Annotated in this window: 98 protein-coding genes and 2 pseudogenes (1 of these 100 running past the window's edge); 55 read left to right on the top strand and 45 right to left on the bottom strand. The window is 63.8% G+C overall.

Translation table 11 applies throughout. The features are described from left to right. Positions 1-66 precede the first annotated feature (66 nt). The 5 genes from FDW81_RS04470 to FDW81_RS04490 all read right to left on the bottom strand — a co-directional run bounded on the left by FDW81_RS04470 (position 67) and on the right by FDW81_RS04490 (position 6,822). Positions 67-483: a VanZ family protein gene (locus FDW81_RS04470; RefSeq protein ID WP_370278734.1), complete on the bottom strand. Its 417-nt coding sequence runs from the start codon at positions 481-483 to the stop codon at positions 67-69. 622 nt (positions 484-1,105) lie between these two features. Continuing rightward, complete coding sequence (locus FDW81_RS04475) at positions 1,106-1,717, bottom strand: peptidase (protein ID WP_138132975.1); 612 nt, start codon at positions 1,715-1,717, stop codon at positions 1,106-1,108. 225 nt (positions 1,718-1,942) lie between these two features. Continuing rightward, a complete protein-coding gene (locus FDW81_RS18340) occupies positions 1,943-3,841 on the bottom strand; it encodes a DUF4012 domain-containing protein (protein WP_240719935.1) in 1,899 nt (632 codons plus the stop codon). A 36-nt stretch (positions 3,842-3,877) separates the two neighbouring features. Continuing rightward, positions 3,878-5,317, bottom strand: coding sequence for a sugar transferase (locus FDW81_RS04485; RefSeq protein WP_138132976.1), 1,440 nt, complete (start codon positions 5,315-5,317; stop codon positions 3,878-3,880). 47 nt (positions 5,318-5,364) lie between these two features. Then, positions 5,365-6,822, bottom strand: a complete 1,458-nt coding sequence (locus tag FDW81_RS04490) for a polysaccharide biosynthesis tyrosine autokinase (protein ID WP_171027103.1) — start codon at positions 6,820-6,822, stop codon at positions 5,365-5,367. A gap of 314 nt (positions 6,823-7,136) precedes the next feature. Here FDW81_RS04490 and FDW81_RS04495 point away from each other — a divergent pair, with 314 nt between their 5' ends. From FDW81_RS04495 to FDW81_RS04560, 14 genes are all read left to right on the top strand, one after another. Next, a complete protein-coding gene (locus tag FDW81_RS04495; RefSeq protein WP_138132978.1) occupies positions 7,137-8,075 on the top strand; it encodes a glycosyltransferase family 2 protein in 939 nt (312 codons plus the stop codon). Beyond that, a complete protein-coding gene (locus FDW81_RS04500) occupies positions 8,072-9,085 on the top strand; it encodes a glycosyltransferase (RefSeq protein ID WP_138132979.1) in 1,014 nt (337 codons plus the stop codon). Before FDW81_RS04495 ends, FDW81_RS04500 begins: the two co-directional genes overlap by 4 nt. Continuing rightward, positions 9,076-10,119, top strand: a complete 1,044-nt coding sequence (locus tag FDW81_RS04505) for an RNA-binding protein (RefSeq protein WP_138132980.1) — start codon at positions 9,076-9,078, stop codon at positions 10,117-10,119. The genes FDW81_RS04500 and FDW81_RS04505 overlap by 10 nt, the downstream gene beginning before the upstream one ends. Continuing rightward, positions 10,116-10,829 carry a cytidylyltransferase domain-containing protein gene (locus FDW81_RS04510; RefSeq protein WP_138132981.1) on the top strand — a complete coding sequence of 238 codons (714 nt, stop codon included), beginning with the start codon at positions 10,116-10,118 and terminating at the stop codon, positions 10,827-10,829. The genes FDW81_RS04505 and FDW81_RS04510 overlap by 4 nt, the downstream gene beginning before the upstream one ends. After that, a complete protein-coding gene (locus FDW81_RS04515; RefSeq protein WP_138132982.1) occupies positions 10,826-13,069 on the top strand; it encodes an N-acetylneuraminate synthase family protein in 2,244 nt (747 codons plus the stop codon). The genes FDW81_RS04510 and FDW81_RS04515 overlap by 4 nt, the downstream gene beginning before the upstream one ends. Then, complete coding sequence (locus tag FDW81_RS04520; protein ID WP_138132983.1) at positions 13,060-14,169, top strand: glycosyltransferase family 4 protein; 1,110 nt, start codon at positions 13,060-13,062, stop codon at positions 14,167-14,169. The genes FDW81_RS04515 and FDW81_RS04520 overlap by 10 nt, the downstream gene beginning before the upstream one ends. Then, positions 14,166-15,374, top strand: a complete 1,209-nt coding sequence (locus tag FDW81_RS04525) for an O-antigen ligase family protein (RefSeq protein ID WP_138132984.1) — start codon at positions 14,166-14,168, stop codon at positions 15,372-15,374. The genes FDW81_RS04520 and FDW81_RS04525 overlap by 4 nt, the downstream gene beginning before the upstream one ends. 14 nt (positions 15,375-15,388) lie before the next feature. Then, positions 15,389-16,429, top strand: coding sequence for a glycosyltransferase family 4 protein (locus FDW81_RS04530; protein ID WP_171027104.1), 1,041 nt, complete (start codon positions 15,389-15,391; stop codon positions 16,427-16,429). Beyond that, positions 16,426-17,376 (top strand): glycosyltransferase family 2 protein, encoded by a 951-nt coding sequence (locus FDW81_RS04535; protein ID WP_138132986.1) that lies wholly within the window; start codon positions 16,426-16,428, stop codon positions 17,374-17,376. Before FDW81_RS04530 ends, FDW81_RS04535 begins: the two co-directional genes overlap by 4 nt. Before the next feature lie 41 nt (positions 17,377-17,417). Beyond that, positions 17,418-18,623: a glycosyltransferase gene (locus tag FDW81_RS04540; RefSeq protein ID WP_240719937.1), complete on the top strand. Its 1,206-nt coding sequence runs from the start codon at positions 17,418-17,420 to the stop codon at positions 18,621-18,623. Positions 18,624-19,028: 405 nt separating this feature from the next. After that, on the top strand, positions 19,029-20,228 hold the full coding sequence (locus tag FDW81_RS04545; protein WP_171027105.1) for a glycosyltransferase family 4 protein: 1,200 nt from the start codon (positions 19,029-19,031) through the stop codon (positions 20,226-20,228). Then, a complete protein-coding gene (locus FDW81_RS04550) occupies positions 20,225-22,039 on the top strand; it encodes an ABC transporter ATP-binding protein (protein WP_138132988.1) in 1,815 nt (604 codons plus the stop codon). Before FDW81_RS04545 ends, FDW81_RS04550 begins: the two co-directional genes overlap by 4 nt. Before the next feature lie 269 nt (positions 22,040-22,308). Continuing rightward, positions 22,309-23,301 carry a glycosyltransferase gene (locus tag FDW81_RS04555; RefSeq protein ID WP_370278738.1) on the top strand — a complete coding sequence of 331 codons (993 nt, stop codon included), beginning with the start codon at positions 22,309-22,311 and terminating at the stop codon, positions 23,299-23,301. Continuing rightward, the gene (locus FDW81_RS04560) at positions 23,301-24,257 is read left to right on the top strand and encodes a glycosyltransferase family 2 protein (protein WP_138132990.1); all 957 of its coding nucleotides are present in this window, start codon (positions 23,301-23,303) and stop codon (positions 24,255-24,257) included. Before FDW81_RS04555 ends, FDW81_RS04560 begins: the two co-directional genes overlap by 1 nt. Positions 24,258-24,499: 242 nt before the next feature. Here FDW81_RS04560 and FDW81_RS04565 read toward each other — a convergent pair whose 3' ends face one another. Next, positions 24,500-25,600, bottom strand: coding sequence for a glycosyltransferase (locus FDW81_RS04565; RefSeq protein WP_138132991.1), 1,101 nt, complete (start codon positions 25,598-25,600; stop codon positions 24,500-24,502). Between the two features lie 25 nt (positions 25,601-25,625). Next, entirely contained in the window at positions 25,626-26,615 is a 990-nt protein-coding gene (locus FDW81_RS04570; RefSeq protein WP_138132992.1) for a GDP-mannose 4,6-dehydratase, read from the bottom strand. A gap of 143 nt (positions 26,616-26,758) precedes the next feature. Here FDW81_RS04570 and galE point away from each other — a divergent pair, with 143 nt between their 5' ends. Further along, a complete protein-coding gene (gene galE / locus FDW81_RS04575) occupies positions 26,759-27,778 on the top strand; it encodes a UDP-glucose 4-epimerase GalE (RefSeq protein WP_138132993.1) in 1,020 nt (339 codons plus the stop codon). 790 nt (positions 27,779-28,568) lie between these two features. On the opposite strand, the gene FDW81_RS04580 is transcribed toward galE, so the two are convergent. Continuing rightward, positions 28,569-28,787: a hypothetical protein gene (locus tag FDW81_RS04580; RefSeq protein ID WP_138132994.1), complete on the bottom strand. Its 219-nt coding sequence runs from the start codon at positions 28,785-28,787 to the stop codon at positions 28,569-28,571. A gap of 488 nt (positions 28,788-29,275) precedes the next feature. Continuing rightward, positions 29,276-29,686, bottom strand: coding sequence for a hypothetical protein (locus tag FDW81_RS04585; RefSeq protein WP_138132995.1), 411 nt, complete (start codon positions 29,684-29,686; stop codon positions 29,276-29,278). A gap of 1,071 nt (positions 29,687-30,757) precedes the next feature. Here FDW81_RS04585 and FDW81_RS04590 point away from each other — a divergent pair. From FDW81_RS04590 to FDW81_RS04610, 5 genes are all read left to right on the top strand, one after another. Then, entirely contained in the window at positions 30,758-31,990 is a 1,233-nt protein-coding gene (locus FDW81_RS04590; RefSeq protein WP_240719939.1) for a MinD/ParA family protein, read from the top strand. A gap of 207 nt (positions 31,991-32,197) precedes the next feature. Further along, complete coding sequence (locus FDW81_RS04595) at positions 32,198-32,824, top strand: TasA family protein (protein WP_138132997.1); 627 nt, start codon at positions 32,198-32,200, stop codon at positions 32,822-32,824. A gap of 39 nt (positions 32,825-32,863) precedes the next feature. After that, the gene (locus FDW81_RS04600; protein ID WP_240719941.1) at positions 32,864-33,475 is read left to right on the top strand and encodes a signal peptidase I; all 612 of its coding nucleotides are present in this window, start codon (positions 32,864-32,866) and stop codon (positions 33,473-33,475) included. Positions 33,476-33,596: 121 nt separating this feature from the next. Further along, a complete protein-coding gene (locus FDW81_RS04605) occupies positions 33,597-33,989 on the top strand; it encodes a hypothetical protein (RefSeq protein WP_171027107.1) in 393 nt (130 codons plus the stop codon). Positions 33,990-34,477: 488 nt separating this feature from the next. Then, the gene (locus tag FDW81_RS04610; RefSeq protein WP_370278741.1) at positions 34,478-35,308 is read left to right on the top strand and encodes a response regulator transcription factor; all 831 of its coding nucleotides are present in this window, start codon (positions 34,478-34,480) and stop codon (positions 35,306-35,308) included. On the opposite strand, the gene FDW81_RS04615 is transcribed toward FDW81_RS04610, so the two are convergent. The 3 genes from FDW81_RS04615 to FDW81_RS04625 form a co-directional block, all read right to left on the bottom strand. Beyond that, positions 35,305-35,685, bottom strand: a complete 381-nt coding sequence (locus FDW81_RS04615) for a response regulator transcription factor (RefSeq protein ID WP_138133001.1) — start codon at positions 35,683-35,685, stop codon at positions 35,305-35,307. The genes FDW81_RS04610 and FDW81_RS04615 overlap by 4 nt on opposite strands. A gap of 8 nt (positions 35,686-35,693) precedes the next feature. Beyond that, positions 35,694-36,401: a hypothetical protein gene (locus FDW81_RS04620; RefSeq protein WP_138133002.1), complete on the bottom strand. Its 708-nt coding sequence runs from the start codon at positions 36,399-36,401 to the stop codon at positions 35,694-35,696. A 90-nt stretch (positions 36,402-36,491) separates the two neighbouring features. Next, positions 36,492-37,916, bottom strand: a complete 1,425-nt coding sequence (locus tag FDW81_RS04625; protein ID WP_205754597.1) for a glycosyltransferase — start codon at positions 37,914-37,916, stop codon at positions 36,492-36,494. Between the two features lie 184 nt (positions 37,917-38,100). Between FDW81_RS04625 and FDW81_RS04630 the strand changes: the two genes are divergently transcribed. Then, positions 38,101-38,322 (top strand): hypothetical protein, encoded by a 222-nt coding sequence (locus FDW81_RS04630; RefSeq protein WP_138133004.1) that lies wholly within the window; start codon positions 38,101-38,103, stop codon positions 38,320-38,322. 4 nt (positions 38,323-38,326) lie between these two features. On the opposite strand, the gene FDW81_RS04635 is transcribed toward FDW81_RS04630, so the two are convergent. Then, positions 38,327-38,791: an Lrp/AsnC family transcriptional regulator gene (locus tag FDW81_RS04635; RefSeq protein ID WP_138133005.1), complete on the bottom strand. Its 465-nt coding sequence runs from the start codon at positions 38,789-38,791 to the stop codon at positions 38,327-38,329. 160 nt (positions 38,792-38,951) lie between these two features. On the opposite strand from FDW81_RS04635, the gene FDW81_RS04640 reads away from it, so the two are divergent. Genes FDW81_RS04640 through FDW81_RS04650 form a run of 3 tightly spaced genes read left to right on the top strand, consistent with a single transcriptional unit; the run spans position 38,952 to position 42,834 of the window. After that, on the top strand, positions 38,952-40,175 hold the full coding sequence (locus FDW81_RS04640; RefSeq protein WP_138133006.1) for a thiamine pyrophosphate-dependent dehydrogenase E1 component subunit alpha: 1,224 nt from the start codon (positions 38,952-38,954) through the stop codon (positions 40,173-40,175). Beyond that, the gene (locus tag FDW81_RS04645) at positions 40,172-41,299 is read left to right on the top strand and encodes an alpha-ketoacid dehydrogenase subunit beta (RefSeq protein WP_138133007.1); all 1,128 of its coding nucleotides are present in this window, start codon (positions 40,172-40,174) and stop codon (positions 41,297-41,299) included. Before FDW81_RS04640 ends, FDW81_RS04645 begins: the two co-directional genes overlap by 4 nt. 2 nt (positions 41,300-41,301) lie before the next feature. Further along, complete coding sequence (locus FDW81_RS04650; RefSeq protein ID WP_138133008.1) at positions 41,302-42,834, top strand: dihydrolipoamide acetyltransferase family protein; 1,533 nt, start codon at positions 41,302-41,304, stop codon at positions 42,832-42,834. 181 nt (positions 42,835-43,015) lie between these two features. Here FDW81_RS04650 and FDW81_RS04655 read toward each other — a convergent pair whose 3' ends face one another. Genes FDW81_RS04655 through FDW81_RS04665 form a run of 3 tightly spaced genes read right to left on the bottom strand, consistent with a single transcriptional unit; the run spans position 43,016 to position 46,019 of the window. Then, positions 43,016-43,837, bottom strand: coding sequence for an ABC transporter ATP-binding protein (locus FDW81_RS04655; RefSeq protein ID WP_138133009.1), 822 nt, complete (start codon positions 43,835-43,837; stop codon positions 43,016-43,018). Further along, positions 43,834-44,937, bottom strand: coding sequence for an iron chelate uptake ABC transporter family permease subunit (locus tag FDW81_RS04660; RefSeq protein WP_240719944.1), 1,104 nt, complete (start codon positions 44,935-44,937; stop codon positions 43,834-43,836). Before FDW81_RS04660 ends, FDW81_RS04655 begins: the two co-directional genes overlap by 4 nt. Further along, entirely contained in the window at positions 44,934-46,019 is a 1,086-nt protein-coding gene (locus FDW81_RS04665; RefSeq protein WP_240719946.1) for an iron ABC transporter permease, read from the bottom strand. Before FDW81_RS04665 ends, FDW81_RS04660 begins: the two co-directional genes overlap by 4 nt. A gap of 124 nt (positions 46,020-46,143) precedes the next feature. On the opposite strand from FDW81_RS04665, the gene FDW81_RS04670 reads away from it, so the two are divergent. Both FDW81_RS04670 and FDW81_RS04675 read left to right on the top strand, forming a co-directional pair. Next, on the top strand, positions 46,144-47,154 hold the full coding sequence (locus tag FDW81_RS04670) for an ABC transporter substrate-binding protein (RefSeq protein ID WP_171027108.1): 1,011 nt from the start codon (positions 46,144-46,146) through the stop codon (positions 47,152-47,154). An 8-nt stretch (positions 47,155-47,162) separates the two neighbouring features. Continuing rightward, on the top strand, positions 47,163-48,071 hold the full coding sequence (locus tag FDW81_RS04675) for a siderophore-interacting protein (protein ID WP_240719948.1): 909 nt from the start codon (positions 47,163-47,165) through the stop codon (positions 48,069-48,071). 378 nt (positions 48,072-48,449) lie between these two features. Here FDW81_RS04675 and FDW81_RS04685 read toward each other — a convergent pair whose 3' ends face one another. Then, positions 48,450-50,438: a hypothetical protein gene (locus FDW81_RS04685; protein ID WP_138133012.1), complete on the bottom strand. Its 1,989-nt coding sequence runs from the start codon at positions 50,436-50,438 to the stop codon at positions 48,450-48,452. 155 nt (positions 50,439-50,593) lie between these two features. Between FDW81_RS04685 and FDW81_RS04690 the strand changes: the two genes are divergently transcribed. The 3 genes from FDW81_RS04690 to FDW81_RS04700 all read left to right on the top strand — a co-directional run bounded on the left by FDW81_RS04690 (position 50,594) and on the right by FDW81_RS04700 (position 53,848). Continuing rightward, positions 50,594-52,177: a triacylglycerol lipase gene (locus FDW81_RS04690; protein WP_138133013.1), complete on the top strand. Its 1,584-nt coding sequence runs from the start codon at positions 50,594-50,596 to the stop codon at positions 52,175-52,177. 35 nt (positions 52,178-52,212) lie between these two features. Continuing rightward, positions 52,213-53,541: a S8 family serine peptidase gene (locus FDW81_RS04695; protein WP_138133014.1), complete on the top strand. Its 1,329-nt coding sequence runs from the start codon at positions 52,213-52,215 to the stop codon at positions 53,539-53,541. Between the two features lie 76 nt (positions 53,542-53,617). Further along, positions 53,618-53,848, top strand: a complete 231-nt coding sequence (locus FDW81_RS04700) for a hypothetical protein (protein ID WP_138133015.1) — start codon at positions 53,618-53,620, stop codon at positions 53,846-53,848. A 37-nt stretch (positions 53,849-53,885) separates the two neighbouring features. Here the strand turns inward: FDW81_RS04700 and FDW81_RS04705 are convergent, their stop codons facing one another. From FDW81_RS04705 to FDW81_RS04715, 3 genes are all read right to left on the bottom strand, one after another. Continuing rightward, complete coding sequence (locus FDW81_RS04705) at positions 53,886-55,745, bottom strand: DNA/RNA non-specific endonuclease (RefSeq protein WP_138133016.1); 1,860 nt, start codon at positions 55,743-55,745, stop codon at positions 53,886-53,888. A 131-nt stretch (positions 55,746-55,876) separates the two neighbouring features. Next, on the bottom strand, positions 55,877-57,913 hold the full coding sequence (locus tag FDW81_RS04710) for a matrixin family metalloprotease (protein ID WP_138133017.1): 2,037 nt from the start codon (positions 57,911-57,913) through the stop codon (positions 55,877-55,879). Then, a complete protein-coding gene (locus FDW81_RS04715; protein WP_138133018.1) occupies positions 57,906-58,292 on the bottom strand; it encodes a hypothetical protein in 387 nt (128 codons plus the stop codon). Before FDW81_RS04715 ends, FDW81_RS04710 begins: the two co-directional genes overlap by 8 nt. A 207-nt stretch (positions 58,293-58,499) precedes the next feature. Here FDW81_RS04715 and FDW81_RS04720 point away from each other — a divergent pair, with 207 nt between their 5' ends. Together FDW81_RS04720 and FDW81_RS04725 are read left to right on the top strand one after the other, a co-directional pair. Then, positions 58,500-59,315, top strand: a complete 816-nt coding sequence (locus FDW81_RS04720) for an MBL fold metallo-hydrolase (protein WP_138133019.1) — start codon at positions 58,500-58,502, stop codon at positions 59,313-59,315. A 124-nt stretch (positions 59,316-59,439) separates the two neighbouring features. After that, positions 59,440-60,366 carry a lipid kinase gene (locus tag FDW81_RS04725; protein WP_138133020.1) on the top strand — a complete coding sequence of 309 codons (927 nt, stop codon included), beginning with the start codon at positions 59,440-59,442 and terminating at the stop codon, positions 60,364-60,366. 35 nt (positions 60,367-60,401) lie between these two features. Here the strand turns inward: FDW81_RS04725 and FDW81_RS18345 are convergent, their stop codons facing one another. Further along, on the bottom strand, positions 60,402-60,569 hold the full coding sequence (locus tag FDW81_RS18345) for a hypothetical protein (RefSeq protein ID WP_240719988.1): 168 nt from the start codon (positions 60,567-60,569) through the stop codon (positions 60,402-60,404). Between the two features lie 310 nt (positions 60,570-60,879). Further along, positions 60,880-60,990 (bottom strand): annotated as a pseudogene (locus FDW81_RS18350) (beta-mannanase); the annotation flags it as partial. A gap of 22 nt (positions 60,991-61,012) precedes the next feature. Between FDW81_RS18350 and FDW81_RS18590 the strand changes: the two are divergent. Then, the gene (locus FDW81_RS18590) at positions 61,013-61,144 is read left to right on the top strand and encodes a hypothetical protein (RefSeq protein ID WP_255467082.1); all 132 of its coding nucleotides are present in this window, start codon (positions 61,013-61,015) and stop codon (positions 61,142-61,144) included. 505 nt (positions 61,145-61,649) lie between these two features. Here the strand turns inward: FDW81_RS18590 and FDW81_RS04735 are convergent. The 3 genes and pseudogenes from FDW81_RS04735 to FDW81_RS18355 all read right to left on the bottom strand — a co-directional run. Then, complete coding sequence (locus tag FDW81_RS04735; protein ID WP_138133021.1) at positions 61,650-61,919, bottom strand: hypothetical protein; 270 nt, start codon at positions 61,917-61,919, stop codon at positions 61,650-61,652. Between the two features lie 407 nt (positions 61,920-62,326). Next, on the bottom strand, positions 62,327-63,223 hold the full coding sequence (locus FDW81_RS04740) for a bifunctional diguanylate cyclase/phosphodiesterase (RefSeq protein WP_138133022.1): 897 nt from the start codon (positions 63,221-63,223) through the stop codon (positions 62,327-62,329). 97 nt (positions 63,224-63,320) lie between these two features. Then, positions 63,321-63,569: pseudogene (locus FDW81_RS18355) on the bottom strand (GGDEF domain-containing protein); the annotation flags it as partial. Between FDW81_RS18355 and FDW81_RS18360 the strand changes: the two are divergent. Next, positions 63,472-63,708 carry a hypothetical protein gene (locus FDW81_RS18360; protein WP_240719950.1) on the top strand — a complete coding sequence of 79 codons (237 nt, stop codon included), beginning with the start codon at positions 63,472-63,474 and terminating at the stop codon, positions 63,706-63,708. The pseudogene FDW81_RS18355 and the gene FDW81_RS18360 overlap by 98 nt on opposite strands. A gap of 462 nt (positions 63,709-64,170) precedes the next feature. On the opposite strand, the gene FDW81_RS04750 is transcribed toward FDW81_RS18360, so the two are convergent. Both FDW81_RS04750 and FDW81_RS04755 read right to left on the bottom strand, forming a co-directional pair. Further along, positions 64,171-65,043, bottom strand: a complete 873-nt coding sequence (locus FDW81_RS04750) for a F510_1955 family glycosylhydrolase (RefSeq protein ID WP_138133023.1) — start codon at positions 65,041-65,043, stop codon at positions 64,171-64,173. A gap of 72 nt (positions 65,044-65,115) precedes the next feature. Next, positions 65,116-65,301 (bottom strand): hypothetical protein, encoded by a 186-nt coding sequence (locus FDW81_RS04755; RefSeq protein WP_138133024.1) that lies wholly within the window; start codon positions 65,299-65,301, stop codon positions 65,116-65,118. A 332-nt stretch (positions 65,302-65,633) separates the two neighbouring features. On the opposite strand from FDW81_RS04755, the gene FDW81_RS04760 reads away from it, so the two are divergent. After that, complete coding sequence (locus tag FDW81_RS04760) at positions 65,634-68,435, top strand: S8 family peptidase (protein WP_240719952.1); 2,802 nt, start codon at positions 65,634-65,636, stop codon at positions 68,433-68,435. A gap of 139 nt (positions 68,436-68,574) precedes the next feature. Here the strand turns inward: FDW81_RS04760 and FDW81_RS04765 are convergent, their stop codons facing one another. Beyond that, positions 68,575-70,878 (bottom strand): hypothetical protein, encoded by a 2,304-nt coding sequence (locus tag FDW81_RS04765; protein WP_138133025.1) that lies wholly within the window; start codon positions 70,876-70,878, stop codon positions 68,575-68,577. A gap of 703 nt (positions 70,879-71,581) precedes the next feature. Between FDW81_RS04765 and FDW81_RS04770 the strand changes: the two genes are divergently transcribed. After that, positions 71,582-72,487, top strand: coding sequence for a metallophosphoesterase (locus FDW81_RS04770; RefSeq protein WP_240719954.1), 906 nt, complete (start codon positions 71,582-71,584; stop codon positions 72,485-72,487). Between the two features lie 23 nt (positions 72,488-72,510). On the opposite strand, the gene FDW81_RS04775 is transcribed toward FDW81_RS04770, so the two are convergent. After that, complete coding sequence (locus tag FDW81_RS04775) at positions 72,511-73,272, bottom strand: GAF domain-containing protein (protein ID WP_171027110.1); 762 nt, start codon at positions 73,270-73,272, stop codon at positions 72,511-72,513. Between the two features lie 311 nt (positions 73,273-73,583). Here FDW81_RS04775 and FDW81_RS04780 point away from each other — a divergent pair, with 311 nt between their 5' ends. Beyond that, positions 73,584-74,129: a hypothetical protein gene (locus tag FDW81_RS04780; protein ID WP_240719956.1), complete on the top strand. Its 546-nt coding sequence runs from the start codon at positions 73,584-73,586 to the stop codon at positions 74,127-74,129. Here FDW81_RS04780 and FDW81_RS04785 read toward each other — a convergent pair. The 7 genes from FDW81_RS04785 to FDW81_RS04810 all read right to left on the bottom strand — a co-directional run bounded on the left by FDW81_RS04785 (position 74,116) and on the right by FDW81_RS04810 (position 80,454). Next, positions 74,116-74,310 (bottom strand): three-helix bundle dimerization domain-containing protein, encoded by a 195-nt coding sequence (locus tag FDW81_RS04785; protein WP_138133028.1) that lies wholly within the window; start codon positions 74,308-74,310, stop codon positions 74,116-74,118. The genes FDW81_RS04780 and FDW81_RS04785 overlap by 14 nt on opposite strands. 80 nt (positions 74,311-74,390) lie before the next feature. Then, positions 74,391-74,537: a hypothetical protein gene (locus tag FDW81_RS18075; RefSeq protein WP_171027111.1), complete on the bottom strand. Its 147-nt coding sequence runs from the start codon at positions 74,535-74,537 to the stop codon at positions 74,391-74,393. A 104-nt stretch (positions 74,538-74,641) separates the two neighbouring features. After that, entirely contained in the window at positions 74,642-75,718 is a 1,077-nt protein-coding gene (locus FDW81_RS04790; protein WP_138133029.1) for a LacI family DNA-binding transcriptional regulator, read from the bottom strand. A 38-nt stretch (positions 75,719-75,756) separates the two neighbouring features. After that, entirely contained in the window at positions 75,757-76,656 is a 900-nt protein-coding gene (locus FDW81_RS04795) for a carbohydrate ABC transporter permease (RefSeq protein ID WP_138133030.1), read from the bottom strand. Further along, complete coding sequence (locus FDW81_RS04800; RefSeq protein WP_138133194.1) at positions 76,653-77,534, bottom strand: carbohydrate ABC transporter permease; 882 nt, start codon at positions 77,532-77,534, stop codon at positions 76,653-76,655. Before FDW81_RS04800 ends, FDW81_RS04795 begins: the two co-directional genes overlap by 4 nt. Positions 77,535-77,627: 93 nt before the next feature. Continuing rightward, complete coding sequence (locus tag FDW81_RS04805; protein WP_138133031.1) at positions 77,628-78,959, bottom strand: ABC transporter substrate-binding protein; 1,332 nt, start codon at positions 78,957-78,959, stop codon at positions 77,628-77,630. Positions 78,960-79,017: 58 nt separating this feature from the next. Beyond that, positions 79,018-80,454, bottom strand: coding sequence for a family 43 glycosylhydrolase (locus FDW81_RS04810; protein ID WP_138133032.1), 1,437 nt, complete (start codon positions 80,452-80,454; stop codon positions 79,018-79,020). A 199-nt stretch (positions 80,455-80,653) separates the two neighbouring features. Between FDW81_RS04810 and FDW81_RS04815 the strand changes: the two genes are divergently transcribed. Then, positions 80,654-82,213: a glycoside hydrolase family 32 protein gene (locus tag FDW81_RS04815; RefSeq protein ID WP_138133033.1), complete on the top strand. Its 1,560-nt coding sequence runs from the start codon at positions 80,654-80,656 to the stop codon at positions 82,211-82,213. Between the two features lie 26 nt (positions 82,214-82,239). Here the strand turns inward: FDW81_RS04815 and FDW81_RS04820 are convergent, their stop codons facing one another. Next, positions 82,240-82,998: an ANTAR domain-containing protein gene (locus tag FDW81_RS04820; protein WP_240719958.1), complete on the bottom strand. Its 759-nt coding sequence runs from the start codon at positions 82,996-82,998 to the stop codon at positions 82,240-82,242. 97 nt (positions 82,999-83,095) lie between these two features. Next, positions 83,096-83,860, bottom strand: a complete 765-nt coding sequence (locus FDW81_RS04825) for an SDR family oxidoreductase (protein WP_138133034.1) — start codon at positions 83,858-83,860, stop codon at positions 83,096-83,098. A gap of 703 nt (positions 83,861-84,563) precedes the next feature. Here FDW81_RS04825 and FDW81_RS04830 point away from each other — a divergent pair. Continuing rightward, positions 84,564-84,755: a hypothetical protein gene (locus FDW81_RS04830; RefSeq protein WP_138133035.1), complete on the top strand. Its 192-nt coding sequence runs from the start codon at positions 84,564-84,566 to the stop codon at positions 84,753-84,755. Positions 84,756-85,101: 346 nt separating this feature from the next. Here FDW81_RS04830 and FDW81_RS04835 read toward each other — a convergent pair whose 3' ends face one another. Next, entirely contained in the window at positions 85,102-85,437 is a 336-nt protein-coding gene (locus FDW81_RS04835; RefSeq protein WP_138133036.1) for a hypothetical protein, read from the bottom strand. A gap of 213 nt (positions 85,438-85,650) precedes the next feature. On the opposite strand from FDW81_RS04835, the gene FDW81_RS04840 reads away from it, so the two are divergent. Next, positions 85,651-87,552, top strand: a complete 1,902-nt coding sequence (locus tag FDW81_RS04840; RefSeq protein WP_138133037.1) for a hypothetical protein — start codon at positions 85,651-85,653, stop codon at positions 87,550-87,552. Here FDW81_RS04840 and FDW81_RS04845 read toward each other — a convergent pair. Continuing rightward, positions 87,474-87,818 carry a hypothetical protein gene (locus FDW81_RS04845; protein WP_138133038.1) on the bottom strand — a complete coding sequence of 115 codons (345 nt, stop codon included), beginning with the start codon at positions 87,816-87,818 and terminating at the stop codon, positions 87,474-87,476. The two genes, FDW81_RS04840 and FDW81_RS04845, sit on opposite strands and share 79 nt — an antisense overlap. A gap of 199 nt (positions 87,819-88,017) precedes the next feature. Here FDW81_RS04845 and FDW81_RS04850 point away from each other — a divergent pair, with 199 nt between their 5' ends. From FDW81_RS04850 to FDW81_RS04910, 13 genes are all read left to right on the top strand, one after another. Beyond that, positions 88,018-88,638: a PAS and ANTAR domain-containing protein gene (locus FDW81_RS04850; protein ID WP_240719960.1), complete on the top strand. Its 621-nt coding sequence runs from the start codon at positions 88,018-88,020 to the stop codon at positions 88,636-88,638. A 41-nt stretch (positions 88,639-88,679) separates the two neighbouring features. Continuing rightward, the gene (locus tag FDW81_RS04855; RefSeq protein ID WP_138133039.1) at positions 88,680-89,897 is read left to right on the top strand and encodes an MFS transporter; all 1,218 of its coding nucleotides are present in this window, start codon (positions 88,680-88,682) and stop codon (positions 89,895-89,897) included. A 25-nt stretch (positions 89,898-89,922) separates the two neighbouring features. After that, a complete protein-coding gene (locus FDW81_RS04860) occupies positions 89,923-90,627 on the top strand; it encodes a triacylglycerol lipase (RefSeq protein WP_138133040.1) in 705 nt (234 codons plus the stop codon). Then, positions 90,624-91,544 (top strand): LssY C-terminal domain-containing protein, encoded by a 921-nt coding sequence (locus tag FDW81_RS04865; protein ID WP_138133041.1) that lies wholly within the window; start codon positions 90,624-90,626, stop codon positions 91,542-91,544. Before FDW81_RS04860 ends, FDW81_RS04865 begins: the two co-directional genes overlap by 4 nt. Positions 91,545-92,533: 989 nt before the next feature. Beyond that, the gene (locus FDW81_RS04870) at positions 92,534-94,777 is read left to right on the top strand and encodes a galactose oxidase early set domain-containing protein (RefSeq protein ID WP_240719962.1); all 2,244 of its coding nucleotides are present in this window, start codon (positions 92,534-92,536) and stop codon (positions 94,775-94,777) included. Between the two features lie 806 nt (positions 94,778-95,583). Continuing rightward, positions 95,584-96,867: a glycosyltransferase gene (locus tag FDW81_RS04875; protein WP_138133043.1), complete on the top strand. Its 1,284-nt coding sequence runs from the start codon at positions 95,584-95,586 to the stop codon at positions 96,865-96,867. Next, the gene (locus tag FDW81_RS04880; RefSeq protein WP_138133044.1) at positions 96,864-98,543 is read left to right on the top strand and encodes a glycosyltransferase family 39 protein; all 1,680 of its coding nucleotides are present in this window, start codon (positions 96,864-96,866) and stop codon (positions 98,541-98,543) included. The genes FDW81_RS04875 and FDW81_RS04880 overlap by 4 nt, the downstream gene beginning before the upstream one ends. Beyond that, a complete protein-coding gene (locus FDW81_RS04885) occupies positions 98,543-99,016 on the top strand; it encodes a GtrA family protein (RefSeq protein WP_138133045.1) in 474 nt (157 codons plus the stop codon). The genes FDW81_RS04880 and FDW81_RS04885 overlap by 1 nt, the downstream gene beginning before the upstream one ends. A gap of 451 nt (positions 99,017-99,467) precedes the next feature. Further along, positions 99,468-99,896, top strand: coding sequence for a class I SAM-dependent methyltransferase (locus FDW81_RS18365; protein WP_255467081.1), 429 nt, complete (start codon positions 99,468-99,470; stop codon positions 99,894-99,896). A 437-nt stretch (positions 99,897-100,333) separates the two neighbouring features. After that, positions 100,334-101,230, top strand: a complete 897-nt coding sequence (locus tag FDW81_RS04895; RefSeq protein WP_138133046.1) for a gamma-glutamyl-gamma-aminobutyrate hydrolase family protein — start codon at positions 100,334-100,336, stop codon at positions 101,228-101,230. Positions 101,231-101,453: 223 nt separating this feature from the next. Continuing rightward, positions 101,454-102,590 (top strand): glutamate--cysteine ligase, encoded by a 1,137-nt coding sequence (locus FDW81_RS04900; protein ID WP_138133047.1) that lies wholly within the window; start codon positions 101,454-101,456, stop codon positions 102,588-102,590. A gap of 249 nt (positions 102,591-102,839) precedes the next feature. After that, on the top strand, positions 102,840-104,618 hold the full coding sequence (locus FDW81_RS04905) for an N-acetylglutaminylglutamine amidotransferase (protein WP_138133048.1): 1,779 nt from the start codon (positions 102,840-102,842) through the stop codon (positions 104,616-104,618). Between the two features lie 84 nt (positions 104,619-104,702). Continuing rightward, the gene (locus tag FDW81_RS04910; protein ID WP_138133049.1) at positions 104,703-105,830 is read left to right on the top strand and encodes a glutamate--cysteine ligase; all 1,128 of its coding nucleotides are present in this window, start codon (positions 104,703-104,705) and stop codon (positions 105,828-105,830) included. A 72-nt stretch (positions 105,831-105,902) separates the two neighbouring features. On the opposite strand, the gene FDW81_RS04915 is transcribed toward FDW81_RS04910, so the two are convergent. Further along, positions 105,903-106,796, bottom strand: coding sequence for a phosphatase PAP2 family protein (locus tag FDW81_RS04915; protein WP_138133050.1), 894 nt, complete (start codon positions 106,794-106,796; stop codon positions 105,903-105,905). Between the two features lie 87 nt (positions 106,797-106,883). On the opposite strand from FDW81_RS04915, the gene FDW81_RS04920 reads away from it, so the two are divergent. The 3 genes from FDW81_RS04920 (at position 106,884) to menD (ending at position 112,036) form a co-directional block, all read left to right on the top strand. After that, positions 106,884-107,891 carry an o-succinylbenzoate synthase gene (locus tag FDW81_RS04920; protein ID WP_138133051.1) on the top strand — a complete coding sequence of 336 codons (1,008 nt, stop codon included), beginning with the start codon at positions 106,884-106,886 and terminating at the stop codon, positions 107,889-107,891. 155 nt (positions 107,892-108,046) lie between these two features. Further along, positions 108,047-110,122, top strand: coding sequence for a PhoX family phosphatase (locus tag FDW81_RS04925; RefSeq protein ID WP_138133052.1), 2,076 nt, complete (start codon positions 108,047-108,049; stop codon positions 110,120-110,122). 111 nt (positions 110,123-110,233) lie between these two features. After that, positions 110,234-112,036 (top strand): 2-succinyl-5-enolpyruvyl-6-hydroxy-3-cyclohexene-1-carboxylic-acid synthase, encoded by a 1,803-nt coding sequence (gene menD / locus FDW81_RS04930; RefSeq protein WP_370278749.1) that lies wholly within the window; start codon positions 110,234-110,236, stop codon positions 112,034-112,036. 29 nt (positions 112,037-112,065) lie between these two features. On the opposite strand, the gene FDW81_RS04935 is transcribed toward menD, so the two are convergent. The 4 genes from FDW81_RS04935 to FDW81_RS04950 form a co-directional block, all read right to left on the bottom strand. Then, positions 112,066-113,277 carry an aminotransferase class I/II-fold pyridoxal phosphate-dependent enzyme gene (locus FDW81_RS04935; RefSeq protein ID WP_138133053.1) on the bottom strand — a complete coding sequence of 404 codons (1,212 nt, stop codon included), beginning with the start codon at positions 113,275-113,277 and terminating at the stop codon, positions 112,066-112,068. Between the two features lie 287 nt (positions 113,278-113,564). After that, complete coding sequence (locus tag FDW81_RS04940) at positions 113,565-114,365, bottom strand: amino acid ABC transporter ATP-binding protein (RefSeq protein ID WP_138133054.1); 801 nt, start codon at positions 114,363-114,365, stop codon at positions 113,565-113,567. A 12-nt stretch (positions 114,366-114,377) separates the two neighbouring features. Continuing rightward, positions 114,378-115,169, bottom strand: coding sequence for an amino acid ABC transporter permease (locus FDW81_RS04945; protein WP_138133055.1), 792 nt, complete (start codon positions 115,167-115,169; stop codon positions 114,378-114,380). A 148-nt stretch (positions 115,170-115,317) separates the two neighbouring features. Then, a protein-coding gene (locus FDW81_RS04950; protein WP_138133056.1) for an ABC transporter substrate-binding protein crosses the window boundary here: on the bottom strand, positions 115,318-115,343 show its 3' end. It continues 778 nt past the right edge of the window; only the last 26 of its 804 coding nucleotides appear in the window; its start codon lies beyond the right edge, outside the window; the stop codon is at positions 115,318-115,320.

Here is a 115,343-nt window from a genome sequence, read left to right on the forward strand (position 1 = left end):
ATAAGCCGCACCCCCAGTCCCTGAATTCGGCGGGGATCTAAAGACCTGGACGAAGGGCTTCGTCAATTAGGTGGAACGGTATGGTTTCGGGGTCCGCTGCGGAAGGTAGCGGACCGCGAGTCTGTTAGCCGCTAGAGTGGCCAGAAGGGCGCCGACAACCGCCCCTGACAGGTTTGTCACAACATCCAAAATGCTTGCAAAGCGATTATGAAGGAACGTTAGCTGACCCAGTTCTATGCAAGCCGAAATAAGAAGCCCAAACAAGGCGACTTGCCACCACCGATTTTGAGGAAAAGCGAGGGCGCCAGCGAAACCCAGGGGGACAAATAGCGCTACATTGGCAGATGCTTCAACAAATTTGTAGTTGAACCACTGGGGAACTCCGAGCCAGTGGAGGAATTCGAGAACATCAGCCAGCATCCCCTGGACGGGTTGATCGATTGGGAGGGGCCAGAAGGCGACGAAAAGTAACGGGACCATCATTGCTACGAGAATGAGCTGCCAGAGCCGGCGGTCCCGAAGGCTCCTCAAACGTCCCTCACGAGATCCATGGAAGGGCCAAAGCTGGGCCGCCTAGGGCATACACAGCAGCGGTGAAAAGTCCCATCAGGTTGCAGTGAAACACTTCGTGGGTATAAGAGCGGCGCGGGGAGCGCTGACTGCCGTGCTGTTTTTCGCCAGTATGTCTCCATACCACTGTTAGATACCACATACCGTCCCCCGGTGCTTGAGCCTTCCGTACCGTCTACAGTGCGCCTATTCAAATATAGAGATCTGCCAGCGTTGGTCCTGTCATGAACACGCAGGGATCTCCTTGCATGGAAGCCTGCGTGCAAACGTACGACGAAACCTTTCCACAGGAGCGGGCCCGTGAAGGAAGACGAGTAGGCAAAACGTGTCCAAGTAGTCGCCTTATTGGAATGTGAGTACTCGCCACTCTTACCGTTGAGCCTGCGCGGACGGAGCATGGCTGTATGACGATTTACACAGTTGAGCTGCAGGCGCGCGAACACCGTTGTCAGTGCTGCGGTGAATTGGCAACCACCCTCTTTTGCACTGACTGCATGCAACACACTGGAGTCTTTGAGCAGAGCACGCGGAGGAACTAGGCCGGGACTCTGGCGCGGCGCCGGGCTACAACCACGGTGCCGGCTCCGACAACGAGAGCTCCGATCCCGGCGGCTCCCCAGACAAGCATGCCGACGCTGAGGCCAGTAGTGGGAAGGAAGCCATCAGCCCTTCCACGTGCGGAGGGGCCCTCCGCCTCGATGACACCAACGGCTGCGGACTGAACCACAACCTGGGCCGTGACTACATGGCCGGACTGTAGTCCGGTGGCCTCCAGCGTGTAAAGGCCATCCTGATCAAAGCTGAAAGGATAAGAGAAGTTACCGGCAGCGTCCGCTGTGGTGGTCGCGCTGGCGACCAGTCGCATCGGAACGATCAGGCCTACAGGAGAAGCAGCGGAAGGGCCTGCAGCGGTTCCGGCGGCCGCAGGCTCGGCGCCGTCCAGGGAAACTTCCATCTCGATGGGTTCGCCTGCCAGGAAGCCGTTTCCGCTGAAGATGAAGGCTTCATCTGCACCCACGGTACCGTCGCTTACCGTTCCGGTGACCGGTTCCGATGGGTAGTCCGTATCGTGGTTGGCCTGTGCCCCTGCCGCGCCGAGGAATGCGAGTGAGCCAGCAAGGGCAAGGGCGGAAACGGTCTTCTTCATGTCTGATTCCCCAAAATCATCTGTGTATTGAATTCTGAATGTGGCTTCCGGAGCGGCAGGTGGACTTCCTGAGCCTGACCCACAAAAAGCCTTCGCACGCAGATAACGGGCGAAGGCTTCATTGGAACTAGTAACAACTCTAACAGGGCCAACCCCTGCGAACCTCAAGAACAGCGCAGAATTCCGTCAGGCTAACCACAATATTCAGCCGGGGAAACAGGCGGCCTAGTGAGCCCGGCATGTGTTCGCCCTCACCGGCGACTGGACCACATCCTCAGTGGACTGCAGTGTCGGGGTGACATCAAGTTTGAGGTCGGCCTCCTGAGCTATCTGTGAGAAATCAATCTCTACGGCTGCGGACTCGCCCGGCCCGATTTCCGTAGTCAGAACGGCAACAGGCCTCTGGTCCTGCTGGAACGAGGAAAGTTGGGCAGGGTCGCCGGCAACTCTGGCTTTTTCCAGAAGGGACCTGCCCGGACCGTAGGCAATGACGTTGGTCCGCACCCATCCAGGTTTCACCCCGAATATGCCCTGGCCGGTGACGTACTTTGGCAGCGAGGCAGCGGCGTCGACGGGTGCGGTGTTAGACATGGTGACGCGGAGCGTGACGGCCGAACCGCCGTCGGGTGTGCACGTCTGAACCAGCTGAGCGGTCAGCCGCACGTAATAGTCCATTTTCGCGCCGGTGCCGTCGTTGAAATACAGGCCAAACGAGGTGCGCGCCTTTTCCGATCCGGCCACCGTTCCGGCCACGGCCGTTGGGCTGACCACCCGTTGTTCCTCAGGTTTGGCAGACCAGACATAAAGACGTCCCTGCTCCGAACTCCGGATCAGTTCTTCAATCAGCTTTTTGGCATCACCCTGCCCAGCGGCCAGCGCCGTGAACACCTCACTGGCGACGCCGGCGAAGTAATCGTCCTGCAGGCCCGGGTCCGGCAACGCTGCATAGGAATCGGACAGCAGAGTTTTGACCACGTTATCTGCCGACAGCACGGTTGGAAGGCCCGTGGGCTGCATCAGGGCCACCAGCGCAGGATCTTTCAGCGCAACCGGGCCGGTAGCACGGAGCAGATTTGCCAGCACCACCGGGTCCAGAGCGATGACGCCATCAATCTTGGTGCCCGGGTGGCTTTTCTCCCACATGCTGCCGGCGGTCATTGCGGCGGTCGGAAAATCCGGGGTGAGATTGACGTTTTGCAACTGGGTCCCCAGCCGCTTGGTGAAAATCCGTTCCTGGTCCTCAGGCACCTCCAAGGGCGGGTCAAAAGTCCCGACATCGCCGGCGCTGGCTTGGTCGGTCAACTTTATGGCTCCGTTGTCCGTGTTGATGATGGCCACCGCTCCGGGAATGCCCCCGGTAGCCCGCAGCTCGGCGCTGTTTTGCACGAGGACCAGATAATTCCGTGGCCCATCCATTCCCAGCATCGGCGGCAGCACTTTCCCCGTCGCAGCTGCGGCATTGAGTGTGCCGCGAGCTTCGTCAAGCGTCGCCGATGCTTCGGCAAGGGGACCCGCGATTTGGGGCAGGAGAGAGGATTTATCGATGGCCGCCAGCCGGTCATACGAGAGCTGGACCGTCCTGGCGGCCGTCCCCAGAGCGGGGGACGCTGCACGCAGGGCTGCGGCGTCGATTTTGCCTGCCTCCGGTGCCAGATCCTCCCATGAGGCCGAATCGAATGTGCTGACGAGCGGGGTTACCGCTCCCTGGACGACGTCGTCCGCTGACAGGGACACAGCAGTGACCGCCGAGAAATTTGCGCCGAGCCACGGGATTCCGGACGCAGCCCTCCACAGTGGATCGGTCCCGGCCTCCCGTGCTGCCGTTGCATGGTCCTGCAACTCCCCAAGGACGGCCTGTCCGCCTTGCACGTCGCCGTCCAACAGTTTCTGCTGGACGGCGGGGAGCAGGACCGTGGTTGCTTCGAGATGGGTTTTGATCTGGTCCGCGCGGTGGGCGAGCCAGGCCGCGCAGGCCCCAGCTGCCAGTATGAAGATGCCGGTGCCGAGTGCCAGCCGGAGCAGCCGGCTGCGCAACCTCCGCCGTGCCTTGCTCCGGCTCTTGCGGCGGACCTTTACCAGTGGGGCCGGGGAGCGCACTGCCCCGTCGGTTTCGTTTTCTGTCACGTAACAGGCCTCTCGGGGTTTTGCGTGGCGTCGTGTCTAGAACGCTCCATGGCGGCTCACGACGGCGCGGAAGGTCCGCAGGAGGATGGAGATATCACCCGAAACTGACCAGTTTTCTACGTAGTACAAGTCCAGCCTTACAGTGTCCTCCCATGACAGCAGGGACCGCCCACTCACCTGCCACAGTCCCGTGAGTCCGGGACGCACCAGCAGGCGCCGGTGCACATGGTTCTCGTACTGTTCCACCTCGGCCGGCAGTGGCGGGCGTGGCCCAACCAAGCTCATGGACCCGAACAGGACGTTGAAGAGCTGGGGGAGTTCGTCCAGGCTGTAGCGGCGGATGAACCGGCCCACCCTGGTAATCCGGGGATCATCCTTGATCTTGAAAAGAACACCACTGCCTTCGTTCATGAGTTGGAGCTCCCGCAGTTTCTTCTCCGCGTCCACCACCATGGAACGGAACTTGAGCATTTGGAATCTCGAACCTTGGGTTCCCACCCGTTCCTGCCGGAAGAAAATGGGTCCGGGACTGTCAAGGCGGACTATGAGGGCAAGTACCAGGAGCAAAGGCGATAAGACCAGGATCAACACTCCCGCACCCGCAACATCGAAAGCGCGTTTCACGAACCTCTGCGCGGGGGCCAGGTTGGGGGTGGAAACATGGATAAGGGGCAGCCCTGCGACAGGCTGCGTATGGATCCGTGGACCGGCAACGTCCGTCAGGGCGGGGGCCATGATCATCCGGACGTCCATGTCCGCCAGTGCCCAGCCCAGGGCACGGATAGCCCTGGGCTGCAGGTTCACGCCGCTGGAGAGGGCCACGGCGTCGGGCTTGAAATTCTTGATGGTGCTGGCGATGCGTTCAGGGTCCGTCTCATGGCCTAGTGTGGGAAGGTTCAGATCCTCGGCGACAGTTGTTCCGGCAGGACTACCTGGCAGGTAAGTGGCGGCAGGGACGTACCCCGCCATCGGCTGCAGGGCCAGGGAACGGGCAAGATGTTCGGCGCTGCTTGGCCCGCCGATGATGAGTACCTTGGACATGCTCTTTCCGGCGTGGCGTTCCAGCTGCAGCAGTTGACGGATCAGGTACCGGGAGAGCAACAGGGTGGCAAGGCCCGCGGGCAAGGCAATTCCCACGTAGCCCCTTGCAGTGTTGAATTGGAAGGTGTAGGAGACAATTGCGATGATGCCAAAGAGCCACAGCGAGGAACTGACAACCCTTTTATATTCTTCGGTTCCATGTCCCAGAATGCGTGAATCCCTGGTGCCCCATGCCGAAAGCATCAGCCACCAGCTGCAGGCCAGCACCAGGGAGATCGAAATATAGGGCATTCCCTCTTTGCTGATAATGCTGCCGCTGTCAGGGCTGCCGAATCGAAAGACGAGCGCGCCCAGAGTGGCCCATAACACCGCACCGGCATCCGTAACGGCCAGCCGCCGGGCATAACGCGAACGCCAGCTGGGGTCTTCACGCATGGCCGTGAGTACCTTTCGGTAGGAAATGGTGAGCCGGTTCTTAGCCGTTACTTGGCCGCATGATGGTGGGCCGGTTGAACAGGATCAGGGACAGGCGCCTGCTGTTTTTTCCCGGCACTGGCATTCTTATTTCCTCTTTTGGACCTAGGCGGCGGAGTCGCTTCATAACTGTAGTAGCTGTAGGCATATGCGTCGGGGCCTTTAACCGGCAGGAAATTCAGTACGACGCCCAGCACGTCTGCGTTGACCATGTCCAAGGAATTCAGTGACTTCTCGACATCCGGGAGCTTCACACGTGATGACCCGACCATCAGCACAACACCGCCCACATGCTGCGCCAGCACTGCTGCGTCGGTGACTGGCAGCAGCGGAGGCGCGTTAATGATTACCGCATCGAAATCCTGCTCAAGCCGCAGGATCAGCTGTTTCATGGCTTCCGTCCCCAACAGTTCGCTGGGATTGTGGGGCGTTGGTCCAGCCGTCAGCACATACAGTTCGTCCTGGCCCCAGTGCTGCAGCAGGTCATTCAGGTCGGCCTCTCCAAGGAGTGCCGTCGTCAGGCCGGCGTTTTTTTCGAGCCCCAGGTAGTCGCCGACCCTGGACCGTCTCAAGTCCGCGTCCACCAGCACCACGGATTGTCCGGCCTGGGCCAAGGCGATAGCCAAGTTAGTAGCCGTAGTACTTTTCCCTTCACCGGGAAGCGACGACGTCACCAGGACAGCCTTGGAACCGTGGCTGACGTGGGCGAACTGCAGATTGGTCCTTAGCTGGCGGAATGATTCCGCCCGGGTTCCCTGGGGTGGCGCTTGGGTGAGGAGGGGCTTCTTGGCGGCGTCTCCGTCGAACGCTATCCCTCCCAGTATGGGAGCATCGGTTATTCGTTGTAGGTCGCCCTCGCCGCGCACTTTTGTATCCAGGCGGTGCCGCAGAAGTGCCAGGCCCACGCCAAGGACCAGTCCGATGGCGCCGCCGAGGGCAATGTTGAGACGGTTGTTGGGGGCGGACGGTGCGTCGGGCGGCGACGCCGGGGTGACGACCGAGAGCCGCACGGGGGAAGAGCCCGTGCCGTTGGTGGGTTTTTCGAGTTCATCGATGACTTCGATGAGGCTTTCACCTACCGCTTGCGCGATCGCCGCAGCCTGTACGGCAGAGCTGTCAGTGGCCACTATCGAAATGATCACTGTGTTCGGCCCCGCGCTGGCGGTAACCTTGCCTACCAGTTCACCCACTGGCTGTCCAAGGCTTTCAGCCGCCGGTTCCAGGACAGCCGGGGTCATGGCTGCCTCCACGTAGGACTGGACTCGTGCCTGGATAAAAGCGTTTCCCTGCTGCAGGTCACCCACTGTTCCGGAGCTTTGTGTGGCCAAAAAAAGTTTGGTCTGTGCCGTATAGGTGGGTTTGATGCTGAGCGTAAAAACCGTTGCGCCGATCAGGCCGAGAACCGTGAAGGCCACCACCATAATCCAATTCCGGCGCAGGATTCGCAGATAGGTGCTGAGCTCCACAGGTGAAACCTTTCTGACCTTGAAAGAGACCTCCCGTTGGCGGGCAAGTTCTTTGATTCTATACATGGTCCGCTTCACGTCGAACGTTTATTGTCAGCGTCGACGTGGCATATTTCACTACGACCAACAATATCAAGTGACCTAGTCATGAAAATTTTCTTCGTAGTATGTTGGAGAGTGCATGGTGTTGTTTGAGCCATATCAAAGTGCCCGCCGGACCGTCTCACCGGCATGGTGGCGCAGGCAACACTTGGCAAACAACAGGGGGAGATAAGTGATCACTTCTTTACGGGCTGCGGGCGGGGGCGCGGGTAATGCGTGAAGAGCCGCTGTCGCCTGTCACCGTCATTGTTCCCCACTACGGAGACCCGGGTCCCGCCGTCGCGCTTGTTGAGTCCCTGAAGGGCCAGAAGGACCCAGGCATTATGCAACTGGTTGTCGTCGACGATTGCTCGCCGGCGCCGTTTCCAGATACTGACGGCGTGACTGTCGTCCGCCGGACAGTGAACGGGGGATTCGGTTCGGCCGTTAACTCCGGCGCCGCCGCAGCTGAGCATCCGCTGCTGCTGATCCTCAACAGTGACCTCGAGATCGGCCCCACCTTTATCTCGGATCTTCTGAGCGCGGCTGCTCCCTGGCAGCCCGCCGTAGCAAGTCCCCAAGTGCTTGGCCACAACGGTGCCCCTCAATGGGTAGGGAGGCACTTCCCGACGGTGCGCCATCAGGTGACTGAGTGGCTGACGCCGCTGGCACGCTGGCGCCATTTGCGGCTGCTCCACGACATGGTGGGGCACGATACCCGCTGCAGGGATGGCGCCGTGGTTCCTGTCAACTGGGTCATGGGCGCGGCCATGCTGGTGCCCACCAGCGAGTTCCGAGCCGTAGGCGGCTTTGACGAGGGTTTCTTCATGAACTCTGAGGAAGTGGACCTGCAGCGCCGCCTGCGCGAGCGCGGTGTGCCGTCCGTCTTCCTGGGCACGGTCAGCGTGACGCATGAAGGCGGCGGTTCTTCAGATTCGACCCGGCGCCGGCAGTGGCTGGTAGACTCGCGCAAGCTCTACGCGGAAAAGTGGGGCAGCCCCCGCACGCTGCAGGCATCGCTGGCTGCAGCCACGATGGTGAACCTTGCCGTCAACATGATGCGGCGCCTCGCCGGTACCCCCGTAAAACCCTTGGAAGTTGCCCGGACCGAGCTTGAGCTTCTCCGCGGCCGCCAGCCGAAACGGCCGAACGTGGACGAGGCCCTGCTATGAGCCGGAATCCGAAACTCCTGCTGGTCAGCCCTTCTTTTCACGGCTACCACGAGTCCATCGGACGGGCCTTCAGCGATGCCGGCTACAACGTGGTCATCCACCGCTATGACGCTTTTGACGGCGTGCGGGCGAAGCTCGGCAACAAGCTGGTGCACGAACTCCCGGGCAAGATCGGCATGGACGGCAGCGTGTCAGCCGAGCGCTGGCTTACAACCCGGGCGCTGCGGGTCCTCCGCGAAGTCCGTCCGGACCGTTTGGTGGTTATCAAAGGTGACATCCTTGGCCCATCGTTTTGGTCCGAGGTCGACTCTCTTGCAGTGCCCCGGATTCTGTGGCTCTACGATGACCTGTCCCGCCACCGCTTCAGCATGGACTTCCTGCGCCGGATGGGGTCCGTTGTCAGTTACAGCCGTGAGGAGGCGGCGCTGCTGCATTCCCAGGGCGTTAACGCTGCGTTCCTGCCCAATGCCTTCGATCCCCACCTGGCGCAGCCTGCGGCCAAGCGCCGGGACGAGGTGGTTTTCGTGGGTTCAAAGTACCCAAACCGTGTCGCTCTGCTTTCCGGTTTGGTCAAGGCCGGCATTCCGGTGCGGGCGTACGGCCGCCAATGGTCGCATCATCCCTTTGACCGACTCCGCACCTGGGAGCTGGCACGCCCGGACATTCCGGCCGAACGCGACGTACCCCTATCCGAGGCCTACCAGATCCAGGCCATGGCAGCGGCAGCGATCAACATCCATGGGCTGCAGTCCGGCCTGGCGATGCGGACGTTTGAGGTTCCGGGCATGGCAGGTCTTCAGCTTGTTGACCGTCCCGATGTTGCCGAGTTCTATGACGTCGGGACTGAGACCCTCGTTTTCTCGTCGTTGGAGGAACTGCAGGAGCACTCCCAGAAGGCCCTGACTGACAGGGGCTGGGCCGAGCGCATCCGGACGGCGGGCCGGCGGCGGTCCTTGGCGGAGCACACCTTCGCCCACCGCATTGCAGTGCTGGAGGAACGATGGGCCTGAACATTCCCCAGGACCTCGATCAATGGCGGAACTGGCAGCGTAACCGGCATCCACTGCGGAAGCTCAGGGCAATGATGCGCCCGTCGCCGGACCCCACCTTTGTGGTGGCGGTCCGGGGAGACGCGCCCGCTGTTTTGGTAGCGCTCGACGCCGACACTCCCACCCAGCGCATGTCACTTTTGGAGCCGCTTAAGGCCCTGAGAGAAAAGCCTGCGGCCGTGCTTGCCCCGGCCGGCCTTTCCGGACTCGGGCAGATACTGCCGGGTGGTCCCTGGGCGCAGGTCTCCGTGCAAGGAGCAGAACTTCCTGAGCAGCTGCGGCAGCTTTCTGTGGTCCTGGCGGTTGGGCACTACCTTCCCGCCGGTGCGCTGGCCCATGCCTGGTCGAGGCAGCTGGACGTACCGTTCGATGTCGTCCAGCATGGGCTGCTGACTCCGCACGCCCCGCCGCTGGCCGGCCATGCGCATCTGCTTGCCTTTTCCGGGGCGGACGCGGATTTCTGGCGTTCGGGTCGGAACGATGTCACCGCTGCGGTGGTGGGGTCGCAACTGCTGTGGCACGGGCAACAACAGCCGGCCGGGGACGTCGCCCGGGAGGAGCGTCCGCTGTTCCTGGGGCAATTGCATGGTGCCGAACTGCCCCGGACCGCCCTGGCCCGGGCGGCAGGGGAATTTTGTGCCGCCACCGGAGCTGTCTACCGGCCACACCCCTCTGAAACTGACCAGTTGTCCCGCCTGCAGCACGGGCTCTGGCAACGGAGGGGCATCAAAGTGGACCGCTCAAGGGACGCGCTTGCCACCCGCAGTTCACCCGTGGTGTCCGTGTTTTCCACGGGTGTGCTGGAAGCGGCAGCCCGGGGAGTGCCGGCCTGGGTCACCTATCCGTCACCTCCGGCATGGCTGGAGGAATTCTGGGAACGCTACGGCATGTCTCCGTGGGGGACTGAGCCGACGCCGGGGCCTGCCGGCACGGGGCTGGAGCCGGCCAAGGCAATCGCCCGAGTTATCGAACACCAGCTTGGAGGCCAAGCATGACAATCCTGTGCGTGATTCCGGTCCGCGGCGGGTCCAAGGGGATACCCCGCAAAAACATCCGCCAGTTGGCCGGCAAGCCGCTGGTGACCTGGACGATCGAACAGGCTCTGGCAGCCGACTGTGGCCTGGATGTCCTGGTATCCACCGATGACCAGGAGATCGCAGAAGTAGCGTTGCAGGCCGGAGCTGATGTCCCGTTCCTGCGGCCAGAGGAGCTGGCCCGGGATGAGACGGCAACGGAACCGGTGGTCCAGCATGCCATCGACTACCGCACCGCGCAGGGCCGGGAACCGGACGCCGTCATGCTGCTGCAGGCAACATCGCCCATCCGCTATCCCGGCACCCTTGACCGCGCCGTCGCGGAATTCCGTGCGTCCGGCGTGGACTCGCTCGTCGGCGTCGTACCTCAAACACCGTTCCTCTGGACGGTGGGCAATCCGCCCCAGGCCCAGTACGCCGTCGACCGCCGGCCCCGCCGCCAGGACCTTGCCGAGGGTGATTACCGCTACCGGGAAACGGGTTCCTTGTACCTGACCCGCACCGAGATCTACCGCCAGTTCTCCAACCGCCTCGGCGGACGCATCGGCCTCTTCGTCATGGATGACGGTGAAGGCGTGGACATCGACACCGAGCTGGATTTCACCACCGTGGAGCAGCAGATGCTGCTGTCCGGGCAGATGCAGGGAACAGAAAAGGAAGCCCGCAGATGATTATTGAACGCAATACCCTGCCGTACGTGGTCTTCTCCGAAGACCCGGTACTTACCGGGCTCCAGAAAATCACCGCAAACCAGGAACGCATCGTTTTTTGTGTGGACGAGCACGGCGTCCTTCAGGGTTCATTGTCCGACGGCGATTTCCGCCGCTGGATTGTCGAAAATCCTAGCGCAGGCCTGGAGGTCGACTGCATCGCTGTCGCGAACCGCGCCGTCCGCACCGCTAGCCACACCGCCACTCCCGCCGACCTGGCCGTGCTGATGCCCCACAACGTCAGCCATCTTCCGCTGGTGGATGCGCGAGGACACCTGCGTGCCATCGCCGTTGACCGCAGCGATGAGATGCGCATCGGGCGGCACCACATTGGGCCCGCCCATCCGGCCTTTCTCATCGCCGAAATAGGCAACAACCACAATGGTTCAGTGGATCTGGCCAAGCGGCTGGTGGACCTGGCGCAGGAGGCCGGAGCCGACGCCGTGAAGTTCCAGCTGCGGGACATGAAGTCGCTGTACCGCCAGTCCAGCGGCAGTTCGGCGGGGGAGGATCTGGGAACGCAATACACGCTGGATCTTTTGTCCCGTTTCTCTCTGGACGCGGATGACCTGTTCACGGTCTTTGACCACTGCCACCATCAAGGCATTGACGTGCTCTGTACGCCATGGGACATAGCGAGTGCGCAGTCCCTTGTGGATTACGGGCTGCCGGCGCTCAAGATCGCCTCCGCGGACCTCACGAACCACGAGCTCCTGCGGGACGTGGCCAGCCGCGGTGTCCCGCTGATCGCCAGCACGGGAATGTCCCGGGAAGACGAGATCCGGGAGAGTGCGGCGCTGCTGCGGGCCGAAGGCGCCGCGTTTGCTCTGCTGCACACGCAGTCCACTTATCCCGCGCCCTTCAAGGACGTGAACCTGGCCTACCTGGACCGCCTGGCCGAGATCGGCCAGTGCATCGTTGGTTACTCGGGCCATGAGCGCGGCTACCACGTGCCTATTGCCGCCGTCGCCCGGGGCGCACGGATCATCGAGAAGCACTTCACGGTGGACACCACCATGGAAGGCAATGACCACACTGTCTCCCTGCTCCCGGATGAGTTCGCCAAGATGGTCACCCGGATCCGGGAAGTAGAGGAGTCCATTGGCGGGAAGTCGCCGCGGACAGTCTCCCCGGGCGAGATGATGAACCGCATCAACCTGGCCAAATCCCTTGTGGCGGCCCGTCCCATCGCCAAGGGGCAGGTAATCGGCAGTGACGATGTGGACGTCAAGAGCCCCGGCCGTGGCCTCCAGCCCAACGCCCTGCCGCTGCTGCTGGGCAGGACCGCGCCCAGGGACGTGGCTGAGGGAGACTTTTTCTATGAGGGCGACCTGCGGGACCACGCGCCCAGGGGCAGGGACTTCGACTTCCGCCGGCCGTGGGGGCTGCCGGTCAGATACCACGACCACGAGGCCCTGATCAAGGACTGCACGCCGGACTTCCTGGAGTTCCATTTTTCCTACAAGGACCTGGAAATCGACCCCGACTCCGTGTTCTCAACACCGCTGGACATGGGCTTCACCACCCACCTCCCGGATCTCTTCGCCGGCGACTTCCTGGTGGATCTGGCCTCCGAGGATGGCGCCCACTGGGAACGTTCCATCGCCGAGGTTCAGCGGACCATTGACATCACCCGCTCCCTGACCCGCTGGTTCAAGCAGGAGGACGAGCCCATCATGGTGGTCACCATGGGCGGGTTCACCAAGGACCGGCACATTCCCGCCCCGCAGCGGGCGCGGAAGTACGGCCGTATTGCGGAGGCGCTGCAGCGGCTGGACACGGACGGCGTCCGGATTGCGGCGCAGACACTTCCGCCCTACCCGTGGCTTATGGGCGGCCAGCAGTTCCACAACCTTTTCCTTGACCCGCATGACACCGCCGACTTCGCGGCGCAGACCGGCACCAAACTGTGCCTTGACGTCTCGCACACCAAACTGGCGGCGAACTTCCTGGGCATTCCCTTCTCCGAAGCAGTGGAAGCACTGGCCCCGCACACCATCCACCTCCACATGGTTGATGCCACGGGCGTGGACGGGGAGGGCGTGCAGGTAGGGGAAGGCGAAGTGGACTTCGCCGCGCTGGCCGAGCAGCTGGACAGGCTAAGCCCCGAAGCGGGTTTCATACCCGAGATCTGGCAGGGACACGTCAATGACGGTGCCGCCTTCTGGACCGCTCTGGAACGGCTCGAGGCATGGTACTGAGCGGGAGGGAAACGACGACGGCGCCGCCCACCACGCTGTGGGTGGTGCCGGTAGCGGACCTCGGCGGCGTTGCCCGCCATGTCCTCGACGCCGCCGGGGCCGGGCTGCCGGGCTGGCGGTTGGTGGTCCTCTGTCCGGAAGGTCCGCTGGCCGGCCTGTTAAGGGAAGGCGGCACCGCCGTCGTCACCGGGCCCTTTGGGCCGGTAGCCGGGTTCCGGGCATCGCTGCAGACCCTTCGGCGTACCGTCCGCACCCTGCGCCCGGCCGTCGTGCACAGCCACCTCTCCTACGCCGACGTGATCAGCGCGTGTGCCCTGGCGGGGGACAGGCGCACGCGGCTGGTCACCACCGAGCATGGAATCGCCGCCGACGACCTTGTCTACCACGGGTCGGTTGCCAAGTCCCGCGTCAAGGCGGCAATGCACGCCCTGCGCCTGCGCCGCGCCGACGGCATTATTGCCGTCTCCGAGGCAACCCGCCGGGCGATGGAGGGGAAGTGGAACCCGGCCAGGCCCATTACCGTCATCCCCAACGGGGTGGACCGGTCAGCCGGAAAAGGACCTGCTGCTCCTTTGAACGTGCCGGCACCACAGGCCCCGCGTATCTTGTCCCTCTCGCGCCTCTCCCCGGAAAAGCGGCTGCCGGACCTCCTGAACGCCTTCGCCAAACTGCATGCGGACCTCCCCGGAGCCACCCTGACCGTGGCAGGCAATGGGCCTCTGCTTGGCGAACTCCAGGAACTCGCCAGGCAGCTGGGCATCGAGCAGGCCGTCTCTTTCCCGGGATTCCTCGATGCCACTAAAGCCATGGCCGCGGCCGACGTCCTGGTGCAGCTTTCGGTCTGGGAAAACTGCTCCTACACGCTGCTGGACGCCGTCACTGCCGGCCTCGGTGTGGTGGCGACCCCGGTGGGCGGCAACACGGAAATACTGCCGCGGGAGTGCCTGGTGGAGGCCGGGGACGTGGATGGCATTGTCGAAGCTATCAAGCGGCAAGTGTCAGACGTGGAACAACGTCCGCGGCTGGACCCGCGATGGCCGGATACCGCAGAGATGACCACCGCCATCGTGCAGAAGTATGGCTTGATAGGGCGGAAATGAAGCAGGCGTCCGTATTCGCTAAGCAGGCATCGGCGCTCGCTGAATCCCAAACAGCCGAGGGGGCCCCGGTTGCACCGTTCGTGGTGCTGATGTTTTCGGCGATGTTCCTGGACGCCGTGAGCTTTCCCGGACTTACCGTGCCCGCCAACTCGATTGCCATGGGACTTGCGGTGCTGTACGCGCTCTTTGCACCCCATCAAGGCTCGAAACTGCCGATTGTCCTAGCCCCGCTGGTTGTGGCCGTTCCGGTGTGGCTTGCCACAACGTCGCTGCTGAACGGTGACTTTGATACCCGTAGGATCCTGAACATCTCCCTGTTCGCAGCCGTGATTCTGACTGTCGCCTCAGGCCGGTTGAACCGGGTGGCGATTGGACGAGGGCTGGCGATAGGCCTGGCAGTCGGCATTGTCTGGGGTGCCATAACACTGCCGCGCAGCTCCTATATCGGACGCCTGACGGGGCCTTTTGGCGATCCAAACGCCGGAGGGTTCCTGATTGCCGTCTGCGCGGCCTTGGCAATCCCGGCACTCACCAAGAGATGGCAGCGGATGGGACTCATCGCTGTTTCGCTTGCCGGGATATATCTGACCGAATCCCGGACCACCATGCTTGCGGCCGCGATCATGGCAGTCTGGATCCTCATTGGCCGATACGGATCGGCTTGGCTGGGGCTGTTCTCCGTGGGTCTGCTGATGTGGTGGGTGAGCACCATCCCGCAGGACGCGTTCGCTACCGGTGCCTTCGCGGACAGGGCAGGCAGCGACGCCCTGAGGGCACGCATTTTCGCGCTGGAAGTCGTGGATGTAGACCGGAACCCGTTGATCGGCAACGGCGCGGGCACTGCCCGGATCAACGTGGATGGGCTGATATTTTTCTACCACAGCTCATACTTGGCCATCCGGGCGGAGGCGGGATGGGTTGGCTTCGTGATTATCACGGCGCTGCTGGCGCTCGTTTTCCTCGCCCTGATCCGCCTGCCGCGCGCGAAGCGTAATGCCTGGTATGAAGCAGCCGTTCTAGGGGTGGCCGTCTGTGCGTTGAACCTAGGCGAAGTGCTGCTGACGCTGCCCACGGCTGTGGCCATAGGGCTGGCAATGCATCATGTTGCTGCTCAAAAGCTCGCCAAACCACCATCTCGCCAAAGTTTCAGGACCCGAACAGCGCCGATGCCACCGTCCCGTCGAAAGTGGAGGTTCTCCCAATGAAGGCGCCAAGGTTGGTGATCGCTACCAACAACGGGGACATCGGTGGCGGGGAAATGATGCTTCTGGCCCTTGCCAGTCAGGCCCGGGAGCTCGGTGTCCCTGTCCTGGTGGTGGGACCCGCAGCCCCGTCCACGCTCGTGGATGCGGCCCGCACTGCCGGGCATCCTACCGTGGCGCTTCCTGTCTCACGCCGGGCCGCGTATATGGTTGCACTGCGGCGCTGGCGGTTGCAAAACCCTGATGGGCTGCTGTGGTGCAACGGGCTGGTACCCTCCGTTGCCACGTCGCTTATGGGTCACCGGGTAGTCCATCTTCACCAGCTGCCGCGGGGTCCACAGTCCGTCCTCGCGGGCCTTGCCAAAAGACGTGCACTGGCTACCCTCGTGCCCTCCCGGTCTATGGCGGCATCCCTTCCGGGATCCCAGGTGCTGGAGAACTGGGTGGATGGGATCCGCCCGTTCCCTGGTCACCGTCACGACGACGCTGTGCGCTTGGGCTTTCTTGGCCGGCCGTCGCTTGACAAGGGCGTAGGTGTGCTCGCGGCCGCCCTGCAGCAGCTGGACGGGCAGACCCCTGGACGATACCGGCTTGTGCTCGCGGGAGAGCCGCGCTTTACCTCGGAGACAGAACAGCGAAAGTTGGAACAGGCCTTGATACCCGTAAAGCACCTCATAGAGCGTCCAGGCTGGATGACGCCGGCCGAATTCTTTAGCTCGGTGGATGTCATGGTGTGCCCGTCGCTGGTGCCGGAAAGCTTTGGTCTCGTTGTGGCCGAGGCGATGTCCGCCCGCGTCCCGTTTGTCATCAGTGACGCAGGAGCCCTGCCTGAAGTAGCAGGGCCGGAACACCCTTGGGTGGCTCCGGCAGGGGACCCAGGCAAACTGGCCGATGCCATCACGCGAGCGGCGGACCATGGCGGATGCACCTTCGCGGAAAAAGCCTATGAACGCTGGCTATCCCGTTATTCGCCCGCTGCCGGAGGGGCACGTCTTGAAGCACTACTAAAACAATGGGGCGTTACTCCAAGCCCCTCCTTTTCAGGAGGAACACCATGAACCCGGGCGTGGGCGCTTCCATCGTAGTGCCGTCCCGCGGCGGTGCACGCCGCCTGCCGGTCCTGCTCTCGGCACTGTCGCGCCAGGACTGCGATGACTTCGAGGTGATTGTTGTGGTCGATGGGGACATCGATAACAGCGCCGGCGTCCTCGAACGGCTTGCAGCAGAGCACCCTGGCATGGCCTTGCGGACAATGGTCTTTCCCGAAAATCGGGGGAGGGCAGCTGCATTGAATGCCGGGGCCGACGCGGCCCAAGGGCGGGTATTGATCCGGTGCGACGACGACCTTGAGCCCGCTTCGGACTACGTCCGGAACCACGTTGTCGAACACCAAGGGAAGTCCGTTGGCATCATCGGGCTGTATCGCAACGTTTTTCCCGAAACTGCGTATGCCCGTGTCTACGGCCGGGCCGCTGATGAAAAGTTCCGGTCCGATGCCTTGGCAGCGGACCGCGACGACCAATGGCGCTATTGGGCAGGCAACGTTTCAGTCTTGCGGGAAGTGCATCAGCGGCTGGGCGGGTATGACGAACGGTACCGTGCTTATGGCTGGGAGGATGTGGACTACGGCTACCGCCTCCGAAAGATGGGTATTCCCATTAGCATCCAGCCGTTACTGACCACAGCGCATCACGTGGCAGCAACGACGACAGGTATTCGGGCCGTCCGGGCCCTACACTCCGGAGCCGCTAGGGAGATATTTGTAGCCAAACACGGACGTGAAGCGCTGGAGCCCATCCCCCCTGACAGGAGCCTCTGGTCAGCTTTAGTGGCCGTGAGTAGTTCAATGGCAACCGAAGGAACCATAAGGGCGGGTGGGCTGGCTATTGACAAGGCCGCCCTGGTTCTACCGCGATGGCTCTCGGAAAAGCTGGTGGCGCTAACGGTGGAATCAGCGGGGCGGGCGGGAATAGTCCATTCTCATCGGGCTCGAACACATTTCTGACTCATGACTAACGGCGGAACTTGCATTTGGAGGGGTGACGAGTGAAGACCGAGATTGACCGGCGACTAACACGGGTGAAGTGGCCGACCCCGAAGCGCAGTAGACCGGAAATCGCGATAGCGCACGATTACCTTACCCAGCGCGGCGGGGCCGAAAGAGTGGTGCTGGCCATGCTGCGCGCCTTTCCGGAGGCGACGATCTATACAACGCTTTATCACCCGGACGACACTTACGAGGAGTTCCGGTCCGCCAAAATCGTGACTTCTCCACTCAACCGGGTCCCCCTTTTTCGGCGCGACCACAGGCTCGCCCTGGCCCTGCTTCCCCACGCTTCATCGATGCTCAAGATCCCTGCCGATATCGTCATCGTATCCAGCACCGGATGGGCCCACGGCTTCCACATGCCCGGGCGGGTCTTCGTTTACTGCCACTCGCCTGCCCGATGGCTGTATCTCACAGAGCAGTACCTGGGCCGGCCGGCCTTGCATTCGCCCGTCGGGTGGGGGCTCACAGCCCTGAAGCCATTCCTGCGCTGGTGGGACGGCCGCGCCGCCAGGCGCGCGGACAGATATGTGGCAAACTCTACTGTGGTCCGGCATCGACTCAAAGATGTGTATGGAATTGAGGCTGAGGTCTTCCACCCTCCGCACAGTGTGGACACCAGCGGAGAACGTGCGCCGGTTCCCGGAGTTGAGAGTTTCGTCGGCCGCGGCGGCCACTTCCTCACCGTTTCCCGCCTGCTGCCGTACAAGAACGTGGGCGAGGCGATCGAGGCGTTCCGTGGCCTGGATGAGCGTCTCCTGATTATAGGCGCGGGCCCCTTGGCTGAAGACCTGAGGGAGTCCTGCCCCGCAAACGTAAGAATCGCCGAACGTCTGACCGACGCGCAAATGCGGTGGGCCTATTCGCTCTGCCGAGCCGTCATTGCACCGTCCTATGAGGATTTTGGAATCACTCCGCTGGAGGCGGGAGCTTGGGGTAAACCCACGATCGCTTTACGGGGCGGAGGCTATCTGGACACCATTGTCGAAGGGGTAACGGGGCACTTCATCGAAAGCCCCAGCGCGGAACTCATCCGTAACGCGGTGAAGTCCTTCGACCCGTCCGAATGGGATGCAAAGGCCATCCGGGATCATGCTGAAACTTTTTCAGAAGAGCGGTTCAGGGAGCGTCTCCGGCGCGAGATTCTTGAATTTGACGAAGACGTATTTGACCCTTACCAAGACGGGCAGGGTGGCAAGATATGAAACACCGCACCAGTTCAATCCCCGAAGATTTCACACACGCTGCCACCTCGGGAGAAGTCGAGCAGCCAGCAGTCCTGGGATTCCTTGGTCACGACAGTATTGAACGTAGTTACCCGGGAACGAAGGGGCCAAGCGAGGTCTGGCAAACCTCGAGAACAATCCGGTGCTTCCCTCAACAGGTTAGGTTCAGGGAGCGGGGGCTGCGAGCATGAGGGGGTATATCGAGGAAGACCGAATTGCCTTGGTGCTTCCCTTAAATGATCCTGCCGGGATGGCTGCTGTCATCCAGAGAGCGTTTGGGAACCCCCGCTTACCGAAGGAGCTTGGAAGGAACGCACGGCAGGCAGCTATAAACCGTTTCTCCTGCCACGGCATATGGGACGTAATCGTGGCCGAGGTGCTGGCTTGAGGGAGGAGGAAGTGGGCGTCAATTGCGGCGAGAGGGTGATCAGTGTATCCGAGGCCCCACTACGACTCGCCTTCCTGACTCCGTGGAGGGTAGATGACCCGGCGGCCTGGTCTGGTGTTGTCATGCACATGCACGCGGCACTGTCCGAAAGGGCATGCACACAGGTAATTGAAACCGGTCATCTAAAGGCATCGATTTTTGACCGGGGCGCTGCCAAGATCTTGGGCCAATTCTCGTCGAAGCAGTACCTCACGGGGCACGCATTGGCGACAAGCCTCAAGGTGGGCAAGTACGTAACGGAGACGGTGAGGGGGTCAGGAGCGGACGTTGTCTTGGCGGTGGCAGCCTCGCAGGAAATTGCCTTCGCAAAGATTCAGCAGCCAGTGGTCCACGTCACGGACGCAACCTTCGCTGCAATGCTGGATTACTATCCGTTGTTCACCCGGCTGCACCCGATGTCCATCTGGCAGGGGAAGCGGATGTCAAGACGCGCCCAGACGAAGTCAACGGCGTTCTCCGTCGCGACGCACTGGGCGAAGAACTCCCTGGTTTCTGACTACGGTCTGCCAGCAGCAGACTGCGAGGTTGTCCCCTTCGGCCCCAGGGTGGAACCCGTTCCGGGCCCACGCAGTCGGGCCGGAGTGGGATTGCGTGTACTGGTCGTTGCCAGCGATTGGCGGCGCAAGGGGGGCGATAAGGCCCTCAAAGCAGTGGGGGCAGTGCGGCTAAAATTTCCGCAGACTACGCTCACGGTGGTTGGGAACGCGCCTCTCTTGCCGGATTGGGTAAAAAGCCTCGGACGAGTGCCAGCCGACCAAATGGCCGGACTGTATGCCGAGCACGACGTTCTTTTAGAACTTGCGGACGCCAACGCCGGCGGCGTCACGTTGACAGACGCACACGCGTTTGGCTTGCCGGTTATAGCGACAGATACAGGCGGCGTCTGCTCCATAGTCGCTCATGGCGAGAGCGGAATCCTTATCAGCCCCGGGGAAAACGCGCTCGGTGAGGCTATTGCTGCCCTTATCTCTGTTCAAAACCCTCGTCTCCGCTTGTCACTAGCGGCCGGCGCCCGCAAGAGGCACAACGATTTGCTCAACTGGAACCACTGGGCGGATGCGACTCTGCGGATTTGTGAAAATCTGAGGTACCGAGCAGCTACCCGAATTTCGTCTGAAATTGATAGAAAACCATGAATAAACCAATTGCAGGGGACCCTTTGATCGCTGACCTGAAAATTGTGCGCCGACTAATTCGCCGGCCGATGCGGGGCTGGACCGTGTGGGCAGTTTTGGGCTCCTGCTTTATCGCCGGACTTGACATGCTGGGTGTAGCGGCGACGCTCCCGCTGATGCAGCTTGTTACCGGCGCCGACCCGTCTCAAGGAGTACTAGGCTATGTTGCGGACCTGCTGGGAACCAAGGACGAGCAGGCCCTGATTCTGGCAGTTGCAGTCGCCGTCGGTCTTGCCTTTGCGCTCAAAAGCCTGGCCACCGTCGCATTCCGTTGGTGGCTGTTGGGCCACACCACCAAGCTTGAAGCGGAAGCGGCAACTGAGCTCCTGCGCCGGTACTTGTTGGCCCCGTATTGGGCCCACCGTGAGCGGGAAGTTTCGGTCATTCACCGAAACCTCGCTTCCGCCGTAGGACAGACTTTCGGCCAAGTGTTCCTCGGCCTGATGAGCCTCCTCTCCGACGCCCTCACGCTGGCCGCAATCCTAGTTGTCCTCCTGATCGTGTCCCCGCTGGTGACGCTCTTCGCCATTGTCGTGTTCGGACTGCTCGGTTGGGCTATCCAGAAGAATTTGAAGAAGCGCCACTTGAAGATCGGGCGTGCCATCGCAAAGTCGGACCTCGATGCCTGGACCGCCTTGATGCCTGGCCTCAACGGCTTTCGTGAAGCACGTCTGTCATCCACTGCTGAGGTGTTCGTCGACCGTTTCGGGCGGGCAAAGGCCGATCGGGCACACACCAACAGGCTGGCCTCGCTTATGGCTGAGATTCCGAAATACATCCTTGAGATGGGTTTCGTCCTCGGCATCGCCAGCATCGCCCTCATTCTTTTCACCACCGGCACCAAGGAATTCGCCCTGGCCGTCCTTGGTGTTTTTGCCGCTGCTGCAGTCCGCCTGCTGCCGACCATGAACAGGGTTGTTTCAACCATCGGCGGTATACGTGCAGGGCGAGTGGGCATGCGGATCCTTGCTGAGGAAGTCGAACGCCTGGATAAAGACGGATACCACATCGAGTCAAGGCCATCGTCAAAATGCTTCTCCGGCGACATTGAACTGGACCAGGTCACGTACCGGTTCCGGGACTCGGGCACTGACGTGCTGCGGGGCGTGAGCACTACGATAGTCCGCGGGCAAACGACCGCATTCGTAGGGTCCAGCGGAGCCGGGAAGAGCACATTGCTGGACATCATTTTGGGGCTGCTGGAGCCGACCTCGGGCACCGTCAGATCAGGGGGTGAGAACATCTTCGACGACCTGCCCAGCTGGTATTCAGGACTCGGAGTGGTGCCACAGGATGTCTTTCTCCTTGATGACAGCCTTAAAGGCAATATTGCCTTTGGCGAGGACCCTCGGGACATTGACCCAGCCCGGCTCCTGAACGCAATCGAACTTGCACAGCTGGCGCCCCTTGTTCAAGACATGCCTGAGGGCCTGTCCACAAGGCTGGGCGAGCGGGGAGTGAGGCTGTCCGGGGGGCAACGCCAGCGCGTCGGGATCGCCCGTGCCCTGTACCGGCAGCCATCAATACTGGTGCTGGACGAGGCCACAGCTGCGCTGGACAACGTCACTGAACGAAAGATCTCAAACACCATAGAGTCCCTTAGCGGTACGATGACGATCATTCTGGTGGCGCACAGACTCTCAACGGTGAAGAACGCCGACAAAGTCGTGTTCATGTCCAACGGCCGAATTGAGGCGGAAGGAAGCTTCACTGAAGTCCAGGGCCGGAGTGCGGAGTTCGCTCACCTCGTGGCACTCGGAAAGCTCGGATGAGCGTGGGGGCCGTGAATAAGTCGACTGGCCGTTCTAAGGCGATGGTCATGATTACCGCAGTGTTGCCATGCGCAAAGCCGGATAACGCCGGTGGCCGGTATGTGCAGTGGGTTGTACAAGCGGCAGCGAAATATTATGAAGTCTTCGCTATAGCCCCGGATGGCCCTGTCTCCCATCGTGCAATGGAAGCCGGAGGCGTGCCACGGCATAAACTATTCGGAGGATCTCCGCCGGCATCTGCCGCTGCCTGGGACCAGGCCGTTGTGCGCATGCTCGGTATCGCAGCGCCGGTGCTCCCGCCTTGGCGCTTCCTGGCGGGACTCCTTCGTGATCAGGGGACACTGGATGCAATCCGCCGCGCCGACGTCATCGACCTCCAGTGGGAGGAATACGGTGTCCTCATCCCGTTCCTACGGCGGTTAAACCCCGGAGCGCAGATTGTGTGCACCTTCCATGACGTGCTGTCCCAGCGCTATCGTCGGGCTTCCGAGGCGGCCACCTCCTTCGCTCCCCGCGTGAGGTGGGCGTGGGCGGCGGCGCTCGCCCGGAGGTCGGAACGCAAGATGCTCCGTCAGGCGGACAAGATCGTTGTGCTGAGCCAAAAGGATGCGGGCCTGCTTCCTCCAGGCACGGCCGAGGTGCACGTGATCACACCACCCCTGGCGGTGGGCATGGGGGAAATTGACCGTTCGGCCCCGGTCGCCGGTGAGGTGCTTTTCGTAGGCTTTCTTGCCAGATGGGAAAACGAGGAGGGCCTTCTGTGGTTTCTTTCGGCCGTCTGGCCGCGCATCAAGACGGCGGTGCCTGCCGCCCGTCTCCAGGTGGCAGGCCTGGGCATCCGTTCCACAGTTTCCGAGGCAGCACGGGAAGCGGGCGTCGAGCTTCTAGGTTTTGTGCCTGACCTTGAGCCGCTCTATGAGCGGGCATCCGTCGTGGTGGTTCCCGTTCGACTTGGCGCAGGCGTCAAATTCAAAGTCGTAGACGCCCTGGTGGCTGGAGTTCCGGTGGTGACGACCACGGTGGGGGCGGAAGGCATCGGGGATCGCTCCTGGTTCGCGGGAATGCACGACGACGCAGAGGAGTTCGCGAACGCTGTTCTTCGCGTACTCCGAGAACCGGCCGGGGCCGGTTGTCATAGCGCGGAAGTCCGAGAAGAGGCTCTCCGGGTCTACGGGTGGGAACAATTCGACGATGCTATGTTCCACGTTTACGGCTCCTTGCTCCTTGAAAGTACAAAGAAGCCGGAGAAAGGTGCTCTGTGATGCCTGACAGCCCGAAGGTCGTTTTTAGCCGAAGCCGCGTCCTTGGCGAACCGATTGATGTGAGCGTCGTCATACCGGTCTACAACGGAGCCTCCACCTTGGCTGAAGAATTAGTTGCCCTGGCACAGCAGAAAACGCGCCAGCCTTTTGAAGTAGTCATTTCCGATAACGGCTCTACAGACAACAGCGTTGAGGTGGCGATTCGGGCAGCACATCAATTTGCCGCCTTCACCGTTGTCGATTCGGGGCAGGTCCAAGGGGTTTCACATGCACGGAATGAGGGTGCCCGGGCTTCCCGGGGCAGCAAGGTACTTATATGCGACGCGGACGACGTCGTGTCCCCGAGCTGGGTCGAGTCATTTGCCAACGGGTTGGACCGCTACGACGCGGTGGGCGGGGCAGTTCGCCTAGATAGGCTGAACCCGACTGAAATCGTGGCAAACCAGCTCTCGATAACGTCTGGACTAGGCAACATCTTCGGATTTTTGCCCTATGCCATCGGTAGTTGCATGGGGGTTAGGCGGCAGGTCCTTCTGGCTTTGGGGGGCTTTGATTCTTCATATAAAAGAGGTCATGAGGAAGCTGATTTCGCTTGGCGGCTCCAGCTCGCGGGCTACTCCTTGGGCTGGTGCCCCGACGCCATTGTGGATTATCGTCAGCGACCAGACAGCTATGGCGCTGCCCGCCAAAACTTCTATTACGCGAAATCTTCCATGCTCTTATGGTGCAGATACTCCTCCAACCATCCACTCGGCCCAATTTCTTTTCGTGGAAGTCTCAGGAGCCTCCTTCGCCACATGCTGAAGTCCTACAAATTGATCCTTGCAAGCACCCGGCGTGATCACGCACGGGCTCTTGGCTGGGCAATGGGGGTCGTCGCAGGTCATGTGGATTACAGGCTTCTACGACGCGCGCCTCAGGCATGCCTCATGGACCCCGAAGCGCAACAGAACTAAGTGTTTGAAGGAAGTACTAGTGGCGTATAAGGATCTCTTAGAATCGGACTATGCGAGGCACCTTCCCCCCTTTGCAGATGATCCAAGGCGGTAATTTTTTCATTGGAATAGTTCCCCCCCTATGTATATGACCCTGCGAATACTCCGATGGCAGGTGAATCAAGATTTGCCAGCGGCAAGCCTTGCCGTCTCGAGTCCGCCCCACCTTCTCCGACCACGCGTAACTTGAGTATCGTTTGATTTTATGAATCGACCCAAGTCTTTATCGCGTTATGAAAAACGAACCGGTCGAACTTTCCCGTTTGCTGACGGCAATCTTCTGCCGTTATTGACGCCAATGCGTCTCCAGCCGATCTCATCTCCGACCGTGAAAAACGCTCCAGGAGAAGACCGGAAACACCGTCGCTGACCGACTCGGCGGCGCCTCCAACGGCGTTTGCTATGACGGGTGTTCCGGTTGCGTTCGCCTCTACTGGCATAATCCCGAAGTCCTCAACGGGAGGAAAGACGAAGGCCCAAGCTTTCGCATACAACTCACGGAGCAGCGGCTGCGACGGCCGGACCACGAACTGGACCGGAACGCCTGTCGATTCTGACAACTCGCGCAGCGCGGACTCCTGAGGTCCGGAACCGGCCAGTACGACAGGAACCTGATTCGCCTCTCCGAAGGCAAGGACCAGATCGAGCCTCTTGTAGGGGACGAAGCGGGAAGCCCCAAGGACAAATGTGTCCGGCAGCGAGTCCAGCAGGTCACGTTCAGCTGCTGTAAGGAACTCGGCTTTGCTCGTCCTGTAGTAATCAACGTCAACTGGCGGGTGGATGACCTCGCAGTCCCGCAGCCAGGCGCTTTGAATCCTCTCGCGCACGTAATTGCTCACGGCGGCGATGGATGTAGCTTCTTTCGCCCGCGCGCGGTCGATGGCTTGCAGGGGCTTGGAAACCGCCCGTGCTGCCGCTGAATTGCCCCGGTCGTCCAGTTCGGGGTTCCACACATACCGCGCCGGGGTATAGGCATAAACGTATTTTGGTATTGCAGGGCCGGGACCAGCGAGTTTCGCGTGATGCGAAAACAGATGCGAACTGCAGATCATCCAATCAGGACGTTCCGGAACATTGAGGGACCGCCAGGTTGGCAGGGTGAAGGGAAGGGCTAGGCTCTTACGCCGACGAAGGGGCGTTTTGGATAGCCACGATTCGGTGACGTTCCGTCCCGCAAACCGTTCCGGGTAGTCGTCCCACAGGCATGCAATGGCCGCGTCCGGGAAGATCGCGGCTAACTCTTCGGCGACCTTCTCGGCACCGCCGTATTGCTCGATCCATTCATGAACAATCAATCCGGGCAAGCGGATATCCTCTCCGTAGTCCGGCTCAGGCTAGATGTTTCTGGTTGGCCAGGTCGTGTTCCACCATCATCGAGATAAGGCTTCTAAAGTCCACTTGCGGTTTCCAGCCCAAGACTGCCTGGGCTTTACTGGCGTCGCCGATGAGCGATTCCACTTCGGCCGGGCGAATCAACGCTGAATCCTGAGTTACATAACCGGACCAGTCGGAGATACCGACGGCGGCAAAGGCTACGTCCAGCAGGTCACGGATGGAGCGTGATTCGCCGGTGGCGATGACGTAATCGTCAGGTTCAGGCTGTTGGAGCATCCGCCACATGGCATCCACGTAATCACCCGCAAACCCCCAGTCCCTCCGGGCATCGAGGTTTCCCAACGCCACGGTTTCCTGCAGTCCGAGTTTTATCCGCGCAACCGCCAAGGTGATTTTGCGGGTAACGAACTCCGGTCCGCGCCGGGGGGATTCATGATTGAACAAAATGCCGCTGGACGCATGCATTCCGTATGACTCCCGATAATTGATGGTCATATGGTGGCCGTAAGCCTTCGCCACGCCGTAGGGGGAGCGGGGCCAGAGCAAGGTCCGCTCTGTCTGCGGCACTTCCTGGGCCTTGCCGTACATTTCGGACGAGGACGCTTGATAAAAGCGCACCTTCCTGACATCGCTTCCTGCATAAAGCCTCGTGGCCTCGAGCATGTTTAAGACACCTATAGCGGTCACATCACTGGTCAGGGCGGCGTTCTCCCAGGAGTAGCCAACGAATGAAATGGCACCCAGGTTATACACCTCGTCCGGTTGAGCAATGCTGAGGACACGGATGAGGCTGGAGACGTCGGTCAGGTCGCCGGTCAACACCCGAACCTGGGGGATGACACGGTGAAGGAGCTCCCGCTTTGGGTTGCTCTGGCCCCTTACCAGCCCAAAGACGATGTAACCTTTGCGGAGCAGGAGTTCGGCGAGATAGAGCCCGTCCTGGCCGGTGATCCCAGTGATGAGCGCCCGCTTAGGGGTATCCATACGGTGCATATCCATCGATTTCGCTCCCCAGCCAAATTCGGAATTGATGGGTTTCTGTTTCCCAGTTTCACTCTACTCGCTGACGTTGGATAACAGCCAAAAGTGTCTCGGGCTCGGCCAATTTCGAGGATAGAGTGGAACGCATGAAGGTACTGGTCACTGGGGGTGCCGGTTACATCGGCTCACATACCTCGCTTTGTTTGCTTGAAGCGGGACATGAAGTGGTTGTCATCGACAGCCTCGTAAATTCGCAGTTGGAGTCACTTCACCGCGTACAACAGCTTTCTGGCAGGAATATTGACTTCCACAGGGTGGATTTGCTCGATGCACCGGCTGTGGAAGCGGTTGTTGCGGGAGCCGGACTCGACGCCGTCATACATTTTGCCGGTCTTAAAGCCGTTGGCGAATCGGTGGAAAAACCGCTCATGTATTACCAAAACAACATTGTGGGAACCCTCAACCTGTTGCATGCGATGGACAGGGAAGGCGTGCGCACACTCGTCTTCAGCTCCTCCGCCACGGTGTATGGAGCGTCAGAGGAAGTACCGCTGACGGAAAAAGCGCCATTGGACGCCACTAATCCATACGGCAGGACCAAGGAGCAGATCGAGGACATACTGTCCGACCTCAGCTCCGCGGATTCCCGCTGGAGCATCGCCCTCCTGCGCTACTTCAACCCGGTGGGAGCCCACGAATCCGGCCTGATCGGGGAAGACCCCCGTGGTGTTCCCAATAATTTGCTGCCTTTTGTCGCGCAGGTAGCGGTAGGCCGGCGCGAGAAGGTGCTCGTCTACGGCAATGACTATCCGACGCCGGACGGTACCGGAGTGCGAGATTACATTCACGTCATGGATCTGGCAGCCGGCCACCTGGCCGCCTTGGATTTCCTGAAGTCTACGGCAGGCACCTTCCGATGGAATCTGGGAACGGGGCGCGGCTCTTCCGTGCTGGAAGTCATTCAGGCTTTTTCTCAAGCCGCCGGATGCGCCATACCTTTCGATTTCGCTGCCCGGCGCCCTGGGGATGCAGCTCTGAGCTATGCCGACCCCTCGTCCGCACTCGCAGACCTGGGTTGGTCTGCCCTGCGGGACCTCGCCCGGATGTGCCAGGACCACTGGCGATGGCAGAGGGATAACCCCTTTGGCTACGGTGAGCCGAACTGACCGATCCGCCCAATCTCCCGCCTACCATGCTTTCAAGTCCTCCAACCAGGAAAACCTGCCTGTCCAGGCGACCGCTATGGACTGCAGCTGATCGAATATACATACAGTCTCGCAGGTGAAAGGAGCCACATCTTGCTCCAGAAGGTTGCATTGAAGCTGCGAACATAAGCACAATGTGACGGACTTCGGGATAGCATGCACTAAGAGTTCTGGCTCGCCTTGAGGGTGGCGTAAACCACTGGCTTGAGGCTAGGCCTTGGTACTCACTAAATCTGGGCGTTTTTACCGACTGCCAAACCAATCCAGCCGTTTCGAGTCAGTTCCAAAATGATGTTTCTGTCGCGGTCTCTAAACCACGGTGCGGCCTCCGATTCGCTTTCGAGCAGGACTTCAGCCGATGCCACGAGAGTGGTGGCAGCGCCAGCATGGCCGCCCTTTCCGCAGTTGGCAGGTGGGCAGCTTACACAACGTGTTGCTGACCAGCGCTGGAGTCTGCGCGTGCCGTAGCCTGGTTTCAGGTTTCCATGCCGAGCTCGCCGCCCTGGCCGCAGCGTTGCTTTAGTTGGCCGGGGGCGGTAGCATCGCCGATTTTTGCAGTTCTCGTGGATCCACGAACAGGAGAGTGTTGCCGTCCACTTCATAGGAACTCCTTGCGGCGTGACTGGAACGGTTACAGAGTTACTTCCATTGGGCGTGCAGCCCTGCTCTGCCTGCTGAACTGTCTCCTTCCACCGCGGGCCATGCGCGTTCCATTCGTCCCCTGGGGCATCCGCGGCCACTGCAGCAATCATCAGTGCCACCGCCCTATCCCTGCCGTTCGCTTGGCCGTGCCGGCAATAATCGCCGATGGAGTCAGCAACAGGAGTGCTTGGCCGATCAGTGTGGCTGGTAGCAGCGCGTACCGCGAGGCCAGCCCCAGACTTCCCTCCGCTGAGAGCGCGATGACTTCGAGTGGTGCGAATAGGAGCGCTGCACACAGGATTCCCATGGCCACAACAATCATCATCACGACAAGAGCCTTGGTCGACAACGGCGCTTTTCTCCATGAGGCAACGACGACAGCCAGGGGCAGCAAGAGGCCGAGTAACACGAGGTATGGCCCAACCAAATTGACTGCAACCTGTGCGCCGTTTTGCCCGACGACCGCCTCAACCGGCCCCCGCACTAGCCCTTGGGCGAAGAATTCCGTTGGCTTGTTAGCAAGAAATGCTCAATCCGCTGCTCGGGCTTGGGAGTTCATCAGTAAGAAGTGAAGAGCGCCGGCAGCAATATAAACCCCGGGCACGAGACGCCCCCAGCCAGGCAGAACACAGAACCTCCACGCGGCAAGCGGCAATAGCAGCAAAGCTAGAGGATCGGACAGTGCGGCCACAGCGGCCAGTAGAGCGACTGCGGACGCGGACCATGGCTTCCTGAAATTTCCAAGCAGCAGAAGTAGCGCTGCGAGGTCAGCAAACCATCGCATGTTTGTAACATTTCCGAGCACCTCATGCTGGCCTACGCCATGGAAAAAACGACGACGGCGGCCGCAAGCGCCCACTTCCAGGACCTCGCATAGGGCAGGAAGACTGTAAGGGCCAGAATGGCGACGATGCCCCGGAACGCGGCAGCAGAAATCCCGATGCAGCCAGCGAACATGTTGGCTGGCAGCGAACCGGCGCAAACTCCCGTAATGAGGCGTGGACCCACATGGAGGTAACCCGTGTGTGTCTTTAGTAGGCCACCCCATCCGTCGTTGAGGAAATCAGTAAGGAAAATAAGCCCGTCTTCCTTATAGACATGCTCAAGCGTCCAACCCGTTATTCGGGGTAAACACAAGAAAATTGTGCCCGCTAAGATGACGCCAAAGGCTGCTATTTTTGCCGACTTGTCACGAGGCAAACGGCTCGCAAGAGGTAATACTGTCATAGGTTTCCCCACCAATCGCCCCTATTTACATTGCTCACGTTACTAGCTGGTTAGGGAAGATCTCCAAAGTGAGAAAGACTGTTGCGAGGTTGGCTGGCTGCTCAAGCGAGTGGCTAGGAATACTCCCTGTCTGTGCCATTTCCAGTGCCGTCGCTCGCGCCCGCGCCTTCGCCCACGGCCCTCCCGAAATTAACGCTGGAGCCTGTCCGGAACCCTGCGCCGGAACCAACAGCCGTGCCGTCTGCGACTCGGACCGGTCTGCCGAGGATGTGCTGCTCAAACCGAACACGCTCACCCAAAACAGCGGGCATGACATGAGCACCGTCAACAGGTAGCCCACCCAAGCAAAAGCAGGTAGACAGCACTCTGTTCTGGGCCTTCGGTGTCTGATTAAGGTCACGACATGGCGAGTGTGCATTTGCCTCCGGTGGCTGCCCTGAGACGTCTCTTGTCCGCCCGCGGAGGTGCAGGGCGAACATGGCCGAACGGTGCGGACCGGCGCGTTTGTACAACCTGTCAGTCGCCTCTTGCTGGCGATGGCATCTCCAGACGAGGACTCTGCGGAGACTGTTCGCGGGACAAGGACCTGGAAAAATTCGGTCCCAGACTCGGCTCGTATCCGTGCTGACAAAACGGCCCGCAACTTCTCCCATGATTTCTCCCACGGCGATTTCCGAACTCCTGGCAACATGGCAACACTTATGGACACGAGCGGGTGATGGCTCTGGAGCTGAGCGGCAAGCCATGCCATACATTGATATCAATCCCCACAAAGGCCGGCCCAAGTGGCAGGGCTACGCCTTCCTTGCCCTCCTACTGATCCTCACGGCAGCCGTGGTGAGCGCTGCCCTCACCTACGTCTGACCGGTCCCGGTGCCCGACCCCCTAGACTTACTGTTTGAACCAGTGCCGCAGAACATTCTGCCGAAACGTCCTGGGGGGACAGACATGCCCGATCCGGCGGATCAGAACGCAAGCGCCCATGCAGAGGATGCAGGGCAGCCGCAGCGGCGCCGACGCCGCGACCTTCGTCGCGACGACGGCGAGTTGACGGATGCCCGGACAGGAACCATGCCAGCCGTAACACCAAGCCCTTCCAGCCAGTCCGACGCCGGAAAGCCGGTAACGCGCCGGACCTCGTGGGCGGAGGCGGCCGCCGCAGCCGATGCGACAAAGCCTGCCGAGCGCGTTCCGGCGCCCACCCGGGCGCCCGCCTCTGCCCCGGTCCCGCAGCAGGCTGCTCGAGACACCATTACCTCCACGCCCGGTACGCCTGATGCGGACTTGCCGCCAGCGCCGTCGCTCGAGCCTGCTGAAACTCCCGCCTCCCGCCGGACCAGGCCCACCACAGCAGATGTTATCGCCGACACCCCCATGCCGGACTTCATCAGTTCGCCCGGGCTGTTTGTGAAGGAGCAGAAACCGCGGCCCGTGGGCGGCGTCCGTGGCGTCATCTACAGCATGACGCGCGGGGCCTGGAACCTGGGCCCGGGCCCGAAGCAGCGCCAGGAAGAAGAACTGGCGCGTCGCATCTCCCGCCAGCTGCAGGGCAGTTACAACACCGCCGTGCTGAGCCTCAAGGGCGGCATCGGCAAGACCTCCACCACCGTGGGCGTTGGCCTGACCCTGGCGGAGTACCGCGGCGACGCGCCCTGCGCCATTGACGCGAACCCGGACTCGGGGGACCTTGTGGAGCGCGCCCTGGGGGAGGGCATTTACCAGCAGTCCAGCCCGCGCACCATCACGGACCTGCTGCGGAACATCGACTCCATCAATTCCCTCACCGGCCTGGCCCGCTACATGCACCACGCGGGCCGTCTGCACCTCATTGCAGGGGAGCAGGACCCGGAGGTCTCGGATTCCCTAACGGCAGAGGAATACCTCCGGATCCGCAAGCTCATCTCCGCGTATTACTCTGTGGCCCTCACCGACTGCGGCACCGGGGTTACCCACAACGCGATGAGCGGGATCCTTCAATCCGCGGACAACCTGGTGATCGCGGCCGGCTATGCGGTGAGCGGCGCCAAGCGTGCCCGCAGCACCCTGCACTGGTTGGCCAGCCACGGTTACGAGGACCTGGCCCGTAACGCCGTCGTGGTGATCACGGACAAGGACGAAGTGTCTTCCCGCGTGGACAAGGATGCCATCGAGGAACACCTGGCCGGCATTTGCCGTGAGCTCATCTCTGTTCCGCATGACCGCGGCGTGGCCGACGGCGACCTGGTGACCTTGGACGTACTCAAGCCGGAAACCCGACGGGCATACAAGGAAATTGCTGCCGCGATCGTGGACGGGTATCGGTAGAGCCCTTTGCGTTGCCTCGCCCGAGGCATGTGTTTGTAAGACCAACCCCTGAGCGTGCGAAGACGTGTGAATTACTGCGCCATTCTTGAGCCGATATGGGGCTGCTTTTTGAGGAAAGGCCGGAATAGTCATTGCGTGAGGCCAACGGGCCTGTACCAGGAATTTCGGCCGGCCCACTGGGGGTAGGCCCTTCGAAAGGAACGTCAAATGGGCATCAGCATGAAAACCACATCGGGCAAAGTCCTGGCCTCCGTCGCACTGTTGGGCGCCGCCGCCGCCGTCGCCGGGCTTGGAACCTATGGTGCCTTCACCTCCACAACGGAGGCGGACCAGAAGGTAACCGCTGGCAGCGTGAAGATCGACCTCGGTACAGGGGCTTCCAACACGTTGACCACGGCAGTCACTGACATGCTGCCCGGTGACAGCGTGGCAAAGTTCGTGACGCTGACCAACTCCGGGAGCTCAGCCTTGAACAACGTCACCTTGACTACCACAGCCACTGAGCCTTCAGCCCTCACCACTAACACCACGACCGGACTGAAGCTGAAGATTGATCGCTGCCCCGAAGCATGGGTCGCTGGCGCTACTGCCGGGACTTTTATCTGCAACAGCCTGGCCAACACTGAAATTCTCACCGCGAAACCAATCATCACGACGACTAATGGCGGCGACGTTCTCAACGGCCTGTCTTCTCTCGCGGCCGGCAAAACGGACTACCTCAAGATCACCACCAGCTTCCCGGCGGCGGCTGTTCAGACCGATTTCGCCGGCAGCCCGACGAGCACCATAAAGTTCAGCTTCACCGCTACCCAGCGCAGCGAAGTCACGCAGTAGCCAAGCCGGGCTTCGACCATTGGCAATGGAGAACAGTCCGTGACCGACGCAGAGGAACCGACCCGGGCTGCGGCCCGGGCGGTCCCACAACCCGCCGTTCCCATCCGTCGACTTGCAAAGGGCATCGCCACGGCGTTTTTCGTCCTCGCCGTGGCCGTTTTCCTGCTGCTGGCCATCGGGCCCCGGCTGATGGGTTATCAGACGTCAACCATGCTTACCGGGTCTATGTCTCCGCTGATCAACCCGGGTGATGTTGTGGTTACTGTCCCGGTTCCCGTGGGGGAGGTGAAGGTTGGCGACATCATCACCTACCACATCCCGGTGGAGGACCACCGGGTGGAAACCCATCGCGTTATCGACGTCGGGACTACTTCCGACGGAAGCATCACTGTCCAAACCAAGGGTGACGCCAATAATGGCAAGGACCCGTGGATCGCAACGCTCCGCGGCGAGACAGTGGACCGGCACGTTGCCACTATTTCCTACCTCGGAACCGTCATCCGGACCCTGCGCCAGCCCCTGCTCATGAACACCCTGATGTATGGCGCCCCCGCCGTCCTGGTCGTTGGTACGCTGTTCTCCATTTGGCGAAGAGACCCGGAGGCTGCGGTGGAAGCTGCGACGGAAGAGCGGGCACCCGCCCATATTTGAACCGGCAGGTCCGGGCCGCCGCCTGGAGCGAAAGTTCGAAGTACACCTGGGAGGAAAAGACACCGTGTTTCACGTCCGCACCCTGCGTGTCCTGGCTACCTGCGTCGCCGCTACTCTGGCTATGAGCGCTGCCCCGTCAACCGCCTTGGCCCAATTCACTGACACTAAAGCATCTTCCACCCTGTACACGACGGGCCCGGGCACTCCGGCCGCAGCTGACGTCACCATGGTTTGCACCAACACGCTGTTGGGAATCCTGGGGTGGAGCAACGTGGTCACTGTCAACGAGTTCAGCCCAGTAGCGCGGGCCACGTCGTACGAAATCCGCATATTCGACGCTGCAAACCAACTGCGGGCCCAGGCTGACTCGCTCGAGCAGCTGTCCATACATTCAGCGGCCAAGCCGGACACCTGGCGCTACGAACTGCGCGCCAAGTACGCCGTTCCCGCGAACCCCTCCAACGTATGGTCCGGGAAGCCACTTCTCGGGCCGTTGACGTGCGCAGGCGGGTAACGGCCGAAAAATCCTTCTTGCCACGCACTCCTGGAATTTACAGCTGTGCAGTTTTCAGCGGATGCAAAAGACCCGCCGACAGCTTCGTTGATGTCGGCGGATATTGGTGTGCCGGCGACGGCTGGGGGCCAGGCTTTTGGTCTCATGAAAAGCCTTACGTCGCCGCCACAGTATGTGGGCCCGACCATCATGGCCAGGTATGAGCGCTCGTAGCCTGTTGTACCGGATTGACCGCCGCGAGCGCTGCTGCTTCAGCTTATTTCGACACGTCGATTAGGGAACGAGTAGCCGGTACCTGTTTCTGTTGCCGGTGGAGCGCTGCAGTACTTGGAAAGCGCCCGCTAGTACTCGACTGCATTCGTGCTGCTGGGAACCGCCACTTTCACGTGTCAAGAATTACTCAAGAGTTTCCACGGCCCCATTTTGGCCTGAGGTAGCGGTGTTAGCCTGCTCCAAGGCCCGAATATGGCACGGAGAGGGGGCTCTTGGTGGAAGCACGCGCAGTTGTCATTATTGAAGATGATGTGGATATCCGGGAGGTCCTGGCAACGGTATTCGGTCAAGGAGGATTTCGGGTTCATACTTTCGCCTCCGGGGCCGAAGGAGTAAAAGGTGTTAGGGAATACTGCCCGCTGGTGGTAATTCTCGATGTGGGTCTGCCCGACATCGACGGATATGAGGTTGCACGCCAGCTGCGTTTGTTCAGTAACACCTACGTTCTGATGTTGACTGCCCGCAGCCAGGAAACGGACGTCCTGTTGGGCTTGGAGGCAGGTGCTGATGATTACGTCAGCAAGCCGTTCCGGCCCAGGGAGGTGAGGTACAGGGTGGAGGCGTTGCTGCGCAGGCCGCGGATACGCAGCGACACCGTGAGCCTGACGGATTCGCCCCTGGAACCGGAAACTGTGGCTACCCGCGGGACGGCGGAAGCAGCCGGGCCGGCCACGGTAACGGCGCATCGTAGTATGCAGCTCTATCAACATAACGGGCTCCGTTTGAACTTGAGGACCAGGACTGCGGAAGTGGACGGCGCGGAGGTGCGGCTCACCGGTTCTGAATTTGAGTTGCTGCACACCCTGCTGCGGACCGGCCGCACGGTCCATGCAAAGGAGGACCTGGCCTTGGTCCTTGGCCGTGGGAACGTTGGTCAAAATGGGTTTGGACGGGAATCCGATGAGCAGGTAGTACAAGTCCATATCGCTAACCTCCGTAAAAAACTTGGGGATTCCCCCGCAGACCCACGGTGGGTGGAGACTGTTCACGGGTTCGGCTACCGGCTCGCGGCGAGCCGGGACTCCCCGGTGGCCGCTGAGGCCTAATCTGGCGGCGTCACTGGCCTGCGCAGCAACGCTTCGGCATGGGCTTGCAGAATCCTGGGCCGGAACGGCTTGACCAGGAAATCATCGGCACCGGCGGAAAGGCTCATCTCAATAGCGCGGATGTTGTCATTGGCGCTGATGACTATGATCGGGGCGTCACTGAAGGTTCGGACCTTGCGGATAAGTTCCAGGCTGTCAAAGCCCGGAAGGTCCATATCGGTGGTGATGAGCGACGGTTTAGTGGTGAGTGCCGCCTGCACACCCGCGGGTCCGGTGGCCGCCGCGTGGACCATGAAGCCGCTTTTCCGGAGGATGGTGCTGATCAGAAGGTTGATGTCCGGGTCGTCCTCGATGACCACCGCGGCGGGGGTTTTCATGAGCGCGCTTACTGCGGGGCGGAGGTGGGGGACGGGACCGGGGTAGCCGGTGCGGAGTAGCCGATGGTGAGGGAATCCATCACGGTCTGGCGGGTGAAGACGCCGGTGAAGGGGCCCGTTTCGGTGAGCAAATCGAAGGTGAAGACAATCCTGGTGCTGTCCGCACCCGGGTGGCCGGGCACGACGACGGCAGAGGAGTACGAGTTCGGGTCGCCGATCGCGAAGTCACCGGTGTCATTGGCCAGGACAGCGTTCAGGGCATCAACCCGGGCGTTGAACCTGGTGATTTTGATAATCCTGTCATCGGCGGAACCCACCACTTTGGCGCTGAGCTGGATGATGGGGGAACTTTCGGCGGACCATGTGGCGGTGTTCTCGGTGGTCCAGTAGTCAACGATGAGGTGGTTTCCGGCAGCCCCAAGGCTGTGGGAGGTGGAACCGTCGGCCAGGTCGTTGGGAATTACCTTCACCGGGACAGGTTCTGGAACCGGCGCCGGTGCCGGAGCTGGAGCCGGCGGCGGAGTGGGTTCCGCTTCCGGCGCAGGAGTGACAGCCGCCGCCTGTTCTACGGCCGGGGCGGGCGCACCGGTAGGGCCGGGCAGCCCGGGGACGGAGCATCCGGAGACAGCCAGCACGGTGGCCAGGGAGAGGGCAGGAAGTGCGTGGGTGATCCAGACTCGATGGGCGGTCGGGGCGGCGTGGCGGGGGTTGGTCATGGTCTTTGTTCCTTTTATCAGTCAAGGGGTTGGGGGCAGGGCGTTCCAGGGCGACGCCGTTGTCGCGGCCGGAACAGGACGGGCAGGGTGTCAGACGTGGAAGCCGCGGTGGCCGCGCAAGGCCTTGCGGAGCATAAAGACCGTCTGAACCATGGTGGTGATGTACAGGATGGGCCAACCGATGGAAAGGATTGCCGAGCGCAGGTCCACGGACATCTGCAACCAGGCGAAAACAACGCCACCGGAAATAACGGCCAGGACGATGGCCGGCATCAGGTATGCGGATCCGGCACCCCGTTCCGCCCGGGCCTGTGCGGCCCAGTTGTCGGTTTGGGCGCTCGTGAAGAATTTGGTCCAGGCCCTGACAAAGTGACCCATCCGCAGCCACAGGTAGAGCTCGGCAGGCAGGGCCAGCAGTGCAAAAGCGATGTCGCGGCCGGTCTTGCCTTTGATGGACATCGCTATCCGGAGGTTCAGGATCACCGCCACGAACGGGGGGATCAGCCAGACGGGGTAGAACACGTAGGCGTTGATGCTGAGTGAGGCGGCCAGGAGCATCAGGAAGGAGATACGGGTAAGGATGTTGAAGACCATGGATACGTTCTCGCTCCACCGCAGCCTGAGGTTCGGGTGCAGGGGCTGGCCGGGAGTGTTGCTGCGTTGGCCCGGCCACATCAGGTCGATGGCCCCGTAGTTCCACTTAACCTGCTGTCCGTCCAGGGACCGCAGCGTGGTCATCCCGCCTACTGATGCGCGTGCGTGGGCGGAAATTTTGGTGGCGTAGCCGAGGTTCTTAATCTGCAGGGACAGCAGGGAATCTTCAACCTCGGAGTCCTTGACCCAGGGGGTGGACTGGCGGTTGTCCACCATGACGTTCTTCAGCGCATCCATGGACAGGAGCGAGCACTGCCCGCCCAGGACGGCCATGTTCCGGCCACGCAGCAGGTTGTCCATGTTGAACGCTGCAAATTGGGCCCGCTGGCCGGCAGTGAGAAACTTGGCGGTCCAACCCTTTTTCTCCAGCTCGGCGACAGTGTAGATTGCGGAGATTCCGCCGATGCGTGGATCACTGATAATTTCTTTTTCCAGATGTTCCACCGCGTACTGGTCCACCACCGTGTCCCCGTCCACGCCAAGGAAGTAGTCAAAGTCATCGCAAACCTGGGCAAACCCGTAGTTCAGTGCACCGACCTTCTTGTCCTTGTTCGTGCCGATGTCATGGACGAACACTTCAGTGCGCTGGGTGGTGTCACGGTAGGTGCGTTCGTGGGGGCCGGCGAATTCACGGGCCACAAAAAACGTCTCATCGTCCGAGTTGTTGATCACGACGTGGATAACATCCGGCAGCCGGGTCTGGTCCAACAGCGAGGTCAAGACCTCCGCGATCGTCTCTTCCTCGTTGTAAGCGGGGATGACGCACGCGATGCCTGCCCGTGCTGTGGGCTGTTCCTGGTCAGGGGTGCGGACGACGGAAAGGTAGGTAGGTTCTGTTGCTTTTTCGGATGTGATGGTCACAGGTTGCCTCCAGCAGCTCTCGTCTGAACGGATGCCACACAGTCTGGAAAACCGCGCTCAAGGACCAGTACCAAAACCTATGAACGGAACCAAAGACTTCGCTGAAGATGTTCCTTACCGGCCATTAAGAAAGCCTTTAGAGCACGGGCCGGCGTCGAATTTCTGGACTCGATGGCAAAGTCGCGTGAAGACTTTCGACGATGAGCAGGTCAAGGGTCCGTTCCGACGGTTCCGGCACATCCATGAGTTCAATCAGGATTCCGGCGGCACCACCATGGTTGATCGCATCGAGTTCGCAGCACCGTTCGGCCTCATCGGACGCCTGGTCGAGAAACTGGTGCTGGCCGGCTACCTCCGGAGGCTCATTGAAGCGCGTAACCGATACCTTGCCGGGGATCTCAGTTGAACAATCAGCGCGTGTCCAGGTCCTCGAACACCAGGAACGTCTGCGTGTCCAGTACTCCGGGCATGGTCTGGAGCTGGTCGAAGATGACCCGGCGCAGGTCGATGTTGTCCACGGCGCGCACCAGCAGGATCACGTCGAAGTCGCCGCCCACCAGGGCCACGTGGTGCACTTCCGGTATGGCTGCCAATAAATCGCGCAGCTCCCGCCAGGAATCCTGCTTCAGCTTCAAGGTCACGTAGGCCGAGGAGCGGAGCCCGGCCTTGATCGGGTCAACCAGCGCAGTGAACCGGGTCAAAATCCCTTCAGAGGTAAGCCGGCCGATCCGGGTGTACGCGTGCGCCCGGGAGATATGGACGTTTTCTGCCACCTGCGTCACGGACATCCGGCCGTCCCGGGTCAGCTCCGAAATAATCCTCCGGTCGATCTCATCCAGCAGAACAGGTTCCGTGGCCGCATCCCTCGTTGCCAATTTGTCTACGCACCTTGTCAGTAAGCTGGCTCACATTTGCAATTCGTCTTCCAGTCTAGGCACAACCGGACAGCTTCTCCACGATTCCTCAAGATGCTGGATACGAAACCTGCTGCGGGCAGATACTGGGAAGGAATAGTGGCAACAGAAGGACGGAACAATGACGATCTCCGCGAACCACGCCGCACCGCACCAGGCCGGCACCGCCCCGCATGAGGACGCGCTCACCGAAGCGGTCAAGAAGTTCGGCATTACCGCCGAGGACTACATGCTCCCGGCCCGGCACCAGATCCAGATGGTGGCCCCGGACGGCCGGCTCATCCCGGAAGGTGAGCAGGGCACCGAACCCGGCCACGAATACCCCCTGCCAGGCGATGAGGAACTGCTGGCAGCGTACGAACAGCTCGTCGTCGGCCGCCGCGTCAACGATCAGAACTCCGCACTCGTCCGGCAGGGCCGCATGGCCGTGTACCCGTCCAGCCACGGCCAGGAGGCCTGCCAGGTGGCGGCCGCCCTGTGCCTCGCGGACGGCGACTGGATGTTCCCCACCTACCGCGACGCCGTGGCCGTGATGACCCGCGGCGTTGACCCCGTCCAGGTGATGACCATCTTCCGCGGCGACTGGCACGGCGGATTCGATCCCCTCAAACACAAGGTGGGCATCCAGTGCACCCCGCTGACCACCCAGCTCCTCCACGCCGTGGGCGTGGCCCACGCCGCCAAGCTCCGCGGCGAGGACACCGTGGTGCTGGCCATGTGCGGCGACGGCGCCACCAGCGAAGGCGACTTCCACGAGGCCCTGAACTTCGCCGCCGTCTTCCACCTGCCCGTCATCTTCTTCGTCCAGAACAACAAGTACGCCATCTCGGTGCCGCTGGCACACCAGTCCGTGGCGCCGTCGCTCGCGCACAAGGCCGTGGGCTACGGCATGGCCGGCGAACGCGTGGACGGCAACGACGTCGTCGCGCTCCTCGCAGTCCTGGACCGCGGCGTGAAACTGGCCCGGGAAGGCTCCGGCCCCCTGCTGGTGGAGGCCAACACCTACCGCATGCAGGCCCACACCAATGCCGACGACGACACGCGCTACCGCGAGAGCGCGGAAGTTGCCGAGTGGCGGGCCAAGGACCCGGTGAACCGGATGCGCACCTACCTGAGCGACCGCGGCCTGCTCGACGACGCCGCCGAGGCCCGGATCCTTGCGAAGGCCGAGGACGTTGCCGCCCAGCTGCGCGAAGGACTCAGCGAGGACGTGCCCGTGGACCCGCAGGAACTCTTCCGCCACGTCTTCGCCCGGACCACGCCGCAGCTCAAGGAACAGTCCGCCATGCTCGCCGACGAACTCGCCCGCGACGCAGCAGCATCATCACAGGAGGCCGGCAAGTGAGCCCCACCATCACCACCTCATCCGAGGCCAACGGCAACGTTTCTGCTGCCACCGCCCGGGCCGCCGCGTCTGCCGCAGCATCGGCCGAAGCTGTCGGCCCGCAGCCGGTCACCATGGCCAAGGCCCTCAACACAGCCCTGGCCGACGCCATGCACGCCGACTCCTCCGTCCTGGTGTTCGGCGAGGACGTAGGCACGCTGGGCGGCGTCTTCCGCATCACCGACGGGCTCACCAAGACCTTCGGCGAGCAGCGCTGCTTCGACACCCCGCTGGCCGAGTCCGGCATCGTGGGCATGGCAGTGGGCATGGCCATCAACGGCATGCGCCCGGTGATCGAGATGCAGTTCGACGCGTTCGCCTACCCGGCGTTCGAGCAGATTGTCAGCCACGTGGCCAAGATGCACAACCGCACCAAGGGCGCCGTGAAGTTGCCCATGGTGATCCGGATCCCCTACGGCGGCGGCATCGGGGGAGTGGAGCACCACTGCGACTCCTCCGAGTCCTACTACGCCCACACCGCCGGCCTGAAGGTCTACACCCCCGCCGCCGTGGCCGACGGCTACCGGATGCTCCGCGAGGCCATCGACTCGGACGATCCCGTCGTCTTCATGGAGCCCAAGAAGCTGTACTGGTCCAAGGACCCGGTGGACCTGGGTGAGCTGCGGCGCGTTCATGAGGAAGGGCTTGGGGCGGAAGGCACGACGGCGGGACTTGGCTCTGAGGGGCGCGCCGCCGTCGCGCGTCCCGGCACCGACGCCACACTGATTGCCTACGGCCCCTCGGTCCCCACCGCGCTCGCCGCTGCCGAAGCGGCTGCTGCGGAAGGACGGTCTTTGGAGGTCATCGACGTGCGCACCATTGTCCCGTTCGACGACGCCACTGTTTGTGAGTCCGTGCGGAAGACCGGCCGGGCCGTGGTGATCGCCGAGGCCCACGGGTTCGCATCCGTCTCCTCCGAGATCGTGGCCCGGGTGCAGGAGCGCTGCTTCCACTACCTGGCCGCCCCCATTCGCCGCGTCACCGGATTCGACATCCCGTACCCGGCACCCAAGCTTGAGAAGTACTACCTGCCCGGCGTGGACCGCATCCTCGACGCCGTCGACGACCTTCAGTGGGAGAACTGACCATGAGTGAAACGCGTGTGTTTTTGTTGCCGGACCTGGGCGAGGGGCTCACCGAAGCCGAACTCGTGTCCTGGCACGTTGCCGTTGGTGACGAGATCACCGTTGACCAGCCGATCGCCGAGGTGGAGACCGCCAAGTCCGCGGTGGAGGTGCCGTCCCCTTACGCCGGGATCGTTGAGGAACTGCACGGGCAGCCGGGGGAGACCCTGGACGTGGGGAAGCCGCTGATCTCGGTGCGGCCGATCTGGGCTGGGCCTGCTTCTGTGGCTGCCGAAACTTCGGACGTTCCCGGGCCTGCCGAACCTGAAACCACCCCTGCCGAGAACGAACTGGGCGAACCGGCCGAACCTGAGGCGGAGCCCGTTGGTGCTCCTGCCGCCGCCCAGAGTTACCGCGAGGAAGAAAAAGCCGGCTCGGGCAACGTGCTGATTGGTTACGGCACTCCGGGCGGCCATGGCGTTGCCCGCCGTACCCGGGCGCGGAAAGTGCCGGCGGCAGGGTCTGTGGACACCCTTCCCTTGGAGGACGGGGCGGCCGACGGCGGCCCTGTACCGGATGCCGACGTGGACCTCTCGCTCCTCCGCACGCGCGTCCCCGGCAAGCTCGGTGCAGTGATCTCACCCCTGGTGCGGCGGATGGCCCGCGAGCATGGCGTGGACCTCGGCGAGCTGCACGGTTCCGGCGAGAGCGGACTGATCATGCGCCGGGACGTTGAAGCGGCCCTGCGGACAACTGCTCCGTCAGCACCATCAGTGCCGGAGACCGCAGAAGCACCGGAACCCGCGGCACCCCGGGAACAGCCAGCGGCGGACGTTGATGCCCGCACCGGCCTGGGCATCGCGGCCCGGACACCGGTCAGGGGAGTGCGCAAGGCGGTTGCGGTCAACATGTCCCGCAGCCGGTCGGAAATTCCCGAGGCGACGGTATGGGTGGACGTGGACGCCACCGCGCTGCTCGAGCTCCGCGAGGGGCTCAAGGGCGGTGACGCCCAGGCACCCGGCCTGCTCGCGTTCATCGCGCGCTTTGTCACGGCGGGCCTGAAGAAGTACCCGGAGCTGAACACACGGATCGAAACCGCGGACGACGGGTCGCAGGAGATCGTCTCGTTCGACGGGATCAACCTCGGGATTGCCGCCCAGACGGACAGAGGACTAGTGGTGCCCTCGGTCCGGTCGGCTGAAAAGCTGAGCGCCCGCGAACTGGACGCGGAGATCCGCCGGCTTGCCGACGTCGCACGCCAAGGCAAGGCAACCCCCACGGAACTCGGCAGCGGCACCTTCACCCTCAACAACTACGGGGTGTTCGGCGTGGACGGGTCGGCGGCGATCATCAACCACCCGGAGGTGGCCATCCTGGGCGTGGGCCGGATTATCGACAAGCCGTGGGTGGTGAACGGCGAGCTGGCAGTCCGAAGGGTCACTGAGCTGACGCTCACCTTCGACCATCGGGTCTGTGACGGCGGTACAGCAGCCGGTTTCCTCCGCTTTGTGGCCGACGCCATCGAAAACCCAACCACTCTCCTCGCAGACCTCTAACCCCCACCCCGCGCACCCCGCCGACGCTCTCTCACTTAACGTCGGCTCAATTCAAACCCTCTCTCAGTTGATGTGGGTTTTACTCAAACCCTCTCTCACTCGATGTCGGGACCGAACCCCTCGGGACGGTGAGGTGTACGACGGCGGCCCTGCGCCGCCGTCGTACGCGCCGGGGACCTGCCTAAGCCCGTACCGCGGCCGCCGCTGTTCCCAATGGGATGACATGCGGGCGGCCCTCCGTTGGTTCGGACACCACGTGCGCGTCCAGGCCAAACACCTCCAGCAGGCGCGCGGGCGTAATGACTTCCGCGGGGGTGCCCTCTGCCACGATGGCACCGTTCTTCATGGCGACGATGTGGTCCGAATACCGGGCCGCGAGGGAGATGTCGTGCAGGACCATCACCACGGTGCGCTGGTGTTCACGGTTCAGCCTGCGGACAAGTTCCAGCACGTCCACCTGGTGCGCCAAATCCAGGTAGGTGGTGGGCTCGTCCAGGAGCAGGATCCCTGTTTCCTGCGCCAGCGTCATCGAGATCCAGGCGCGCTGCCGCTGGCCGCCGGAGAGGTCATCCAAAGGCGTGTCGGCCAGCCCCAGGATGTCCGTGGCAGCCAGGGCCCCGTCCACCACGGACTCATCGGAAGCGGAGAACTGCTGGTACCACTTCTGCCGGGGATGCCTGCCCCGGGAGACGAGGTCCGCCACCGAGAGCCCCGACGGCGCCGTTGGTGTCTGCGGCAGCACGCTGATCCGGGTGGCGATATGGCGGGTGGAATGCTGCCGCAGCGGGACGCCGTCAAGGAACACCTCGCCGGCCCGCGGCGCCAGGAGCCTGCCCAGGCCCCTCAGCAGCGTGGACTTGCCGCAGCCGTTGGGGCCGATGATCGAGGTGACCCGGGCGTTGGGAACCTCGAGGGAAAGGTTGCTGATGATGTCGGCACCGTCATAGCCAAGGCTGAGGTCCTGTGCGCGCAGGCCCTCCAACTGCTCCGTGGACAATTTCAACTCAGCCTCCGCTGGTACTTGAGGATCAGGTGGATCAGGAAAGGCGCGCCCACAACGGCGGTGGCAACTCCGACGGGCAGGGGAGCGGCCAGGACGTTCGCGGACAACGTGTCGGCCACGAGCACGAAGATGGCGCCCACCAAGGCGGATACGCCTACGGAGGGAACCACCGTGGAGGCCAGGGCCCGGGCAATCCGGGGGCTGGCCAGGGCAACGAACGCCACCGGACCGGCCGTCACCGTGGCCACGGAGGCGAGCAGGACGGCGAGGGTGAGGACAACCAGCCGCACCGTGCCGATCCGCGCCCCGAGCCCGACGGCGGTGTCCTCGCCCAGGCTGGTCAGCAGCAGCCACCTGCCGCTGGCCATGGCCGCGGCGAGCAGCACCGCCGCGCTGAGCGCCATGGGCTGCACGGTCTCCCACTCTTTCCCGTTCAGGGAACCCATCATCCAGGTCAGGGCCTGGGCGGCGCTGGTTACGTCGCCCAGCGTGAGGATCCAGGTGGTGAGGCTTGCTGCCAGGCCGGAGATTCCCAGGCCGGCGAGCACCAGGCGGTAGCTGTCCGCGCCCCGCCGGTAGGAGAGCAGGTACACCGCGATGCCGCTGAGGATGCCTGCGGTAAAGGCCGCAGCCGGCATCCCTACAGTGGCCGCGATACCGCTGAGGCCGGCGTGCCCGCCGCCCGCCACCACCAGCACGGTGACGGCGCCCAGGGATGCTCCCGCCGTCACGCCCAGCAGGTCCGGGCTGGCCAGCGGGTTGCGTGCCACGGTCTGGGTGATGGCGCCGGACGCCGCCAGGCAGGCACCGACGACGACGGCGGCCACCATGCGGGGTGCGCGGAACTCCGTCACGGCGAGGTGGATCCGGGGGTTGGTTTCATCGCCGAGCAGCGCCCGGAGGACATCGGGGTAGGCCAGGGGGGTCCCGCCGAAGGCGACGTGCAGCGCCATGGCCGCCACCGTCCCGAGGATGAGCAGGCCGGCAACCGCCAGGGCACGGACGTTGAATCGGATGGAGACCGGGCCGGCGCGCAGCGCCCTGATCTTTGTTTCGCCCGCGCTTCCTTGCGTGGGCCGCCGTTTCTGCAGGACGGTCATAGGGTTGCCAGCCTCCGGCGCCTGGCCAGGTAGACGAAGAAGGGTGCGCCCACCACGGCCAGGACCACGGCAACGGACAGTTCCCCGGGGCGGGCGATGAGGCGGCCGGCGGTGTCCGCGAGCAGGACGAGTGTTGCCCCGGTGAAGAGGGACAGGGGAACAAGGCACCGGTAGTCGGGCCCGGTGACGGCCCGGGTGAGATGGGGGACCAGCAGTCCGGCGAAGGCAATGGGCCCGGCAAGCGTCACTGCTGTTCCGGCCAGCAGGGTGACAGCTCCGATGCCCATGGCGCGGGCGCGCAGCACCGGGATGCCCAGGGAAACCGCGGTGTCCGAGCCCAGGGCGAGGGCGTTCAGTGCGCGGATGTTCACCACGGCCATGACCACGCCGGCGGCGATGAAAGGCCACACCAGTTCAAGCACTCCCGAGCGTCCCGCCAGGGAGCCCACCTGCCAGAAGCGCAGGGTGTCCAGTGCCTGGTCGTTGAGCAGCACGATTCCTGCCACCAGCCCGGAACACAGCGCGGTGACGGCGGCACCGGCAAGGACCAGGGTGACCGGGGTGGCGCCGTACCGGGCCGCCGAACCGATCATGAACACCAGGACACTCGCTGCCAGCGCCCCGGCGAAGGCCAGTAGCGCCTGGGTAAGGGCGGGAAGGTCGCCGGCAACCGCCGTCGCGGCAACAATGGCCAGCGCTGCGCCCTGGTTGATGCCGAGCAGCCCGGGGTCGGCCACGGGATTCCGGGTGTGCCCCTGCACCAGGGTTCCGGCCAGGCCCAGGCAGATTCCGGCGCAGATGCCCAACACTGTCCGGGGCCAGCGCAGCTCACGGATGGTCACGTCCATCGCGTTCCCGGCGGGGGTGAAGACGGCGTGCCACACCTCCTGCAGGGACGAGGGCTGGCCGCCGATGCACATGCTGAGGACGCAGGCCGCGAACAATGCGAGTGCGGAAGTGAAGAGCCATGCCTTGCGGTTTCGGGGCGCCTTCCGGCCCGGATTGCCCGGTTGGGTGGCGGAGGGAGGCTCCTTCCGGGCGGCGTGCGGCCCCGGTCCTGGTCCGGCGATCAGCGTCTTCACATGCGGCTTTCTATTACGTCACGGGTTTGTGAGCTATTCCCCCAAGTGCTGCTACAGTCTACGGCAGGCGCAGGTAAGCCTTGCCTAATGCGTCGCATCCCCACAATCTTCCGAAGGCATCCCCGTGAAAATTCGCATCATCCGGCAGCTCACCGCTGCCGCCGCCGGCCTGGTGCTCCTGGCCACCGCCGCCTGCGGCTCCCCGGCCGCAAGCACCAGCAGCACCAGCTCCACCGCCGCCGCTGAGACGGTGGGCTTCCCGCTCACCATGGATCACACCATGGGTTCCACCACCATCGGATCCGCCCCCAAGCGGGTGGTTGCCCTGGATCCGAGCTACATCGACGCAGCCCTCCTGCTCGAGGCCGACCTGGTGGGCTACGTGCAGTACCGGCAGGACCCGAACGCCCCCTTCGCCCCCTACCTCGGCGACGTTGCCGAGGCCACCAAGGACTCCGTGAACGTGGGGACCCTGGCCGAGCCAAACCTGGAAAAGATCCTCGAACTGCAGCCGGACCTGATCGTTTCGGCAAAGGTCCGCCATGAAGCCCTGTACTCACAGCTGTCCAAGATCGCGCCCACCATCTTCTCCGTAAGCACCGGCCCCACCTGGAAGGAAAACGTCGTCTTCCTTGGCGAGGCCCTGGGCAAGAAGGAAAAAGCCGAAGAACTGGTCAAGGTCTACGAGGACCGCGCCGCGAAGGTCGGCGCCGAGATCCTGGCCAAGAAGCCGGACGCCACCTACTCCCTAATCCGGTTCACCGGTGGCGACACCGCCCGCCTGTACTCCTCAAACTCCTTCATCGGCGAGATTATGGCTGACATGAACATCCCGCGGCCCAAGGACCAGCCGGACAGTGACAAGGAAATCTTCGTGCCGCTGTCCGCCGAGCAGATCCTGCAGGGCGACGCAGGCCTGGTGATGGTCAGCGCCTTCACGCCCGCCGGGGCCGAAGGAGACAAGGCCCGCGCGCAGCAGGAGGCCTTCACGTCCAACCCGCTGTGGCAGCGGCTCCAGGGCGAGGTCATCGACGTGGACGACGCAACCTTCCTGGCCTCGGTCAGCATCCAGGGCGCCCACGCAGTGATCACGGACCTGGCCAAACACTACGGCGTGGATCCGCAGCTGCCGTAATGCTGCAGATGGCTGCTTCAGTACCGGTTACCCGGCACCCGGTCCGGGTGTTCGAGGCAGTGGTGGCGGAAGTGCGGGACCTGGGCCCGCACTTCCGCCGCATCACCTTTGCAGGTCCTTCGCTCCAGAACTTCGGAGTGCCGGGCCCCACCCTGGACCTCCGCATCAAGATGCTGCTGCCCGTGCCGGGGCACGCCCTGCAACTGCCCTGCGCCGTTGACGGCACCCTCGAGCAGGGCTGGTACCAGGCCTGGCTCCGGCAGGAACAGCCGGGCCGGGGTTTCGTCCGCAGCTACACGGTCCGCACCCTGCGGCGAAGCCCCGCCGGAGCCGAGCTCGACGTGGACTTCGTCCTCCATGCCGCCCCCGGTGGCCACGCCGGCCCCGGCACGGCCTGGGCACAGAATGCCGTGCCAGGGCAGCGGGCATGGTTCGTTGGACCCGACGTCACGGCGGTCACCACGGCCACTCCCCTCCCAGAGGCGGGCATCAACTGGAAGCCGGGCGCCGCACGGCACGTGTTGCTCGCCGGGGACGAAACAGCAGTCCCGGCCATCAGCTCAATCCTCGGGGCCCTCCCCGAACACCTCAGCGGGGAAGCCTTCCTGGAAGTCCCGGCTGCCGGCGACATCCTTCCGCTGGCCTCGGACAGCCGGGTCAGGGTCACCTGGCTGAACCGCGACGGCGGTGTCCCCCGCGGCCAGCGTCTGGAACGGGCGGTTGCCGATGCTGTGAGCAACGGCGACGCCGGATCCGGCACCTACGCCTGGGTGGGAGCCGAGGCGGAAACGGTCAGAGATCTTCGCCGCTGCCTGGTTGGCGCCGGGGTCGATGCAAGAATGTCCGAATTCCGCGGCTACTGGAGCCTCGGCAAGGCCGGTTCCGGGGCCAACGGTGTACCCCTGACTGACCCCTAACCTGCCTCTTCCACCGCTCCCGCGAGGTCAGGAACGGAAAGATGAGTACCCGGTACTCACGATCGGCTGCGGCGATGTCCATGGGGGAAGTGAACGGAACGAGGACCCTGGGCAAACCCTTGTGGGAGGAGTGGGACCCCAAAGTTTAAGGGAGTTACGGAACGGCCCTACAACAGCCAGTTGTACGGTCGCTACTCCGTGCGGTTTCCCGAAGGGGACCGTGCACGGGTCATCTGTGCCACCCTGCACGGCGTTGGACCGGAGGGGCATACCACCCCAGGTCTTCCGGCCCAACGTTCCGTTCACGTCCTCTACGTCGACTGGGTAGCGATTTGGGCCAAGAGCTAAGTGCCGGCACGGTTCCCGCGGGCATGACCGTCAAAGGGCCGCTTCGACCGCCCCCAGCGCCTCCAGGACCGGGCGCAGTGCTGTCACCGAATCGGCGGGCAGCTGGATCTGGGTCCGGAGCGGGATGTCCGCAGGCTCGCCGGGAAGGCTGGCCGGGGCGTTGGCGGGTTCGTCCGCGGGGACAGCGATGCGGCGCAGGGCATCACCGTCCCGGACGGTGATGACGGCAACCATGGTGTCAGGCAGCACCTCGCCCTCCAGCTGCTGCTCCGGCACCGACGGGGCGCTGTCATCGAGCAGGCCCGCATCAGCCGCGGCCTGGAACACCCGGCCGGCGAGCTGCCGGTCCACCGCCTGGCTGGTCTCGTCATTACCGCCCTGCAGCAGCTCATCCAGCACGCTGCGCTGCGCGGAGCCGTCCCCGTGCACGCCCAACCGGTAGGCGTAGCGCTCGCCGGGCGCGCCGCCGCTGACTTCAAACGACACCTCTGTCTCTTCAGCGCGTTCAGGGGCTGCACCGCTTCCGGCCATGCCGCGCAGCCGCTGCAGTACAGCGGCGCGGGGTTCCGGCCTCAGGGCATCAATGTTCTTCAGCGTCATGGCGGCCTCTTCAAATACCTCGGGCGGCTCGGATGCTCCGGCGGTGGGGGTGTGGCCGGAACCGTGGAAACCGGTGATGCGATTGTAGTGGCGGGCCACGGTCTCGGTGTTGTCCGCCATCACCGTGCCGGTGTTCACCGGGCTCCTGGCCGGGCACGCCGCATCCGCATACTCGTCGGGATGCCCCAGCATGTGTCCGAACTCGTGGGCGGCAACATCCCCGGTGTCGCTGGTGTCCCACAGGCGCATGTTCGAGCGCGCCGGCCCCGGCTGCACGCGCACCGCGTGGTGGGCTCCGGAGCCCACCCACTGCACGTCGAAGGTGACGGACTGGCGGCCGCCGTTGGGGGCCAGGCAGCTGAACCGGTCGGACCAGGTATTGATGATGCCGTTGCGCCACGTGGTCCGGAGGCTGTCCATGGTGGCGGTGCTGATGCCGGCATCCGGGTTCAGCTGGATCCGCACGGTGACCCTGGTCCCTGACTGGTGGTAGGCCGCCGTCCAGTTATAGACGCATTCGCTCACCCCGAATGAAACCTCGCCCGTCGGCTCCGCCTCGTGCACCCAGTACTTCTGCCAGACGTTGCCGTCGGTACCGCGCACAAAGACGTGCTCATGGTTCGGGCCCATGGAGCCGAGCGCAGGCTCGGAGGCCAGGACACCGCCGTCGTTGTGCCGGCCCCAGGGGTGCCAGCTGTTGGCGAAGTAGGCACGCTGCCACAGGGCGCCATCATTCCCGCGGGCGTAGACGTTGCACACGTCCCTGTTCCGCGAGATGGTGGCGGGCCCGCCGCTGAAGCCGCCGGCAGGGGCGCCGATGTTGAACCAGCCTTTCCAGCCGCCGGTCTGCGTCCAATATTTCTGCCACACGTTGCTGTCCGTGCCGCGGACGAAAATGTGCTCGTGGTCCGGGCCCATGGAACCAAGCGCAGGGTCGGAGGCGAGGGCGCCGCCATCATTGTGCCGTGCCCAGGGGTGCCAGCTGTTGGCGAACCAGGCACGCTGCCACAGGGCGCCGTCGTTGCCGCGGACGTAGACGTTGCAGACGTCCTTGTTCCTGGAGATGGTGGCGGGCCCGCCGCTGAAGCCGCCGGCCGGGGCGCCGATGTTGAACCAGCCGCTCCAGCCGCCGGTGCGCGTCCAGTACTTTTGCCACACGTTCCCGTCGGTACCGCGCACGAAGACGTGTTCATGGTCCGGGCCCATGGAGCCGAGCGCCGGCTCTGAGGCCAGGACGCCGCCGTCGTTGTGCCGGCCCCAGGGGTGCCAGCTGTTGGCGAACCAGGCACGCTGCCACAGGGCGTTGTCGTTGCCGCGGACGTAGACGTTGCAGACATCCTTGTTCCTGGAGATGGTGGCCGGACCACCGTTGAACCCGCCCGCAGGGGCACCGATGTTGAACCAGCCGCTCCAACCCATGTCCGCGCTCCGCTCCCTCGAAAGCTCTACTGGAACTGCTCCAGCAGGCCCAGTGGACCCGCCCGGGCGTTACTGCGGCGTTACCGTGCGGGTGCGACCCGGATCCGGCGCAGGCAGTAACGCCACCGTAACGGCACCCGTGGTCCACTCGCTCCATGGGAACAACCCCTTCTGACGGTCGGCTTCCTATCATCTACGTCCGCGGCTTCGCGGGCACCGGCTCCGCTATCAACAGTGCCGTGGACGACCCCTTCTACGGATTCAGCCAGGGTTCTGTCCATGTCCGCGCCGACGGCAGCGGGCGGGCAAAGTTCCACCAGTTCGAGTCCCCGATGCTGCGCCTGGTGGCAGACCACAAGTATGAGGTGCCGGTCCACGGCGACCAGTGGGCGTTCCTCAACAGCGCCGACGCCGGCTCCGTGAATTCGGCATCGATCTGGATCCACCGCTTCTACGACGATTCGGCCAACACCTTCGACCAGAACCCTGAGGACTTCTCCTTCGAAGAAGCGGCTCGCGACCTGTTCGGGCTGATCAAACTCGTGCTGGAAAAGACCGGCGCGCCGAAAGTCTTCCTGGTAGCCCACTCGATGGGCGGGCTGATCTGCCGTTCACTCCTGCAGCGCGTCATCCCCGAAAGCCTCGCCGGTGATGATGGAGCGGTGGACCCTGCCGCGGGTGCCAAGTACGTTGCCCGGGTGTTCACCTACGCGACGCCGCACGGCGGGATCCGCTTCGCCGTGGGGTTCGGCCTGTTCGAGAAAATCCGCGACGCCACCCGTTTCCAGGGGGCGGACATTTTCGGGCCCGACCGCATGTACGAATACCTCACCCCGCCCGCCCTCAGGAGGACCCGGACCCGCGATGCCTTCCGGGCTACGGAAATGCCCGACGACGGGTTCCCCGTCCAAGAGCTTTTTTGTCTGGTGGGCTCCAACCCGGAGGACTACGACGTCGCCATGGGCTTGTCCTCCAAAGCGGTGGGCACCCGCAGCGACGGACTGGTCCAGATCGACAATGCCGCGGTCAAGGGCGCGGTGTTGGCGGTGGTGCACCGCAGCCACAGCGGGCGCTACGGCATCGTCAATTCCGAAGAGGGCTACCAGAACCTCCAGCGTTTCCTGTTCGGCGACCTCAAGATTGAGGTGGAACTGGTGGGGTTCACCGTTGGCAAGGCCGACCCGCCCGAGGTGGAGTACCAGCTCGACGTCGGCCTGGCCATCCGCGGCCTCCCGGTCCTGGTCCACGAACAGAGCGCTGCCCACTTCTGCCCGGTGCAGGTCGAGCACTGGAAGGAAGGGGACCCGATCGACTCGCCGGTCCCGCTCCTGACCACGTTCCTTTCGTCCAAAGCCCCGCGGCCGCGTGTTGCCGGACGTGAAGTGCCCCGGTTGCGCCATGCCCTGAAATTGAAGCTGATGTCCATCATCGAAAAGGACGGGCACTTCTTCTTCGCCGACCACCTGGAACAGACCGAGGACTGGCAGGACACGCTGCTGGTGGACATCGAGCCGCCCTCAGCGGACCGGCCGCTGCCCAAGGCCTGGGCGGCGTGGAACAGCACAGTGCCCACCGCCCTCCGCGACTGGAACCCGACGGAGGAAGACCTGCTCAGGGACACCGACCCCACCCAGTACCGCTGGCAGGGATTCATTCCCGTGCCAAAGTTCTCGAGGGACCTCCTGGGACACCAGGCAGGCCTGCGCCTTACCGTCACCCCCAGGACCCTCACCCCCTAGAACCCCCACCCGACACCTGTAAAAGGAGAACAGCAATGATTGACCCCAATTCCTCCCCGGAATCCAACGCCGCCTCCGGTGCCGTCCCCGAAGCGGATTACTCCGGCGCGGAGACCACCGGCCGGTTCATCGTGGTCTTCGCCCAGCAGGAGACCAGCCCATCCTCGGTCTTGGAATCGGCGGGGCTGTCCAATGTGGCCGACTCCCGCGACTTCCAGGACCGTGAGGTGGACGCCTCGGAGACCAGCGGCGCGGACGCAACGTTCTTCAGTTCGCTGGGCATCGCGGTGGTCTCGGCGGAACCGGAGCAGATCGGCGTGCTGGAGACTTCAGAGGCCATGCCCGGCGCGGTGCTGTCCGTGTCCCCGGAACTGATCCACCACGTCCTGGCCGCCGGTCCCACAGAGTACGTCCGGGGTTACCGTGACGCCGTGCTGGACCTGGACAACCGCCTCAACGGAGGCAATGGGCAGGGGGCCGCGGTAGCAGCTCCGCCTACGGTGCCCATCTTCCAGGACACCGCCCAGTTCACGTGGGGGCTGCAGGCAGTGCAGGCCACGTCATCCCAGTACTCCGGACGCGGCATCAAAGTCGCGGTGCTGGACACGGGGTTCGACGCAAACCACCCGGACTTCACCGGACGCAACGTCACCAGCCGGTCCTTCATCCCGGGCGAATCCGCCCAGGACGGGCACGGGCACGGCACCCACTGCATCGGGACCGCCTGCGGCTCCAAGTCCCCGTCCACAGGGCCCCGCTACGGCGTGGCCTACGAGGCGGACATCTTCGCAGGCAAGGTGCTCAGCAACGGCGGTTCAGGCAGCGACGCCGGCATCCTGGCCGGCATTGACTGGGCCCTGACCAGCGGCTGCGCCATCATCTCCATGTCGCTCGGTGCCGACGTGCCCAAGATCCATCCGCCCTATGTGGCAGCAGGCAAGCGGGCATTGGACGCCGGCACGCTGATCATTGCGGCCGCGGGAAACAACGCCCGCCGGCTCCAGGGCAACAACGGCTTCGTTGGCACTCCGGCCAACAGTCCGTTCGTCATGGCCGTCGGCGCCCTGGACCACCAGCTGGACGTGACGTTCTTCTCCGCCCGCAGCCTGCCGATCCGGGGCGGACATGTGGACGTTGCCGGACCCGGCTGGCAGGTCTATTCGTCCTGGCCGATGCCCGCCCGGTACAAGAGCATCAGCGGCACCAGCATGGCCACCCCGCACGCTGCCGGCGTAGCCGCCCTCTGGGCACAGGCCACCGGCTTCCGCGGACGGGAACTCTGGTCCGCGCTGGTACAGGAGAGCGACCGGCTGATCGCGCCGTCCGTGGACGTGGGCTCCGGCCTGGTCATCGCCCCGCTCTGAGCACTTCTCTGACTGCCGCCTCTGAACACCACCTCCGAACACCGCCGTAAGGAAAGCCGTGAGGATAACCTGAGGGATGGTCAACATCAACGTCACGGTGGACCCGGAGCACCTGCCCGCCCTCGCAGATGTCGCGGACGCTCTGCGCGCCCGCGGCATGCAGGTGGAGCAGGTGCTGTCCATGGGCTTCATCACCGGATCCGCCGCCGAGGACAGCCTGCCGGCCCTGAAATCCGTGGCCGGGGTGCAGTCCGTGGACGAGGAACTGGGGTACCGGCTCCCGCCCCCGGAGGAGGACATCCAGTAGGTGCCCTCCCGGGGGCGGTGCCTACGCGGTCAAGCGCCTACCACTGGATGTCCGACGGCTCTTCCAGCGGGTGCCTGTCCCCGAGGGCTTCGGGGACAGCGAAGGTGTCCGCCTGCCGCAGTAGGTCCGCGAACTGCACTCCGGTGCGATCCTCCACTTCGGCAAGGGCAACCTGGAAGACGCGGAATTCGTCCAGTTCCAGCGCTTCGACCTGGTTCAGGTGCTGGGTCAGCAGGAAGGCACGGCTCTTGAGCTGCCCGTGCTCCATGAAGGCTATGACCTTCCAGTACTCGCGGGGCAGGGGAACTCCCCGGTAGGCGCTGTCATCGTCCTGCAGGACCGGGCCGCCGAACGCGCTGACCCTGAGGTCGTCGACGTCGGCGTCCGCAAACACCGCGTCCTCGATCTGCCCCCAGATCCCGTTCTTGCTGCTTTGGTTGAAGTCGTCCATCTGCGGCGTAATGTTCGTGAAGTAGAACGAATCCCTGTTGGCGCGCTCAGCCTCGTCCAGCGGGCCCCACAGCAGGTCGGCCCTGCGCGCCAGGTGGCCGCGGTCCAGGCGGTTGCCCCGGTAGAGCTCGTCCCCGATTTGGAAGTTGGCGGGGATCCGCGGGTCCTTGATGAAGTCGATGCCGCTCCGGGTCAGCTTTTTCAGGCTGCCGCCGTCGATGTTCCACGCCACCCAGCGGGCAAAGCGGCGGGACTTGCTGAGGGCCAGTGAAAAGTGGGTGTACGGGATGATCTCCGAGCCGCTGAGCCGGACAGCATCGCTGCCCAGCCCGGCAGAGAGGACAGGCAGGTCGATCCGGGGGCCGAGGAAATCGCCGGCGAACCCATGTGGAACGCTTTCACCGGCCTCAGCAGCTGCTGGCGGGCGGAGAGTGATTTCCAGCTTTTCGAACACGGACTGGGGCAGGCACGCCAGGGCGTGCTCGTCCGGGCTGTCGCCTGCTTCCCCGCCGAAGTGGAGGCCGGCCAGGACAGTGGTGAGTTCGCCGGACGGGGTCTTGAAAATCCAGGCGGCGCCCGAGTCCCCGCCGCGGCTGATTTCCCCGTCCACCGGGGGGTTGTCAGGGTCCGGGCCGATTTCGAAGCCGCCGATTGAGTGCGTTCCCGCAGACCCGTAGCGAAGCTTGGCGATGACGTCCACGCGGCGCACCACCCCATGGGTCACCCCCGTGGTGCGGCCGCTCTTGATCACCTTGTCACCGAGTTCAGGTTCGCCGAGCTGGTCCGGGGTCACGTCCAGGGACTGGATCGCGGTGGCGAATCCCCGCTCCTCGATGGTTGCCACGGCGCAGTCGCCCGCAACGCCGAGGTGGGAGCGCACCAGCCGGCCGAGCCCGTTGGCGGAAACCCGGTTGTCGTCGTGCGGGCCGGGCTGGACAACGGTATCCCCCAGAGCGCCGGCGGCACCGTGCAGCACGTGCCAGTTGCTGAGAATCAGGGGCGTCCCGTCATGCCTGTCATAGACAATGCAGCCGATGGTGCCGGCGCTGGACCGGATGTGGCCTACACTCACCCCCGGTTTGATCGGGTCGAGCCGGACCTTCGTCACCGGCGGCTCCGGCTCGGCCACCGCGCGGAAGGAGGGGCGGTAGTCCCGCTCGATGACATCAGTGGGCACCGGAACCCCGTCCACCATAATTAATTCCGGTACCGGTGTGGTGTCGAGGGATTCCAAGGCCTCCGGGGCCACCTTCTCACCGACAGTGAACTGGATGGAGACCTCGCCTGTTGGCTTCCCGTCGACAACTTTCTGGCCCACGCCGATTGAGGTGATGTTCGGGTCATCCAGGTAGGCGGCGCCTTTGGTCCTGATGAACTGCCGCAGCGAGGCCAACAGCTGTTCGTCGCCAGCGGGTGCCTGCCCGGCGGGACGTTCCGTGGTGTTCATGCCATGTCCATTTCCTGCGTTGTCTGCGTTACTGCCTGGCCGCGCGGGCGGCCTTGGAATCCGTCAGGGGTGACGTACGACGGCGGATGTGTGCCGCCGTCGTACACCTCCCCAAGTGCAGGCTCCGTTGGTCAGACGGTGGCGTGCGTGCCGTTAGCCGGCATCAGCCCGGCAACCTGCTCCTTGGGCGAGTCCTCCATTGCTGCCCCGGACATTCCCTGCGCGGCAGGCTGCGGCTGCCCGCCTGCTGCAGCGGCGTCATCCATTGCACCGGACGGCATCTCCGCCGTCTGCGGGACGGCGCCGTCCGCGGACATCTCCCCGCCGGCGTCCCCGCCCATGACTGCAGCGCCGGCCATGCCGGTGGACTCTTCCGTGAGGAAGGGCCTGTTTTGCCATCTGTGCCACATGGCGTTGTCCGTACCGCGGACGAAGGCCTCCAGGCGGCCGTCGGCGTTGGTGCCGACGGTGATGTTGGAGGTGAGGATGCCGCCCAGGGAGTGCCAGCCGGACCATCCGCTGTTCGGTGCCGTCTGCCACATGTGCCAGAGGGCGTTGTCGGTGCCCCGGACGAAGGCCTCCAAGCGCCCGCTCGCGTTCCTGCCCGCCGCGATGTCGGAGGTGAGGATGCCGCCTAGGGAGTGCCAGCCGGACCAACCGCTGTTCGGTGCCGTCTGCCACTTGTGCCAGAGGGCGTTGTCGGTGCCCCGGACGAAGGCCTCCAGGCGGCCGTCGGCGTTGGTACCGATGGTGGTGTTGGAGGTGAGGATGCCGCCCAGGGACTCCCAGCCGGACCAGTTGCCGTTCGGCGCCGTTTGCCACTTGTGCCACAGCGCGTTGTCCGTTCCCCTGGCGAAAACCTCCAGCCGCCCGTCCTTGTTCTTCCCTGTCGCGATCTCGGAGGTGATCACCCCGCCCAGCGAATGCCACCCTGCCCAGTTGCCGCTCGGTGAGGTCTGCCATCGGTGCCACACCGCCCCGTCCGTGCCCCGGGCGAACACCTCAAGGCGGCCGTCGGCGTTGCGCCCGGTGGCCGGGGGACCGGTGATCACGCCGCCCAGGGAGTTCCAGCCGGACCAGTTGCCGTTGGGTGCTGTTTGCCACTTGTGCCAGAGGGCGTTGTCCGTACCGCGGACGAAGATCTCCAGCCGGCCGTCCAGGTTGCTGGCCACGCCGATTTCGGAGGTGATCACCCCGCCCAGGGAGTTCCAGCCGGACCAGTCACCGCTGGGTGTGGTCTGCCACCGGCGCCACACCGCACCATCGGTGCCGCGGGCAAAGGCCTCCATCCGGCCGTCCTTGTTGTTGCCGACGCAAATGTCCGATGTGATGACGCCGCCCAGGGAGTTCCAGCCGGACCAGGCGTCCGGGGCGGCGGGATAGAGGGCCCGGAAACCGTCGATGTCGTCCTGGGTGAGGGCGCGTTTGGTGAAGTTGGACGACACCGTGGGTGCCATCACGGCATTCGCCACGCTGGAGTGGGCAAGGCCCACGATGTGGCCGAACTCGTGCAGGGCCACGGTCTCGATGTCGAAGGCGCTCGGCGCGGCGCCTACGCTCCACACGTGTTCGCTGTCATCGAAGTGCACCGGCTTGGGCAGTGTGTTAGTGACCACGCTGCAGCCGGGAGGGAAATCCGCGTGGGCCAGCACCCCGCCCACCATGGAGTGGTCGGGGTCCGCTGCCGGCCGCCAGCCGATGCGGATGTCCGGGCTGGAGCCGACCGCAACCTCCGTGAAGGTCAGTCCGCCCAGGTTCTGCCACGTCTTGATGGCACGCCTGATGGCATCCAGTTCGGCGGTGCCGGCCACGTCGTCGGTCCCGGCGTCGAAGGCGTAGGTCAGGGTCCGGTCAGCCCAGGCGCACGCAGTGGAGAACGCGATGTCCCCGCGCATGTCCGGCAGCCCGCAGCGCGGCCGCATCATCGCTTCCCGGGTGGCGTCGTCAAAGACACCGGTAACCGGCAGGTGGAAGAACTCCTGGAAGTTCCGCAGGGCTCCCTCCGTGGGATTATCCAGGACACCTGCTTCCCTTGGGGTGGACGGCCCCAGATAGCCGAACCGCTCCAGATAACTTTGCACCTTGCTGAAGCCCGGGCTGCTTTCGCCCGGGGCGGTGTTGTGGACCGCGGCGAGATACGGTGCCGCACTGTACTGCTCTTCAGTCATTGCTGTGTCCTTGATCTGTTCGGATGCTTCGCAGGATCTGCAGGGAGACGTCGCGGTCCTCATCTGCGGACCCATGGACGACGGCGGTGGCGCGGCCCGGGATGGTGACGGCAACAGTGCGGAGGCCCTTCTCCTCGAACAGGATGAAGTTCGCGGTATCGCCGCCGCCCAGGGCCTCGCGCCACTGCTCAAAGCCGGGCTTGTTCTGGTAGCGGGTGAGAGGGTCGGCGAAGGGGCTGGCCTCGACGGTCACGCGCATGCCGGCACCCTCGAGGACGGCGGCGCTGCCCTCAATGCCGTGCTCGCCTGAGGGTGCAAGCTGTTCCGGGACATCCAACTCCAGGCCCCCAACCCGGAACGGATTCCACCGATGCCCCATGACACCCTCCTTATCTATGGGGGAGTACAGGAAAGAGTTGATCAGACAGGCGTTACTGCGCCGTTACTGCCCGGCCGCTCCCCGACCCTGCATGCCGGCCAGAGAGCCCTCCTGGGGGCGTGGCCGCAGGCCCTACCCACGCGCCGCTGGGTAGAATCGAAGCCTGGACGAACGAACACTGCTTTACGGCGAAGGTGCGGAGAAACAATGTCGGAATGGCTCGAAGTCGGCGCGGACAATTATCTGCTGGTCACCGAAGGGTCGCTGCTGAACACCGGACTGATCGTGGGATCTGAGCGGGCCATGGTGATCGATACCGGCTGCGGGCCGCGGCAGGGCAGGGAGATCCTGGACGCGGTGCGCGAAAAGACGCAACTGCCGCTCGTCGTCGTCAACACCCACGCCCACTACGACCACTTCTTCGGCAACGCTCTGTTCGCGGACGCCGGCGTCACCGAGTTCTGGGCGCACCAGAACTGCGCCGCCGAAATCAGTGAACGCGGTGACCTCCAGCGCCGCTTCGTAGGGACGCTGGAACCGGAGATGTCCGCCGGCGAAGGCGAGAACGTGGAGCTCGTGGTGCCCAACGCGATCGTGAAGGACCAGCCGGTGCTGGTGGACCTGGGCGGGCTGACCGCCACCCTGTTCTACCTGGGCCGCGGCCACACGGACGGCGACCTGCTGGTGGGCACGTCCACCACCCTCTATGTGGGTGACCTCCTGGAGCAGGGCGCCCACCCGTCCTTCGAGGACTCGTTCCCGGAGGAGTGGGCGGACGCGCTCCGGCACATCTCGGCGCTGCGGCACCGCTACGAGTTCCTGATTCCAGGGCACGGGAAGCCATGCAGCGACCAGTTCGTCAAGACCATGGCTCACACCATGACCACCGCGGTCCGCCAAGCCCGCCAGTCCATCCGGGACACCCCGAACGACGCCACCAAGGCCATCCCCGTCCTGCCCTACGGGCCGGAACAGTCGCGGTGGTTTATCAAGCGGCTGCAGGAGACGCGGCGGGAGCACTAAGCGTACGTACTGAAGCGTACGACGGCGGTCGCGTGCCGGCGTCGTACGCCTTGTCTTTCCCAGGGCGGGCCTTCCGCCTGGTGACTCAGGGATTTCCCAGCCCGCCCAGCCTAGGATGTTCCCCATGAAGTCTGCCCGAGAGGCAAAGTCCGCCGCCGTGGTGATCAATGCCGGGGCACGCCGGGGAGCGGCGGCGCCGGCTGTGGACACGCTGCAAAGGGCCGGCCTGTCCGTATCTTCCGTGCACCAGGTGCTGTCCGGCACGGAGCTGGCCGGCACCCTGGACCGGGTGATAGCCGACGGACACGACCTGGTGGTTGTGGGCGGCGGTGACGGAACGGTGTCCTTCGCCGCCGGCCGGCTGGCCGGGACCGGGACCGTGCTGGGCGTCCTTCCACTGGGAACGGCCAACGATCTTGCCCGCACGCTGGAGATACCAAGCGATCTTTCCGGCGCCTGCGCTACCCTCGCGGACGGCAAGGTGGTGGACATCGACCTTGGGCGGGCGAACGGCCAGCCGTTCCTCAACGTCGCGTCCGTTGGCCTGTCGGTCGGGGTGACCGAGACCCTCAGCCCCCGCCTGAAGCGGTACCTCGGGCCGCTGGCCTACGGAGTCGCCGCCGTGCGCGCCTATGCCCGGCACAAGCCGTTCAAGGCACGCCTCGAGTTCCCCGACGGGGACCACGAAACACTGGAGCTCGAGGACATGCTGCAGGTGGCCGTGGGCAACGGCCGGCATTACGGCGGCGGCAACGCGGTCTCGCCGACTGCCGGGATCGACGACCACACCCTGGACATTTACGCCATCCCCGGTGCGCCGCTGCGGGAGCACGTGAGGATCGCACGGATGCTCAGGGACGGGAGCTTTGTGGAGCGCCGCGGGGTGTACCACCTGACCTGCCAGCGTGTCCGGCTGGTCACCGAGCCGCCCATGCCGGTGAACCTCGACGGCGAGATCGCCACCGCCACGCCCGCCGATTTCACCATCGACCGGAACGCCGTGCACGTTGTGGTGCCGCACAGCAGCAACAGTGCGTCATTTGACGGATAGTGCGGTTGCAGCCCTGCGACGCCTTTCGCCAAAAGTCAACGGGGGATGCGGCGTCCCCTGAACCGGGTCAGGAGCAGCAGCAGCAGGGCCACAATCAACAGCACCGGGGCCACGCCCAGAAGGAACCCCAGCGTTTCGACGGCCAGACCCAGGATAAAGAGGACGACGGCGACAACGGCAATCGCGATTATCAACGCTCTCATCAGCTTCCGCCTCACGCTCGCAGTAATGTGCCCAAGCGTACGCCTGCTTACCGTGCCGCACCCAGTACTTTCCCTGCGGAAGGCAGCACTTACGACGGCGGCCGCATACCGCCGTCGTACTAACCCTCCCATGCCATGTGCTGGCTACCTCCGGGCAGCCAGTGCCTGCCTGAAGGCATCCGCTGAAGCTGCACTGCTTGCTGTTGATCCGCCAGCTTTCCCGGGGCGAGGGCGCTGAGCTGGACGCCGAATTGCCCCAGTTGTAGCCGTCGAGGGCCACGGCGTCCACGTAGGCGGCGCCCGGATACAGGCCGGTGAGCGGGACGCTTCCCCAGTAGGGGAGGTTCGGGTTCCACATCCAGGTCACGTTCGTGGCACCCGCCGCAGTGACGACGCTGTGCACATGACGCCAGGCCGCCACGTAGTCGCCGGCGCTGTTGCCGTTGACCTGCTCCGACCACGGGTACCAGTTCCCGTTCGCAGGCGGCGCCGTTGGGGTGGGTTCAGTGGTGGGTGCGGGCGAGGGTGCCGGCGCGGGTGCGGATTCCTCCTCTGTGGTGGAGGGGGAGCTGTAGGTAGCGGTGAAAGGTGCTGACGCGCTCGCGGTTGCTGCCGTAACGGTGCCGGAGGTCTTCTTCGGGAAGCCCGTTTCGGTGATCTTCACTGATGTTCCTGCCGGATCGCTGTCCGGACTGAGCGTGATGACGGGGGCAGCCGCCTGGGCCGTCACCGCGGTGAGGGGCAGCGCCCACGCCAGCAGCAGGACCGAACACAGCAGATATCGGAGCAGTCTCACAGGACCTCCGTTTGTGTGCCGCGTCCTGGGGACAGGCGACGGCAGCCGAGCGCAGCAAAGGAGGAGACCGGCTGATAACCCCCACGTGTTGAGTGTGGAGGGTGGGGAATGCAGGGTCCGCTTGCCGGTGCCGGCTACTTGACACCGCCAAGCGCTGAGACCCTCGGTTTCCCGGGTCAAGGCTTGGTACTGCTGGCCCAGTTCCAGCCGCCCCCATGCGACAGGCCTTTCAACTACTGTGGACTGCCAACCTCAAGAGCCCCGGCCCTTGGCGCAGGAAAACCTCAAGACTTGCTCAAGAGCTCGTCCAGGGGTTCATCCGGTTCCAGTGCCCGCAGCAGCGGTGGGACCGAGGCGGAGGTGTGACTGCGCAGCATCACTGTAGGGCTGGCGTAGCGGGAGTACCTTTGGTCCCGCGTGACGTCCGATTTGTTGAAGCCCAGGCGGTCATAGTTGTCCTCGACCGCCACGAGGGCATTGTGGCGGACGACCCGTGACGGCAGACTCCATCGGCGGGAGAGGCGGTCCATGATGCCGTAAAGCAGTGTGTGCATGGCATGCGGGCCCCAGATCCGGATCAGAAAGGTCCCGGGTGGTCAGGGCAGCATGAAGCTCATCGGGATGAAGATAGGCGGGCATTGTTGGTCCTTGTGTTCGCTTTGAGCGGTGAGTTCCTCCCCCGAAGGTGGAGTGTACGACGGCGGCCGTGCGCCGCCGTCGTACGCTCACGTCCGCTGCCTGCGCGCCCCGGGAGCCAGTAGTGGCGCCTTGAAGGACAAGTAGGCACTACGCGGGCGCCGGCACGCAAGGCTGCGTAGAGTCGGCGCATGGCAAATGTAATTGAGCGGAAGCACGGGCGAAGAAGAGGGCCAGGGCCGGCCAAAGGAGGCAGCCGGCAACTCGCCGTCCTCGGTGTGGTCCTGGTGGTTGTTCTGGCGGTCGCTGCGTTTGCGCTGACACGCTAAGCTGGCCCCTGCCCGCCGTCGCTGGGTGCTGCCCAGGCGTTATCGAGATCGGCCGGCGGCAGCGGACGCGCGATGAGGTAGCCCTGGGCAGTGTCACATCCCAGGTCCTTTAGGACTGCCAGCTGGCTTTCCCGTTCCACCCCTTCGGCCGTGGTCTTGAGGCCCAGGGCCTTGGCAGAGGCCATGGCGGCTGCAAGCAGAACTGCCGAGGTGGGGTCAGTGTCAATGGTGTCGACCAATGACTTGTCCAGCTTCAGCCCGGTGAGGGGAAGCTCCCGCAGCAGTGACAGGGACGAGTAGGCCGTGCCGTAATCGTCCAGGTCCACCCCAATGCCGGCATCCATGAGCGCGCGCAGCTGCGCCGCGGCGGACGCGAGATCGCTGATGGCGGCGCTTTCGGTGATCTCGATACTCAGCAAGGATGGCGGCAGGCTGTGCCGTTGCAGGCACGCATGGATATCCCTGACCAGGCTCCCGGCTGCCAGCTGCAGGGGCGAAATATTGACGGAAACTGCGCGGGCCGTGCCCACGTCCGCCCAGCGTCGTGCCTGCGCGCAGGCCTCGTCGATGACCCACAGGCCAAGCGCATGAATCATGCCGGTGTGTTCGGCAACGTGGATGAACTCGTCCGGGGAAACGCGGCCCGCTTCCGGGTCTTCCCAGCGGAGCAGCGCCTCGACGGCGGGGCACCATCCGGTGCGGATGTCCATCAGCGGCTGGTAGTGGAGGCTGAAGCCTGCACTCTCGAGGGCCTGCGGCAGGCGACGCCGGATGAGGGCCTGCCGGGCGAAACGGCTGGCAGGCAGGGACGGATCGATCCGCCCCAGCCTCCTCTTGCCTTCGTGTTTGGCCTGCAGCATCGCCGCGTCGGCCTGGCGGGAGCAGGTCTTCAAGGTGTGTCCCCGGGTCCTGCCCGTCCACGCCGATGTCGCTGGCCAAGGCCAGGCCCAGGGTTGCGGTCACGCGGAGAGCGTGCCCGTCATGCGTGAAGGGCTCGGCCAGGGCATCGAGGATCCGGTCCGCTAAGGTGATGGCCCCGGCTTCGTCGACGTCGGCAAGCAGCACTGCGAATTCGTCGCCGCCGAGGCGGGCCACCCTGTCCGCCGGTCTGGTACATTGCTGCAGCCTGCCAGCGAACGCGGTGAGCACGCTGTCTCCGGCCCTATGCCCGAAGGTGCCCTCGAAAATCTGTGATACCGGAACGACCCTGGGGGCTGCTGATACCGGGACCACGAGCACATCCTGGTACCTGGTCTCCTCAGGCCGCTCCAGCAGCGCGGAGGCGGCTGCCCGGAGATCCAGCGACGGCGGCAACATGAAGGTGGTGGCCGGCACCAGCGCCTCCGCCGTCAGGCGGGCGGACAGCGCCCGCCCGTAGCCCAGCCGCCCCGTCATCCGGTGGTCGAGCTGGTCCCTGGTCAACAGCGAGAGAGTTCCCCTGACCTCGACCACGACGGCCCGGAGACCGGGGTCATTCCTGAACAGCGCTTCAATATCCGCTGTGGACGTGCTGCCGGGCAGGACCATCGCCTCAACGCCGAGATCACCCAGTGCAGGTGTGGACGGCTTCACAGCGCGGGCGGGGCGTAGGTGGTGGGGGCACACGTTCTGCGTATCAGGCAAAAGCGAACGGAACCTGAACAGCATGCCAAAACATCTTTACTGGCCCGGGCAAGGGTATTAAAGTGTGGTCTTGTCATAGTCCGGATGGGCGCCGGGGGGCGTCCGGAAAGGGGGAGCGCATCACCAGTGACCGTTACCGCATGACAATTGACCATTACGTTGAAAGCCCCTCCTAGGAGGGGCTTTCCCTTTGCCTCTTCCGCCCTCTACTTAAGCGTCAGGCCGCTTCAGTGGGCCGGAAGGTCATCCCGCCGTCCGTTGAGACCACCACACCGTCCGCGGTGGCGGCCCATACCCACGGGCGGCCGTCTTCGCCCTTGATGGAGGCGATGGCCATGACCTCTGCGTCGATGCGCCCTTTCGGCGTCCACGTTTCCCCAGCATCTGCGGAGTAGTGGACAGTGCCGTCCGGTTCGACGCCCACAGCCTCTGCAGGGTGGGCAAAGGCAGCGAATTGAATCACTGGGCCGTTGCTCAGCGGCTTCCACGTGGCGCCGGCGTCCGTGGAGCGGTGGATCCCGTCCGGGGTGGTCGCAAGGACGGTGTCGCTGTCCGGGTGCCCGGCGAGGACTGCCGGGGCAAAGCCTGCCGTGGCGGTTTCCCACGTCATGCCGTCAGTGCTGGTCCTCAGTGTTCCGTCGAATCCCACGATTCCGGACCTGGTAGTGGCCAGTGCGTGAAAGTCCGATTCGCCCTGCCTCGAGAGCTGTTCCCAGGTTTTGCCGCCGTCCGAGGATTTGAGCAGGCCCAGGGGGTTGGGCAGGTCCGAGCCGGGACCAGGGTGGCCGGAGGCGTAGAAGACACCGTCGGACGGGCCAGGGGTGAATCCCATCAGGTCCAGGGTTTCACCGATTTTTGTGGCTGGCGCGGTGGTCACGTCGAACAGGCCCTCGTGGGTGGCCAGGAGTACCTGGCTGGTTTCGCCGCTGACGGTGATTCCGTGGACGTGGGAGCTGGGCATCATGCTTTCAGCGGTGGTTTCCGGGGCTGGGCCCGCCGGGGCAGTGCAGCCTGCAAGAGCGAAAAGGGCGGCCGCCGCAGCGGACAGCACTACGGAATTCTTGGTTCTGCCGGCGCGTGCGAGAGGCATCTGTAACTCCAGGTAGGGGGCTACGAGGCATCCCCGTCTGTACCCTTGCGGGTACCTTGCCCGATTAGGCCACTACTGGATCAGGTAGTGGCGTTCCTCAGCCTTTGACGCCTTGGCAGGCTTCGGGAAAATAGACTGGCCCAGTGCCTTCAGGCCAATCGCGGGCAGCAGGGCAAGGGCCACTGTGACGGAGAGCGTAGTCCAGCCCAGGTTCTCGAGCGGGCCAAGGGTGCTCCCCTGGGGAGAAGTAGTTTTCAAGACGAACCTTATGTGAGACCGATGGGAGAAGGATGCCGCCGGTGTGCCGGACAGAACCCTCCCAGGTGTCGGTCCGTCGGCAGATACCCGTCCTAGGTTACGTCACCCGCGCATAGCCTGGGAAACGGTTAAGGCGCCGGTCTTTGGCTTGGCGTTTTTGTTGCTGGCCCCATAGTTGCCGCAGCTTTCTCCAAGTTTTGGGCAAATTTGGCGCTGTGCCGCTCGTCCGCTTCCTGCTTGTGGCTAGAATCGGTGCGGGGGTCAGTTCGGTGATTCCCGGCTGCCCGCGCCAGCCCTGATTGCCTGGCGCCTGTCCCTGAGGATGCCCGCCAATGACCCACCGCTTCCGTCCCTTCGCTGCCGTCGCCGTTGCATTTGCTGCTGTTCTGGCAACCTCAGGCATGGCGGCACTGCCCGCGCAAGCCGAGGACGACCTCCAAAACCTTCGAACAAGCCCGCCCCGGGCACCTCTTGCCGCTGCGTCCGCCGCTACGGACCAATTCATCGTGCGCGCCAAGGGGAGTCCGGGCATCGCGTCTGAGGCTGCGGCAACTTCAGAGGCTGCCCGGGAGGCAGCGGGCAAGCTGGGCGTCTCTGCCCGGAACATTAAAGTCACCGCCGGTGGGGCGCAGGTAGTGAAAACCAGCCGTGTCCTTCCGGCCGCCGAAGCCGACGCCTTTGTCGCCGCTCTGCGTTCTGCCCCGAACGTGGCCTATGCCGAGCCGGACATCATCATGCGCCCGGCCGCGGTTGCTCCCAACGATCCCGGATATCCCTCCCAGTGGAACCTCTGGGAGGAAGCCGCAGGTATACGCGCCCCCGGCGCCTGGGATCTCAACCGCGGTACAGGGGCAGTGGTGGCGGTGGTTGACACCGGAATAACCGCCCACTCTGACCTGAACCCGCGGATCCTGCCCGGTTACGACATGATCTCCGACGCCGACACAGCCAGAGACGGCAACGGACGCGACGCAAATCCGCAGGATGAAGGGGACTGGGTCACCACCGACCTGTGCGGGATCGGCGGCGAGGACGCCATTTCCTCCTGGCACGGAACACACGTGGCAGGGACGATTGCCGCCGTCGGCAATAACGCTGACGGCATCACGGGAGTGGCCCCCGAAGCCAAAATACTTCCTGTACGGGCCATCGGTGCATGCGGCGGATACGCATCAGACGTGGCTGATTCCATCATCTGGGCTGCCGGCGGACAGGTAGCAGGCCTCCCGGTGAACCCCAATCGTGCCGGTGTCATCAACCTCAGCGTCGGCGGTGACGGTCCCTGCTCCGTAACCGAACAGAACGCCATCAATTTCGCCCACAATGCCGGCGCGACCCTGGTGGCCGCCGCCGGGAACTCCGGCCTTGACGCTGCCGACACCAGCCCCGCCAACTGCCAGAACGTCATTACGGTGGCCGCTGCCGGACGTGACGGCGCCCGCGCACCTTACTCAAACCATGGTGCGGTCGTGGACATAACGGCACCCGGCGGAAATATGGACAACACGGCCGAAGGGCACGCAAGGGGCATCGTCTCCACCTCCAACTGGGGTAACACAGTCCCGGAGGGCGAGGCATACGAATTCCTGCACGGGACTTCCATGGCGGCGCCTCACGTGGCAGGCGTTGCAGCATTGCTGATATCAGAGGTCGGCAGCACCTACACGCCGGACATGGTGGAGAAGCGGCTCAAGGCCACTGCCAGACCGCTGCCCATCGCATGTCCTGAGGGCTGCGGGGCAGGACTGGTTGATGCGGCCAAAGCACTTGCCCTGTCCGGCTCCGACCTGCCTGCCAACACCGTGATACCGGCCGCGGTGACGTTTTCGGACAAGGATGGCGCCGCCCAGGACACTTTCACCGTCCCCTCCTCCCGTGGAGTGGAGTACCTCGTGGGAGGAACTGTGGTCCAGGCCGGAGTGCACCCGGGCTCCGGTGGTGTGACAGTTTCTGCCCGTGCCCTTCCGGGTTATGTACTGATGGCAGGGACGACGTCCCAGTGGTCACACACCTTCGCCACCACGTCCCCGCCTGTTGCGGGTTCATTCATTCCGGTGACGCCCTTCCGCGCCATGGACACGCGCAGCGGTTCTAAGGTGGCGCCGGACTCCAACGTCTCCTTCCAAGTGGCCGGACGCGGCGGGATCCCGGCGAAGGTCTCCGCCGTGGTGTTCAACCTCACCGCGGTAGAGGCCCAATCCTATGGCTTTGTTACCGCCTATGCTTCAGGTTCAGAGCGTCCCGGTGCGTCCAACTTGAATTACGGCGGGGGCCAGACGGTTGCCAACTCAGTCACGGTGCCGGTGGGGCCAGATGGGAAGGTGACGCTGTATAACAGGTCATCCGGAACCACTCACCTTATTGCCGACGTCTCCGGGTACTACCTTGCGGGAACTCCGACGGCGGCCGGCGCCTTCCAGCCCATCGCCCCTACGCGTTTCCTGGACACCAGAAGCAGTTCCGCCGTCGGACGTGACGGGACCATGGCGCTTCAGGTCGCCGGCGCGCACGGTGTCCCGGCGACCGTTTCGGCCGTTGTGCTGAACCTGACGGTGGCGGAGGCGCAGTCCTACGGCTTCATCACCGCATATCCGTCGGGAGCCAGCCGGCCGAACGCCTCCAACATCAACTTCGGAAAGGGGCAGGTCATCCCCAACTCGGTGACAGTCCCCGTGGGAGCTGACGGCAAGGTCATGCTCTACAACCGATCCGACGGCGCAACGCATCTGGTAGCGGATGTATTCGGCTACTACCTGCCCGGCACGCCCACCGCAGGGGGAACCTTCCAGTCCATGGTGCCAACCCGCTTTGTGGACACACGGCATGGCTACCCGGCCGAACCAGACAATGTTGTCGCCTTCCAAGCGATCGGGGAGCACGGGATTCCCGCTGGCGCAACAGCTGCCGTTTTCAATTTGACCGTGGCCGAAGCCAAATCCTACGGCTTCATCACGGCCTACCCCACAGGGGCAACCCGTCCCAACGTATCCAGCCTCAACTTCACCGCCGGGCAGGTCATACCTAACTCCGTGACGGTGCCTATCGGCGCTTGGGGCAAAGTCAGCCTCTTCAACCGGTCATCGTCGCCAACGCACCTGGTGGTCGATGTAGCCGGATACTTCCTTCCGGGATAGCCGGCTACGAGTAATAGCCGGCAGCGAGGGCCGAGCTTAAGAGTGGCCGGAAGTGAAAGGCCTCCGCCGGGCGGGACATGGAGTCCCGCCCGGCGGAGGCCTTATCTAGTTATTTGTCCCTTCAGCGTGCCTCGCCTCCCTAGCCTCCGATGAAGTAACCGTGAATGTCGCTGATCAGCTGCGCAGTCCCTGTGGAGGTGTTCAACAAGGTGACTTTGCCCTCGCCTCCAATAGGGACCGTGACCGAGTTCGCCACGTTTTGCCCCGCAAGGTAATTGACGCTGGACGTGTCCGGGGGTGTGGCTCCTGCGGGGTAGGCCCGGACGTGTCCGAAGCTCTTGGCCTCGGTAACCGTGAGGTTGAAGACAACAGCCGAGGCGTTAGCCGGAATCCCCCCCACACCTGCCGTCTGGAAGGAGACCGTGCCGCCGTTGGCTCCCACCGGAGTGCTTTCGCGGGTGTCCAGGTACCGGGACGGAACCTTTGCCACGAAGGCGCCCTTCGCCGTCGGCGTCCCCCCGATGTAGTAGCCGCTGACATCGCTGATCAGCTCAGCGGTTCCCGAGGAAGTGTTCAACAGGGTCACCTTGCCTTCGGCTCCAATAGGGACCGTGACTGAGTTCGCCAGGTTGCGCCCTGCCAGGTAGTTGATGTTGGACGTGTTCGGGGGGGTGGCTCCTGCAGGGTAGGCCCGGACGTGTCCGAAACTCTTTGGATCCGCCACTGTCAGATTGAAGACAACAGCCGAGGCGTTAGCCGGAATCCCCCCCACACCTGCCGCCTGGAAGGAAACAGTGCCGCCGTTGGCTCCTACCGGGGTGGTTTGTCGGGTGTCCAGCAGCCGGGACGGAACCATGGGAACAAAGGCGCCGGCCACAGTTGGGGGACCGCCTACGTAGTAGCCGCTCACGTCCGCGACCAGGTGCGCGCCGTCGCTGGAAGTGTTGAGAAGCGTTACCTTGCCCTCTTTTCCAATCGGAACCGTGACCGAGTTAGCCACGTTTTGGCCTCCGATGTAGTTGACGCTGGACGTATCAGGCGGAGTGGCTCCCGCAGGGTATGCCCGGACGTGTCCGAAGCTCTTGGCCTCGGTAACCGTGAGGTTGAAGACAACAGCCGAGGCGTTAGCAGGAATCCCGTCGCTGCCTGCAACCTGGAAGGAGACGCTGCCGTTGGGACCCACCGGTCCAGACGACTGGCGCGTGTCGAGGAAACGCTTGGGGTTCACCGGCACGAAGGTGCCTGGCTGGGATGCCTGGTTATCCCCTTCGATCCCCAAGTCGGCGAACCAGTAGCGCTTGTCCGTGTCGTCGCTGGCCAGGACCACCACGCCGCTTTCACTGGTGACAGGCTGCTTGGTGGTGGTGGCGTTGTTGATGCTGGGCGTGGCGTCCTGAATGACCGGGGTGCCCCGGCCGGCCGCGAAAACAGGATTGTCCATAGACGCCGTCTTGTGATAAATCGCGCCTGATACTCCGCTGTAGGGGCAGCCCGTCACGGTTGTTGCAGGACCCGTCTGGAAGGCGTGGATCTTGTTGTTCTCCGGATCCAGCACAATCTGCGGACGGGTGTGGCAGTCTCCGATAGTGGAGATGGTGAACTTGTCGAACGCTCCCGTCCCCGGCTTGAACACCAGCAGCTGAAGCTGCGGATCGGACTTTCTTGCGGTGGAGTTCATGTCGAAGCTCGTTTTGACCGCTGCGAATACCCGGCCGCTGCTGTCAGCCTGCAGTGACTTGATGTTCAAGTGGTCATCAGCCTGGTTCGGTCCGCGCACAGCTGACTGGACTTTCCACGAGCCGGTGGATTCGCCGTCATTGCGGGTGGCCCACCAGACAGAACCCGTCGTATGGTCAGACCACATGACGCCGATTTTGTTTTTGCCAAAGGCCACAATGGACGAGATGTCATCCGGAGCGGCAGCGGCGCTTTCTCCGGAAAGACTTGCAGGGGTGCCCCAAGAGGTTCCGCCGGGGGCGGAGCTGTTCACCATCACGGCGTTGGTGTAACCCCCGGTGGCAAGACCCGACACCTGGGTCCAGGTGGCCCAGATGGCCCCGGTGCTGTCCTTATCGATGGTCATCGACTCGCTGCTGTTGCGGGTAATCTCCGTCGGGAAGCCGCTAACGGGGGTGTACTTTCCGTTCGAATAGCTGTACTTGTACAGCCTGGCCGGGGAGTCGGGGCGGGAAGCTTTAGGCCCGTCTTCGGTGGAAACGGTAACCACGTGGGAGGCGATGTAGAGGTGGGTACCGTCCCAGAGGGTATCCGCCAGTGTGTTGGCGCGGCTGTCGATCTGAACTCCTGTGTCCACCCACTGCTTGCTGGAACGGTCCAGCTTGTGGATACGCCAGCCGCTTGCAGTCCACATGTCAGCCCACCAGGAGCCGTCGTTCCACCACAGCTTGCTTTGCGGCTTGTCCTCAGTGGGGGGATTTCCCACACCGGTGTAACTGATACTGGAGGTGCCGTACGTGGGTGCCGGTGGTGGTGGCGGTGGTGGCGGAACCGTTGCGCTGGCAGGGCCCCCCATTGCTGTTCCGAGCCCGGCGAGGACAAGGACTGTTGCCAGTCCTCGACTCAGGGCTCTTTGTATCGATTGCTTCACGATTCTCCTTAAACGGTCCGCCCCAGCGCTGTCGCGTCCAGGTCCCTGAGGAAGCTGGTGCCCCCGCAGATCATTAACCTCTTGGGCAACAAAAGCCGCACCAGTACCCATTACTCACATTTGCGAGGTAGAGCACTGATCCGGTTGCTTCCGGTACTCATGCGCGGACGTGCAGGGCCGTTTGCAGCGCTCCTGCGCAGCAGAAGCTCCAGCCCCGGTTTGTCCACATGCTTGAAGAATAGGGAGTAAGTTCCCGAAAGTAAGACAAAATTGTCGAAGTCTGTGGAAGCCCGCAGACATCCACCAAGTCCCCCTATGGCAGCCCGTCAGTCCAGCCTTTTCCTTCCCGCGACCGCAATAATGGCCATATCATGTGCTTTCAGCTGCTGTGGTGGGAGTGGCGGAGCCCGAAGCGCCCCAGTCCCACCGAAATGGGGGTTCCATACCGATGTCGAGAAAAGTGTTTGCTGCTGTCCTCGCGGCCGCGGTTTCTTTCGGGCTGGCCGGCTGTGACTCCAGCCCTCCGCCCGAAAGATCTGTGAGTTTCACGGCTGCCGGTGATACCAGCCTGGGTGAAGGCGCGGAAGCAGTACTGGACAAGGTGAAGGAACTGGATCCGGATTTCAACGTCCACGTAGGGGATATGACGTACGAGAAGGGCGCGGAAAAGGCCTTCTGCGACATGGTTACCGGAAAGCTTGGGGCGGACTTTCCGTATCAGCTGGTGGCCGGAAACCACGAGAGCAACGGCCTCGACGGTGATATCGATAAATTCGTCGAGTGCCTGCCGAACAAGATGCCGGGACTCCAGGGGGAGTATGGCAGGCAGTGGTATGTGGACGTCCCGCAGGACCAGCCCCTGATGCGGCTGATCATGGTGTCACCGGGCTTGGAGTTTGAGGACGGCGAGCTTGATTACTCCAGGGGCAGCAAGCGGTGGCAGTGGACTGAGTCTGCCATCGATGATGCGCGGGAGGCCAACATTCCCTGGACGGTGGTGGGCATGCACACGCCGTGCTTCAGCCTGGGACGGTACGACTGTGAGGCGGGGCAGGCCTTCACGAACCTCATGATCGACAAGAATGTTGATCTTGTGGTGCACGGCCATGAGCATATCTACCAGCGGACACATCAGCTTGGCCATGGCCAGGAGTGTCCGTCCATGTCCGTGGACACCGTCACGCCGGAGTGCGTGGTAGACAGTGATACTTCCCTGGAAAGCGGCAAGGGAACGGTCTTCGTCACGGTCGGGCTGGGCGGCAGGGATATCCGGGATGTCAACAGCAGGGACCCCGAAAGGCCCTATTTCGCCGCCTGGTCCGGGGCCAACAAAAGTCCTTCCCTGGGAACCTTGGCGGTCAAGGTGACGAGTAACCGGATGGAGGTGAAGTTTGAGCCCGCAGAGGGACACAGCTTCACTGACTCTTTCAGCATCAGCAAATAGCCGGCTTGTTGCGGCGCGCAGGATCAGGTGCGGGCGTCGATGTTGTTCTGGACGATTGTAGCCAGTGTGCGGAGTACCTGCTGATCCGAGGGGCTGAACTGGCGCGGTTGTTGGTCAATGACGCACAGTGTCCCGATATTCCAGCCGCGCGGTCCATGGAGGGGATAGCCGGCGTAGAAGCGGATAAAGGGCTCACCGACGACGAGCGGATTTGTGGCGAACCGGTCATCGGTGAGGGTGTCGTTGATGACCAGCATCGAGTCCTGCCGCACTGTATGGGTGCAGAGTGCCATCTCCCGAGGCGTCTCCACACGCAGGGGGCCGATCGCTGATTTGAGGAACTGGGCATTCGCCGCGATCAGTGACAGTGAGGCTGCACCAACCCCAAAGTACTCCTTTGCCATGGACACCACCCGGTCGAAGATCTCCTCGTGCCCGGTATGGAGAAGATTGGTTTCAGTAAGAGACCGCAATCGCTCCTCCTCAGCCCTTTCAGGGGAAAGCAGAAACCTGCCTGCGGCCCCCAGACCTGCGAGCGCGTCTTCCCTGGCGCTCCGGGAACCATGCGGGCGTGCTTGGCTGCGCGGCACGGCGGATCGTCGGCCGTTGCCGCCACCATAACCCCGTTCAAATTCGGGCAATGCCAGGGCGCCATGAAGGTAGGCATGGAGCTCGAACTCGGTAAACTGCGTCTGGCCAAAGTAGGCCGGCCAGACCTCAGTGGGATCCATCCCCGCGACCACCAGCGCCGCAAGTTCAAGGCGCCGCTCTGCCTCGTTACTCATGCTTTCCACCCGGCCCAAGGAAAAGCCCCCTAAGGGCAACAGCATTGCGGAAGTTCAAAGCCATTTGATCAGTTTACTTACTATTGGCGCCGTGGGTAATGGCTGAAGTATGTGCTGCTGAACCCTGGATCTTCAGCCCCCGCCCAGCCTTCCTTCAGCTCGGTTACCGGAGATTTTTTCTTCCACGCGGCAACCGGCCTGGTCCCCGGCGGCTTCATCGGGGGTGCATGCATTCTTCACCCTCAGCGGGTTTGTGATCACGCTCCCGATCATGAAGCAACACCTTCAGCCACTCCATCACAGACGAAACGTTGGGGCCACTCGGGGTGCCGCTGGGGCGGCTCTATAACGGACCCCACACCCGCGCCAACGAACTGCTGATCGGCTGCGCACTGGCCCTGCTGTTCACCTGCATCCGCCAGGGCTCGGTGCTTCACGGGCTCCTGCAGGCAGCCGCGCGCTGGGGCGCTCCGCTGGCGGCGCTCGCCCTGGCGGCTGCAGTGTTCCTGGTAAGGGAACCGGAGACGCCCGGGCCCACTGCCCTTTCGCTGGTGGCGGCGGTGCTGATCGGATCGCTGGTCCTGCAGCCCGCCGGCTACATGGCAAGGGTCCTCAGCCACCCCTGGCTTGCCGGCCCGGGGCGCGACCTCCCCTACGGCATGTACCTCTGGCATATTCCCGTGTACCTGCTGCTGATGCCCCTGATCCCGGAGCTCCCCGTCCGAATCGCGCTGACCGCGGCGCTGACCGTGCTGCTGGCCGCCGCGTCGTTCCACTTGGTGGAGCGTCCGCTCCTGCGCTGGGCCACCGAAGGGCTGGAGCCGGCGTCGTCTGCGGCGAAGGCTACGCGCGCTTGAGGCGGAGCTTTGCTGCCCGCTCCACCAGGATCGGTATGTAGTCCCGGACGCGGCCCCCGTCCAGGAGGCTGTGTTCCTCGGCAACCACGTCTTCAATGATGGAGCGTTCATGGTTGGGGAAGCGCTGGGCAAGCCGCTCCACTACGCCCAAAAGGGCCTGGACTTCCGTTTCTTTGATCATTACCGCACCTGTTCAGGGGAGCGTGAACAACTACTTGTAGGCGCTGCTGGCAGGAATCCTGCGAGCCGGTAGCTGACCACTTAGGCCGCGATGTCGGGAGACTTGGGACACTCAACGCATTGGACGATGGCTACCAAAGAACCGGCGTCGTCCTTCTTGTAGCGCGTGACGTGGTTGGTGGCCCTGCCGCAGGCCGGGCAAAAGGTCTGGTGCTGCTTAGTCCACATGCATGAATACTACGGAGGCGGCATATGAACGTCAGGAGAAGACTGGAAGTCTGCGGTTTTCCGCAGTACGACGGCGGCTCCCCGCCGCCGTCGTACTGCCTGCCTTAGGCGTGGGCCGGGGCCCGGACTGACGTGCGTTCCACGGCAGGGCAGTGCATTTTCGCAACTGCTTCTGCCGGGCTGTCGAGGCCAAGCAGCATCCTGACCCCCGCCACGCCCAGCTCGTAATGCGGGAGGGCGACCGTGGACAGTGGGGGCCGCAGGTGTGCGGCGATGACTTCCTGGTTGTCGAACCCCACCACGGCGATGTCGTCCGGGATGGACAGGCCGTGCTCGCGCAGGCCGTCATAAAGGCCCATGGCCATCCGGTCGTTGTAGCAGTACACCGCGGTGGCCCCGTGCTTAAGTAGTTCCCCTGTGGCCCGGTACCCGCCTTCCTGGTCGGGATAGGCCTCCATGACCAGTTCGGGGTCGAACGGGATGCCCGCTTCCTCAAGTGCTTCCCTGTATCCCAGGAGCCGCCCGTCCTTGGCCGGGGCCGGGATGGTGGCATTAATGAATGCAATGCGGTGATGCCCGTGTCGAAGCAGGATCTCGGTGGCGGAGCGGCCGCCCTGAATTTCGTCCGGAACCACGGCCCGGGCACCGGGCTCAGCCGAGAAGCAGTTGACCAGGACGAAGTCCGCTTCCCGGAGCGGTGCCGGGATGTCTGTCTGGCGATGGAACCACGTGGAGTAGAGAATGCCGCGCACCTTGTACTCCAACATCATTTGGATGGCGTCCTGCTCCAGCTCACCGTTGCCCTCGGTGTTGGCGATGAGGAGGGCGTAGCCGTGCTTCCAGGCCTCGTCCTGGGCGCCGTGGATGATCTGGCCGGCAAAGGGCGTGGTGGCAACACCATCGGCCACCAACCCTATGAAGCGGGAAGTTCCGCTCACCAGGGTCTTGGCCATCGCGTTGGGGCGGTAACCGAGGGTCCGGATGGCGTCCTCGACGCGCTGGCGGGTTTCTTCTGCGATCCGGGCGTCTTTTTTCTTGTTGACCACCAGCGAGACGGTGGCGGTGGAAACGCCGGCGGCTTCTGCGACTTCCCGGAGGGTGACGGGGTGGGCACGCCCGGGAGTCCGTGGGGAGCCGGCCGCAGGGGCCCGCTTCCCCGAACCATTCTCCTTTGAACTCATCTGCCCTCCTCGAGGAGTATATCGGCCTGCTGGCGGCGTCATCCTTTCGTCGCTCCGCTCTCGAGTCCCTGGATCATCGCCTTGTTGAGCACCAGGAACACCAGCAGCAGCGGGGTGATGGTCACGCATACGGCGGCGAAGGTAGCGGTCCAGTCCACCTTGCCCATGGCGCCGATGTAGTTCTGCAGCCCCAGGGGAATGGTTTTCAGTTCTTCTGACAGGACGAAGGTGTTGGCGAAGATGAAGTCGTTCCAGATGAAGATGCTGTTGACGAGAACCACGGTGACCACGGTGTTGAGGGACAGCGGCAGGGTGATCAGCCCGAAGATCCGGTACGGCCCGGCGCCGTCAAGGGAAGCGGCCTCGTACGTTTCCTTCGGGATGTATTCGTAGAACGAGCAAAACAGGTAGACGGACATCGGCAGGGAGAAGCCGGCCAGGGGGATGATCATCGACTGGTAGGTGTCCAGCAGGTTGACCGCCGAATAGTCGATGAACAGGGGGACCAGGGCGATCTGGACCGGGACGATGATGCCGATCAGGAAAAGACCGCGCACCAGCCTGCTGAGCCGGAATCCGAGCACCTGGATGGCGTAGGCGGCCATCATGCCCAGCAGGACAATGAGGATGTTGGCGCCCATGGTCACAACGAAGCTGTTCAGGATGTTCCTGCCCAGGTCACCGGTTTCGAAAGCCTTGGCATAGTTCTCCCAGGTCAGGGAACTGGGCAAGGCGAACGGATCCCCTGTTGCGAAGTCCTGTTCGGTGCGCAGGCTGGTGAGGAACAGCCAGGCGAGCGGGTACACCTGCACGATCACAATGAGCATGATCAGAACACGCGAGAGGGTGCGGAACAGGTCCGGCCGGCGCCGGCGGCGCGTTGCGGCAGGTGTGGGAGGAACGAGGGCGGATGGCGCCGGGGCTGTCTGGGTGATCATGCGTCTGCCTTCCGCTTGAGCAGGAACAGGATGAGGCCGACGGCCGCCAGGCACTCGATCACGATGAAGACTGAGATGGTGCTGGCGTAGCCAAAGTCCGTGCTGGTGAACGCTGTCTTGTACATGTAGGTGGTGAGCAGCTCGGAGGACTGTCCCGGACCGCCGTTGGTCATGAGGTAGGGGATGTCGAAGCCGCGCAGGCCGTAGGTGGTGGCCATGATGGTGGTGGTGATCCACACTGGCCGGATGTACGGGAACCGGATCTTGGCAAACAGCGTCCACCTGCCCGCCCCATCCAGCACGGCCGCTTCCTCAAGATCCTTGGGTACGGCGATCAGCGCCGCGTAGATGATGAGCATGTAAAGCCCAGTGAAGCGCCATCCTTCAGGTGCGGAGACCGCCGCCAGCACGGTGTTGACGTCCGAGAGCCAAGGCCGTTCCAGGCTGCCGAGGCCAATCCAGTGGAGCAGCTGGTTGAGCAGCCCCACGGGTTCGATGGAGTAGATCCGGACGAAAAGGAAGGCGATGGCCACGGTGGAGATGACTGCCGGCAGCAGGTACAGGGTCTTGATGAGCTCCCGGCCCCGGGTCAGCGACGTGAGGAGGCTGGCCACCACCAGTGCGCCGCCCAGCTGAAGGACCAGGCAGATGGCCAGGTAGGCCAGCGCGTTCAGGAAGGCGCGCCAGAAGATGTCGTCGGCAATAAACATCCGGACGTAGTTATCCAGCCCCACGAATTCCATCTCGCTGATGCCGTTCCAGGAGAAGAAGCTGAGGAACAGTGATTGCAGGATGGGGAAGAGGACTGCTGCCCCGTAGAGCAGCAGGGGCGGGAGGAGGAAGACCAGGACTGAGGTCCTGGACCTGTTGGGAAGCATCCTGGCGGGGAGCGTCCGGTTGGTTTGCATGGCGGGCCTTTCGGGCGGGGGATGGGCAGTCCCCCGCCCCAGTAGTTGCTGGAAGAGCAGTGGTTACTTGAAGAACTTCGGCGCATTCTGCGCGATGGTGTTGTCCATGGTGGCCGTGAACTGCTCAGGCGTGATGTTCCCCTGGACCAGCAGGACGAGCTCCTGCTGCAGCCGGCCGTTGGTGGTGGGGTCAAGCTGCGTGTCCCACGGCATTGCCTGCTTTTCGCCTAGGTCCTTGGCCTGGTCCAGTGCCTTCTGGTAGAGCGGGGTCGCGTTGGCGGGTACAGCGGTTTCGACGTCGGTAGTGGGGGACAGTGCGCCGGTGGCGGCATATTCAGCGGGGTACTTATCCAGCGCGAACTTCAGGAAGTCGCTCACCAGGGGATCGTAGGTTTTGGCGTTCACCGCCATGCCGATGCCCGACGGGGAGACGAACTCGTTGGCCGCGGTCACAGATCCTGCCGTGGTGGGAAGGGTGAAGAAGTCGATCTGGTCGCGCACCGCCGGATTCAGCTTCTCCGTCGCCAGGCTGGGCAGCTCCCAGGTTCCGATGTTGTACATCGCGGCCTGGCCGGAGGTGAACTGGTTTTGCGCATCCGAGTACCCCTGGGCAGAGAAACCGTCCTGAAAGCACTTTGACTTGCCCAGTTCCGCCATCCAGTTGACGGTCTTTTGCCCTGCAGGATCGGCAAACTTTGCCTCGCCCTTTTTCAGTTTCTGAACAAACTCCGGCCCGGCTTCCCGGAACGGCTGGTAGGCGATGTAGCGTTCCAGCGGCCACTGATCCTGGCCGTCGATGGCGATGGGGGTGATCCCGGCCTGGCGAAGGGCTGTACACATGGCAGGGATGTCGTCGAGCGAGGCCGGTACTGCCACGCCGGCCTTTTCCAGCAGGGCCTTGTTGTACCAGATGAATTCCAGCTCGAACTGGAACGGGATCATATAGAGGGACCCGTCGTCGAAGCGCTGGTAGTCCAGGGCGCCGGGGCGGTAGTCCTCATAGACATCGAGTGACTTCAGCAGCTTTTCGGCGTCCATCATCTTGCCCTGCTTGGCCAGCTGCTGGGCAAAAGGCGTGGCGTCGGTGTCGAACAGTTCGGGCAGTTTGTTTGCCGCCGCCAGGGTTTCGAGCTTCTGAATGTAGGACGGCCGGTCCGGGGTGGTGATCAGGTTCAGCTCAAACCCGGGGTGCTCCCTGGCGTAGTCCTCAGCGAGCTTTTTCATGATGTTGATGACGGCGCCATCGGCCGGGCGGGAGAGCAGCCACGAGATTTTTCGTGGCTTGATTTCGCCGGCGGGGCTGACATTGGAGGGGTCGGTGGAGCTTCCGCCGCCGCAGGCCGTGAGGGCCAGGGCGGCGACAGCTGCTGCGGCAGCGCGGAGCAGGTTCTTCATGGTCAATCTCCTTTGATTGGCGAAACGGGTCCTGGTGGAACGGAAGGGACAGCGGTATTCAGTTGTCGGTGCGCTTACGTACTTCAAGGTGTGTGACCGTGACCGATCCTTCACCAGCGAACACTCCGAGTCCGCCCGTGGGACGGTCGTAGATCCTGGTGCTGAGTGCCACCTGCCGGTCCACGACGGCGACACACAGGTCCCCGTCGACGACGACTTCCAAAGTGTGCTGGCCGGGCGTGAGGTCGCAGGGGCGTTCGAGTTCGATGGCAAAGGGGACATCTCCTGAGACGCGCCACTGGGCATCCCCGGTGATGGCCCGCGGCCAGCGGTCGAACAGCAGGCGTCCGCGCTTTGGTTCGAGGCGGAGGACGTAGGCGTGGTCGCCGTCGGGGCCGGAGCGCAACAGCATGCCGCATTCGGTGGTGCCGGCCTGGATATCCAACACTGCCTTCGCATAGAACTGGGTGGGCAGGTTGTTGGTTGAGACCGCGGCGAGGTAGCCGTCCGGGACCTCCAGCCGGGCAGGCAGTCCGCCGTCGAACTCGAGCGGCACCTCATCCCAGAAGCTGTCGACGAGCTCGTCGGCGAAACCGAAGGCCAACGTCCCGTCAGCGTTCTGCCGCGCCTCCAAAGATGACATGGTGCCCGCCCACTGCCAGGCGCCGTCGTCGTTGCTTCCTTCCTTGCTGGCAATCCAGCCGAAGAAGAACCGCCGGCCATCCCGTTCCGCCGTCTTGGAGGCATAGAAGGCGCGCCCGTCGATGCTGTCCCGGACAGGGACGGTCCAGGGTCCGCTGGGGCTCGCGGCCATCCGGTAGCGGGTGGTGAATGATTCGGAGAACTCCGAATAGACCATGTACCACCAGTTACCCCACTGGAACACGTCCGGGCATTCATGGGTGACGTACCGGCGGGGATCCCAGAAAGGCTCTGTGGGCTCCCAGACCATCAGGTCCTTGGACACACATTGGGCGATGACACCCCGGCGGCGTTCAGGGCCATCGATGTGCCGGGCCGCCAGCAGCATGCGCCACAGCCCTGCTTCGTCATCCCGGAAAACGAAGGGGTCCCGCCAGTCCGCCGACTCGTAACCGTCAGACGCCCCAAAGGTGAGCCCGGGGTGCTTGGTCCAGGAGCCCATTCCGTCCGTGCTGGTGGCGTGCATGACCAGCTGCAGCGGGAGGCCGTCCCGCCCACGGGTGTTCGGGTTCTGCCCGGTGTAGAACAAATGGTGGACGCCGGACCCGTCGGCAATGATGCTGCCGGTGTAGCAGTTGAAGTCCGGATCGTCGGTGGTGCCGTGGGGGAGGGCCACGCCATGGTCCTGGAACTGCGTGAGGTCCTTGGTGGTGACCAGGTTCCATGCTGTTCCCGGTTTGGGCTCGGCGCGTACCTCGTGAAGGTAGAAGAGCCAGAACTCACCGTCTTGCTGAAAGGGGATAAGGTCTCCAACCCATCCATCGGAGGGCTGAAAGAAGACTGGATAACTCATCGGCACTGATGTCCATTCTGCTAAAGCGTTTGATCACCACGAAGCTAGCGCGAAATGGAGCGGCGATCAAGCGTTTTAGCAAAGGTTTTGGAACCCTTGACTCAAGTTCCGTTGATGGGTCAGTATCTTCTGCTAAAGCGTTTAAGCGCCATAACGATGACCCCGTCGCGCTGCTTTTACCAATGAGAGGAAGTCAACGATGACCCCTGAACTTTCGCGCCGCCACATCCTGCAGGGAACGGGAGCCGGTGCCCTCGCCCTGTTCCTGGACAGCCCCCTGAGCTCTGCACCGGCCCATGCCAACACCTCCCTCCGGGCCGTCTTCCACATGACACCGCCATCCGGCTGGCTCTGTGATCCGCAACGGCCCATTCACGTCAACGGTGCTTACCACCTGTACTACCTGCACTCCGCCCAGAACAACGGCCCGGGCGGATGGGACCATGCCACCACCACTGACGCGGTGGCATTCACTCATCACGGAGCTGCGGTGCCGCTGCAGCAGGGCTTCCCCGTGTGGTCAGGTTCCGCTGTGGTGGACACTGCCAATACAGCCGGCTTCGGCGCCGGGACCATCGTAGTGCTAGCCACGCAGCCTACGGGCGGTATCCGCAAGTACCAGGAGCAGTATTTGTATTGGTCCACTGACGGCGGGTACACCTTCACTGCCCTTCGCAATCCCGTTATTGCCAACACCGACGGCCGGACCGCCACCACCCAGGCAGAGATTGACAACGCGGAATGGTTCCGGGACCCCAAGGTCCACTGGGACGCGGCCCGTAACGAGTGGGTGTGCGTTATTGGCCGCGCCCGGTACGCAGCCTTCTATACGTCGCCCAACCTTCGGGACTGGCAGCTGAAACGCAACTTCGATTACCCTAACCACTCGTTGGGCGGCATCGAGTGCCCGGACCTGTTCGAAATGACCGCCAGCGACGGCACCCGGCATTGGGTACTGGGCGCCAGCATGGACGCCTACAGCCTCGGGCTGCCCATGACCTACGCCTACTGGACAGGTGCCTGGGATGGTGACCAGTTCGTTGCGGACAACGTGAGCAGCCCGCAGTGGCTCGACTGGGGGTGGGACTGGTACGGCGCCGTGACCTGGCCGGCAGCGGAAGCGCCGGAGGAGCGGCGCTATGCGATCGGATGGATGAACAACTGGAAATACGCCGCCCGTGATGTGCCCACGGATGCTTCTGACGGGTACAACGGCCAGAACTCGATCGTGCGGGAGTTGCGCATGGAGCGCCAGCCGGGAGGCTGGTACAGCCTGCTCAGCAGTCCAGTCCCGGCGCTCTCGGATCATCTGGGGTCAACGACAGTGTTCCGTGACCGCACCGTCGACGGCAGCACCGTCCTGCCGTGGCGCGGGCGGGCGTACGAGCTTGAACTCGACATTGCATGGGAGGCTGCCGCGAACGTGGGGGTTTCGGTGGGCCGTTCCCCGGACGGCGCCCGCCACACTAATATCGGCAAGTATGGCGGGGAGCTGTACGTGGACCGTGCACCTTCCGACCAGTCAGGCTTCTCCTTGGTGCCTTTCACACGTGCTGCCGCGCCAATAGCCCCCGGGGCCCGCTCAGTGCATCTGCGGATCTTTGTGGACACGCAAAGCGTGGAGGTGTTCGTGAATGCCGGGCACACAGTGCTTTCGCAGCAAGTCCACTTTGACTACGGTGACACCGGCATCTCCTTCTATGCCGACGGCGGCCCGGCCACATTTTCCGGCATCACCCTCCGTGAATTCCTGGCATAAGCTCCGGGCCAGCCCCTTGGCCGGCGCTATGCCAGCGCCGACGGCTCGAACCGGGATGCGGGCGATCCGCTGGGCAGTGCTTTGAGGATGTTTTCCGCCACGCTGCGGACCTTCAGGTTCCGCTGGCGGGACATCCCCGCGAGCCTGCCAAACGCGTCTGGGTAGGAGCAGCGGTTCTGCGCCATGATCACCCCGCACGCCACGTCTATGGAGGTCCGGCTTTCCAGCACTGCCTTCAGGTTGTCCCCCGCCGAGCGGACGCTGTGTACCTCAAGCGCCAGTTTCAGGCTGTGCGACGCCACTCCGGCGAACCAGTTTGCCTCGGACACTACCTCATGCCCCAGATCCGTGCGGGTCCGGGCCAGGAACAGCAGGGCCCCTGACACCGGGCCGTCCAGGCGCAAGGGAACAGCCAAAGCACGCTCGTACCCCGCTGCCGCCAGCCGCTGCAGGTAAGCCTGCCACTGAAACGAAGCGCCGCCGTCGACCGTTATTGCCGCCGCCCCCCGCACCGCGTGGGTGATGGGACCGTCGCCGTCCCGGCCCTCAAGATTCGCCAGCCTTACCGCATTCTCATCGGTGCCGGCACTCACCGGCGCCGATTCCCCGAGCTGGAGCAGGACGGCGCACTCCACCCTGGTCCCTGCCAGCCCGCTCATCGCCTCCGCGGCGGCTTCGCTCAGCTTCTGCACCGAGTCCAAGTCCGTCTCAGTGCCCGTGATGAGGTCCAGCAGGAGTCCCTGCCGGTCCAGCCGCCTGCCGCCAACCGCCGGATGTTGTGTCACGCTTCCCCCTGTCAACCTCGAGCCGGCGAACCACCGCTGCGCAGGCTTTCCTCGAATTTAGGAGCGCCCGCCGGAAAGGGCACGAGTAGTGGGTACTCTACTTTTCCTGGCTGTCGCGGCCACTACTTGCTTCCAGCCATTCGGCGAACGTCTGCCGTCCGACGGCGGCTCCGGGCGCCGGGATCAGCGCACCGCTGCGCATGGCTTTCCCCATGGAACCCGGCAGGACTGCCTCAAGTACCTTTTTGCGCTGGCCGGTTTTGTGGAGATACGCGCGGACGAGGTCTGCAAGGTTCTCCGTGCGCGGTCCGCCCATGTCGGTCATCCTTCGCGCGGGTCCTGTCTCCGTAGCCTTCACCAGCGCCTCGGCCACCTCCCAGGCAGCCACAGGCTGGGTGAACATTTTGGGAACCGCGACCAGCGGGCCAACGGTTCCAAGCCTCACCGTCAGAGGCACGAACTCGTGGAACTGCGTCGAGCGCAGCAGGGTCCAGGGAATGCCGCCGTGGCGCACTTCGTCTTCCTGCACCAGCTTTCCCGCATAGAGGCCCGACGTGGCGCCGTCGATGCCCACGATGGAAAGCGCCACGTGGTGCTGCACGCCGGCGTCCGCTTCCGCTGCCAGCAGGTTCTGCGTGGCGTTCGTGAAAAAGTCCACGGCTTTCTTGGTGGAGTTGGTCTGGATGCCGGAGACGTCTATGACCGCTTCGACCTGGTTCAAGGCCTGGGCCAGGCCACTGCCGTTCACCAGGTCCGCGCCCTCGGCGCGGCTCAGGCTCACCACCTCATGGCCGCGCTCCCTGGCGAGCTCCACCACGTGGCGCCCGACGGTACCGGTTCCCCCTGCTACGGCAATCCTCATGGAAAAAATCTTATGCCCGGGGGCAGTCAATGGCCTCGATGCCTGCCGTTTCAGTTCTTCCAGGCGGTCCCGCATGTGCTGCAGTACCCCGGCGGAGTGGGGCTGCCAGTCCTGCCCCTCATCGAGGACACGCAGAAAGGCAGGCACCGGGAGGAGTGTGCCTCCGCTATCGGGCTGCCCGTTTGGCGGCGGCGGCCGCCTGCGCGGATCCCCGTACGGTAGCAAGTAGGGGAGGCCAAACCCTTGACCCCGGACGCATCGGGCTACCTATCCTGAGGTTAGTCAGGCAGTTTGGCTATCTCGAACCACGCATCGGGAGGTGGCCGTGGCTTCCGTTTCCCTTAATCCATCCGCTTCCGCTTCCCGGAGCATCAAGGTGCCTGTCGGCACCGCTGCCAAGGCGGCGCGCGCCCAGGCTTCCCCTGGCGAGACGGGGCCCCAGAAGGGGCCACTCAAGCCCAGGGCCATTCAGGAACTGTTCCGTCGATGGCCGCATGTGCCGTCGCGTGAACTGGAACGCATCCGGAACGCACTTCTCCAGTGCCTGCAAAAAGGGCATCACGGCAGGGAGCACCACCTCTCTGAACCGGCCCGTTCTCTCTTGGAGCTTTTGACGGCGGAACTTGCGCGCACGCGTGGAGGTGCCCGCTGATGACCGGCCGGCGCGGCACGCTGGCAACCACGGCACCCGCAGGGGAGTGACATGACAAAGGATAAGGCCGACCACGGTGGCAACGCCGAGGCTGAGGTAGAGGACGAAGCCGGGCAGGTGCAAAGGGACCCGTCTGAGCCAGGGCAGGACGAAGAGCCGGAAGTATCACAGGACCGGTGGGAGGATCCTCCCACCTATCCCCACGCCCCGGGCTTCAATCCGGACTACTGGCCCAAATTCTGACTACATCCACGAAGATGTTTGTGGGCGTAACCGGCCTCCCGCTAGCTGACCAGCATCAATGCTGGTTAGCGGTCAGCATGCTTATTATCCTGTTGTGAACGGTGCACTTTACGCTGCTGCCGCGACGATGGGGCTGATCTTCATCCTGTCCTGACTTGGCACCGGCGCAACCATAGCCACCATGTGCAGGAGGTGGGAGTAAAGAACTTCCACCCGGCCGGGAGGGCAGCTACCCGTCTCTTCGGATACAGCTGCACTCCCAGCCAGTGGAAAATCAGGAAAGATAAATTGCGGCTGACACTCTGGCCCGACTGTTGGGCGCTTCGCGTGCCTTTGCCTGGGTGGCCTATGCGGCGATCAGCGCCGGCGGCTGGGCCCGGAGCTCAGAGGTGACCCGGCGCGGTGCCAGGACGGTGATGGTGCACGGTGCCTGCTGCGGATCGATTTTCTGCGGCAGGTGATTGGATTCCGAGGCAGTATGGAGCATCTCCAGGGCTTCCCGGTCAACGTGGGCGTGGGAGACGTCCAGCTGCACGTCGAGCCCTTCCTTCAAGGAATTGGCACGCTTAACCACTACATAAAGAGCATTGACGCTGTGGACGGTGATATGCCCCTTTGCAATCACCTGTGCACGAGCGTGGTCGAGATCTACACGGACAACAACATTCAGTTTGGAATTCAAAAGTAAAGCCTTCCCCGGCATTGGCTGCGACGCTGCAGCTTCTTGCATATGGCCGTTTGCATCAGCCTCATCCAGAGTAGGGGCCGGATGTGATGCACGCAACAGTTACGTACTTATTACATCGATTAGGATGCTGTTCACGTAACAGGCTGGGGCAGGGCGGTGCCCCACCTGGCACTTTCACTCCTGCCCGCCGGGGTCCATCATGTAGCCATGGGCAACGCGGACGCAGGGGCGGGTCCCGGCGGCGGCACCGCGGTCTCGCCGGACCACGTGGTGGTGTTCGTCCACGGCATGGGCCGTGCGCTGAAGGGCGGCACTCTGCAGGAGTGGGCGCAGCCGCTCATGCTGAGCCTTCACGACCTTTCCCTTGACCTGGCCCCGGACACCCCGCATCCGCACCTCGTCATTACCAAAGCGAACGCCGTGGGTGACGCGCCCGAAGTGCTGGTCAAGGTTCTTCGCGGCGTCAGGGAACAACAGCCGGACTACCTCACCGTGCTCATGACGGAGGCGTCCTGGGGGAGGGACTTCGAGCCGGCGTCGGCCGCGTCCACCTACTCCTGGGCCCTGCGCACCGCCCTGCGCGTATACATGCGGTCAGTGCAGCTGATCAAGTGGAACCTCTACCCGGGCCGGCGCCGGGCCACCCCCGCATGGTTCGCCGCGTGGCTGAGGCAGATGCTCCTCACCACCCTTGCGGCGTTCGCCGGGTTGTTCATCCTGATGGCGGTGCTGGTGGTGCTCCTGCTGATCATCATCCTAGCCTGGATACCCGGCCCGGGCCGGTGGATCGGAAAGCTGGTTTCCCTGTTCGCGGACTTCCTGGGCGATCCGCAGGTGTGGAAGCGGCGGCCCCTGCAGGCGGCGGCCATGCGGCAGCGGGTGGTGGACACGCTGCAGCGCTGGGACCACGGCTCGGGGACGCAGGTGACCGTGGTGGCGCACAGCCAGGGCGCGGCGATCACCGGGCAGGTCCTGTTCCAGAACCAGGCGCAGGCCACCAACTTTGTCAGCGTGGGCAGCGGGCTGGACCTGCTGGGCTACGCGCAGTGGGGCGGCGGAACGGGGGAGGACCCGGTGACCGACTGGCTGGCGAACCCCGGCCGGCCACGGTGGATTAACGTCTGGGGGAAGTTCGACTTTGTGCCCGCCGGTCCCATCTCCACCCATCACAACGGTCCGCTGCCCGTCTTTGGCAAGATCTATGAACGGGACACGGCGGGCGACGGCGGCCCGGGCCCTGAAGAACATCCCGTGTACAACAGGTCCGCCCTGATCCACGACCACATCACCTACTCGGGCAACCGCGTGGAGGTCCTGGATCCCCTGGCGCGGCTCATCCTGGACCCCCCGCCGTCGGATAGTTCCGGTTTGGCCTTTAGGGCGCTCGACGGCGACCGGCGGCTCCGCCCTCACCGCGTCATGGTGAAGAGCCTGGGAGTGACGCGGCTTCTCGCCGTCCTCACCTCGGCGCTGAGCGCCCCGGCGTCGCTTGCCTGGCTGGGTTCACAGCGCTGGGCGCGGGACCTGGTGCAGTGCGGCCCGGCCGGCGCCGGCCGGGATCCTTGGTGGTCGTCCTGGCTGTGCTCCGGGCCCAGCTACCACTGGCGGCATGCGGAGGACTGGGGTGTGCTGGCATTGACTACCGCGGTGTTCGCGGGCGTCCTGGTGGCACTGCTGAACGGGCCGGTATGGGGCGTGCTGCACAACCGGCTGCAGCGCCTGCGCAAACCGTCCTTCCGGCAGTCCAGCGATCCCACCCGCAATCCTCCGGCCAGCCCATGGTGGTCCGTGGCGTGGTACCTGCTCATCGTGACGACGGTGGCTGTGGCGGTGCCGTTCCTGTTGGTATGGCCGGAGCTTCCCTGGGTGGTGGTGGTTGCGCTGGTGCTTGCGCTGTGGGCGCTGTGTTTCACGAGCACGAGCATTACCGGGCTGCCGGCGCGGACAGGTCCACGTGTGCAGGAAAGCCCGCCCCGGCCGGCGGCACCCGGGCCGCAGCCCGCCGTCGGTCCCCGGCTCAGCAGCCGGGATCAGCCCACCGCTTCAGGCAATCTTCCTGTTAATACCGTGACCGGCGCAGCGGACCACCGCTCGCGCTCCGGCTCGTAGGAGATCACCACGGCAACTCCGCTTTGCCGTGCCTCGTCCATCGCGAGCAGGAGGGCGTCCTCCACATGCCGTGCGTACTCCAGCCGCTCGGCCAGCGTGCCCTGCAGGCCGGCGTCGTCAATCAGCACGTGGCTCTTGCCGCCCACGATGACCTTCACGGAGTACCCCTGATCCTCATGGAGCGATCCGCGGGTGGATGAAATTTCGGTGACTCTGTCTGCCCGGACCAGCCCGTTGCCGAGCGTGCGGATCCACACTTCACCCATCGAATGACCTCCCCTTTGGCAGAGGGCGCGCGAACAGCACCCCATAAAGCGAACGCTACTCCTGTCCGGGGCTTTTGTGACCCCCGAATTTCCGTGTTGCGGCATCAGGGAACGGACCTGGCAAAGGCTGCCGCCACCAGTCAGCTAGAGTGGGGCCGTTGTTGGTCAACAGGGGGTTTGCCTGGCCGAGGAGGATGCGGTGACGTGGTCAAAGCTGGATACTTATCTATTTCCGCTGGCGCTTTCCACTGAATCTCCAGCAGGGACATTTGAGATGGACGTCGCCTCAGGGCAGATGCAGTGGTCCCGGGGCCTGTTCAGCATTCACGGGTTGGGCAAGGGCGAGGTGGTTCCCACCTTCGAACTGCTGATGGCGCACAAGCATCCACAGGATCGCGGGCCGGTGCGCGCCGTGTGGCTGGACCTGATGGAAGCCGGAGGCCATGGTGCCTTGCTGCACCGCGTTATTGACACCCGCGGCAAGGAACGCCGCGTCTTTTCGGCGATTCACGCCTTGGCCGACCCATCAGGACACGTGAACTGTATCCGCGGGTTCATGGTGGACGTCACACAGAGCCTCCGTATCGAGTCCCAAGCCGCCGCTTCGGAAGCCATAGAGGGCGCCTACGCCCACAAAGCCGTCATCGAACAGGCCAAGGGCATCGTGATGACCCTGCACGGCGTCGAGGCAGAGTCCGCGTTCAAGATTCTGGCCGACCAGAGCCAGCACACCAACACCAAACTCCACGTTGTGGCAGAAGAACTTGCCAAAGCGGCAGCGGCAGGGAAAGCCAGGGAGGCCCTGGAAAGCTTCCGATAAGGGGACAGGGGGTATCAGGGGCGGCCAATAGGATAAACCTGATGTCTTCCCCCGGTGACCCCCAGTCCTTCACCCTGCGCGGCATCGCCGTCGCCGCTTTCGGACCTACGCTGCTGTACGGGATCGGCACCGGCGCCATCCTCCCGGTGGTGGCACTGACCGCCCGCGGCCTGGGCGCCTCGGTGGCCATTGCGGCACTGATCGTCACGCTGATCGGCCTGGGCTCCTGGTTCTTCAACCTGCCGGCCTCCCTGGTCACCCTGAAGTTCGGTGAGCGCTGGTCCATCGTGGGCGCCGCCGTTGCCGCCGGCCTTGCGCTCGCGGCAGCCAGCCTTACCTCCATGGTCCCCAACGGACTGTGGTTGCTCGCCGCGGCGATGGCCGTCGTCGGAATGTCCGGGGCGGTCTTTGGCCTGGCCCGGCAGAAGTATCTCACCGAAGCTGTGCCGGTGCAGTTCCGGGCGAGGGCGCTGTCCACGCTGGGTGGGGTGAACCGGATCGGCGTGTTCATCGGCCCGTTCCTGGGCGCGGCCGTGATGCAGTTCTTTGGCATAGGCGGAGCGTACTGGGTGGGCGTGGTGGCCATGGCAGCCGCGGCGCTGCTCTCCCTCACCATCCCGGACCTGGCAGATGGGCAGGAGCCCGACGCCGGACACAAGGGCCCCGAGCCCACGCTCCGGAGCGTCGCGGTGTCCCATGCAGCTGTGTTCCTTTCCCTGGGTGTCGGCATTTTGCTGCTCAGCGCCCTGCGGTCCTCCCGGCAAGTGGTGATCCCGCTGTGGGCGGACCACCTGGGCATGGATGCCACGTCCGCTTCCCTGATCTACGGGCTGTCCGGGGCGATCGACATGCTGGTGTTCTATCCCGCCGGGAAGCTCATGGACCGAAAGGGACGGCAGTTCGTGGCGGTTCCTTCCACCCTGCTCATGGGTACGGCCCTGCTGCTGATTCCGCTGGCCGGGTCCTTTGTTGGGCTGCTGCTGGCAGCGCTGCTGATCGGGTTCGGCAACGGGATCAGCTCAGGGCTCGTGATGACCCTGGGCGCCGACTTCTCGCCGGACCGCGGCCGCGGCCAGTTCCTGGGGCTGTGGCGATTCATGGCCGATGCCGGATCCACCGGCGGGCCGGTTTTGTTGTCAGGGGTGACGGCGCTTGCCACCCTGGGCGCGGGGATCTCAGCCACGGGATTACTGGGGTTCGCGGCGGCAGCAGTGTTCGCCGTCGTGATTCCGCGGCTGAAGCACCGCCGGAACTACTGAGGCGGGGTAGGGGTATCCTCGACAGATGAGCGAAACGGGCATGACCACCCGGATAAGTCCGCTGCAGAAGGTTCTGTGGTGGGCTCAGGACTACGTGTACGCTGCGGTGTGCCAGGTGGAGGGCATGCTGTCCCGGGTGCAGCCAGGGTCCTTCCACCAGGGCCACCGCGACCCCGTGGTGATCATCCCGGGTGTCTATGAGAACTGGCAGTTCATGCTGCCGCTCATCCAGGCGGTCAACGATGCCGGCCATCCGGTCCACGTGGTCACGGTGCTCCAGCGGAACAAGCTGGACGTACCCGTGGCCGCCCGGCTGGTGGCGCAGCACCTGGAGGAGGCAGGGTTGCGTGACGCCTCCATCGTGGCACACAGCAAGGGCGGGTTAATCGGCAAGTACACCATGCTGAACCTGGACCCGGAGCAGCGGATCAACCGGATGATCACGGTGTGCACCCCCTTCTCCGGCTCACGCTACGCAAAGTACATGCTGCTGCCGAGCCTGCGGATCTTCTCCCCGAGCAACGCACTGACCCTCCAGCTGGCCCGCGAGGAGACCATCAACAGCAGGATCACCTCCATCTACGGCCCCTTCGACCCGCACATCCCCGAGGGCAGTGTCCTTCCGGGGGCCACGAACATTGAGCTGCGCGTGGCCGGGCACTTCCGGATCCTGGGGGACCCGGAAACGGCGCGGATCATTGTGGAGCAGCTGACCCCTGGTACGCCGTGAGCGCTGCGTCCGATCCCGGAGCAAGGTACGACGGCGGGGTTTCGGTTCCGAAGGAGCCTGACCATTCGCGTGCCGCGGACCCGGTGGAGCGGCGCCAGAGCCGCTGGGCCACGGTGCTCGCGGTGCTGCAGCGGCTGCTTTACATGCTGGTGACCGTCGCTGTGGGGTGGGCGGTGTGGTTCTTCCTGCTGTCCCGGCTGTCCCGCGGCCCGGACCAGGCATGGGTGTTCCTGCCCGTGTGGCTTATCCTGGCGTACGCCCTTCTGCCGCGCATCCACAAGATCCTCAGCAGCCTCTATATCCCGGACTACTTCATCGGCAGGGCCCGGACCGGGGACGGGGTGCTCGGTGATCCAGTGAACCTGGCCGTGGTGGGAACGCAGGAGGAGCTGCGGCGGGCGATGCTGTCCGCCGGCTGGGTGGAAGCCGATCCCATCACCCCGGCAACGGCCTGGCGGACCCTCACCTCTACAGTGCTGGGCAGGAGCTACCCGCAGGCTCCGGTCAGTTCGCTCTACGTTTTTGGGAAAAAGCAGGACCTGGCGTTCCAGCGCGAGATCGACGGGAACCCGCGCAAAAGGCATCACGTCCGGTTCTGGAAATGCCCGGACGGGTGGATGCTGCCGGGCGGGCTCTCGGTGGACTGGGTGGGCGCGGGAACCTACGACAGGAGCGTGGGACTGTCCCTGTTCACGTTCCAGATCACCCACAAGATCGCCGACCGCACGGATGAGGAACGGGACTTCATCATCCAGACCCTGCGGGCAGCGGACGCTGTGGGCCCTGAATCGGTCCACATCATCCTGAACTACTCCAGCGGCTACCACCACCGGAACGGCGGCGGAGATGCCATCCGCACCGACGGGCACCTGCCGATCATTGATTTGTTTGGGCCGGGGAGGCCCGGGGTCCGCTAGTACGCGGTGAAGAAGCTGCTGGTAGCTGCGGCGACGGTCCCTGCGGCGGTCACGCCCGGGCGCAGGACCGTCTGGAAGCCACCAGCTCCCCCCGAAGCGCGGGACGTGCTTCGGGGGAGGCATTGATGGGCTTGATGCCTTCCCGTATGTCTGCTCGCCTGTAAGGGACTGGGCAAAGCGGGCTGCTCGTCAACCGACTTCCATCGTCCCGATTTCGAGGCTGTGGACATTGCTCCTGGATGTAACGTCACGGGCTCCGTGCAGCTGCAAATGATCAATTACAGCACCAAGAACCTGGACGGCTGAAGGGCGCGACGGTCCGCCTGCACTGTGGGGCCAGCTGAAGAGCTGGGGTATCACCTTCCTGACTCAAAGCGTCAGCTTCGTCGTCCACTGGCTTACAGCCTTGTGGACCTGTCCAGAATTGCTCGCCGGTGATTCATCATGGGGTTTGTCAAGGGTCTTTAGTATGTTTGCGCAGGTCAGGCCACAGTGGCGAACCCGCAGGATCCACATTAAAGCCGCATCACGGCCTAAATGCCCTTAAAGCACCCCAACCGCCTCACCTAGGTTGTCCGTACCTAGAAAGACCCGGCAGCTATTGATGTCCCCCATGCATAAGTAGGTACTTGGTGAAGAGGTTCACAGCCGCAAGGCACAGAAGCGCCCCACGTCATGTTCGGTCCCGCAGCGGCACAGCCCACGTCAAGCCCCGTCACCGTTGGTCCCTCCGGAAGGCAGCAGCACACCTGATGCCCGCATTGTTGGTCCTCGCGCCACTAGCCGCGTCGGGACCTTCCTTCGGAGCGGACAGCACCGGCCCCAACCTGGTCAAAAATTCGTCCCTTGAATCCGGCCACCACTTCCCGGACTGTTTCCAAGCTTCCGGTTGGGGAACGCGGGGCACCTGGGCGTTCTCGTCAGGACGGGAGGGAGGACGCTCGCTCACAGTCACAGTGGAGGGGTATGCCTCGGGCGACCGGAAAGCCATGCAGACGGAAAATGCGGGATGCGCGCCTTCCGTAACTCCCGGCCAGGTGTACAACCTCGGCGTCTGGTACCAGTCCACGGTTCCGGTATCCATCACGACGTTCCGGCATACTTCCGCCGGTTGGTCCTACTGGGGAGATCTGGGCACAGTTTCACCCACCACGGAATGGCAGGAGGCGAAGGCCACTACCCCAGCCGTGCCAGAAGGTACGGATCAAATCGCTTTCGGGCTTTCCATTGCGGCCACGGGCCAATTGACCACTGACGACTATTCGCTCTACGCCACCAGCACCGGCACGCCACCACCGGCCGCGGGCGAATTGGTGGTAAACGGAAACCTCTCAACGGGAACCCCCCTTCCGGACTGCTTTATCACCGGAGGGTGGGGAACGCGCACAGTCACACAAGGGCTGACTCCTGACGTGCCGGCCACGGCCTCACCAGGGTCGCGCTCCTACGGCATCACTGTGAGTGACTATGCCAGCGGAGACACCAAGCTCCTTCAGGCCGAGACCGCCGGCTGCGCGCCGTCGGTAATGCCGGGTGCCAAATACAACCTGTCCATCGACTACAAATCCACTGCCGCCAAAAACTCAATCACCATTTTCACGCACACTGCCGCAGGCTGGGGTTATTGGACGGACCTCAGCCAAGTGGCCCCAACACACACCTGGGCAGTTGCTGCGGGAACGACCCCTCCGATTCCGGAAGGTGTTGACGCAATTTCCTTCGGGGTGTCCATCGGTGCCGACGGAACTCTGCTGACAACCAACTATTCCCTCAAAGAAAGCACTGTGCCACCGCCTCCGGCAGGCACCCCAGCCGAGATCGGTTCATGGGAGGTTTTTAATGCGCCTGTGCCCCTCCGCGCCATCCACTCCACGCTGCTCAGCGACGGCAGGCTACTGCTCATCGCGGGCTCCGGGAACGAGGGATCCGCATTCACCGCCGGCACCTTCAAGGCGTCGATTTGGGACCCTGACACAGGAACGTTCGATCCGGTGCCTGTTCCCTACGACATGTTCTGCGCCGGGCATGTCACCCTTTCCGACGGCAAAGTCCTGATCGGCGGCGGCACGGAGTCCTACCCCACCACAGATGAAGGGCCAACCACCTTTAAGGGGTCCAAGGCCAGTTACTACTTCGATCCTGAGGACAGCAGCTTCCACAAAATCAGCGACATGGCGGGGGCGCACTGGTACCCAACCATGACCAAACTCGGCAACGGGGATGTCTGGTCTGCTGGCGGACTGGACGAAAAGGCCGAGGGCACCGTCCTTACGGAGATGTTCCAATCCTCCACCATGACGTGGCTTCCGTCCGGCAGCGTGCCGCAGACCTGGAGCTTCTGGGGGACTTACCCCCATATGTACCTGCTTGAGGATGGCCGGATGTTTTACGCCGGCGCCCACACCTTCGGGAACGGCCTGCCAGGCACTGGAGCGTCGCTTTACGATTGGAAGTCCGCCCAGATATGGGATGTCCCCGGGTTGCGGCAGAAGGACCTCAGAGACCAGGCCGGATCGGTGCTGCTTGGTCCCGCCCAGGACCAGAAGGTCATGATCGTCGGGGGCGGAAACACTGAAACCAACATCCCCGCCATCAACCTTGTAGACATCATCGACCTCAAGCAGGAAAACCCTGCCTATGTGCCCGCCCCAGACCTTCCCGGCCCCGGCAAGCTGTACGTGAACGTACTAAACCTTCCGGACAGGACCGTCCTGGCGGCAGACGGTGCCCAGCACAACCGCTCCGGCAACGTACAGACCGCGGCCATTTACCAGCCAACAAGCAACAGTTGGCTCAGTATTGGGGCTGATCCGGTGGGACGGAACTACCATTCCTCCGCGATCCTCCTGCCCGACGGCCGCGTAGCCATTTTCGGTTCGAACCCGCTCGACAACTCTTTTGACCTACGCATCTCGGTCTACTCGCCCCCGTACATGTTCAACGGGACCCGGCCCAGCATCGCCAGCGCCCCCGCGACGGCGACCTATGGCCAGCAGATCACCCTTGATACGACAGGCACGATCAAGGCAGCACAGTTGATGTCACCAATGTCGGCAACGCACCAGACCGATACCAACGCGCGTCTGGTGGACCTGCCGATGACCACCAGCGGGGGCACTATAAACGCCTCCATCCCAAGCAACCCAAATCTGCTTCCGCCTGGTCCCTACATGCTCACTGTCCTGGACTCGAACAATCTTCCAAGCATCGCGAAATGGGTGTGGATATCATGACTCCTCAACGGCAGCGGCGCCTTGGCCGAATCGTTCGGACCGCCATCATCTCACTTGGCCTGACGGCCCTGACTGCGCTCTCGTACCATTCAGCCACAGCACCCTCCCACGGTTCATTCAGTGAAGACAGCCTTCATCACGCGGCAGTGCTGACTGGGGTTCCACAAAAGGCACCGGCTCCTACAGCACGACCAACCTCGCCCACGCCACTTGCTCCGTCGCCATCGCTTCCTGCCCCGGCATCCTCAGCAATCGCCAGGCCCGGACCGGAGGATCCGGAGGACCCGGCTAACCGCGAACAAACGTCCCTACAGGATGCGGCAAACAGGGATCACACAACAGTGCGGCCGGGGCAGCCGGAGCCACCCAAAACCCCGGGGCCCGCACCCCGCGGGCCCGTTCTTCCTTCCGACGTTTTCAAGCGCGGTGCGGCAAACCTGGGCGGCTGCCTTGAGGCGTACGGCGAAAACGGACAGTGCGTCCCTGTGGTCCCGCCAAGCCTTGCCCAGCACCTGCAGGAGATGAAAAAGGCCGGCCATGATGCGGCCAGCATGAAGCATCGGTGGTCCTGCAGGGAGCTCCGTGAGTACTTCCAGGACGGCGTTGAAGTGCGCCGAGTGGGGATCGATCCCCAGAACCTGGATTCGAACGGCGACGGAAGGGCCTGCGGGGCCGGCGACTCAGCCCCCCGGTAACCCCTTTCCTGAACCTTATCCCGCCGCAGTTGCTGCCCGCGGCTACTGCAGCATGCCCTCTGCGCTGCCCTTTTTTGGCAATCGCCTCACCGCTGACCGAACGGGCCCAATATGTTCCTAACCCTCATTGCTGTCACTATCGGACTTCTCATCATCGGGATCTCCTTCGTCCTATTCGTCATAGCACTGTCCACCCTTTATGTGACCACGCACGCCTGGTGGGATCCACTGACACAGGCGCAAACCGCATACACAGCGCTTCTTCCCGAACCAGCACTCTCCTTTTCGCTGATCATGCCGTGCCGGCATGAAAGCGAACGGGTGATGGCCACCACCCTCAAGCACCTTTGCGAGCAGGACCACCCGAACATGGAGGTCATTATCTCGGTTGGCCATGACGATCCGGAGACGGTCGCCATCGCACGGAAACTTGCGGCTGAACGCCCGCACCTGGTGCGGGTGAGCGTGGACGAGGGGCCGGTGAAGAACAAGCCGCAGCAGCTCAACACTGCACTGGCCATGTGCAGCAAGGACATCGTCGGCATTTTTGATGCCGAATCCATTGCGGCCCCGGACCTGCTGGTGCATGTGGATAGTTGCTTCCAGATCAAGAACGCGGACGTCGTCCAAGGCGCGGTTCAGTTGGTGAATTACCGGGACAGCTGGTATTCCCTCCGGAATTGCCTCGAGTACTTCATGTGGTTCCGGTCCCGGTTGCACGCCTACGCAAAGCAGGGCTTTATCCCTTTGGGCGGCAACACCGTCTTCATTCGGCGGGACGTGCTGTCCACAATCAACGGCTGGGATTCCCGGTGCCTGGCCGAGGACTGCGACTTGGGCGTTCGGCTGTCGGTCCTCCATCGAAAAATCGTCATCGCCTATTCACCCCACCTCGTAACGAGAGAGGAAACTCCAGATTCCATCCGATCCCTGGTTAAGCAGCGAACCCGGTGGTCCCTGGGCTTCATGCAGGTATACGCGAAAGGCGACTGGAAGACCCTCCCTACTATCAGGCAAAGATGGATGGCCTGGTGGACCCTGATGCAGCAGCACTTCATGGCATTCGCCGGACTCTGTCTTCCCTTTTCCATCATCACTGCCCTGGTAGGCAAATTCCCTATCCCTATCACCTTGCTCGCCTTCGCCCCACTGGTGCCGGCCGTCGCGGCACTCGCCTTCGATATCTGCATGCTCCAGGAGTTTGGCCGGGATCACGGCTACAAGATCCGGCTTTATGACTACTTCCGGTTGATAGCCGGAACGCCGTTCTACCAGGTACTGCTCGCGTTCGCCGCCCTCCGTGCGCTCATGAAGTTCCGGCGCAACGACTTTAGATGGGAAAAAACCAGGCACTCCGGCTCACATCTTGACTATCTAGCGGCGGCCCGGCCATGAACTCCCTGATCGCGCCCAATGTTGGCACTCCCCTTACCCGATTCCTGTTCACCGCAGGCCGCAGCACACAGGCCTTGCGACACGTTGTCGGCAAGCTAAGCCCGGACCAGCGAACATCACTCCTGATCGCCACCGCTGCCGCAGTGCTCTCCGGTTGGAACCTGCTGAACGCTCCCGAGTACCAGGACGACGAAGGTACTTACACAGCACAGGCACTTGCCGTCCTCGAGGGCAAAATGGCCCCTTACACCTACTGGTACGACCATCCGCCCGTGGCGTGGGTGCAGTTGGCTGCACTGTCCTGGATACCCTTGCTCCTCGGCCAGGGAGACCAGACCTATGTGGGCCAGATGCGGTATGTGGTGGCGGTATTCTTTGTTGCCAGCACAGTGCTGGTTTACCTGCTAGCTCGCAGGCTGGAACTGCAGCGGGTATTCGCTGTCCTTGCCGCAGGTCTCTTTTGCCTTTCCCCGCTCTCGCTGGTCCTGGGACGCCAGGTCTTCATTGACAACGTGGGGTTGCCTTGGTTGCTCCTGGCGTTCTATCTCATGCTCTCGCCCCGGCTCAAGCTTTGGCATCACATTGGGGCAGGTGCATGCTTTGCCCTGGCCGTACTGTCAAAGGAAACTTTGGCGATATTCGGCCCGGCGCTGCTGGTGGCGCTGCTGCACAGGCCCTACTGGAAGACTAGGTTCTTCTCCTTGGTGGGATTCCTCTCGGTGGGAGGCCTGATTCTCGCGTTCTTCCCGTTGCTCGCAGTACTTCGGAACGAACTCTTCGCCGGCCCCGGGCATGTCTCCCTGCAGGACGCCCTGACGTACCAGTTCGTTTCCCGCCCAGGTTCCGGAAGTCTCTTTGATCCGGACTCAAGCCGGCAGGAGCTGGTAATGGGGTGGATGTACTACGACAAGTACGTTGTGATTGCCGGCATGGTGGCCGCACTTGTCTGTCTCCTGCGACGTGAAGCGCGTTGGATAACCTCTGCACTTTGCCTTTTCTCCGCGCCGGTAGTCATCGGACAGGGTTACATGCCCGCCATGTATGTCATTGCCGCAATCCCATTTTTGGTCCTTGCCATGGCCGTCGCCGCAGATCTTACCTGGCGCTGCGTCGCATTGCTTTTCCCGGCCGTCCCTTACCCCGGCAGGCACTCCGGCGGCGTCCGTCTGGTGGGACTGGGAACGAGGATGGCAGCCCTGGGCCTGACTTGCGGCGCTATGCTCGCCGTCATCACGGTCCTCCTCCTGCCGCAGTGGATCGCCATGAACAGGACCCTACTTCAAACAAACAGTAATCGTGACTGGCAGCACGCCTTGGAGTGGTCCAAGAAGAACCTGCCGCGTGATGACACAGCCCTGGTGCCGTACTCGATGTGGCAGGACCTGAACGCGGACGGGAGACATGATCCCTGGAAGGTAATCGCGCTGGAAAAGATGGACCTTGACTCAGAGTTCGAAACTCACCACCCTGACGGATGGCGGGCAATCGACTGGATCATAGAAGGGCCCCCCACGGCAAGGAACATCGAGAATTTGCAGCTCCATAGCGCCGGCCAGGCCTTAAGAAATTCTCGCATCGTCGTTTCGTTTGGGCAGTGGCACGTCAGGGAGGTCATCGAGGAGCCGCCCGCCGTCTGGCCCCAAGCTGAGTCGGCTAGTTCAGGCGCAGCACGGTAATGGCACTGGGACGGAACCTGCTCTCCGCACCCATTTCACGGTTTGCCCTGATCGGAGCCTTCGGAGCAGTAATGAACGTGCTCATCATGGCGGCACTTATCTGGCTCGGCGCAGATTATGTGACGGCCGGAATTATTGGGAATGAAACCACCATAATTTCGAACTTCATAATGCAGGAGAAACTTGTCTTCGCACAGACAATCAAGCGCCGCCGGACGTTGGCACGGCGGTTCATTCACTCATTCTCGTTCAACACCCTGGAGGGCATGTCCCGGGTGCCAGTGCTGTGGTGTCTGGTTGAACTGGCACATGTGCCTGGCCCGGTTGCCCAGGCCGTTACCTTGGTGGGTGCATTTTTCCTACGGTATACGTACCACCTGAAACTGATTTACGCCCCGGCAGTTCCTGTGAAATCACAGCCTTCACCGGAGGACGGTCCTGGTGTCCCCGTGCAGTCAGAACCTGTGCCATGAGGGCATGTTGCAGAGGGACGGCTTCGGTCGTGATGGCCTTAACCCCACGCCGGGGGTACCCCAGGGCGAACGTAACCACCAACAGGAAGATGAGCCTCCAATCCGGCCATCAAGGACGTGGCGGGTGACGCCGACACCCGGCTTCAGGCGGTGCTTGCCAGCCTTGCCGCGTCAGTCCGGCGGACTAGGCGGCAGGCATGGGGCAGGGCGGGGACTCCGCCGATGGGCAGGGCCCGCCGAACAGCAGCATCCCCGCTTCGCCCGCGCCTGCGCGAAAGCGGTTGAAGGCATTGACCGCGCGCGGCGCAGCGGAGCAACCGGCATAAGCTGCTCGCCGGCCTCCACGGGGTCGTCATCGAATTGGGGGCAGGCGAGGGCTCGAACCTTGCCTTGTACCCGCCGGCCGTGACACAGGTGCTGGCCATCAAAGCCGGATGACTATCTCAGACATATCGCCACCGCCAAGGCCGCCGCGGCGCCGGTGCCAGTAACCGTCCCCAGGGCGGCCGCTGAACATCTTCACGCTGAGGAGGCCAGCGCCGACGCCGTCGTGGCAAGCCTTGTCCTGTGCAGCGTCAGCGCGCAGGCGCCCGTGCTGGCCGAGATCAGGCGCGTCCTGCGTCCGGGCGGAACCTTTGCCTTTTATGAACGCGTCCGCTCGGACAGACGCTTTTCGCCGCCGTCGAGGACATGCTGGCTCCGGCTGGCAGTGGTTTGCCGGGGCTGCCACCCCAACCGGGACACCGTCGCTGCCATCGAAGCAGCGGGCTTTGCCCCCGTGACTACCAGGCGCCTTAACTTTGCCGTCCATCCGCTGTCCCCGCCGGTGGCGCACGTCCTGGGGGCGGCTGTCAGCCCCGGCCCTCCGGCGTCGAGCTAGCAGTCCGCGGCTTCAGCGGGCGTGAAAGTCCCGGCGCCGCCTTTGGGGGATAAGCGGCGCCGGGACGCTGTGAGGGCACGTCATCCTGCTGCAGGGGGGACAACGTGCCCGCCGTCGTCGCGGCTGCCAGGAAGACGGCTGGGTGCAGGCTGTACCTGGCGGAGCCCACTTCAAGACTCCGCCAGGAGAATGACGGGCCGCCGGAATGGTAGCTATGCCCACCGTTCCGCTGGCCTTGTGCCCCCCAAACAGGCGGGTCTCCTGCTACCCGCAACTATGCCCTGCCCGCATCAAGTTACCAGCCGGTAATCGCTCAAAGTTCCCTCAAGGTCTGGGCAGGAGTGACGAACAAGATACGTGATTTTGATCTGCGCGAAACATTCCACTCCTACCTGTCTCATATCCTTAAATGCAGAGAAATCAGCTGGAGGAACCCCTTGGAAACAACCGACGCCGCCGTGAAGCCCATCATCGGACTCGCCACGTATCTGGAGCATGCCGGAACCGACGGATGCGGCACGGTCAGCGCGGCGTTCCTGCCTGAGACGTACCTTGACCCCATCATCGCGGCAGGCGGCGTACCCACCCTTCTTCCACCCCAGCCTGTTGTCCCTGGAGTCATCGAACACCTCGTGAGCCGGTTGGACGGGCTGGTCATTCCCGGCGGCTGGGACGTCAACCCGGCGCTCTACGGGCAGGAAGCCCACGCCGAGACGGACAAGCCGCGGCCCGAACGCGACGCCTGGGAGCAGGCCCTCATCCGCGAGGCCCTGCGGCAGGACATCCCGCTCCTGTGCATCTGCCGGGGCGAGCAGCTCCTGAACGTCACCCTTGGCGGCACCCTGCACCAGCACCTGCCGGACGTCATCGGCAACGGCCAGTACCAGCTCGGCGGCTACGAATTCAACAAAATCCAGGTGGAGATCCGGCAGGGTTCCCGCCTGGAGCAGCTGATCGGCGCCAACCCGGGGCCCGTTCCCGTCTCCCATCACCAGGCCGTGGACAAGCTGGGGGAGGGCCTGATCGCAGCTGCCTGGAGCGAGGACCAGGTAGTGGAGGCCATCGAGCACCCCGCCAGCACCTTCGCCATGGGTATCCAGTGGCACCCCGAGGAGCTCCCGGAGGACTTCGGGCTTTTCCGCGGGTTCATTGAAGCAGCCCGTGCGAAGCTCCTGTCCCGCCTGTGGCAGGCAACGCCGTCGTCGGCCCTCGCCTCCCACCTGGCAGGCGCGGGGACCGCTGATGGTCAGGTGGCCGCCAGAATTCCAACCCCGGACCTGGCTGGACCGGGAGTCCAGGCGGCCGGTATATCTGTGGAGCCCAGCGCCTTTTAACGCCTCCGGTCTGCCGCCTGGAACGCCTCTCCTGAGTGCCGGTTGCAGCATCTTCGCTTGCCATCCGGAAGTAAGCATGCTTACTATGTTCTGACCAAAGGAGGTTAAGCCGTGGCCCCTAGGGTTTACCGAGGAGCGACATGGCTTACCCATACAGCGGCAGTTTCCCGCATGCGTCAGGCTGGGTCCGAGGCGGGAAGCCGCCGGGACTTGCAGGTCGTCAATGATGCGCCGGGTAGGAGTCGAAGAAGAGTTCCTGATTGTCGATTACGTTGATGGGCACGCGGTTGCACTGGGCGAGGTTTTGGACCACCTGAGTGACGATGACGGCCTCAGCAGCGAGATGAAGCAGGAGCAGATTGAGGCCTGCACCCTTCCTCGGATCAGCTTGGAGGAACTGGCGCAGGATATTACCGCGCACCGCCTGAGCGCAGATTCCACCGCGCGTTCCGTTGGTGCCCGCGCCGTCGCCCTGGCAACTTCCCCTTTCCCCGTCACGTCCACGGCCACTCCCGGTTTGCGCTATGAGCGCATGATCGAGAGGTTCGGCCTTACTGCCGTGGAGCAGCTGACCTGTGGCTGCCACGTGCATGTGGAGGTGGAATCGGACGGAGAAGGGGTAGCCGTCCTGGACCGGATCCGCATCTGGCTTCCGGTCCTCGTAGCCATCAGCGCCAATTCGCCGTTCTGGAACGGCGCGGACTCCGGCTACGCGAGCTACCGCTCCCAGGCGTGGAACAGGTGGCCCACGGCCGGGCCGTGCGATATTTTCGGATCCGCCCAGGCCTACCACGCCCACGTGGATGACATCCTGAGCGCCGGGGTGCTGCTGGACAAGGGGCAAATCTATTTTGACGCGCGCCTCAGCCACCGGCATCCCACCGTCGAGGTCCGGGTGGGGGACGTGTGCCTCCACGCGGACGACGCGATCCTGCTGGCCGCCTTGGTTCGCGGACTTGCGGAGACCGCTGCCAGGGAGTGGCGCCGCGGCGTTGAGCCTGTGCGCGTACCGGCCGCCCAGCTGAGGCTCGCGGCATGGCAGGCCGGCCGGTTCGGGCTGGGCGGTGAGCTGCTGGACCCGCAGACCAGCCGGCCCCGCCCGGCGTTCGACGTGGTGATGTCCTTGCTCAACCACATCCAGCCGGTACTCAAGGAACAGGGTGAGCTCAGTATTGTTGAATTCCTGCTGTTCCAACTGCTGGCCCGCGGCACGGGTGCTGATCGGCAGCGAGCAGCCTTTGCCAGTGCGGGCGCCCTCTGCTCCCTTGTCGCCGACGCCGTGCAGGCCAGCAGTGTCCCTGCCACCCTCTTGCGGGGCCCTGCTGAACCGTCGCTGCTTACCAGCAAAAAGAAATTCTGAACATCGGAAACAGGAGGCCGCATGGACCAGAATGAAATGCCGGTGCTCCATGCACTGACTGAACACGATCCCGCTCCCGGGCGGGCGGTTCAACAAGGTGGCGGTGGACTACCTCGCAAGTGCGGGTGGAGGCGGGCACGGCCCTGTCCGACCCTGCCGATCCAACGCCCAAGACCATCAGGGCGGTTCGTGAAGGACCGAACCCTAGGCAGTACAGCGCGGTAATCGCTAGGAACGAGGAAAAGCACCATGTGCGGAATAGCTGGCGAAATCGCCTTCAACGGGAGAACGGCCTCCCAGGAGGCGGTTCTGGACATGATGGGGGCAATGACATCGAGGGGACCTGACGGAAGGGGGACCTGGCACGCAGGCTGGGTGGCGCTTGGCCACCAGCGGTTGAGCATTATCGATCTCTCATCCGCCGGAGCCCAGCCCATGGTTGACGAAGGCGGCGTGGCCGTCTCCTTCAACGGGTGCATCTACAACTACAAGGAACTGCGGCGGGAGCTTGAGCCGGAGTTCACCTTCCACTCCACCAGCGACACCGAGGTGATCCTCAAGGCCTACCGCAAGTGGGGGGACGACTTTGTCCACCATCTGGTGGGGATGTTCGCCATCGCGTTATTCGATCCACGGCGGAGCGAGGTCCTCTTGGTCCGTGACCGGTTGGGCATTAAGCCGCTCTACGTTGCGGAGCTCCAGGGAAAGCTGCGGTTCGCTTCATCCCTGCCGGCGCTGGTGGCGTCAGGCGGCATCGACACCAGCATCGACGAAACCGCCCTGCACCATTACCTGAGCTGGCACTCGATCGTTCCGGCACCGCGGACCATCCTTCGCGGCATCCGCAAACTGCCGGCCGCCACTATCCGCACAGTCCGCAGCGACGGGACCTGCCATGACCGCGAATACTGGAAGCCCTCCTACACCCGCCGCTCCGCGCAAATTGGCTGGTCCGCCCTGGACTGGCAGGACGCGGTGCGGGATGCGCTGCGGACGGCAGTACGACGGCGGATGGTTGCGGACGTGCCGGTAGGTGTCCTTCTGTCCGGGGGACTGGATTCAAGCCTGCTGGTTGCCCTGCTCGCCGAGGAGGGCCAGCATGGGCTGTCCACCTTCAGCATCGGCTTCGACGGCGCCGGCGGGGATTCCGGGAATGAGTTCGAATACTCGGACCTGGTGGCGCGGGAATTCGGCACCAAGCACGAGCGGCTGCACGTCAGCACATCCGAGTTCGCGCCCTCGATCGGCCACGCCGTGGGAGCCATGTCGGAACCTATGGCCAGCCACGATGTCACGGCGTTCCACCTGCTTTCCAGGACTGTCACCCAGCACGTGAAGGTGGTGCAATGCGGCCAGGGAGCCGACGAAGTCTTCGGCGGCTACGGGTACCACCAGCCGCTGGCATCCGTGGGGCGGCAGGAGGCGCTGGCTGCCTTCTCCGCATCCTTTGTCGACCACAGGCATGAGGACCTGGTCCGCATCCTCGAGCCCGAATGGTCTGCCGGCACGGACGTCAGCAGCCAGGTCCTGGCCTCGCATCTGGATGCGCCAGGCGCCGATACGGCCCTGGACGCCGTGCTTCGGCTGGACACCCACCTGCTCATGGTGGACGATCCCGTCAAGCGGCTGGACAACATGTCCATGGCTTGGGGCATCGAAGCGCGTGTTCCGTTCCTTGACCACGAGCTGGTGGAGCTCGCTGCAGCCTGTCCGCCCGAACTGAAAGCCTCGCAGGGCGGCAAGGGCATTCTGAAGGACCTGGGCAGGCAAATGCTGCCGGCCGCCGTCGTGGACCGGCCCAAGGGTTACTTCCCGGTCCCGGCCCTGCGGCACCTTGAAGAACCGTTCATCTCGGTCGTCCGGGATGCCCTGCACGCACCGGAAGCCAAGCAGCGCGGGCTGTTCCGGCCGGAGTACATCGATTCGCTGCTTGCCGACCCCAACGCCCAGCGCACCGCAGTGAACAGCAACGTCCTGTGGCAGTTCGCCCTGCTCGAGATGTGGCTCCAGCGCCACGGTGTGGGGTAGCGAATGGCTTTGTCGCCTGTAACTCTGGACTGACTCCACCACCCCGGCTTGCAACGGGAAGTAAGCATGCTTACTGTATGTGGAATGACGCGCAGGGTAGGTGTTGAGGAAGAGTTCCTGATAGTGGACATCGCGAACGGCCGTGCCGTCCCGCTCGGCCAGGTGCTCGACCAGCTAAGCGATTACCCGCGGCTTACCAGCGAAATGAAGCAGGAGCAGCTCGAAACGTGCACCCTCCCGTTGGTCAGCCTTCACGACCTTGCTGAGGACATCACAGCACGGCGGAAGGATGCTGACGCCGCGGCACGGCGCGTGGGAGCACGGGCAGCGGCCTTGGCTACCTCCCCGCTGCCCGTGCAGTCCACCATCGCCCCAGGCGAGCGCTGCGCGCAGCTGATGGAGAGGTTCGGGCTCACCGCCGTGGAGCAGCTGACAGGCGGTTGCCATGTGCACGTGGAGATCGAGTCGGAGGAGGAAGGCATTGCGATCCTTGACCGGCTCCGGGTGTGGCTTCCTTTCCTGCTGGCACTCAGTTCCAATTCGCCCTACTGGAACGGCGTGGATTCCAGCTTTGCCAGCTACCGCTCCCAGGCCTGGAGCAGGTGGCCCACCACCGGCCCGGCGGAGATCTATGGCTCGGCAGATGATTACCACCGCGAGGTCGGGCAAATCCTCAGTTCCGGGGTTCCTCTGGACAAGGCAAACCTGTACTTCGACGCGCGGCTCAGCCACAAGCACCCCACAGTGGAGGTTCGGGTGCCGGACGTGTGCCTGTTCGCTGACGACGCCGTTCTCATGGCGGCGCTTGTCCGCGGGCTTGCCGAGACTGCGGCACGGCAGTGGCGCGACGGCGTCAGCCCGGTTCCGGCGTCGGCCACCCAACTGCGTCTCGTCACCTGGCAGGCAAGCCGTTACGGGCTGGAGGGCCAGTTGGCCGATCCTTTCACCGGTGTGCAGCGGGGGGCTTTCGACGTGGCGATGGCACTGCTGAACCACCTCAGGCCCGTGCTGGAGGAGCAGGGCGAGTTCAGCACCGTGGAGTTCCTGCTGTTCCAGGTCTTGAATCGGGGCACCGGAGCCGCCGTCCAGCGCAACTCCTGCGCCAAGGGCGGAGGCCTCCAGGCTGTGGTGGCGGACGCCGTGCACATCACGGCGCGGCCGAGCACATTGCCGCACCCCCAACGAGCCGCACTGACCGCCGTCTCCCCGTAAAACCCCTTAGCCCGCCGAGGGTAAAACTGCCCGGCCTGCCGCAACGCTAAGAGGCGGACGCCGGCACCCTGGCTAGTGCCGCCGTCGTGCAGCAAAGGCGAACAGTGCCGTGGTGGCAACCGTGGCCAGGTACCCGGCGATGACTATCAGCGAGATCCCGGCCCAAAAATAGTGGGTGGTGCTCGTCTCCTGCCAGGGGCTCGGCGCAATCCGGAGCAGCGAATACGCCGCCACGGCCGCCGACGCCAGGCCGATGGCCACCGGCAGCGTCAGCCAGATCCGGGCCGAGCCGATGTGTCCGCCGAACCCGTCCCAGGCATTCCAAGATCCGCGCTTCATGATGAGCCAGCCCGCGGGAACCATGAAGGCGCCCACCAGCAGGAACGCCGCCACAACGTCGGCCGGCCGGTGCCACTGGTTGATCAGGGTGGACACTCCGGAGGCAATGGCGAACGTGCCGCCGACGAAGCCGGCCATGGGGCGCCAGCGTGGCGACGCCATCAGGAACACGGCGGCCGCCGCCGATGCCGCCAGCGTCGTGTGCCCGGATGGCAGTGAATTCATTTCCAGGGTGATCACGCCCTTGTCCGGGCGGGCGGGCAGCAGATCCTTGAGGACCTGGGTGGCAATATTCGCGCCGATGCAGGCGGCCACTGCTATCCCGGCCTCCGCCCAGTGTTTCCGGATCGCCGTGACAAAAAGCACCACGACGGCGGCCATCACCAGCGAGATGGTGGGCAGCAGGTCCAGGAACCTGGTACTTGCCTTGCCTGCAGGACCATGCAGTTCCACGGCTTCCACCAGCGCCGACTCGTCGATGAACTGGCCCGTGGTGGTCTGCACGAAGTAGTAATAGGTGGCAATCAACCCTGCTACGCAGGCCAGGGTGGCAAGCACGAACAGGAAGCCGGAGCCCGGTGCGGTTCGGGCTGCCGTCCTGCCTGGTGCCTGCCGTTGGTAAGTCATCGGTTAAAGGGTGGCACAGAAAGCTGGAAGGCTGCTTCAAGCCGGGCCGCGGCGTTGGGGCGCCCGGGCCGCCGGTACAGTGAACGCATGCCCCCGGAAACCACGCCGCCGCTGCTGCCTCCTCTGGACGAGCTCCTGGCGCAGGCGTACGTGGTCAGCCTGCCCATGCGCGTGAGGTTCCGGGGCATCATGGAGCGTGAATCGCTGCTGCTGCGCGGCCCTGCCGGCTGGGGCGAGTTCTGTCCGTTTCCGGAGTACGGGGATGAGGAGGCCTCCCGCTGGCTCGCCTCGGCCGTCGAGGCCGCCTGGGCTGGTTTTCCTGCGCCGCTTCGGTCAGTAATTCCTGTCAATGCCACCGTCCCGGCCGTTCCCGCTGGCCACGTGCCGGAAATCCTGGCCCGCTTCGGTCGGGTGGACGCTGTTAAGGTCAAGGTGGCAGAGCCGGGCCAGACGCTCGACGACGACGTCGACCGCCTCGCCGCCGTCCGCTCCGCCCTCCCCGACGCTGCCCTCCGCGTTGACGCCAACGGAGGCTGGGACGTCCCCGCCGCAGTGGAGGCACTCCACCGGCTTTCCGCCGTCGGCCTTGAATACGCGGAGCAGCCTGTGCCCACCATTGATGGGCTTGTCGAAGTGCGCTCGCAGCTTCGCGCCGCCGGCATCCCTTTGCTGATCGCGGCGGACGAGAGCGTGCGCAAGGAAACTGATCCCCTCCGGGTTGCCCGGGCCGGCGCTGCCGACCTGATCGTCGTCAAGGTGGCGCCGCTCGGGGGAGTGCGGCGCGCCCTGGACATCGTGGCCCAAGCCGGGCTGCCAGCCGTCGTCAGCTCCGCCCTGGACACCTCCGTCGGCATCCGCGCCGGGCTCGCGCTGGCAGCGTCCCTGCCGGAGCTTCCGTACGCGTGCGGGCTGGGAACGGTGTCCCTGTTCGAGCAGGACGTCACCTTGGATGCCCTGGTGGCCGACGACGGCGCCATCAGCCTGCGTGACGTGGCCGCCGATGCAGGGTTGCTGGAGCAGTATGCGGCTTCCCCCGAACGGCGCGAGTGGTGGCTGGCCCGGCTGCGCCGCGTCCACGCGCTGCTGCCCCGCTGACACCCTCCCTCACTTGATGCGGGATTTTCCGGCACCCTCTCTCATATCACTGCGCGTCACAAGCGGTTAACCCGAACTTCACTTTCCAGATGACTCCGCGTAGAAAGCGCTTGACAAGGTGTGTGAACCGCATCGATTTTCCCTGGAAGGCCCCCATGTCTGAAACGACTGCCCGCAAGTTCACTCTTTTGCCGATGCTCGGCCATACCAAGGGCAAGCGCAGTGCCGTCACCTGCGCCCTTAAGTGCGATAACGCCTGCGCCGGCAACGTCTGCAACACCAGCTCCAACAGCTACTTCCGCGACATCGCCTCCGCCACCATGTCCCGCCGCGCCGCCCTGGGCTTCGGCGCCGCCGGTGCCCTCGCCGTCGTCCTCGGTTCAGCGGGGACCTCCGCTGAACCCGCCTCCGCTGCCGGCCTTTCCAAGGCTGCCAAGGAGGGCTTCGGCAAGTCCAAGCTGCAGTTCACTGCCATCCCTTCCATTGACGCCATGGTTGACGCCGTCACCGTGCCCGAAGGCTTCACCTGGCAGCCGGTAATCCGGTGGGGCGATCCCATCTTCAACGACGCCCCGGCATTCGACTTGAACAACCAGACGGCGGCCGCCCAGGAGAGGCAGTTCGGCTACAACAACGACTACACCGACATCCTGGAAATCCCGGGCAGTAAGGGCCGTCGCGCGGTGCTGTTCTCCAACCACGAGTACACCAACGACGCCATCATGTTCCCGCCCACCATGCCCGCCGACCAGATGCGCACCGTGGCAGCCGCTGCGCACGGCCTGTCCGTAGTGGAGCTGGAGCGCAAGAACAAGAACAAGCCGTGGACCTACGTCAAGGGTGCAGAGCTGAACCGGCGATTCCTGAACTCGACCGTCTACGAGCTGACCGGTCCGGCCGCCGGCTCCGCCCTGGTCAAGACGGTGGAAGACCCTGCGGGCCGCTTCATCAAGGGCACCCTGGGCAACTGTGCCGGCGGCACCACCCCGTGGGGCACCATTCTCTCCGGGGAGGAGAATTTCCAGGGCTACTTCGTCGGCAACGGCACCTCGGCCGGTGACAAGCGGTACGGCATCACCTCCAAGCCCACCGCCCGCCAGTGGGAATTGGACGAGCCCCGCTGGGATACCCGCAACGCCGGCTACGAGAACGAAGCCAACCGCTTCGGCTGGATTGTTGAAGTTGACCCCTTCGACCCCACGTCCACTCCGAAGAAGCACTCCATGCTGGGCCGCTTCAAGCACGAAGGCGCCAACGTGATCATCGCCGAGTCCGGTCATGTAGTGGCCTACTCGGGCGACGACGAGCGCTTCGACTACCTGTACAAGTTTGTTTCGAAGGACAAGTACCGCGAAGGGGACCGCAAGCACAACATGACGCTGCTGTCCGCCGGCAGCCTCTACGTGGCCCGGTTCACCGGTAACTCTCCGGCTGCTGAAATCAACGGCACCGGCGCCGTTCCCTCGGACGGCGCCTTCGACGGCGTAGGCGAGTGGCTGCCGCTGGTGCTGGACGGCAAGTCCGCAGTTCCCGGCATGTCCGTGGATGAGGTCCTCGTGTACACCCGACTGGCCGCGGACAAGGTTGGCCCCACCAAGATGGACCGCGCCGAGGACGTGGAGCCGAGCCTGCACACGGGCAAGGTCTACGTGGCCTGCACCAACAACTCCAACCGTGGCGTAGGGTCAAACGAGGGGGCCACTGAGGTCAACCCGCGCACCCAGAACCGGGACGGGCACATTGTGGAAATCACCGAAACCGGCGGCCAGACCTCCACCTCCTTCACCTGGAACCTGCTGATGGTCTGCGGCGATCCGGCCCAAGGCGATGTGACCTACTTCTCCGGCTTCCCGGCGGACAAGGTCTCGCCCATCTCCTGCCCGGACAACCTGGCTTTCGACTCCGTGGGCAACCTCTGGATCTCCACGGACGGCGCCCCTTCCGGCATCGACCGCGCCGACGGCCTGTTCAAGGTCACCCTGGAAGGCGCAGAGCGCGGCAAGGTTGAGCAGTTCCTCGCCGTTCCGCGGGACGCCGAAACGTGCGGTCCGATTATCCACGACGAAGAGCGCACAGTGTTCGTCGCCGTGCAGCACCCGGGCGAGGACGGCACGTTCGAGAGCCAGGTCTCGTTCTTCCCGGACTACGTTGCGGCAGGCGCCACGCCGGCGGCGGGCCAGGCGCGCGCACCCCGACCATCAGTGATCCAGGTGTTCCGCACCGACGCCTAGGTCCTCCCCGACGCCCCATCACCTCTCGCAGGTTTTCCAGCGCGCCCCATCACCTCGCGGTCCTCGCGGCAAGGAGGTGATGGGGCGTCTGCTGTTTTCATGCAGAAGGTGATGGGGCGCCGTGGATGGCAGACTGGATTGGTGACCTCGTTGAACGAACCTGACGCCTCCCAAACCTCCCGAGCAGATTCTTCCGGGAAAGACGCTCCGGAGGCGGCACCTGAGCTGACTGCCCTGGCAGCCGCGCGGATCGCCGTCGGAGTCCTGCTCGACGGCGGCGTGCAGCACGTGGTGGTGTCGCCGGGTTCCCGCTCCGCTCCGATGGCGTACGCCCTGGCCGAGGCGTCCGCGGAAGGCAAAGTGGAGCTGCTGGTGCGGATTGACGAGCGTTCCGCCGGATTCACCGCACTCGGCCTCGCGCTGTCCACCGGTTCCCCGGCAGCCGTGCTCACGACGTCCGGGACTGCCGTCGGGAACCTGATGCCGGCCGTGATGGAGGCCAACCACGCCGCCGTCCCGCTGATCGTCCTGTCCGCAGACCGGCCCGACGAGCTCCGAGGAACCGGCGCCAATCAGACCACTATCCAGCCTGACCTCTTCGGTGAACAGGTACGCTTCGCCGTCGACATTCCTGCCGGCAGCAACCCTGAACGTGCAGTGCAGACAGGGCTGTCCGCCGCGACCGGGGCATTTAGCGAGATTCCGCCGGGCCCCGTCCAGCTCAACCTCGCCTTCAGGGATCCGCTGGTGCCATCACCTCGTGAGAAGCTTCCGGCGGCGGCCGAGCGTCAGCGCTACCGGATCGGCACCGAGCCACTCATCATGAACCTGCCGCCGGCACCGGCTGAGCTGCCGGAGCGGCGCACCGTAGTACTCGCCGGGCACGACGCCGGCCCTGTCGCCGAGGCCTTCGCCCGCGCCCATAACCTCCCGCTGCTCGCCGAACCGTCCTCCAATGCGCGCTTCGGGCCGAACGCGGTGGGCCCGTACCGCCTGTTGCTGGAGCACTTTGGCGCTGAGTCCGAACAGCCCACTGAACGCGTGGTGCTGTTCGGCAGGCCCACACTGTCCCGGCCGGTGGCAGCCCTGCTGGCGCGCGCGGAAGTCCCCTCCGCCCTGTACCACCCTGTTCCGGTGGCCTGGTACGAGCCGGGCCGGCGCACCGAACTGCCGCTGGAAAACCTCGCGGAACTCGCAGACTTCGCCGGCCGGGGGACACCCGAGTGGCTGGATACGTGGCTGCTCGCAAGCAGTGCTGCACAGCATGCCCTGGACGGAATACTTCTGGCCGATGCTGCTGCAAGCGGCCCATCTGTGGCATCGCTGGTCTGGAAGCACGCCCGCGGCCAGCTGCTGCTGGGTTCCTCCAATGTCATCCGTGACGTTGACCTGGCCGGCCTTCCTGCACCCGATCCTGCCGCTACTGTCTACGCAAACCGCGGCCTGGCAGGGATTGACGGCACCATTTCCACTGCCACTGGCATCGCACTCGGCGGACGGCAGGAAACCACCGTCCTCTTGGGCGACGTCACCTTCCTGCATGACGCCGGGGGACTTCTCCTGGGCGCCGGGGAGGACCAGCCGCAGCTGCGGATCGTGGTCCTCAACGATTCCGGCGGCGCCATCTTCGACCTGCTCGAGCACGGAGGGGTGCGCGAGGCCGGAACATACGGGGACGCCGTCGAGCGCCTTTTCGGCACCCCGCACACTGTGGACATCGCGGCTCTCGCCGCAGCATACGGCGTCCGGCATTCTTTGGTGAATACGACGGCGGGACTCGCCGAGGCGCTCGCCCAGCCGATCGAGGGTCGCAGCATCGTGGAGGTCCGTACGGACCGCCATTCGCTGCGGCAGCTTCACGCCCGGATCAAGGAAGCGGTTGCTGCCGCTGTCGCGGGAGTGCTGGCCAGGTAATCTGTGCAGGCAGGCCTGCGGGTGCATCACTATGGGCGGGATTCCTTCAGCGCTGCCTCGAACGAAGGCAGGCTGCGTTCGATCATGTCCTCATTGGCCGTCAGGGAGATCCGGAAGAAGCCCGGGGTCTCGAACAGCACGCCGGGAAATACGAAGACATCCCGGCGGGCGAGCGACTCGGTGAACGCCTCATCGTCCGGGACAGGGGACGTGACGTAGATGTAGAAGGAGCCTTCCGGAGGCTGCATTCGGTAGCCCATGGAGCCAAGGGTATCGACGAAGCGGTCCCGCCGCCGCTGCAACTGACCGACGTCAATGGAGAACTTCTCCAGTTCGGGCAGTGCATGCTGCAGCAGGGCATTCGGATAGATCCAGCCCATGGCCACCTGCAGCCCTGAAAGGGCCGGACGCATCTCGTCACGGTCCGGCATACTGGGCGGCAGTGCCAGGTAGCCCACCCGTTGGCCGGGGGATAGGTGGGTCTTGCCGTAGGAGTAGGCGAGCAGCGTGTGCGGATAGAACTCTGCCGGACTGTGGAAGCGCAGGCCATCGAAGACAATGCGGTTGTACGCCTCGTCCGAAACGATGTAGATGCGCCGGCCCAGCCTGACCGAGGCTGCTTCCAGCAGTTCCGCCAGCCGGAGCAGCAGTTCAGGCGGATAGACCCGTCCCGTGGGGTTGTTGGGAGAATTCACGATCACCACTTTGGTGCGCTCAGTGATGGCAGCTTCAATGGCTTCGAGGTCCAGGTCGAAGGTGGCGGTGTTGATCCTGATCTTCACTGGTGTGAGCCCGGCCTCCAGGATCAGCGGCTCGTACAGGAACCACGGCGGGAGGCTGTAAATGACCTCATCGCCAGGGTCGGCCACCGTTTTCAATGCCAGGGCGATCGCGGCGAAGCCGCCGGTGGTGAGGTACAGGTCCTCGGGGCGGAACACCACCTCCAGGAGCCTGCTCAGGGAGTCCGCGGCGGCTTCCCGGGCGGCCTCGCCGTTGGTCTGGTACGCAAACCACTGGTCGTTCTGTGGGGTCAGGGCATCCCTGAGGGTGTTGACGTAGCGGTCGGCCGGCATTTGGTGCGGGTTGCCGAAAGTGAAGTCGCAAACGCCCGTCTGTCCCTGCCCGCGGGACGCCGCGGCCCGGAGGTAGGCGTCAACCCGCTGGAAAGACGGGATCGATGCCAGCTGTGCCGCGCGCGCGGAGACCGCCGGGACGGCACGGGATGTTGGGGATTGTGTCATGGCAGCGCTCCTCGCTAGGGCGGCCGGCTGGGGATGGCCGCCGGATGGGCAGCGCGCTGCTGAGCCAGTGGAGGCTGCAGTGGGACCTATTCTCGGCCCACCCGTTGCCGGAGTAAAGGCTCCCACGGACGCCGATGCCGCGGGCCGCCGTCGTGCGTGTTCTGGAGTGCTGGACGCGCAAAAATTCCCTCGACGCGCAAAGGCCCTGGTGCTACCGGTATACCGGCAGCGCCAGGGCCTATGCGTGTCGCTGACGCATGTGCGCCTCGAAAACGGAGCAGAAGCGCCTACTCCTCGATCTCGATGTGGTTCGGATCCAGGACGCGGCGCAGGAACTCCTTGGTGCGCGGCTGCGAAGGTGAGCCGATGACCTCTTCGGCAGGGCCTTCCTCCACCACCACGCCGCCGTCCATGAACACCACACGGTCCGCCACTTCACGGGCGAAGCCCATCTCGTGGGTAACCACCAGCATGGTCATGCCCTCCTGGGCGAGGTGGCGCATGACGGAAAGGACATCGCCCACGGTTTCCGGATCCAGGGCAGAGGTGGGCTCGTCGAAGAGCATCAGTTCCGGGTCCATGCTGAGTGCACGGGCGATGGCCACGCGCTGCTGCTGGCCGCCCGAAAGCTGGTCCGGGAAACGGTCCGCGAGGTGTCCCAGCCCCACACGCTCCAGGTTGTGCATGGACACCTTGTCCGCCTCGGCCTGGGACCGCTTCAGCACCTTGACCTGTGCGATGCTGCAGTTGCGCTTGGCATCGAGGTGGGGGAAGAGGTTGAACTGCTGGAACACCATGCCCACCTTGCGGCGCATCTTATCGATGTCCACATCGGGATCGGTGGCCTCGAAACCGCCAACGTGAATGCTGCCCTGGTTGGGCTGCTCCAGCAGGTTGACGCAGCGCAGGAGGGTGGACTTGCCGGAACCGGAGGGACCGATCAGGCACACCACTTCACCAGGCGCCACGTCCAGGCTGATACCCTTCAGGACTTCATTGGAGCCATAGGATTTGCGCAGGTCCTTGATGGCCACGCCCGCGGCGTGGATGGTGCTGGTGCTGCCGGAGGAATTTACGACGTCGTTCATGGTCTTCCCTGCCTATCGCTTGGACCGCGCGGTGCGGCTTTCGAACTTCCTGGCCAGGAGGCTCAGCGGGATGGTGATCACCAGGTAGAAGGCGCCGGCCACCAGCAGCGGGGTCAGGCCCGCGCCCAGGCTGGAGATGCCGTCGCGGCCGAACTTGGTGAGCTCGTACTGGGAAGCGGTGAGGCCCAGGACATAGATCAGCGAGGAGTCCTTGGTGAGCAGGATGACCTCGTTGGTCAGCGGCGGCAGGACAATCTTGAAAGCCTGCGGGATCACGATGGTGACCATGGCCCGCCACTGCGGCATGCCCAGGGAGCGGGCGGCTTCCAGCTGGCCCTTGGGTACTGCCTGCAGGCCCGCGCGGAGGGTTTCGGCGATGTAGGCCGAGGCCACGATGCCGAGCGAAACCATCACGATCACGGTGATGTTCCACGAGACACCGAAGGCCAGGGGCACGCCGTAGCCGAAGGCGATGAAGACCAGCAGTGCCGGAATGCCGCGGAAAAACTCGATGTAGCCGGTGGCGATCCAGCGGTACAGCGGGAAGCTGGAGAGCTTCATCAGGGCCAGCAACAGGCCGCCGGAAAGGCCGACGATGAAGCCGAGGAAGGTGTAGATCAGGGTGTTCACGAGGCCGGTGGCAAAAATGCCGGGGAACATGGGGCCGATCTTGGCGAAGTTGAAGACGCTGTTGCCGATAGCCTGCCAGTCGGTGGCCAGGATCAGCGCGGCGACGGCCACCACAAAGATTCCGGCCTGGACATAGAGGCTTACTCTGGCGCGTTGACGTGCGGTCATTGCCATGGGGTGCTCACATTCGTTATGCGTGGCAGAGGCCCCGAACGGACTGCAATACAGCTCGTCCGGGGCCCCGGCTGCGTAGTTCTCAGGGCTGGGAGGGAACCAGGCGGGGGAGCCTCAGGCCTTCCCGGCAACTACTGGACGGTCTTGGCTACTTGGCGGTTTCGCCGAACCAGG

The organism is Pseudarthrobacter sp. NamB4, assembly GCF_005796185.1.
In the GTDB taxonomy this organism is placed as follows: Bacteria; Actinomycetota; Actinomycetes; order Actinomycetales; family Micrococcaceae; genus Arthrobacter.

Coding starts and splice junctions, on each gene's coding strand:
- FDW81_RS04470 (WP_370278734.1), bottom strand. CDS start 483: ATGATGGTCCCGTTACTTTTCGTCGCCTTCTGGCCCCTCCCAATCGAT.
- FDW81_RS04475 (WP_138132975.1), bottom strand. CDS start 1,717: ATGAAGAAGACCGTTTCCGCCCTTGCCCTTGCTGGCTCACTCGCATTC.
- FDW81_RS04485 (WP_138132976.1), bottom strand. CDS start 5,317: ATGCGTGAAGACCCCAGCTGGCGTTCGCGTTATGCCCGGCGGCTGGCC.
- FDW81_RS04495 (WP_138132978.1), top strand. CDS start 7,137: ATGCGTGAAGAGCCGCTGTCGCCTGTCACCGTCATTGTTCCCCACTAC.
- FDW81_RS04500 (WP_138132979.1), top strand. CDS start 8,072: ATGAGCCGGAATCCGAAACTCCTGCTGGTCAGCCCTTCTTTTCACGGC.
- FDW81_RS04505 (WP_138132980.1), top strand. CDS start 9,076: ATGGGCCTGAACATTCCCCAGGACCTCGATCAATGGCGGAACTGGCAG.
- FDW81_RS04510 (WP_138132981.1), top strand. CDS start 10,116: ATGACAATCCTGTGCGTGATTCCGGTCCGCGGCGGGTCCAAGGGGATA.
- FDW81_RS04515 (WP_138132982.1), top strand. CDS start 10,826: ATGATTATTGAACGCAATACCCTGCCGTACGTGGTCTTCTCCGAAGAC.
- FDW81_RS04520 (WP_138132983.1), top strand. CDS start 13,060: ATGGTACTGAGCGGGAGGGAAACGACGACGGCGCCGCCCACCACGCTG.
- FDW81_RS04525 (WP_138132984.1), top strand. CDS start 14,166: ATGAAGCAGGCGTCCGTATTCGCTAAGCAGGCATCGGCGCTCGCTGAA.
- FDW81_RS04535 (WP_138132986.1), top strand. CDS start 16,426: ATGAACCCGGGCGTGGGCGCTTCCATCGTAGTGCCGTCCCGCGGCGGT.
- FDW81_RS04550 (WP_138132988.1), top strand. CDS start 20,225: ATGAATAAACCAATTGCAGGGGACCCTTTGATCGCTGACCTGAAAATT.
- FDW81_RS04555 (WP_370278738.1), top strand. CDS start 22,309: ATGCTCGGTATCGCAGCGCCGGTGCTCCCGCCTTGGCGCTTCCTGGCG.
- FDW81_RS04560 (WP_138132990.1), top strand. CDS start 23,301: ATGCCTGACAGCCCGAAGGTCGTTTTTAGCCGAAGCCGCGTCCTTGGC.
- FDW81_RS04570 (WP_138132992.1), bottom strand. CDS start 26,615: ATGGATACCCCTAAGCGGGCGCTCATCACTGGGATCACCGGCCAGGAC.
- galE (WP_138132993.1), top strand. CDS start 26,759: ATGAAGGTACTGGTCACTGGGGGTGCCGGTTACATCGGCTCACATACC.
- FDW81_RS04585 (WP_138132995.1), bottom strand. CDS start 29,686: ATGACAGTATTACCTCTTGCGAGCCGTTTGCCTCGTGACAAGTCGGCA.
- FDW81_RS04590 (WP_240719939.1), top strand. CDS start 30,758: ATGCCAGCCGTAACACCAAGCCCTTCCAGCCAGTCCGACGCCGGAAAG.
- FDW81_RS04595 (WP_138132997.1), top strand. CDS start 32,198: ATGGGCATCAGCATGAAAACCACATCGGGCAAAGTCCTGGCCTCCGTC.
- FDW81_RS04605 (WP_171027107.1), top strand. CDS start 33,597: ATGAGCGCTGCCCCGTCAACCGCCTTGGCCCAATTCACTGACACTAAA.
- FDW81_RS04615 (WP_138133001.1), bottom strand. CDS start 35,685: ATGAAAACCCCCGCCGCGGTGGTCATCGAGGACGACCCGGACATCAAC.
- FDW81_RS04620 (WP_138133002.1), bottom strand. CDS start 36,401: ATGACCAACCCCCGCCACGCCGCCCCGACCGCCCATCGAGTCTGGATC.
- FDW81_RS04640 (WP_138133006.1), top strand. CDS start 38,952: ATGACGATCTCCGCGAACCACGCCGCACCGCACCAGGCCGGCACCGCC.
- FDW81_RS04650 (WP_138133008.1), top strand. CDS start 41,302: ATGAGTGAAACGCGTGTGTTTTTGTTGCCGGACCTGGGCGAGGGGCTC.
- FDW81_RS04660 (WP_240719944.1), bottom strand. CDS start 44,937: ATGACCGTCCTGCAGAAACGGCGGCCCACGCAAGGAAGCGCGGGCGAA.
- FDW81_RS04675 (WP_240719948.1), top strand. CDS start 47,163: ATGGCTGCTTCAGTACCGGTTACCCGGCACCCGGTCCGGGTGTTCGAG.
- FDW81_RS04685 (WP_138133012.1), bottom strand. CDS start 50,438: ATGGGTTGGAGCGGCTGGTTCAACATCGGTGCCCCTGCGGGCGGGTTC.
- FDW81_RS04690 (WP_138133013.1), top strand. CDS start 50,594: ATGGGAACAACCCCTTCTGACGGTCGGCTTCCTATCATCTACGTCCGC.
- FDW81_RS04695 (WP_138133014.1), top strand. CDS start 52,213: ATGATTGACCCCAATTCCTCCCCGGAATCCAACGCCGCCTCCGGTGCC.
- FDW81_RS04700 (WP_138133015.1), top strand. CDS start 53,618: ATGGTCAACATCAACGTCACGGTGGACCCGGAGCACCTGCCCGCCCTC.
- FDW81_RS04705 (WP_138133016.1), bottom strand. CDS start 55,745: ATGAACACCACGGAACGTCCCGCCGGGCAGGCACCCGCTGGCGACGAA.
- FDW81_RS04710 (WP_138133017.1), bottom strand. CDS start 57,913: ATGACTGAAGAGCAGTACAGTGCGGCACCGTATCTCGCCGCGGTCCAC.
- FDW81_RS04715 (WP_138133018.1), bottom strand. CDS start 58,292: ATGGGGCATCGGTGGAATCCGTTCCGGGTTGGGGGCCTGGAGTTGGAT.
- FDW81_RS04720 (WP_138133019.1), top strand. CDS start 58,500: ATGTCGGAATGGCTCGAAGTCGGCGCGGACAATTATCTGCTGGTCACC.
- FDW81_RS04725 (WP_138133020.1), top strand. CDS start 59,440: ATGAAGTCTGCCCGAGAGGCAAAGTCCGCCGCCGTGGTGATCAATGCC.
- FDW81_RS18345 (WP_240719988.1), bottom strand. CDS start 60,569: ATGAGAGCGTTGATAATCGCGATTGCCGTTGTCGCCGTCGTCCTCTTT.
- FDW81_RS04735 (WP_138133021.1), bottom strand. CDS start 61,919: ATGCACACACTGCTTTACGGCATCATGGACCGCCTCTCCCGCCGATGG.
- FDW81_RS04750 (WP_138133023.1), bottom strand. CDS start 65,043: ATGCCTCTCGCACGCGCCGGCAGAACCAAGAATTCCGTAGTGCTGTCC.
- FDW81_RS04760 (WP_240719952.1), top strand. CDS start 65,634: ATGACCCACCGCTTCCGTCCCTTCGCTGCCGTCGCCGTTGCATTTGCT.
- FDW81_RS04775 (WP_171027110.1), bottom strand. CDS start 73,272: ATGAGTAACGAGGCAGAGCGGCGCCTTGAACTTGCGGCGCTGGTGGTC.
- FDW81_RS04785 (WP_138133028.1), bottom strand. CDS start 74,310: ATGATCAAAGAAACGGAAGTCCAGGCCCTTTTGGGCGTAGTGGAGCGG.
- FDW81_RS18075 (WP_171027111.1), bottom strand. CDS start 74,537: ATGTGGACTAAGCAGCACCAGACCTTTTGCCCGGCCTGCGGCAGGGCC.
- FDW81_RS04790 (WP_138133029.1), bottom strand. CDS start 75,718: ATGAGTTCAAAGGAGAATGGTTCGGGGAAGCGGGCCCCTGCGGCCGGC.
- FDW81_RS04795 (WP_138133030.1), bottom strand. CDS start 76,656: ATGATCACCCAGACAGCCCCGGCGCCATCCGCCCTCGTTCCTCCCACA.
- FDW81_RS04800 (WP_138133194.1), bottom strand. CDS start 77,534: ATGCTTCCCAACAGGTCCAGGACCTCAGTCCTGGTCTTCCTCCTCCCG.
- FDW81_RS04805 (WP_138133031.1), bottom strand. CDS start 78,959: ATGAAGAACCTGCTCCGCGCTGCCGCAGCAGCTGTCGCCGCCCTGGCC.
- FDW81_RS04810 (WP_138133032.1), bottom strand. CDS start 80,454: ATGAGTTATCCAGTCTTCTTTCAGCCCTCCGATGGATGGGTTGGAGAC.
- FDW81_RS04815 (WP_138133033.1), top strand. CDS start 80,654: ATGACCCCTGAACTTTCGCGCCGCCACATCCTGCAGGGAACGGGAGCC.
- FDW81_RS04825 (WP_138133034.1), bottom strand. CDS start 83,860: ATGAGGATTGCCGTAGCAGGGGGAACCGGTACCGTCGGGCGCCACGTG.
- FDW81_RS04830 (WP_138133035.1), top strand. CDS start 84,564: ATGACAAAGGATAAGGCCGACCACGGTGGCAACGCCGAGGCTGAGGTA.
- FDW81_RS04840 (WP_138133037.1), top strand. CDS start 85,651: ATGGGCAACGCGGACGCAGGGGCGGGTCCCGGCGGCGGCACCGCGGTC.
- FDW81_RS04845 (WP_138133038.1), bottom strand. CDS start 87,818: ATGGGTGAAGTGTGGATCCGCACGCTCGGCAACGGGCTGGTCCGGGCA.
- FDW81_RS04855 (WP_138133039.1), top strand. CDS start 88,680: ATGTCTTCCCCCGGTGACCCCCAGTCCTTCACCCTGCGCGGCATCGCC.
- FDW81_RS04860 (WP_138133040.1), top strand. CDS start 89,923: ATGAGCGAAACGGGCATGACCACCCGGATAAGTCCGCTGCAGAAGGTT.
- FDW81_RS04870 (WP_240719962.1), top strand. CDS start 92,534: ATGCAGACGGAAAATGCGGGATGCGCGCCTTCCGTAACTCCCGGCCAG.
- FDW81_RS04875 (WP_138133043.1), top strand. CDS start 95,584: ATGTTCCTAACCCTCATTGCTGTCACTATCGGACTTCTCATCATCGGG.
- FDW81_RS04880 (WP_138133044.1), top strand. CDS start 96,864: ATGAACTCCCTGATCGCGCCCAATGTTGGCACTCCCCTTACCCGATTC.
- FDW81_RS04885 (WP_138133045.1), top strand. CDS start 98,543: ATGGCACTGGGACGGAACCTGCTCTCCGCACCCATTTCACGGTTTGCC.
- FDW81_RS04900 (WP_138133047.1), top strand. CDS start 101,454: ATGATGCGCCGGGTAGGAGTCGAAGAAGAGTTCCTGATTGTCGATTAC.
- FDW81_RS04905 (WP_138133048.1), top strand. CDS start 102,840: ATGTGCGGAATAGCTGGCGAAATCGCCTTCAACGGGAGAACGGCCTCC.
- FDW81_RS04910 (WP_138133049.1), top strand. CDS start 104,703: ATGACGCGCAGGGTAGGTGTTGAGGAAGAGTTCCTGATAGTGGACATC.
- FDW81_RS04915 (WP_138133050.1), bottom strand. CDS start 106,796: ATGACTTACCAACGGCAGGCACCAGGCAGGACGGCAGCCCGAACCGCA.
- FDW81_RS04920 (WP_138133051.1), top strand. CDS start 106,884: ATGCCCCCGGAAACCACGCCGCCGCTGCTGCCTCCTCTGGACGAGCTC.
- FDW81_RS04925 (WP_138133052.1), top strand. CDS start 108,047: ATGTCTGAAACGACTGCCCGCAAGTTCACTCTTTTGCCGATGCTCGGC.
- menD (WP_370278749.1), top strand. CDS start 110,234: ATGGGGCGCCGTGGATGGCAGACTGGATTGGTGACCTCGTTGAACGAA.
- FDW81_RS04935 (WP_138133053.1), bottom strand. CDS start 113,277: ATGACACAATCCCCAACATCCCGTGCCGTCCCGGCGGTCTCCGCGCGC.
- FDW81_RS04940 (WP_138133054.1), bottom strand. CDS start 114,365: ATGAACGACGTCGTAAATTCCTCCGGCAGCACCAGCACCATCCACGCC.
- FDW81_RS04945 (WP_138133055.1), bottom strand. CDS start 115,169: ATGGCAATGACCGCACGTCAACGCGCCAGAGTAAGCCTCTATGTCCAG.